At 69.3% G+C, this 112,259-nt stretch carries 107 protein-coding genes and 1 tRNA gene (1 of these 108 running past the window's edge); 47 read left to right on the forward strand and 61 right to left on the reverse strand.

Going from position 1 to position 112,259, the window contains the following annotated elements:
- From ASG40_RS19565 to ASG40_RS19590, 6 genes are all read left to right on the forward strand, one after another.
- Positions 1-931, forward strand: partial view of a glutathione S-transferase family protein gene (locus ASG40_RS19565; RefSeq protein WP_055889636.1) — the 3' portion only. It extends 47 nt beyond the left edge of the window; the window shows 931 of its 978 coding nt (coding positions 48-978); its start codon lies off the left edge, out of view; it ends in the stop codon at positions 929-931.
- A 61-nt stretch (positions 932-992) separates the two neighbouring features.
- Positions 993-1,475 (forward strand): hypothetical protein, encoded by a 483-nt coding sequence (locus ASG40_RS19570; RefSeq protein WP_055889637.1) that lies wholly within the window; start codon positions 993-995, stop codon positions 1,473-1,475.
- Positions 1,476-1,759: 284 nt separating this feature from the next.
- The gene (trxA, locus tag ASG40_RS19575; RefSeq protein WP_055889639.1) at positions 1,760-2,677 is read left to right on the forward strand and encodes a thioredoxin; all 918 of its coding nucleotides are present in this window, start codon (positions 1,760-1,762) and stop codon (positions 2,675-2,677) included.
- Between the two features lie 98 nt (positions 2,678-2,775).
- On the forward strand, positions 2,776-3,444 hold the full coding sequence (locus ASG40_RS19580; RefSeq protein ID WP_055889641.1) for an LON peptidase substrate-binding domain-containing protein: 669 nt from the start codon (positions 2,776-2,778) through the stop codon (positions 3,442-3,444).
- Between the two features lie 26 nt (positions 3,445-3,470).
- Positions 3,471-3,677, forward strand: coding sequence for a Trm112 family protein (locus ASG40_RS19585; protein ID WP_055889643.1), 207 nt, complete (start codon positions 3,471-3,473; stop codon positions 3,675-3,677).
- Positions 3,678-4,053: 376 nt separating this feature from the next.
- Positions 4,054-4,443 (forward strand): hypothetical protein, encoded by a 390-nt coding sequence (locus tag ASG40_RS19590; protein ID WP_055889647.1) that lies wholly within the window; start codon positions 4,054-4,056, stop codon positions 4,441-4,443.
- Positions 4,444-4,470: 27 nt separating this feature from the next.
- On the opposite strand, the gene ASG40_RS19595 is transcribed toward ASG40_RS19590, so the two are convergent.
- Together ASG40_RS19595 and ASG40_RS19600 are read right to left on the reverse strand one after the other, a co-directional pair.
- Positions 4,471-4,833 (reverse strand): STAS/SEC14 domain-containing protein, encoded by a 363-nt coding sequence (locus ASG40_RS19595; protein WP_055889651.1) that lies wholly within the window; start codon positions 4,831-4,833, stop codon positions 4,471-4,473.
- A gap of 60 nt (positions 4,834-4,893) precedes the next feature.
- Positions 4,894-7,245, reverse strand: coding sequence for a primosomal protein N' (locus ASG40_RS19600; RefSeq protein ID WP_274533843.1), 2,352 nt, complete (start codon positions 7,243-7,245; stop codon positions 4,894-4,896).
- Between ASG40_RS19600 and ASG40_RS19605 the strand changes: the two genes are divergently transcribed.
- The 5 genes from ASG40_RS19605 to ASG40_RS19625 all read left to right on the forward strand — a co-directional run bounded on the left by ASG40_RS19605 (position 7,196) and on the right by ASG40_RS19625 (position 12,027).
- Positions 7,196-7,912 carry an alpha/beta hydrolase gene (locus tag ASG40_RS19605; protein WP_055889656.1) on the forward strand — a complete coding sequence of 239 codons (717 nt, stop codon included), beginning with the start codon at positions 7,196-7,198 and terminating at the stop codon, positions 7,910-7,912. The two genes, ASG40_RS19600 and ASG40_RS19605, sit on opposite strands and share 50 nt — an antisense overlap.
- Positions 7,894-8,979 (forward strand): ABC transporter ATP-binding protein, encoded by a 1,086-nt coding sequence (locus tag ASG40_RS19610; RefSeq protein WP_244480662.1) that lies wholly within the window; start codon positions 7,894-7,896, stop codon positions 8,977-8,979. Before ASG40_RS19605 ends, ASG40_RS19610 begins: the two co-directional genes overlap by 19 nt.
- Positions 8,980-9,139: 160 nt before the next feature.
- A complete protein-coding gene (locus ASG40_RS19615) occupies positions 9,140-10,168 on the forward strand; it encodes an extracellular solute-binding protein (protein WP_055889658.1) in 1,029 nt (342 codons plus the stop codon).
- A 50-nt stretch (positions 10,169-10,218) separates the two neighbouring features.
- On the forward strand, positions 10,219-11,898 hold the full coding sequence (locus ASG40_RS19620; RefSeq protein WP_156387830.1) for an ABC transporter permease: 1,680 nt from the start codon (positions 10,219-10,221) through the stop codon (positions 11,896-11,898).
- 54 nt (positions 11,899-11,952) lie between these two features.
- Positions 11,953-12,027 (forward strand) — tRNA-Val (locus tag ASG40_RS19625).
- A 7-nt stretch (positions 12,028-12,034) separates the two neighbouring features.
- Here the strand turns inward: ASG40_RS19625 and gph are convergent.
- The gene (gph, locus tag ASG40_RS19630; protein ID WP_055889660.1) at positions 12,035-12,724 is read right to left on the reverse strand and encodes a phosphoglycolate phosphatase; all 690 of its coding nucleotides are present in this window, start codon (positions 12,722-12,724) and stop codon (positions 12,035-12,037) included.
- Between the two features lie 147 nt (positions 12,725-12,871).
- On the opposite strand from gph, the gene ASG40_RS19635 reads away from it, so the two are divergent.
- The 4 genes from ASG40_RS19635 to ASG40_RS19650 all read left to right on the forward strand — a co-directional run bounded on the left by ASG40_RS19635 (position 12,872) and on the right by ASG40_RS19650 (position 16,160).
- Entirely contained in the window at positions 12,872-13,387 is a 516-nt protein-coding gene (locus tag ASG40_RS19635; RefSeq protein WP_244472464.1) for a hypothetical protein, read from the forward strand.
- 137 nt (positions 13,388-13,524) lie between these two features.
- The gene (gene rpiA / locus ASG40_RS19640) at positions 13,525-14,235 is read left to right on the forward strand and encodes a ribose-5-phosphate isomerase RpiA (protein WP_055889662.1); all 711 of its coding nucleotides are present in this window, start codon (positions 13,525-13,527) and stop codon (positions 14,233-14,235) included.
- 73 nt (positions 14,236-14,308) lie between these two features.
- Positions 14,309-14,911 carry a DUF2059 domain-containing protein gene (locus ASG40_RS19645; protein ID WP_082524168.1) on the forward strand — a complete coding sequence of 201 codons (603 nt, stop codon included), beginning with the start codon at positions 14,309-14,311 and terminating at the stop codon, positions 14,909-14,911.
- A 4-nt stretch (positions 14,912-14,915) separates the two neighbouring features.
- A complete protein-coding gene (locus tag ASG40_RS19650) occupies positions 14,916-16,160 on the forward strand; it encodes an O-antigen ligase family protein (protein ID WP_055889670.1) in 1,245 nt (414 codons plus the stop codon).
- Here the strand turns inward: ASG40_RS19650 and ASG40_RS19655 are convergent.
- Both ASG40_RS19655 and ASG40_RS19660 read right to left on the reverse strand, forming a co-directional pair.
- Positions 16,109-17,482, reverse strand: coding sequence for a PleD family two-component system response regulator (locus ASG40_RS19655; protein ID WP_055889672.1), 1,374 nt, complete (start codon positions 17,480-17,482; stop codon positions 16,109-16,111). The two genes, ASG40_RS19650 and ASG40_RS19655, sit on opposite strands and share 52 nt — an antisense overlap.
- A gap of 118 nt (positions 17,483-17,600) precedes the next feature.
- Positions 17,601-17,981, reverse strand: coding sequence for a response regulator (locus ASG40_RS19660; RefSeq protein WP_055889675.1), 381 nt, complete (start codon positions 17,979-17,981; stop codon positions 17,601-17,603).
- A gap of 80 nt (positions 17,982-18,061) precedes the next feature.
- On the opposite strand from ASG40_RS19660, the gene ASG40_RS19665 reads away from it, so the two are divergent.
- Both ASG40_RS19665 and ASG40_RS19670 read left to right on the forward strand, forming a co-directional pair.
- Positions 18,062-18,361, forward strand: a complete 300-nt coding sequence (locus ASG40_RS19665) for a DUF3572 domain-containing protein (RefSeq protein ID WP_055889917.1) — start codon at positions 18,062-18,064, stop codon at positions 18,359-18,361.
- A gap of 40 nt (positions 18,362-18,401) precedes the next feature.
- On the forward strand, positions 18,402-19,697 hold the full coding sequence (locus ASG40_RS19670; RefSeq protein ID WP_055889920.1) for a DNA polymerase IV: 1,296 nt from the start codon (positions 18,402-18,404) through the stop codon (positions 19,695-19,697).
- 36 nt (positions 19,698-19,733) lie between these two features.
- Here ASG40_RS19670 and ASG40_RS19675 read toward each other — a convergent pair whose 3' ends face one another.
- Complete coding sequence (locus ASG40_RS19675) at positions 19,734-20,579, reverse strand: cell envelope integrity EipB family protein (RefSeq protein WP_055889678.1); 846 nt, start codon at positions 20,577-20,579, stop codon at positions 19,734-19,736.
- Positions 20,580-21,104: 525 nt separating this feature from the next.
- Here ASG40_RS19675 and ASG40_RS19680 point away from each other — a divergent pair.
- Positions 21,105-21,638, forward strand: a complete 534-nt coding sequence (locus ASG40_RS19680; protein ID WP_055889680.1) for a GcrA family cell cycle regulator — start codon at positions 21,105-21,107, stop codon at positions 21,636-21,638.
- A 70-nt stretch (positions 21,639-21,708) separates the two neighbouring features.
- Here the strand turns inward: ASG40_RS19680 and phoB are convergent, their stop codons facing one another.
- From phoB to pstS, 6 genes are all read right to left on the reverse strand, one after another.
- Positions 21,709-22,410: a phosphate regulon transcriptional regulator PhoB gene (gene phoB, locus ASG40_RS19685; RefSeq protein WP_055889682.1), complete on the reverse strand. Its 702-nt coding sequence runs from the start codon at positions 22,408-22,410 to the stop codon at positions 21,709-21,711.
- 32 nt (positions 22,411-22,442) lie between these two features.
- The gene (gene phoU / locus ASG40_RS19690; protein WP_055889685.1) at positions 22,443-23,162 is read right to left on the reverse strand and encodes a phosphate signaling complex protein PhoU; all 720 of its coding nucleotides are present in this window, start codon (positions 23,160-23,162) and stop codon (positions 22,443-22,445) included.
- A gap of 128 nt (positions 23,163-23,290) precedes the next feature.
- A complete protein-coding gene (gene pstB / locus ASG40_RS19695) occupies positions 23,291-24,109 on the reverse strand; it encodes a phosphate ABC transporter ATP-binding protein PstB (protein ID WP_055889688.1) in 819 nt (272 codons plus the stop codon).
- Positions 24,110-24,162: 53 nt separating this feature from the next.
- Positions 24,163-25,068 (reverse strand): phosphate ABC transporter permease PstA, encoded by a 906-nt coding sequence (gene pstA, locus ASG40_RS19700; protein WP_055889690.1) that lies wholly within the window; start codon positions 25,066-25,068, stop codon positions 24,163-24,165.
- A 19-nt stretch (positions 25,069-25,087) separates the two neighbouring features.
- The gene (gene pstC / locus ASG40_RS19705; protein ID WP_055889693.1) at positions 25,088-26,068 is read right to left on the reverse strand and encodes a phosphate ABC transporter permease subunit PstC; all 981 of its coding nucleotides are present in this window, start codon (positions 26,066-26,068) and stop codon (positions 25,088-25,090) included.
- 120 nt (positions 26,069-26,188) lie between these two features.
- On the reverse strand, positions 26,189-27,223 hold the full coding sequence (gene pstS, locus ASG40_RS19710) for a phosphate ABC transporter substrate-binding protein PstS (protein ID WP_055889695.1): 1,035 nt from the start codon (positions 27,221-27,223) through the stop codon (positions 26,189-26,191).
- Between the two features lie 347 nt (positions 27,224-27,570).
- Here pstS and ASG40_RS19715 point away from each other — a divergent pair, with 347 nt between their 5' ends.
- The gene (locus ASG40_RS19715; RefSeq protein WP_200944286.1) at positions 27,571-27,822 is read left to right on the forward strand and encodes a hypothetical protein; all 252 of its coding nucleotides are present in this window, start codon (positions 27,571-27,573) and stop codon (positions 27,820-27,822) included.
- A gap of 12 nt (positions 27,823-27,834) precedes the next feature.
- Here ASG40_RS19715 and ASG40_RS19720 read toward each other — a convergent pair whose 3' ends face one another.
- The 19 genes from ASG40_RS19720 to ASG40_RS19810 form a co-directional block, all read right to left on the reverse strand.
- The gene (locus ASG40_RS19720; RefSeq protein ID WP_055889698.1) at positions 27,835-28,056 is read right to left on the reverse strand and encodes a hypothetical protein; all 222 of its coding nucleotides are present in this window, start codon (positions 28,054-28,056) and stop codon (positions 27,835-27,837) included.
- A gap of 133 nt (positions 28,057-28,189) precedes the next feature.
- Positions 28,190-29,863, reverse strand: coding sequence for a DNA repair protein RecN (gene recN / locus ASG40_RS19725; protein ID WP_055889699.1), 1,674 nt, complete (start codon positions 29,861-29,863; stop codon positions 28,190-28,192).
- Between the two features lie 135 nt (positions 29,864-29,998).
- On the reverse strand, positions 29,999-30,877 hold the full coding sequence (locus tag ASG40_RS19730) for an outer membrane protein assembly factor BamD (protein ID WP_055889925.1): 879 nt from the start codon (positions 30,875-30,877) through the stop codon (positions 29,999-30,001).
- 217 nt (positions 30,878-31,094) lie between these two features.
- Positions 31,095-32,042 (reverse strand): UDP-3-O-acyl-N-acetylglucosamine deacetylase, encoded by a 948-nt coding sequence (lpxC, locus tag ASG40_RS19735; protein WP_055889702.1) that lies wholly within the window; start codon positions 32,040-32,042, stop codon positions 31,095-31,097.
- 314 nt (positions 32,043-32,356) lie between these two features.
- Positions 32,357-34,099 (reverse strand): cell division protein FtsZ, encoded by a 1,743-nt coding sequence (ftsZ, locus tag ASG40_RS19740; RefSeq protein WP_055889705.1) that lies wholly within the window; start codon positions 34,097-34,099, stop codon positions 32,357-32,359.
- 126 nt (positions 34,100-34,225) lie between these two features.
- Positions 34,226-35,548: a cell division protein FtsA gene (gene ftsA / locus ASG40_RS19745; protein ID WP_055889707.1), complete on the reverse strand. Its 1,323-nt coding sequence runs from the start codon at positions 35,546-35,548 to the stop codon at positions 34,226-34,228.
- A 64-nt stretch (positions 35,549-35,612) separates the two neighbouring features.
- The gene (locus ASG40_RS19750; RefSeq protein WP_055889710.1) at positions 35,613-36,581 is read right to left on the reverse strand and encodes a cell division protein FtsQ/DivIB; all 969 of its coding nucleotides are present in this window, start codon (positions 36,579-36,581) and stop codon (positions 35,613-35,615) included.
- Complete coding sequence (locus tag ASG40_RS19755; RefSeq protein WP_055889717.1) at positions 36,548-37,471, reverse strand: D-alanine--D-alanine ligase; 924 nt, start codon at positions 37,469-37,471, stop codon at positions 36,548-36,550. Before ASG40_RS19755 ends, ASG40_RS19750 begins: the two co-directional genes overlap by 34 nt.
- A gap of 37 nt (positions 37,472-37,508) precedes the next feature.
- Positions 37,509-37,883 (reverse strand): type II toxin-antitoxin system PemK/MazF family toxin, encoded by a 375-nt coding sequence (locus ASG40_RS19760; RefSeq protein ID WP_055889722.1) that lies wholly within the window; start codon positions 37,881-37,883, stop codon positions 37,509-37,511.
- Entirely contained in the window at positions 37,870-38,085 is a 216-nt protein-coding gene (locus ASG40_RS19765) for an AbrB/MazE/SpoVT family DNA-binding domain-containing protein (protein WP_244472465.1), read from the reverse strand. The genes ASG40_RS19760 and ASG40_RS19765 overlap by 14 nt, the downstream gene beginning before the upstream one ends.
- Positions 38,086-38,139: 54 nt before the next feature.
- Positions 38,140-39,072 carry a UDP-N-acetylmuramate dehydrogenase gene (gene murB, locus ASG40_RS19770; RefSeq protein WP_055889727.1) on the reverse strand — a complete coding sequence of 311 codons (933 nt, stop codon included), beginning with the start codon at positions 39,070-39,072 and terminating at the stop codon, positions 38,140-38,142.
- A complete protein-coding gene (locus tag ASG40_RS20900) occupies positions 39,069-39,650 on the reverse strand; it encodes an endonuclease domain-containing protein (RefSeq protein ID WP_338011792.1) in 582 nt (193 codons plus the stop codon). Before ASG40_RS20900 ends, murB begins: the two co-directional genes overlap by 4 nt.
- Positions 39,613-41,019: a UDP-N-acetylmuramate--L-alanine ligase gene (gene murC, locus ASG40_RS19780; protein ID WP_055889732.1), complete on the reverse strand. Its 1,407-nt coding sequence runs from the start codon at positions 41,017-41,019 to the stop codon at positions 39,613-39,615. The genes ASG40_RS20900 and murC overlap by 38 nt, the downstream gene beginning before the upstream one ends.
- A gap of 55 nt (positions 41,020-41,074) precedes the next feature.
- The gene (gene murG, locus ASG40_RS19785) at positions 41,075-42,181 is read right to left on the reverse strand and encodes an undecaprenyldiphospho-muramoylpentapeptide beta-N-acetylglucosaminyltransferase (RefSeq protein WP_055889736.1); all 1,107 of its coding nucleotides are present in this window, start codon (positions 42,179-42,181) and stop codon (positions 41,075-41,077) included.
- Positions 42,178-43,344: an FtsW/RodA/SpoVE family cell cycle protein gene (locus tag ASG40_RS19790; RefSeq protein ID WP_055889739.1), complete on the reverse strand. Its 1,167-nt coding sequence runs from the start codon at positions 43,342-43,344 to the stop codon at positions 42,178-42,180. Before ASG40_RS19790 ends, murG begins: the two co-directional genes overlap by 4 nt.
- Before the next feature lie 154 nt (positions 43,345-43,498).
- The gene (locus tag ASG40_RS19795; RefSeq protein WP_055889741.1) at positions 43,499-44,488 is read right to left on the reverse strand and encodes a CobW family GTP-binding protein; all 990 of its coding nucleotides are present in this window, start codon (positions 44,486-44,488) and stop codon (positions 43,499-43,501) included.
- Between the two features lie 122 nt (positions 44,489-44,610).
- On the reverse strand, positions 44,611-44,976 hold the full coding sequence (locus tag ASG40_RS19800) for a response regulator (protein ID WP_055889744.1): 366 nt from the start codon (positions 44,974-44,976) through the stop codon (positions 44,611-44,613).
- 153 nt (positions 44,977-45,129) lie between these two features.
- Complete coding sequence (gene hpt, locus ASG40_RS19805; RefSeq protein ID WP_055889928.1) at positions 45,130-45,702, reverse strand: hypoxanthine phosphoribosyltransferase; 573 nt, start codon at positions 45,700-45,702, stop codon at positions 45,130-45,132.
- A 13-nt stretch (positions 45,703-45,715) separates the two neighbouring features.
- Positions 45,716-46,555, reverse strand: a complete 840-nt coding sequence (locus ASG40_RS19810; RefSeq protein ID WP_055889747.1) for a zinc-ribbon domain-containing protein — start codon at positions 46,553-46,555, stop codon at positions 45,716-45,718.
- 181 nt (positions 46,556-46,736) lie between these two features.
- Here ASG40_RS19810 and ftsE point away from each other — a divergent pair, with 181 nt between their 5' ends.
- The 3 genes from ftsE (at position 46,737) to ASG40_RS19825 (ending at position 49,610) form a co-directional block, all read left to right on the forward strand.
- Complete coding sequence (ftsE, locus tag ASG40_RS19815; protein ID WP_082494679.1) at positions 46,737-47,438, forward strand: cell division ATP-binding protein FtsE; 702 nt, start codon at positions 46,737-46,739, stop codon at positions 47,436-47,438.
- Complete coding sequence (locus tag ASG40_RS19820) at positions 47,438-48,445, forward strand: cell division protein FtsX (protein WP_055889752.1); 1,008 nt, start codon at positions 47,438-47,440, stop codon at positions 48,443-48,445. Before ftsE ends, ASG40_RS19820 begins: the two co-directional genes overlap by 1 nt.
- Positions 48,446-48,821: 376 nt before the next feature.
- Positions 48,822-49,610 carry a YdcF family protein gene (locus ASG40_RS19825; RefSeq protein ID WP_082524171.1) on the forward strand — a complete coding sequence of 263 codons (789 nt, stop codon included), beginning with the start codon at positions 48,822-48,824 and terminating at the stop codon, positions 49,608-49,610.
- A 6-nt stretch (positions 49,611-49,616) separates the two neighbouring features.
- Here ASG40_RS19825 and ASG40_RS19830 read toward each other — a convergent pair whose 3' ends face one another.
- From ASG40_RS19830 to cyoA, 5 genes are read right to left on the reverse strand one after another with little or no spacing between them, the layout of a single operon-like run.
- Complete coding sequence (locus tag ASG40_RS19830; RefSeq protein ID WP_443136637.1) at positions 49,617-50,375, reverse strand: SURF1 family protein; 759 nt, start codon at positions 50,373-50,375, stop codon at positions 49,617-49,619.
- Positions 50,376-50,381: 6 nt separating this feature from the next.
- On the reverse strand, positions 50,382-50,798 hold the full coding sequence (cyoD, locus tag ASG40_RS19835) for a cytochrome o ubiquinol oxidase subunit IV (protein WP_055889755.1): 417 nt from the start codon (positions 50,796-50,798) through the stop codon (positions 50,382-50,384).
- Complete coding sequence (gene cyoC, locus ASG40_RS19840; RefSeq protein ID WP_055889936.1) at positions 50,795-51,427, reverse strand: cytochrome o ubiquinol oxidase subunit III; 633 nt, start codon at positions 51,425-51,427, stop codon at positions 50,795-50,797. Before cyoC ends, cyoD begins: the two co-directional genes overlap by 4 nt.
- A 5-nt stretch (positions 51,428-51,432) precedes the next feature.
- The gene (gene cyoB / locus ASG40_RS19845; protein WP_055889759.1) at positions 51,433-53,436 is read right to left on the reverse strand and encodes a cytochrome o ubiquinol oxidase subunit I; all 2,004 of its coding nucleotides are present in this window, start codon (positions 53,434-53,436) and stop codon (positions 51,433-51,435) included.
- A 36-nt stretch (positions 53,437-53,472) separates the two neighbouring features.
- The gene (gene cyoA, locus ASG40_RS19850; RefSeq protein WP_055889762.1) at positions 53,473-54,696 is read right to left on the reverse strand and encodes a ubiquinol oxidase subunit II; all 1,224 of its coding nucleotides are present in this window, start codon (positions 54,694-54,696) and stop codon (positions 53,473-53,475) included.
- Positions 54,697-55,004: 308 nt separating this feature from the next.
- On the opposite strand from cyoA, the gene ASG40_RS19855 reads away from it, so the two are divergent.
- The 5 genes from ASG40_RS19855 (at position 55,005) to ASG40_RS19875 (ending at position 60,309) form a co-directional block, all read left to right on the forward strand.
- Positions 55,005-56,342, forward strand: a complete 1,338-nt coding sequence (locus tag ASG40_RS19855; RefSeq protein ID WP_055889771.1) for an MFS transporter — start codon at positions 55,005-55,007, stop codon at positions 56,340-56,342.
- A gap of 569 nt (positions 56,343-56,911) precedes the next feature.
- Complete coding sequence (locus tag ASG40_RS19860; protein ID WP_055889774.1) at positions 56,912-58,033, forward strand: histidine kinase dimerization/phosphoacceptor domain -containing protein; 1,122 nt, start codon at positions 56,912-56,914, stop codon at positions 58,031-58,033.
- Positions 58,030-58,512, forward strand: coding sequence for a response regulator (locus tag ASG40_RS19865; RefSeq protein ID WP_055889776.1), 483 nt, complete (start codon positions 58,030-58,032; stop codon positions 58,510-58,512). The genes ASG40_RS19860 and ASG40_RS19865 overlap by 4 nt, the downstream gene beginning before the upstream one ends.
- A gap of 232 nt (positions 58,513-58,744) precedes the next feature.
- Positions 58,745-59,635: a L,D-transpeptidase gene (locus ASG40_RS19870; RefSeq protein ID WP_055889780.1), complete on the forward strand. Its 891-nt coding sequence runs from the start codon at positions 58,745-58,747 to the stop codon at positions 59,633-59,635.
- Positions 59,636-59,772: 137 nt separating this feature from the next.
- Positions 59,773-60,309: a Dps family protein gene (locus tag ASG40_RS19875; protein ID WP_055889940.1), complete on the forward strand. Its 537-nt coding sequence runs from the start codon at positions 59,773-59,775 to the stop codon at positions 60,307-60,309.
- Between the two features lie 99 nt (positions 60,310-60,408).
- On the opposite strand, the gene ASG40_RS19880 is transcribed toward ASG40_RS19875, so the two are convergent.
- The 4 genes from ASG40_RS19880 to ASG40_RS19895 all read right to left on the reverse strand — a co-directional run bounded on the left by ASG40_RS19880 (position 60,409) and on the right by ASG40_RS19895 (position 64,344).
- Positions 60,409-60,606, reverse strand: coding sequence for a hypothetical protein (locus ASG40_RS19880; protein ID WP_055889782.1), 198 nt, complete (start codon positions 60,604-60,606; stop codon positions 60,409-60,411).
- A gap of 182 nt (positions 60,607-60,788) precedes the next feature.
- Positions 60,789-61,160, reverse strand: a complete 372-nt coding sequence (locus tag ASG40_RS19885) for a DUF6481 family protein (protein ID WP_274533844.1) — start codon at positions 61,158-61,160, stop codon at positions 60,789-60,791.
- 113 nt (positions 61,161-61,273) lie between these two features.
- Positions 61,274-61,483 carry a cold-shock protein gene (locus tag ASG40_RS19890; protein ID WP_055889794.1) on the reverse strand — a complete coding sequence of 70 codons (210 nt, stop codon included), beginning with the start codon at positions 61,481-61,483 and terminating at the stop codon, positions 61,274-61,276.
- Positions 61,484-61,668: 185 nt separating this feature from the next.
- Positions 61,669-64,344, reverse strand: coding sequence for a bifunctional acetate--CoA ligase family protein/GNAT family N-acetyltransferase (locus ASG40_RS19895; RefSeq protein WP_055889797.1), 2,676 nt, complete (start codon positions 64,342-64,344; stop codon positions 61,669-61,671).
- A gap of 323 nt (positions 64,345-64,667) precedes the next feature.
- Between ASG40_RS19895 and ASG40_RS19900 the strand changes: the two genes are divergently transcribed.
- The 3 genes from ASG40_RS19900 to ASG40_RS19910 all read left to right on the forward strand — a co-directional run bounded on the left by ASG40_RS19900 (position 64,668) and on the right by ASG40_RS19910 (position 67,487).
- Positions 64,668-65,312: a class II aldolase/adducin family protein gene (locus ASG40_RS19900; protein WP_055889800.1), complete on the forward strand. Its 645-nt coding sequence runs from the start codon at positions 64,668-64,670 to the stop codon at positions 65,310-65,312.
- A gap of 544 nt (positions 65,313-65,856) precedes the next feature.
- Entirely contained in the window at positions 65,857-66,357 is a 501-nt protein-coding gene (locus ASG40_RS19905) for a MucR family transcriptional regulator (protein ID WP_055889802.1), read from the forward strand.
- A gap of 353 nt (positions 66,358-66,710) precedes the next feature.
- Positions 66,711-67,487, forward strand: coding sequence for a restriction endonuclease (locus tag ASG40_RS19910; RefSeq protein WP_055889805.1), 777 nt, complete (start codon positions 66,711-66,713; stop codon positions 67,485-67,487).
- Here ASG40_RS19910 and zwf read toward each other — a convergent pair whose 3' ends face one another.
- From zwf to ASG40_RS21820, 6 genes are all read right to left on the reverse strand, one after another.
- On the reverse strand, positions 67,488-68,984 hold the full coding sequence (gene zwf / locus ASG40_RS19915) for a glucose-6-phosphate dehydrogenase (RefSeq protein ID WP_055889943.1): 1,497 nt from the start codon (positions 68,982-68,984) through the stop codon (positions 67,488-67,490). It lies immediately after the preceding gene.
- A gap of 91 nt (positions 68,985-69,075) precedes the next feature.
- Positions 69,076-70,554 carry an efflux transporter outer membrane subunit gene (locus ASG40_RS19920; protein WP_055889808.1) on the reverse strand — a complete coding sequence of 493 codons (1,479 nt, stop codon included), beginning with the start codon at positions 70,552-70,554 and terminating at the stop codon, positions 69,076-69,078.
- A 182-nt stretch (positions 70,555-70,736) separates the two neighbouring features.
- Positions 70,737-74,060, reverse strand: coding sequence for an efflux RND transporter permease subunit (locus tag ASG40_RS19925; RefSeq protein ID WP_055889810.1), 3,324 nt, complete (start codon positions 74,058-74,060; stop codon positions 70,737-70,739).
- 85 nt (positions 74,061-74,145) lie between these two features.
- The gene (locus ASG40_RS19930) at positions 74,146-77,268 is read right to left on the reverse strand and encodes an MdtB/MuxB family multidrug efflux RND transporter permease subunit (RefSeq protein WP_055889813.1); all 3,123 of its coding nucleotides are present in this window, start codon (positions 77,266-77,268) and stop codon (positions 74,146-74,148) included.
- Positions 77,269-77,356: 88 nt separating this feature from the next.
- Positions 77,357-78,781 (reverse strand): MdtA/MuxA family multidrug efflux RND transporter periplasmic adaptor subunit, encoded by a 1,425-nt coding sequence (locus tag ASG40_RS19935; protein ID WP_055889816.1) that lies wholly within the window; start codon positions 78,779-78,781, stop codon positions 77,357-77,359.
- Positions 78,782-79,041: 260 nt separating this feature from the next.
- Positions 79,042-79,188, reverse strand: a complete 147-nt coding sequence (locus ASG40_RS21820) for a hypothetical protein (RefSeq protein ID WP_165700243.1) — start codon at positions 79,186-79,188, stop codon at positions 79,042-79,044.
- Positions 79,189-79,511: 323 nt separating this feature from the next.
- Between ASG40_RS21820 and ASG40_RS19940 the strand changes: the two genes are divergently transcribed.
- The gene (locus ASG40_RS19940) at positions 79,512-80,666 is read left to right on the forward strand and encodes an aminotransferase (RefSeq protein ID WP_055889820.1); all 1,155 of its coding nucleotides are present in this window, start codon (positions 79,512-79,514) and stop codon (positions 80,664-80,666) included.
- A 19-nt stretch (positions 80,667-80,685) separates the two neighbouring features.
- On the opposite strand, the gene ASG40_RS19945 is transcribed toward ASG40_RS19940, so the two are convergent.
- The 3 genes from ASG40_RS19945 to ASG40_RS19955 all read right to left on the reverse strand — a co-directional run bounded on the left by ASG40_RS19945 (position 80,686) and on the right by ASG40_RS19955 (position 83,509).
- Entirely contained in the window at positions 80,686-81,312 is a 627-nt protein-coding gene (locus ASG40_RS19945) for a hypothetical protein (RefSeq protein ID WP_244472466.1), read from the reverse strand.
- 120 nt (positions 81,313-81,432) lie between these two features.
- Positions 81,433-82,293 (reverse strand): universal stress protein, encoded by an 861-nt coding sequence (locus tag ASG40_RS19950; protein WP_055889824.1) that lies wholly within the window; start codon positions 82,291-82,293, stop codon positions 81,433-81,435.
- A gap of 127 nt (positions 82,294-82,420) precedes the next feature.
- Entirely contained in the window at positions 82,421-83,509 is a 1,089-nt protein-coding gene (locus tag ASG40_RS19955; RefSeq protein ID WP_244480664.1) for an acyltransferase family protein, read from the reverse strand.
- A gap of 191 nt (positions 83,510-83,700) precedes the next feature.
- Here ASG40_RS19955 and ASG40_RS19960 point away from each other — a divergent pair, with 191 nt between their 5' ends.
- The gene (locus ASG40_RS19960; RefSeq protein ID WP_055889949.1) at positions 83,701-84,408 is read left to right on the forward strand and encodes a DUF4142 domain-containing protein; all 708 of its coding nucleotides are present in this window, start codon (positions 83,701-83,703) and stop codon (positions 84,406-84,408) included.
- A gap of 86 nt (positions 84,409-84,494) precedes the next feature.
- On the opposite strand, the gene ASG40_RS19965 is transcribed toward ASG40_RS19960, so the two are convergent.
- The 3 genes from ASG40_RS19965 to ASG40_RS19975 all read right to left on the reverse strand — a co-directional run bounded on the left by ASG40_RS19965 (position 84,495) and on the right by ASG40_RS19975 (position 86,159).
- Positions 84,495-85,166 carry a carbonic anhydrase gene (locus tag ASG40_RS19965; protein ID WP_055889828.1) on the reverse strand — a complete coding sequence of 224 codons (672 nt, stop codon included), beginning with the start codon at positions 85,164-85,166 and terminating at the stop codon, positions 84,495-84,497.
- Positions 85,167-85,224: 58 nt separating this feature from the next.
- A complete protein-coding gene (locus ASG40_RS19970) occupies positions 85,225-85,734 on the reverse strand; it encodes an NUDIX hydrolase (RefSeq protein ID WP_055889829.1) in 510 nt (169 codons plus the stop codon).
- 77 nt (positions 85,735-85,811) lie between these two features.
- Positions 85,812-86,159, reverse strand: a complete 348-nt coding sequence (locus ASG40_RS19975; RefSeq protein ID WP_244480665.1) for a hypothetical protein — start codon at positions 86,157-86,159, stop codon at positions 85,812-85,814.
- Positions 86,160-86,385: 226 nt separating this feature from the next.
- Between ASG40_RS19975 and ASG40_RS19980 the strand changes: the two genes are divergently transcribed.
- Positions 86,386-87,060 (forward strand): transglutaminase-like cysteine peptidase, encoded by a 675-nt coding sequence (locus ASG40_RS19980; protein ID WP_055889832.1) that lies wholly within the window; start codon positions 86,386-86,388, stop codon positions 87,058-87,060.
- 187 nt (positions 87,061-87,247) lie between these two features.
- Positions 87,248-87,595, forward strand: a complete 348-nt coding sequence (locus ASG40_RS19985) for a hypothetical protein (protein WP_244480666.1) — start codon at positions 87,248-87,250, stop codon at positions 87,593-87,595.
- Positions 87,596-87,645: 50 nt separating this feature from the next.
- Here the strand turns inward: ASG40_RS19985 and ASG40_RS19990 are convergent, their stop codons facing one another.
- From ASG40_RS19990 to katG, 4 genes are all read right to left on the reverse strand, one after another.
- Positions 87,646-89,838 (reverse strand): putative bifunctional diguanylate cyclase/phosphodiesterase, encoded by a 2,193-nt coding sequence (locus ASG40_RS19990; protein WP_082524173.1) that lies wholly within the window; start codon positions 89,836-89,838, stop codon positions 87,646-87,648.
- Between the two features lie 150 nt (positions 89,839-89,988).
- Positions 89,989-91,134 carry an ABC transporter permease gene (locus tag ASG40_RS19995; RefSeq protein ID WP_055889961.1) on the reverse strand — a complete coding sequence of 382 codons (1,146 nt, stop codon included), beginning with the start codon at positions 91,132-91,134 and terminating at the stop codon, positions 89,989-89,991.
- 25 nt (positions 91,135-91,159) lie between these two features.
- On the reverse strand, positions 91,160-91,630 hold the full coding sequence (locus ASG40_RS20000; protein ID WP_055889835.1) for a DUF4112 domain-containing protein: 471 nt from the start codon (positions 91,628-91,630) through the stop codon (positions 91,160-91,162).
- A gap of 372 nt (positions 91,631-92,002) precedes the next feature.
- Positions 92,003-94,255 carry a catalase/peroxidase HPI gene (gene katG, locus ASG40_RS20005; RefSeq protein WP_156387840.1) on the reverse strand — a complete coding sequence of 751 codons (2,253 nt, stop codon included), beginning with the start codon at positions 94,253-94,255 and terminating at the stop codon, positions 92,003-92,005.
- Between the two features lie 339 nt (positions 94,256-94,594).
- Here katG and ASG40_RS20010 point away from each other — a divergent pair, with 339 nt between their 5' ends.
- The 7 genes from ASG40_RS20010 to ASG40_RS20040 all read left to right on the forward strand — a co-directional run bounded on the left by ASG40_RS20010 (position 94,595) and on the right by ASG40_RS20040 (position 103,120).
- Positions 94,595-95,569 (forward strand): LysR substrate-binding domain-containing protein, encoded by a 975-nt coding sequence (locus tag ASG40_RS20010; protein ID WP_055889839.1) that lies wholly within the window; start codon positions 94,595-94,597, stop codon positions 95,567-95,569.
- Positions 95,570-95,620: 51 nt separating this feature from the next.
- Positions 95,621-96,685, forward strand: a complete 1,065-nt coding sequence (locus ASG40_RS20015; protein WP_055889966.1) for an AbrB family transcriptional regulator — start codon at positions 95,621-95,623, stop codon at positions 96,683-96,685.
- A gap of 6 nt (positions 96,686-96,691) precedes the next feature.
- On the forward strand, positions 96,692-97,039 hold the full coding sequence (locus tag ASG40_RS20020) for a diacylglycerol kinase (protein ID WP_055889841.1): 348 nt from the start codon (positions 96,692-96,694) through the stop codon (positions 97,037-97,039).
- Between the two features lie 69 nt (positions 97,040-97,108).
- On the forward strand, positions 97,109-98,680 hold the full coding sequence (ilvA, locus tag ASG40_RS20025; protein ID WP_082524174.1) for a threonine ammonia-lyase, biosynthetic: 1,572 nt from the start codon (positions 97,109-97,111) through the stop codon (positions 98,678-98,680).
- Positions 98,681-98,892: 212 nt separating this feature from the next.
- The gene (locus ASG40_RS20030; RefSeq protein ID WP_055889847.1) at positions 98,893-101,043 is read left to right on the forward strand and encodes a methyl-accepting chemotaxis protein; all 2,151 of its coding nucleotides are present in this window, start codon (positions 98,893-98,895) and stop codon (positions 101,041-101,043) included.
- A gap of 92 nt (positions 101,044-101,135) precedes the next feature.
- Positions 101,136-102,029 carry a prolipoprotein diacylglyceryl transferase gene (gene lgt / locus ASG40_RS20035; RefSeq protein WP_055889849.1) on the forward strand — a complete coding sequence of 298 codons (894 nt, stop codon included), beginning with the start codon at positions 101,136-101,138 and terminating at the stop codon, positions 102,027-102,029.
- Entirely contained in the window at positions 102,026-103,120 is a 1,095-nt protein-coding gene (locus tag ASG40_RS20040; RefSeq protein ID WP_055889852.1) for a class I SAM-dependent methyltransferase, read from the forward strand. The genes lgt and ASG40_RS20040 overlap by 4 nt, the downstream gene beginning before the upstream one ends.
- Here the strand turns inward: ASG40_RS20040 and ASG40_RS20045 are convergent.
- Positions 103,111-103,851 (reverse strand): M48 family metallopeptidase, encoded by a 741-nt coding sequence (locus ASG40_RS20045; RefSeq protein ID WP_055889855.1) that lies wholly within the window; start codon positions 103,849-103,851, stop codon positions 103,111-103,113. The genes ASG40_RS20040 and ASG40_RS20045 overlap by 10 nt on opposite strands.
- A gap of 244 nt (positions 103,852-104,095) precedes the next feature.
- On the opposite strand from ASG40_RS20045, the gene ASG40_RS20050 reads away from it, so the two are divergent.
- The 6 genes from ASG40_RS20050 (at position 104,096) to purQ (ending at position 108,713) form a co-directional block, all read left to right on the forward strand.
- Complete coding sequence (locus ASG40_RS20050) at positions 104,096-105,496, forward strand: ActS/PrrB/RegB family redox-sensitive histidine kinase (protein WP_055889857.1); 1,401 nt, start codon at positions 104,096-104,098, stop codon at positions 105,494-105,496.
- A 37-nt stretch (positions 105,497-105,533) separates the two neighbouring features.
- Positions 105,534-106,130, forward strand: coding sequence for an ActR/PrrA/RegA family redox response regulator transcription factor (locus tag ASG40_RS20055; RefSeq protein WP_055889860.1), 597 nt, complete (start codon positions 105,534-105,536; stop codon positions 106,128-106,130).
- A gap of 113 nt (positions 106,131-106,243) precedes the next feature.
- Positions 106,244-106,477: a hypothetical protein gene (locus tag ASG40_RS20060; protein WP_055889862.1), complete on the forward strand. Its 234-nt coding sequence runs from the start codon at positions 106,244-106,246 to the stop codon at positions 106,475-106,477.
- A gap of 96 nt (positions 106,478-106,573) precedes the next feature.
- Positions 106,574-107,689: an ISAs1 family transposase gene (locus ASG40_RS20065; protein ID WP_055889864.1), complete on the forward strand. Its 1,116-nt coding sequence runs from the start codon at positions 106,574-106,576 to the stop codon at positions 107,687-107,689.
- Positions 107,690-107,793: 104 nt separating this feature from the next.
- Positions 107,794-108,033 carry a phosphoribosylformylglycinamidine synthase subunit PurS gene (gene purS, locus ASG40_RS20070; RefSeq protein WP_055889866.1) on the forward strand — a complete coding sequence of 80 codons (240 nt, stop codon included), beginning with the start codon at positions 107,794-107,796 and terminating at the stop codon, positions 108,031-108,033.
- Positions 108,033-108,713, forward strand: coding sequence for a phosphoribosylformylglycinamidine synthase subunit PurQ (purQ, locus tag ASG40_RS20075; protein ID WP_055889870.1), 681 nt, complete (start codon positions 108,033-108,035; stop codon positions 108,711-108,713). The genes purS and purQ overlap by 1 nt, the downstream gene beginning before the upstream one ends.
- A gap of 46 nt (positions 108,714-108,759) precedes the next feature.
- Here the strand turns inward: purQ and ettA are convergent, their stop codons facing one another.
- The 4 genes from ettA to ASG40_RS20095 form a co-directional block, all read right to left on the reverse strand.
- Entirely contained in the window at positions 108,760-110,412 is a 1,653-nt protein-coding gene (gene ettA / locus ASG40_RS20080; protein ID WP_055889873.1) for an energy-dependent translational throttle protein EttA, read from the reverse strand.
- A gap of 206 nt (positions 110,413-110,618) precedes the next feature.
- Entirely contained in the window at positions 110,619-110,897 is a 279-nt protein-coding gene (locus tag ASG40_RS20085; protein ID WP_055889876.1) for a hypothetical protein, read from the reverse strand.
- Between the two features lie 64 nt (positions 110,898-110,961).
- Positions 110,962-111,828 carry a DNA/RNA non-specific endonuclease gene (locus ASG40_RS20090; RefSeq protein WP_055889878.1) on the reverse strand — a complete coding sequence of 289 codons (867 nt, stop codon included), beginning with the start codon at positions 111,826-111,828 and terminating at the stop codon, positions 110,962-110,964.
- 32 nt (positions 111,829-111,860) lie between these two features.
- Positions 111,861-112,127, reverse strand: a complete 267-nt coding sequence (locus ASG40_RS20095) for a hypothetical protein (RefSeq protein WP_162243332.1) — start codon at positions 112,125-112,127, stop codon at positions 111,861-111,863.
- Positions 112,128-112,259 lie beyond the last annotated feature (132 nt).

Raw genomic sequence — 112,259 nt, forward strand, 5'->3', positions numbered from 1 at the left:
CGCCTCCACGGGCGGTCGCTTCAAGCGCACGGACGCCAAGTTCCGCAACTGGGTGACCGCCGACGGCTCGCCGGGACCCTCGGGCGAGGTCGGGTTTCCCGGCGAGCACGGGCGCTACCACCTCTACGTTTCCCTGGCTTGCCCCTGGGCGCATCGCACCCTGATCGTGCGGGCGCTGAAAGGCCTGGACGAGGCGATCTCGGTGTCGGTGGTCGATCCGCACATGGGCTCGGAGGGCTGGGTGTTCGGTACCTCGCCCGGCGCCACCCCCGACACGGTCAACGGTGCGAGCCGGCTCTACGAGGTCTACCTGAAGGCCGATCCGGCATTCACCGGGCGGGTGACCGTGCCGGTGTTGTGGGACAGGACCCGCGCCACCATCGTCTCGAACGAATCGGCCGAGATCGTCCGCATGCTCGATGCCGCATTCGATGCCGAGGGCCCGTCGCTGTACCCGGAGGCGCTGCGACCGGATATCGACGCGATCAACGCCCGCGTCTACGACGCGGTGAACAACGGGGTCTACAAGGCCGGTTTCGCGACGAAGCAGGACGCTTACGAAGAGGCCTTCGAAGCGCTGTTCTCCGAACTCGACGCCCTCGAGGCACGGCTCGACCGGGGGCGATACCTGTGCGGATCAGCCCTGACCGAGGCCGACGTCAGGCTGTTCACCACCCTGGTGCGGTTCGATGCCGTCTACGTCGGGCATTTCAAGTGCAACCGCCGGAGGATCGCCGATTACCCCAACCTTTCCAACTACCTGCGCGACCTCTACGCCCTGCCGGGTGTCGCCGAGACAGTGAACCTGACCCATATCAAGCGGCACTATTACGAAAGCCATCCGACCATCAACCCGACCGGAATCGTGCCGCTCGGTCCCGACCTCGGCCTCGACGCGCCCAACGACCGGGCATTGCGATTTCCGATTTGACGCGGGGGCAACCGTTCCTCCCACCCTCGACGAAACGTGGTTCGGCCATATCTCAACCCCCATGACGATACGCACAGCTCTCCTCGCCCTCGGCGCCGTTCTCGCGATGTCGGGCCACGTCCATGCGCAGGCCACCATCAAGCTCGACGGTCGCTGCGAGAGATTGGTCATCGCCGACAAGGATCTCAGCGAGTCCTGCCAGGACACGCTGACGAACGGGGTCGCGCGCAATCGGGCGAGCTTCGAGTTCACGACCAAGGACGGTCGCTCGCTGAGCTTCTCGGGCAACGGCGCTCAGCAGGAGCGCACCGAGGAGACAGATCCCCTGCAGCCGATCAACATGATCATCCCGGGCGAGAAGGGGACCGATGGGATCGTCCGCAATCCCACCGTGGCGGTCGGCGCCTGCAGCTTCAAGACGCCTGAGGCGGGCAAGACCGCCATCGTCTGCGAGGCCACGAGCGCGGCCGGACGGTTCGAGGGCACGTTCGTGACCGACGCCAAGGACGCGTCGAAGGACGCAGCAGCGCCGGCCAAGAATTAAGGCCCTAAGAACAAGAATTAAGGCCCTCAGAAGCGGCAAAGAACCGGGGTCGCGGACCGGCCGGTCCATCGGTGTTCCAGGCGTCCCGAGGGGCGGTGACCACTCGCTGCGTCTCCGAACGCCAGGAGTCGCAGCGAGCAAGCCGTGGGCCGCAGCCATTGCACCGGCCTGCGTCATGGTTGTAGGGCGCGCTCTGGTCACCGAGCCGCCAAGGCCCATCTATCCGTTGATCGGGTGTCCGCCGGTCGGTTCGGACGTCGACACGCGACGACTTCGAGGGTTCCATGCTTAACGACGCTATCGCGCCCGGCGCGCAACCGGCCGGCGCCACGGGCGCTCCGACCAAGGACGTCACCACCGCGAGCTTCCGCCAGGATGTCATCGCCGAGTCGATGAATCGACCGGTGCTGGTGGATTTCTGGGCGCCCTGGTGCGGTCCCTGCAAGCAGCTCGCGCCGGTGCTCGAGAAGGCCGTGGCGGCCGCCGGCGGCAAGGTCGCCCTGGTCAAGATGAACATCGACGAGCATCCCTCCGTGGCCGGACAGCTCGGGATCCAGTCGATCCCGGCCGTCATCGCCTTCCAGCGCGGCCAGCCGGTGGACGGCTTCATGGGAGCCGTGCCGGAAGCGCAGATCAAGACCTTCATCGAGACGCTGGTGGGCCCGGTTGGGCCGACCCCGGTCGAGGACGTCCTCGGCGAGGCGGCCTTTGCCTTGGAAGAGGGCGACGTCGCCGGTGCGTCCGAGCTCTACGCGGCGGTCCTGGCCGAGGAGCCCGAGAACATCGTCGCGCTCACGGGGCTCGCCAAGATCCAGCTCGATCTCGGTGAGCTCGACCAGGCGCGCGGCATCCTGGCGATGGTGCCCGAGGCCAAGGCGACCGATCCGGCGGTGGCGAGCCTGACCGCCGCCATCGCGCTCGCCGAACAGGCCGCCTCGCTCGGCGACCTGTCCGCCTTCCAGCGGCGGATCGACGCCGATCCCGCCGACCACCAGGCGCGGTTCGACCTCGCACTAGGGCTCAACGGCCTCAACAAGCGAGACGAGGCGGTCGACCACCTCATCGAGATCGTGCGTCGGGACGGAACCTGGAACGAGGGTGCGGCGCGCAAGCAGCTCCTCACGTTCTTCGAGGCCTGGGGCCTGATGGACAAGGCTTCGATCCGCGGGCGGCGGCGATTGTCGACACTGGTCTTTGCGTAATCGCGCCCATCTGATGGGTGGCGAGACGGTCTGCCGACGAAGGCCGAACCTGATGCCGGCGCCGTTCCCGTGACAGCACGGGTTCCCGAGGAGAAACGATGAGCACGCATTCGGTCTACAAGGGGCCGGACGATTGTCCGGGGGTCATCCCGGTGTTTCCGCTTCCCGGCGCGCTCCTGCTGCCGCGTGGGCAGGTGCCGCTCAACATCTTCGAGCCGCGCTACCTGGCCATGGTGGACGACGCCCTGCGCGGCGACCGCATCATCGGCATGATCCAGCCCGACGTCGACGCCGGCGCCTCGCCGATGACGCCGCGGCTGTACCGGGTCGGCTGCGCCGGGCGCATCACCCAGTTCGCCGAGACCGGCGATGGCCGCTACCTGATCTCGCTCACCGGCATCGCCCGGTTCCGCGTGGAGAGCGAGATGGCCACCACCTCGCGCTACCGGCGCTGCCAGGTGTCCTACACGGATTTCGCGAGCGACTTCGAGCCGCGGGCCGGAGAAGACGCGGTCGACCGCGAAGGCGTCCTCAAGGCGCTCAAGGACTTCGTCGAAAGCAACGACCTCAAGGTCGATTGGGCCGGCATCGATGAGGCGCCGAACGAGGCGCTGGTGAACGCCCTGTGCATGATGAGCCCGTTCGGGGCCCGCGAGAAGCAGGCGATGCTCGAAGCCCCCGATCTGAAATCGCGGGCCGAGGTCTTGATCGCGGTGACCGAGATGGAGTTGGTACGCGGCGCCGGGGCCGACTCGACCCTGCAGTGATCCCACGCGTTCAAAGGACTTCGCCGATGGCCACCGATCCGATCCCCGCGGTCGAAGCGACCCGTGTCGACCCCAAGCTGCTCGAACTCCTGGTCTGCCCGCTCACCAAGCAGTCCCTCGACTACGACGCCGATCGCCAGGAACTGATCAGCCGCTCGGCCAAGCTCGCCTATCCGATCCGCGACGGCATCCCGATCATGCTGCCCGAGGAAGCGCGGACGCTCATCGACTGACGGTCCAAGACGCCATGCAACCGAGGGACGACCGGGCGAAAAGATCCGGCCGGTCCCGGTCGAGATCGTCCGTTTCATCGTCTGGTGATGGGTCATCGCGAAATCCGCGGGTGGCAGCTCCCCCGTAGACGAACGTGCGTCGAAAACCAGCTCCGGCGTGACATCCCGTCCGCGAAGCTCAGCCATAGGCTAGTCCTGCACGATAGACCCAATCCGGCTGACCGATGGAGCCTCGGCATCGGGCGGTGTCATCATCCTGCCGTTTGTGCTATGATCATCTGATCAATCCCCACCGCGCGATCGTGAGATATCGCTCGAAACGCTGCCTCACGGCAGATCGTGCGCGGGATCTATTGGCCAACTGTCAAGGATGGATATGTCGAAGTTCTGTGCCGTCGTGATGATGAGTGCCGTCATGGCCGGGCCGAGCCTGGCCGCGCCGACCAAGACCGGGAGTCACTTCAACGGAACCTGGTCCGTCGAACTCGTGACCGAAAGCGGCCTGTGCGACAGCCGCGCCCGTTACGCCGTCTCGGTGAACGAGGGATCGGTGCGGCTCGTCTCCGCCTCCGACAAGGCGCGCCTGTCGGGCCGCGTCGACACCGACGGCACGGTCGGGCTCAGCGTTTCGAACGGGTCCGCGAGCGGTGCCGTCACCGGCCGCCTGCAGGCCCGCTCCGGCGGCGGCACCTGGAAGGTCTCCGCCCTGTGCTCGGGTCGCTGGACCGCCACGCGCAGCGATACGCGCACCGCCCAGGCCGAATGATCCGGCCCGGGGTCGAGGTCTCGGGGATCAGGTCGCGGTGGAGAGCCAGGTGCGGGCGTCCTCGAGCTGCGAGCGCTCGAACACCTTGATCTGGGCCGGCGACAGCCGTCCGGCGGTCTCGGCCATGATGCGCATCCACTGCGCGTCGGAGACGACCGCCACGTGGCTGACCCCCTTCAGGAGGGCGAGGCCGAAGCGGACGTCCTTGAAGAAGGCGGCCGGCTCCATGCCCTCGAATGCGCGGATGTCCTGCAACAGGCGCAGCTTCGTCCCGGACTCGAAATCGGCCTTCATGGCGGCGACGACGGCATCCATCTCGGCGTCGGTGATCTTGCCGTCCACGATGATCTCGGCGACGTTGGATTCCGGCTTCTTCTGATAGCTCAGCACGCTGGCGCACTCCCTTGCGTTCCGCCCGTCGCGCGCCGGATGGCGCTGGGGGACGCGTCCTTATAGGAAACTCTGCGGGTCGACGTCGACCGTGACCCGGACGTTGCCACGGGCCTTGGGCGCACGAGCGAGCCAGTCACGGAGATAGGTCTGCAGGTCGATGGCGCGGGCCGTCTTCACGAGCAGGCGGAACCGGTAGCGGCCGCGGATCAGCGCGAGGGGCGCTTCGGCCGGACCGAGGACCATCACGCCGGCGGGCGGCTCGGCGGCACGGGCGAGCGCCTGGCCGTGGGCCTCGGCCGCCTCCCGCTCGTTGGCCGAGACGACGAGGGCGGCGAGCCGCCCGAACGGCGGCAGGCCCGCCTCCTCGCGGGCGGCGATCTCCTCGGCGTAGAAGCGCTCGCCGTCGCCGGAGAGCAGGGCGGCGATCACGGGGTGCTCGGGCTGGAAGGTCTGGACCAGGGCTCGGCCCGGCCGCTCGCCACGCCCGGCCCGGCCCGTCACCTGCTGCAGGAGCTGGAAGGTGCGCTCGGCCGCCCGCGGATCGCCGGAGGTAAGGCCGATGTCGGCGTCGAGCACGCCCACCAGCGTCAGGTGCGGGAAGTTGTGGCCCTTGGCCACGAGCTGCGTGCCCACGACGATGTCGCAGCCGCCCTCCGCCACCGTCTGGAGTTCGGCCCGCAGGCGCTCGGCCCCGCCCGGGAAGTCGCTCGACAGCACGATGGTGCGCGCCTCCGGGAACAGCGCCGCCACCTCCTCGGCGATGCGCTCGACGCCCGGGCCACAGGGGGTGAGGTTGTCGAAGGTGCCGCAGGCGCTGCACGAGTCCGGCCGGCGCTCGGTGTAGCCGCATTGATGGCAGACGAGGGCCCGGCGGAAGCGGTGCTCCACCAGCCAGGTCGAGCATTGCCGGCACTGGTAGCGGTGGCCGCAGGCCCGGCACAGGGTCAGCGGCGCGTAGCCCCGGCGGTTGAGGAACAGCAGCGCCTGCTCGCCCGCCGTCACCGTCTCGCGCACCGCGCTCACCAGGGCCGGCGCCAGGAAGCTGCCGCGCTCGGGCTTGTCGAGGCGCATGTCGATGGCCGCGATCTGCGGCAGGCGCCGTCCGCCGAAGCGCTCCGGCAGCACGACGCGGCGGTAGCGCCCGCGCATCGCGTTGACCCGCGTCTCGATGGAGGGCGTGGCCGAGGCGAGGACCACGCCGCAATCCTCGAGCCGGCCCCGGACCACGGCCATGTCGCGGGCGTGGTAGTGGACGCCGTCCTCCTGCTTATAGGCGGTCTCGTGCTCCTCATCGACCACGATGAGGCCGAGTTCGGCGAAGGGCAAGAACAGCGCCGAGCGCGCCCCCACCACCACCGCGACCTCGCCGGCTGCCACCCCCGCGCGCAGGCGCTCGCGGCGCTTGCCGCCGATGCCGGAATGCCACGTCGCCGGGCGGACACCGAACCGCTCGGCGAAGCGGTCGAGGAACTGCGCCGTCAGCGCGATCTCCGGCAGCAGGATCAGGGCCTGGCGCCCGCGCCGCACGCAATCGGCGACGGCCTCGAAATAGACCTCCGTCTTGCCCGAGCCGGTGACGCCTTCGAGCAGCACCGTCGGCGGGGTCCCGTCGGCGGGATTCAGGAGCCCGATCAGATCCTCGGCGGCTTGCGCCTGGGCCTGCGACAGGGGCACCCGGGCATGGTCGGGATCGGGCGGCAGCGCCACCGGCTCTGGCGCCAGCGCCACCGCCTCCAGGGCACCGTCGTCAACGAGGCCGTCGACGACGCTAAGCGACACCTGCGCCTCCTTGGCCAGGGCCCCCTTGCCCCGCATGACGCCGTCGGCGGCGACCGCGAGAACCTTGGCGCGCGCGGTCGTGGGCCGGGACGGCGGCTTGCCGGTGGTGCGCACGCCGACGCGCACCGTCTCGGTACGGGCCGCCTCGTCGGGCAGCCGCAGGGCCATGGCCAGTGCCGAGCCCTTCGGCGCCAGGGTGTAGCGGGCGAGCCAGTCGACCAGTTCGCGCAAGGGGCCCGACAGCGCCGGCGCCTCGATCCGCCCCGTCACCGGCCGCAGATTCGAGCCGGCGCGGGTCTTGTCGACGGCCCAGACCACGCCCACGGTCTCGCGCGGCCCCAGCGGAATCTGCACCACGTCGCCGGGCGCCAGCGCCAGGCCCTCGGGGACGGCGTAGCTATAGGCGGTGTCCAGCGCCAGCGGGATCAGGATCTCGGCGACGCTGGGCATGGAGGCGGTTCTGGTGACATGCTGGGGATATAGGCGTGGTGAAGGCTGACTGCGACCGCCAACCCCAGCGCGATCATCGTGCCGAGGCGTCACGAACGGCGAGCGTCCGGCTCGCGGGACCGGGAGCCCGATGACGTCCAGAGACCCAGCGCGGGAAGGCGTGCTCCTCCTCCACGGCATCGCCCGCCGCGCCGCATCCCTCGCCGGGCTGGAGCGCGCCTTCCGCGCCGCGGGATACGCGACGCTCAACCTCGACTACCCGGCGCGCAAGGCGCCCCTCGAAGACCTCGTCGAGCGGATCGCACCGGAGGTGGCGGCCTTCGCCGGCTCGGTCGCCGCCCTGCACATGGCGACGCATTCCATGGGCGGCCTGCTCGCGCGCGCGCTCGTCACCCGGCACCGGCCGGCCAATCTCGGCCGGGTCGTCATGCTCGGTCCGCCCAACGGCGGCAGCGAGATCGCCGACCGGCTCTGGCGGCTCGCCCCCTACCGGCTGTTCTTCGGACCGGCCGGGGCGCAGCTGACGACGACGCCCGATGCGGCCCTGCGCGCATTGCTGGGGCGGGTCGAGTATCCCCTCGGAATCATCGCCGGGGACAGGAGTCTGTCGCCCCTCGAATCCTGGCTGATGCTGCCCGGACCCGACGACGGGCGGGTCACCGTGGCGCGCACGAAAGTCGCCGGAATGACCGACCACGTCACCCTCCACGCCACCCATAGCCTGATGATGAACAACGCGACGGTGGTCGCGCAGGCCTTGCATTTCGTCCGGGTAGGGCGTTTTGCGACACGGGCGGCGCATGGGCCGACGGGGAGTGGCCGGCGGTCATGGTCGAGGACGGGATGATCGCGGAGCGGACCGGGGCGGCGGCGCAGGTGCGGCTGCACCTCGACGCGGTCTGCCTCAGCTTCGGACGGACCCGCGTCCTCGACGCCGTCGACCTGACCGTGGAGGCCGGCGAGATCGTCGCGCTGCTCGGCGATTCCGGCTGCGGCAAGAGCACGCTCCTGCGCGTCGTCGCCGGGCTCGAACAGCCGGACTCCGGGACGGTCAGCCTCGACGGGGTGGTCGTGAACGGGCGCGGCGGCGTGCCCGCCGAGGGGCGCGGCGTCGGGCTGATGTTCCAGGACTACGCCCTGTTCCCGCATCTCACCGTGGCCGAGAACGTCCGCTTCGGGCTCCACCGGCGGCCGGCGGCGCAGGCGCAGGCGATCGCGCAGGCGCGCCTCGACCAGGTCGGCCTCGCCGCCCGGGCCGAGAGCTATCCCGGCACGCTGTCGGGCGGCGAGAGCCAGCGGGTGGCGCTCGCCCGCGCGCTGGCACCGGGCCCGCGCATCCTGCTCCTCGACGAGCCGTTCTCGAACCTCGACCGACGCACCCGCGACCACGTCCGGGCCGACACCCTCTCGGTGCTGCGGGCGAGCGGGACCACCACCCTGCTCGTCACCCACGATGCGGACGAGGCCCTGGCCTTGTGCGACCGGATCGCCCTGATGAGGGCCGGGCGGATCGTGCAGGTCGGGAGCGGCGAGGATCTCTACCGGCGACCGGCCACGCATTTCGCCGCACGCTTCTTCACCGACCTCGTCGAGATCGACGGCCGCTGCCGTGACGGCGTCGTCGAGACCCCGTTCGGCCCGGTGCCGGCACCTGGGTTCGCGGCGGGCGAGGCGGTCCTCGTGTGCCTCAGACCGGAGGCGATCCGGCTCGCCGCCGACGGAGGGGGCCTGCGGGCGACGGTCGTCGAGCGTCGGTTCCTGGGCAGCCGGGCCATCCTCGTCGCGATGGCGCAGGGCATGCCGGTGCCCGTCAGCCTCGCGGTGCCCCACGGCGACGCGACCGTGCCCGGCGACACGATCGGCCTTCGGGCGGACCTCGACGGCGGCTTTTTATTCCGCCGGGGAGAGGATTAAACCCGCAGGGATAGAATCTTGCGCCACCACAGACCGTATCTCTGCGTTGTCGTGTCGCGAACTCTACTTTTTAAGTGTTTTAAGTAAAAGAGATCGTGCTTGCGCTCCATCGCGCCCGATGCTTGTGAGCAGCCCTCGTCTTTTTACGAAGGCTCGCACGATGCTCGGTCGGTTCGTCTCTCCCCTCGTCGGTGTCCTGGTCGTCGGCGGCCTGTGGTCGGCGCCAGCGGCGCAAGCGGCCGAGGTCAACCTCTACACCACCCGCGAGCCGGGCCTCATCAAGCCCTTGATCGACGCCTACACCGCCAAGAGCGGCGTCACCGTCAACACCTCCTTCGTCGAGAAGGGGCTCGCCGAGCGTGTCGCCGCCGAGGGGGCGCGGGCCAAGGCCGACGTGCTGATGACCGTGGACGCCGGCAACCTGATCGAACTCGTGGACCGCGACCTCGCCCAGGCCATCCGCTCGCCGGTGCTCGAAGCGGCGATCCCGGCGCCCCTGCGCGACCCCGACGGGCGCTGGTTCGCCCTCTCGATGCGGGCGCGGGTCATCTACGCCGACAAGGCGCTGACCGACCTCACCGCGGTTCCCTACGAAGAGCTCGCCGACCCGAAGTGGAAGGGCAAGCTCTGCCTGCGCTCCGGGCAGCACCCCTACAACACCGCCCTGATCGCGCATTACCTCGTCAAGCACGGCTCCGAGAAGACGGAAGCCTGGCTGAAGGGCGTGAAGGCCAATCTCGCCCGCAAGCCGGCCGGCGGCGACCGCGACGTCGCCCGCGACATCCTGGCCGGCACCTGCTCCATCGGGCTCGGAAACTCCTACTACGTCGGCCTGATGCGGTCGGGCAAAGGCGGCCCCGAGCAGGAGACCTGGGGCTCGGCCATCAAGGTGGTGATGCCGACCTTCGCCGGCGGCGGCACCCACGTGAACGTATCGGGTGCGGTGGTGGCCAAGAACGCGCCCAACCGCGACGAGGCGGTCAAGCTCCTCGAGTTCCTGGTCTCGGACGAGGCCCAGGCGATCTACGCCAAGGGCAACTTCGAATATCCGGTCAAGGCCGGCGCTCCCATCGAGCCGCTGCTCACGGCACTGGGGCCGTTGACGATCGATAGCGTGTCGATCGCCGACATCGCCCGCAACCGCAAGGCGGCGAGCCTGCTGGTCGACAAGGTCGGGTTCGACAACTGACCGGGTCCGTGCTCACCGCGGCGGCACCGCACGGGTTGACGCCGCCTCCGGTGGCCGACCTCGCACGTCGGTCGCCGAGCCTGCCAGCCGGGCAGATCGGCTGGATCGTCGCGGCCCTGGCGCTGGCCGCGCTGGTGCTCAGCCCGATCGTCTCGCTGGGCGTCTCGGCGCTGGCCGGCACGGGCGAGCTCTGGCCGCATCTGGCCGCGCATGTCCTGCCCCAGGCCCTGCGCGACACTGGGCTGCTGCTGGCCGGCGTCGGCATCCTCGTCGTCGTCATCGGGGCGGGCAGCGCCTGGCTGGTCTCGGCCTACGCCTTTCCCGGCCGCCGCTGGCTGGAAGCCGGATTGCTGCTGCCGCTGGCGGTGCCGACCTACATCGTGGCCTTCGCCTACCTCGACCTGATGCACCCGATCGGACCGGTGCAATCGACCCTGCGGGCCGCCCTCGGCATCGCGCGGCCCGGCGACCTCGTGCTGCCGGACCTGCGCTCGATGCCCGGCTGCATCGTGCTCCTCGCCTTCGTCCTCTACCCCTACGTCTACCTGCCGACCCGGGCGCTGTTCCTGATGCAGGCCGGCGGCCTCGTGGAAGCGGCCCGCTCCCTCGGGCGGGCGCCGTCGGCCGTCTTCCTCACCGTAGCGCTGCCGCTGGCGCGGCCCGCCATCGCGGTGGGGGTGAGCCTCGCGCTGATGGAAGCGCTCAACGACGTCGGCGCGGCGGAATTCCTCGGCGTCCGCACCCTGACGGTCCAGGTCTACGCCACCTGGATCAACCGGTCCGACCTGCCGGGTGCGGCCCAGATCGCCCTCGTGATGCTCGCCCTCGTCCTCGCCCTGGTGGCGGCCGAGCGCTGGGCCCGGCGCGGCCGGGGCTACGCCGCCACGGCGCGCGCGCCCCGGTCCATGGTGCGGCAGGAGCTCACGGGCGCCCGCGCCGCCCTCGCCTTCGGCCTCGGGCTGTTGCCGGTCGCGATCGGCTTCCTGATCCCGGCGGCCTATCTCGCCGCCGGCGCGGTCTCGCGCATCACCAGGGTCGGCCTGCCGCCGACGCTGTCGACCGAAGTGGCCAACACCGTGCTCTATGCCGCCATCGCCACGGCGATCGCCACCGTGATCGGATTCCTGGTGGCGGCGGCCCCCCGCCTCGCCTCGCCGCGCATCGGCGGCGCCCTCATCCGCATCGCCAGCCTCGGTTACGCCCTGCCGGGCACGATGCTCGCCGTGGGATTGCTCACTCCCCTGGCGCTGATGGATGCCGGGCTCTCGCGCATCACCGAGGCGCTGTTCGGGGCGAGCCCCGCCCTGATCGGCCTCGGCACGGGCAGCGCCCTCGTCACCGCCTACCTGGTGCGCTTCCTCGGCGTCGGCATCGGCACCTGCGAGGCCGGTCTGGCGCGGGTGCCCGCCAGCATGCCCGATGCCGCGCGCATGCTCGGGCGTGGCCCGGCCGCGACGGTGCGGCAGGTGCAACTGCCCCTCGCCTGGCCGGCGCTGGTGAGCGGCGCGCTCCTCGTGTTCGTCGATTGCGTCAAGGAACTGCCGGCGACGCTGCTCCTGCGCCCGCTCAACGTCGAGACGCTGGCGACGCATCTCTACGGCGAAGCGGCACGGGGCACCTACGAGGACGGCACGGTGGCGGCCCTCCTCATCGTCCTCGTCGGGCTGGTGCCGGTGGCGGTGCTGCTGCGCCTCGACGGACGCGGACGCCGCGTTTCGGTCGATCCGTAGCGCGATCCGCCCTTGACGGGCCGGGTTTGCCCGCCCTAGAAGGCGCCACGGTCCGGGTGCGTAGCTCAGCGGGAGAGCATTCGCTTCACACGCGAAGGGTCACAGGTTCGATCCCTGTCGCGCCCACCATTTCCCCTCATGCCACCTCTTCGAGTGGGACGAGGGCCGTGACAGCCTCCACCAGATCGTCGAAGTGCGAGATCACCCGGTCGGCCCCGAGGGCATCGACCGGCGTATCGGTGTAGCCGAAGGTCACCCCCACCACCGGGATTCCGGCCGCCTTGGCCGCATCGATGTCGGCGCGGGAATCGCCCACCATCACCGCCCGTGCGGGATCGCCTCCGGCCCGGGCGACCGTGAGCGTGATGTGGCGCGGGTCGGGCTTGAAATAGGGGAAGGTCTCGCGGCCGCAGATGGTGGCGAAGCGATCGGCGACGCCGAGCAGCGTCAAGAGTTCGACCGCATGACGCTCGTACTTGTTGGTGCAGACCGCCAGGCGATAGCCCCGCGCCGCCAGGGCATCGAGCGCTTGCACCACGCCCGGGTAGAGATGCGACTCGACGCACAGGTTCCGGCCGTAATGCGCGATGAAATCGGCGAACAGGGCTTCCAGCCGCTCGGGCGTCAGGTCCCGGCCCGCGGCGGAGAAGCCGCGCTGGATCAGGGCCTTGGCCCCCGCCCCAATCATGTCGCGGGCCTCGTCGAGGGGAAGCTGGCCCAAGCCCTCGCGGGCGAGGATCGCGTTGAGAGTGCCCACGAGGTCGCCGGCGGTCTCGGCCAGGGTGCCGTCGAGGTCGAACACGGCGATGGGCGGCAAGCTCGTCATGGGGTCTCGCGCTGTCTGTGGAGGAAGCCCTTGGCTAGCGGGGGGGGCGACACCGATCAAGGCTCGCACCGGAGGGTCACGGTTGCGCCGCAAGGGGCCGCTAGCGCTCCTGCCGTTGCGCAAAGGGTCACTCGGGGCAAGGCGATGATGGACAGGGCGACGGAACGGGGCCGGCCTCGCGGTGACGGCGGCGCGGCGCGGCGCGGCAGCGGTCGCGGCCTCGCCTGGGGGGTCTGCGCCGTGCTCGCGGCCGGCCCGGCGCTCGCCGGCTCCTACGAGTTCGTGCCGGCCCCCCAGATCGACCTCAACCGCGTCTACCGGGTCGACCGGGTGACCGGCGAGGTCACCTCCTGCCAGTACGGCCTGCGCGAAGGCGCGGTCGGCAGCGTCGGCGTCACGGTCTGCTACGGCGCGGGCGAAGGCGCGAGCGCGCAGGTCGCCTCCGAGTACGGCCTCGTCGCCACCCGCCACAGCCGCGAGGCTGGCGTGTTCCGCGTCAACTACCGCACCGGCGAGATGAGCATCTGCTACGTCCAGACGCAGAAGGACGCGGTGGTCTGCACCGCCCAGGCCAATCCGCCGGCGGCCGACGAGGGACCCGCCGCGGGCGGCGCGAACCAACGCTCCGTCCCCAGCGTGACCCCGCCTCAGGGACGTCCCTAAAGCCGGCCGCGCAGGCCCGAGGCCGGGCTTGGGCGTTTGCCGGGTCCCGCAGCCATGCTAGGGCCAGCCGACCGTCACGACGAGCCGAGCCGAGCCATGCACGCTTCCTCCCTGCCCGTTGCCGCCGAGTCGGTGTCGTGAGCGGCCCGGACCTGCGCCGCGCTGCGGCCGAGCGGGCGCTCGTCCTCGTCGAGGACGGCATGCGCCTCGGGATCGGCACCGGCTCCACCGCCAACGTGTTCGTGGCCCTGCTGGGCGAGCGCGTCCGCGCCGGCTTCGACGTCATCGGGGTGCCAACCTCGGAAGCGACGCGGCATGCCTGCGAGGCCGCCGGCATCCGTCTGACGACCCTCGACGAGACGCCGGAGCTCGACCTGACCATCGACGGCACCGACGAGGTCGACGACACCCTGCGCCTGATCAAGGGCGGCGGCGGCGCCCTCCTGCGGGAGAAGATCGTCGCCCACGCCAGCCGGCGCATGGTGGTCATCGCCGATGCCGCCAAGCATGTGGCGACGCTGGGGGCGTTCCCGCTGCCGATCGAGGTCAATCCCTTCGGCCTCGGGGCGACCCGCGTGGCCGTCGCGGCGGCCATTGCGTGCAGCGGCTGCGCCGGGTCGCTCGAGATTCGCCGAACCCCGGACGGCGCGGCGCTCCTCACGGACGGCGGCCACCTCATCCTCGATGCGCACCTCGGTCGCATCCCCGACCCGGAGGCCCTCTGCGCGGCGCTCTGGGCGGTGCCCGGCGTCGTCGAGCACGGCCTGTTCCTCGGGCTCGCCGACGGCGCGATCCTGGCCCATGCCCGCGACGGGCGGGCCGAGATCACCTGTCTCGGCCGCGTCTGAGACGCGCCTGTCGTCGTCCGCTGCCATGTCGTTCGTCGTTCTCCCCATCGCAGCCCCATCCGGAGCGCCCGCCATGTCCTCCCGCATCTCCGTCCGCCTTCCGCTGGCGCTGGCCCTAATCCTGGCCGGAGCCCTCTCGGCACCGGCGCTGTCGCAGCAACCTCCGGCGCCGGCCAAACCGGCCGCCAAGCCCGCCGCCAAGCCTGCCGCGCCGACCCCGCCCGCGCCCTCGACCCCCGCCGCGCAGACCCCGGCGATCAACCCGAACCACCTCGCCCTGGCACGGGAGGTGATGCTGTCCTCCGGCATCGCCCGCTCGTTCGATTCGATCATCCCGGCCTTCGGCGAGCAGATTCGCCAGGGAGCCGTCACCCGGCCCGAGCTCGGCAAGGACCTCGACGAGGTTCTGGTCGGCCTCGCCCCCGAGATGGAGCTGCAGAAGCAGAGCATGATCGACACGGCCGCGCGCATCTACGCCCGCCGCCTGACCGAGGCCGAGCTCACCGAGATCGCGACGTTCTTCCGCTCGCCCGCCGGCAAGCGCTACGTGGAGACGCAGCCGCAGGTGCTCGACGAGATGGTGCAGGCGATGCAGACCTGGACCCAGGACGTTTCGGAATACGTCATGGTCCGGGTGAGGGCCGAGATGGCCAAGCGCGGCCACCAGCTCCAGTAGCGCCATGGCGCGGACCACCGGAGCGGTCGGGGCCCTTCACGGCCTCGGCGCGATCGTCCTCGCGGCGGTGCCGCTGGCGATGGTCCTGGCCAATCGGTCGAGCCCTGCCGTCGTCGGGCTCGCCGCCCTCCTGTTCCTCGCCGCCGGGCTGATCGAAGACCGGCGCGCCGTCGTCGCCGCGGTGGCATCGCCGCTGCGCTCGCCGCTCGGTCTCTGCGCCCTCGCCTTCCTGGCCTGGTGCGGCCTTTCGTTCGCCTGGAGCCCCTTCCCCGCCCTGTCGCTTCGCACCGCGAGCGAGTTCCTGCCGACGCTGCTGGCGGCCTACCTCGTGGCCCGCCTGGCGCCGGGGCGCCTGCCGGCCGGAACGGCGACCCTGGCCGCCGGGATGTTCGGCCTCGCCTGCCTCGTCGTCGTGGCCGATCTCGCCAGCGACCTCGCCCTGCGCAGGCTGCTCGGCGGGCGGATCGCCTATTTCGTCCACAACCGGCCGGCGATGACGATCCTGCTCGTCGGAATCACCCTGACGGGCCTCCTCCTGGCGCAGGGGCGGCGATGGTGGGCGCTGGCCGTGGTCGGGCTGGGGCTTACGGCCATCCTGCGCTCGGTGAGCGGCGCGGCCAGCCTCGGGCTCCTGGCGGGGCTCGCGATGCTGGCGGTGACGCGGCTGGCACCCGCGCGGGTCGCGCTCGGCCTCGCCGGGGCCGGCCTCTGCCTCGCCGTGGCGCTCGCACCGATCGAAGGGGAGATCCTCCACAGGCTGATGCCCGAGGCGGCCCACGACAGGCTCGTCCAGAGCAGTTCGCGCGCCCGCGTCGCCATCGCCCGCAGTTTCGGGGCGGCGGTGGCCGCCGACCCCTGGACGGGGGCGGGCTTCGGCACCTCCGCGCGCTTTGCCGACGTGCCGGCGGCGCAAGGCCTCGAGCCGGACCTGCGGGCGATGCTGGCGGTGGGCCATCCCCACAACAGCTTCCTGCAGGTCTGGGCCGAACTCGGGATCGTCGGTGCCGCGTTGGCGAGCGCCGTCCTCCTCCTGACCCTGCGAGGGATCGCGGGGCTGCCGCCTCCCGACATGGCGGTGGCCCTCACCCTCGTCGCGGCGGCCAGCGCCATCGCCTTCGTCGAGCACGGGGCGTGGCAGCCGTGGTGGACGGCCGGGCTCGGCGCGGCGGTCGTATGGCTGCGCGAGACCGGGACCGGTCAGGCCGCCTCGGCCTCGACGCGGTTGCGGCCGGAGTCCTTGGCCCGGTAGAGGGCGAGGTCGGCCCGCTTGAGCATGGCGGCGGCGGTGTCGTCCTCGCCCCGGCGGGCGGAGACGCCGATGGAGACCGTGACGGGCACCGTGCGGGTTCCCTTCTGGACGAGGAAGGGCGTGGCCTCGATCCGCTCGCGGATGCGCTCGGCGATGATGTGGGCGCCGGCGACGTCGGCGTCGGGCAGGATGATCACGATCTCCTCGCCGCCGTAGCGCGCCACGATGTCGATCCCGCGGGTATGGGTGCGGACGCGCTCGGCGAAGGCCCGCAGCACCTCGTCGCCGGCATCGTGACCGTAGGTGTCGTTGATGGTCTTGAAGCGGTCGATGTCGAGCAGCAGCGCCGAGACCGGCCGCTGGCGCAGCCGCGCCTCCTCGAACAGGCCGCCGAGGTGGCTGTCGAGGTAGCGCCGGTTGTGCAGGCCGGTGAGGCCGTCGGTGATGGCGAGCTCCATCGAGGCGTTGACCGCCCCGCGAAGCACCTCGGAGAACCGGCGGCGGCGGACCTGCGTGCGCACCCGCGCCACGAGTTCGTTTCGGTCGACGGGGCGCATCAGGTAGTCGTGGACGCCGAATTCGAGGCCGCGCACCACCCTGGCGCGGTCGTGCTCCTCGGCGATCATGATGACGGGCATGGTGCGGGTGCGGTCGAGGGAGCGCAATTGGCTGCACAGGCGCAGGCCGTCGAAGCCCGCGAGGTCGAGGCTGACCAGGGCGACCTCGAAGGCGCCCTCGGCGGCCAGCACCATGGCCCGGTGCGGATCGGGCTCGACGGTGACCGTGTGCTGCTGGGCCAGCGCCGCCGCCAGTCGCTCGGACGAGCGCGGGCGGTCGTCTACCAGGAGGATCTGGGCGTCCTGGCCCGTCTCGGCGGTGGCGAGCGCGATGGCGTCGCCCATGCCCATGGCGCGCGAGGCCAGGGCCCGGCTGCGCAATTCGTCGGTGACGGCCTTGAGACGCACCAGGCTGCGTACCCGGGTGAACAGCGCGGTGTCGTCGATGGGCTTGGTCAGGAAATCGTCGGCCCCGGCGTCGAGGCCGCGCAGGCGGTCAGAGGGCTGGTCGAGGGCGGTGACCATCACGATGGGCAGGTGTGCCGTCACCGGGTTGTTCTTGAGGTGCCGGCAGACCTCGAACCCGTCCATGCCCGGCATCATCACGTCGAGCAGGACGAGGTCGCACAAGCCCTTCTCGCAGATGGCGATGGCATCCGGCCCGTTCATGGCCGCGATGACGTCGAAATACTCCAACGCCAGCTTGGTCTCGAGCAACTTCACGTTGGGGAAGAGGTCGTCGACGATCAGGACCCGTGCGGACATCGTTCCTCATCGCTCCTTGTGGACCACGCGGCGGCCGGTGGGGGTACCCCTCGACGGCGCCGGCGCGATCGTCTTCAACGGGTGGGGCTCGGCGCCGCCCGTCCAGCCTTCGTCCCGTTCAGGCGGGTCGTTCGTCGCCAAGGTACAGGCGAACCGTTGAAAGAAACTTTGCGACCGAGATGGGCTTGGAGAGATAGGCCTCGCAACCGCCTTCACGAATGCGTTCTTCGTCGCCCTTCATGGCGAAGGCGGTGATGGCGATGACGGGGATGCCCTTGAGGTCGTCGTCTTCCTTGAGCCACTTCGTCACCTCGAGGCCGGAGACCTCGGGCAGCTGGATGTCCATGAGGATCAGGTCGGGGCGATGGGTGCGGGCGAGGTCGATCGCCTCGATGCCGTTGGCGGTCTTGAGGGTCGCGTAGCCATGGGCTTCCAACAGGTCGTTGAAGAGCTTCATGTTCAGTTCGTTGTCTTCGACGATGAGCACGGTTTTCTTCATGGCCTGTCATTCCCGGCTAGTCCGCGGCTCATTTTGAAGACGCCAGCCCCGTTTCAACCAGACTTAACCGGTACATGTTGATGAAACGCAAATCCGATCAAGGGCCTGATTCGGCCGAACGCCTCGCCCTGGCGGTCCTCGGCTGGATCGCCGGCGACGAAGACCGGCTTTTTCCCTTCCTGGCCCTCACCGGCATGACGCCGGACACCCTGCGCGCGAGTGCGGCCGAGCCGGGCTTTCTGGCCGGCGTCCTCGATTTCGTCATGGGCGACGAAGCGGTGCTGATGGCCTGCGCCGCCAGCCTAGAGGTACCGCCCGAACGCATCGCCGCGGCATGGCGGCGGTTGGGCCCGAGCGAGCCGGACGACGGGTTCGCGTGACGGGGGAGGCGCAGTGGCGGACGCGGCGACCGCCGCGGTGATGGCCCGCGATGCCGTCTGCCGCGATTGCAGCGCTCGCCAGGACGAAGGGTCCGTCCGCTGCCGGGCCTGCGGTTCGCCGCGCTTGCTCGCGCACCCCGAACGCGACATCCTCGCCATCGCGCATGTGGATTGCGACGCGTTCTACGCGGCGGTGGAGAAGCGCGACGATCCGGCGTTGCGCGACCGCCCGCTGATCATCGGCGGCGGCCGGCGCGGGGTGGTCGCCACCGCCTGCTACCTCGCCAGGGTCTCGGGCGTCCATTCGGCGATGCCGATGTTCGCCGCCCTGAAGGCGTGCCCCGATGCGGTGGTGCTGCGCCCGGACATGGCCAAATACGCCCGGGTCGGCCGCGAGGTTCGCCAGATGATGCGCGACCTCACCCCGATGGTGGAACCGCTCTCCATCGACGAGGCCTTCCTCGACCTCTCCGGCACCGAGCGCCTGCACGGGACGAGCCCGGCGCTCACCCTGGTCCGCTTCGCACGGCGCGTGGAGACCGAGATCGGCATCAGCGTCTCGGTGGGCCTCTCCGACACCAAGTTCCTGGCCAAGATCGCCTCAGACCTCGACAAGCCGCGTGGCTTCTCGATCCTCGGCCGCGGCGAAGCACAGGCTTTCCTGGCCGGGCGCCCCGTCTCGATCCTGCCGGGGATCGGCCCGGCCGGGCAGGCCCGTCTCTCCGGGCTCGGCATCCGCAAGATCGCCGACCTGACCCGCATCGATCCCGAACGCCTGCACGCGGCCCTGGGACGGGAGGCCGGCCGGCTGCGGGCATTGGCGCGGGGCGAGGACGATCGCCCGGTGCGGCCGTGGCGCGAGACCAAGAGCGTGTCGGCGGAGACCACCCTGGCCGACGACCTCGGCACCTTCGAGGCCCTGCGGCCGATCCTCTGGCGGCAATGCGAAAAGGTGTCCGAACGTCTCAAGCGCGCCGACCTCGCGGCGGCCACCGTCACCCTGAAGCTCAAGGATTCGGGATTTCGCCTTCGCACCCGCGCCCGCGGCCTGGCGCCGACGCAGCTCGCCGCCAGGCTCTACCCGGTGGCGGAAGCCCTCCTGCGCGAGGCCTGCGACGGCACGCCCTACCGGCTGATCGGCATCGGCGCCGGCGACCTCTCCGAGGGGACGACCGCCGACCGGGCCGATCTCCTCGACGGCGACCTCGGTCGCATCGCCAAACGCGAATCCGCCCTCGACAGCCTGCGGCTGCGGTTCGGCGAGGCCAGCATCCAGCGCGGGCTCGGCTTCAGCGGGACGGTACGCGACCCCAAGGCACCCCGCGGCGGCCGATAGGACCAGCGACGAGGGGCTCGCCCGGGGGAGCGTCGATCAGGGCGCGCACTCCTTCGCCGTCTCCGCCGCGCCGGCCTTTGTCGGCGGGGTGAGGTCGAGGCGGGTCAGATCGCCGAGGATGGCGAAGCTGCCGTAGTCGAGCTTCAAGGCGCCGCTGACGCCGTTGTCGTAGAGGTCGAAGGTGAGCACGTAGATCGGGGTGCGTTCGCCGTCGCCCTGCGTGTAGTAGCTCAAGGTGACAGGCCAGCGCGGCATCGTGGTCATCTCGCCCTCGCGCAGGGGCTTGTCGCGCTCGCCCTTGTCGCGCTCGCCCTTGGGCGCACCCTCGACCTTGCGTCCGATCACCGCCAGGGTGTCGTAGACCTTGCGGCCGTCGTCGGAGCCGTCGAACACCTTCACCGACAGGGTGCTCTCCCCCGCCCTCCCGGCCTCGATCAGCCGGCGCATGTGGATGCTCGGAAACAGCACCGGGCCGGTGGCCTGGAACTGGTCGCGCTTCGGCTCCTTGAGCTTGACCTTGATGGTCTCGGCCCCGCTCTCGGCGGTCCCATCCACCGCCTGGGACGGCGCCTCGTTGAGGAGGGTGGCGGTCTTGAAGCGGAAGTTGCGACCATCCCCGCTCTCGAACGTCGTGTTGCGCAGGTCGGACGTCCGGCTCCCGCTCTCCCCGCTCTGGAGCTGCGTCACCTGGCGGGTCTGCATCGTGTAGCCCTTGCAGGCGTCGCCGCCGAAATCGAGGACGATGCGACCGCGCGCACTCTCCACCGAACGGCTGGCGCTGCTCTCGGCCAGGGATAGTTCGTACACCGCGCGGTGCCCGGCGAGGCGGATCGGCTCCGCCGCCTGCGCAGCCCCCGCCGCCACGACGAGGCCCGCCGCCATTCCTCCCAACCGCCGTGACGACCGCATGGTGTCTCCCTGTTCGAACGCGAGCCGACCAAAACCCGTCCGGTCGCACCGCCCACACATAGTCACGCCGGCTTAGGCGACAATGCGGGCTCGGAGTGGTCGGACCGCGACGTGCCGTGGAGACCCCTCGGCGATGGTGAGGCGCCATCGGCAATGGCAGGGGCCCATCGGCAGTGGCGGGAACCCATTGGCAGTGGAAAGCCGCAGGGCGTGCATGGTCTCCCTTGCATACGGCTCGACGCCTCCTGTACGGTCGCGCTGATTGGCGATGCATCCGGCGCGACGGCCAATACACGACGGTTCGACGACGACCAGAGCGCGCGTCGTGATGGGTTTGCCGTCGGCGAAACCAGCGTTCCCGTGGAAGGCGTGCGGTTCTTTTCAATACACCGTGTCATGACGACATCGTGAAATGGCCTTTTCGACTGGGTCGTTACGAAGATGGCGGGTGCGGGTGTTGCGTCGTGACGGGGCGATGATCGAATGTCTGAGGGGGCGATGATGGACACAGTCCCGGGCTGGACGGATGAACGCGTCGCGCTGTTGCGCCGCCTCTGGGAAGAGGGTCTGAGCGCGAGCCAGATCGCGACGCAACTGACCGGCGTGACCCGCAACGCCGTGATCGGGAAGGTCCACCGCCTGGGGCTTTCGGGACGCGTGAAGAGCGCCGACACCGCGATCGCGGGGCGCAAGAAGGCGACCCGCGAGGCGGAGGTCGAGATCATCGTCGAGGAGGCGACGCTCCCGCCGCCGGTGGAACCGATCGTCGTCGAGGCGGTCGTCGCTGCCGCCACACTCGACGTCGCGCTGCCCGCCGATCCCGTCACCCTGGCGGTCTCGCGGCGGGTGACGATCATGGACCTGCGGGAAGCGATGTGCCGCTGGCCGATGGGGGACCCGACCTCGACGGACTTCTACTATTGCGGCGACCGGGCGATCACCGGCCTGCCCTATTGCACCCATCACGCCGAGATCGCCTATCAGCCGGCGACCGAGCGCAAACGCGACCGCCGGGCCGGCGGATTCCGCTGATCCCTCACGGCCGGCTCGCGGCCGGGCGGCGGATGTCGCGGTCGGGACGGCGATACCGCGCGTGGCGGCCTCACGCGTCGACGGCGAAGGTCTCGTCGAACGAATAGCCTGAGCCGCGAACGGTGCGGATGGGATCGGACTGGGTCGTGCGGTTGATGGCCTTGCGCAGGCGGCCGACGTGGACGTCGACGGTGCGCTCGTCGATGTAGACGTCGTGACCCCAGACGCCGTCCAGGAGCTGTTCGCGCGAGAACACCCGGCCGGGGCTCTGCATCAGGAATTCGAGCAGCTTGAACTCGGTGGGCCCGAGGTGGATCTCGCGGCCCTGACGGCGGATGCGGTGGCTGACCCGGTCGAGCTCGATGTCGCCGGCGATGAGCAGGCTCGCCACATGCGCCGGCTTGGCGCGCCGCAGCAGCGCCCGCACCCGCGCCAGCAGTTCGGGCACCGAGAACGGCTTGACAATATAATCGTCCGCCCCCGTGCCGAGACCGCGGATCCGGTCGCCCTCCTCGCCGCGGGCCGTGAGCATGATGACGGGCAGGGTCTCGCTCTCGCGGCGCGCACGGATGCGGCGGCAGAGCTCGATCCCCGACAGGCCGGGCAGCATCCAGTCGAGCAGCACCAGGTCGGGAAGCTGTTCCTGCAGGCGCAGGTCCGCCTCGTCGCCGCGGGCGGCCGCGTCGACGGTGAACCCCTCCGCCTCGAGGTTGTAGCGGAGGAGGAGGGTAAGGGCCTCCTCGTCCTCGACGATCAGGATACGCGTACTCATGGGCTTTGTCTGGGATGTCCCTGCCGGGGGCTTCAGGCGCCGGTCGGCGGCTCCACCATGGCGTAGTTCGACGCGTCGTTCTTCGGGCGATCGGTGGGAAGGTTCTCACCGGTGACGAGGTAATGGATCGTCTCGGCGATGTTGGTAGTGTGGTCGCCGATCCGCTCGATGTTCTTGGCGCAGAACAACAGGTGCGTGCAGAACGAGATGTTGCGCGGGTCTTCCATCATGTAGGTCAAGAGCTCGCGGAACAGCGAATTGTAGAGGGCGTCGATGGCGCCGTCCCGCTCCCAGACGTCGTGCGCCGCCTTGATGTCGCGGCTGGAATAGGCGTCCAGCACGTCCTTGAGCTGCTCTTGGACGAGGTCGCCCATGTGCTGCATGCCCACGACCACCTTCTGCGACTGGATCTCGCCGGCGATGGCGATGACGCGCTTGGCGACGTTCTTGGCCAGATCGCCGATCCGCTCGAGATCGCTCGACACGCGGATCGCCGAGATGGTTTCGCGCAGGTCGATGGCCATCGGCTGGCGCCGCGCAATGAGCAGGATCGCCCGCTCCTCGATCTCGCGCTGCAGTACGTCGAGGCGCTGGTCTGCCGCGATGACCGTCTGGGCCAGGGTGGCGTCGCGCCGCACGAGGGCGTGGCCCGCCTCGTTCATCATCTTCTCGGCGATGCCGCCCATCTCGGAGATCGCGCGGCGCAGGTCCTCGAGGTCGGTGTCGTAGGAACTGACGATATGGTCGGGCATGATCGCACTCCTCGGGTCGGCGCCCCGGCGGGGAACGGCGAACGGGATCGGTCGGGAGGGTATTTCGCAGCGGACGAGGTCGGGCCCGATGCGATGTCTGAAGGGGACCGTCCGCCAGTCGAACGGCCTCAGCCGAAGCGGCCGGTGATGTAGTCCTGGGTCTGGCGTTTCTCGGGGTTCATGAAGATCCGGGTGGTGGGCCCGAATTCCACGAGTTCGCCGAGGTACATGAACGCCGTGAACTGCGAGATGCGGGCGGCCTGCTGCATGTTGTGCGTCACGATGACGATCGTGAACTCGGAGCGCAGCTGCTCGATCAGCTCCTCGATGCGTCCCGTCGAGATCGGGTCCAGCGCCGAGGTCGGCTCGTCGAACAGGATCACCTCCGGGCGCTGGGCGACGGTGCGGGCGATGCACAGGCGCTGCTGCTGGCCGCCGGAGAGGCCCATGCCGGACTGCTTGAGCTTGTCCTTGGCCTCGTCCCACAGGGCCGCCTTGCGCAGGGATTCCTCGACGCGGATGTCGAGATCGGCCTTGGACAAGCGCTCGTACAGGCGAAGGCCGAAGGCGACGTTGTCGTAGATCGACATCGGGAACGGCGTCGGTTTCTGGAACACCATGCCGATCTTCGAGCGCAGCTCGTTGAGGTCGATCTTCGGGTCGAGGATGTTGCGACCGTCGAGCATGATCTCGCCCTCGGCCCGCTGCTCGGGATAGAGGCTGTAGATCCGGTTGAAGGTGCGCAGCAACGTCGACTTGCCGCAGCCCGACGGGCCGATCAGCGCCGTCACCTGCCGGTCGTGGAAGTTGAGGTTGACCGACTTCAGGCCGTGGAAGTTGCCGTAATAGAAGTTGAGATCCTTCACGGCGATGCGGATCGGGGCGTTCTCGTCCGCCTTGTGGCGCCCGGTCAGTTGGGCGGCTTGGATCGCGGGCTCGGCGCTCATCGTGGGTTCGTCCTTGTCGAGACGGAAGAGGAAGGGACCGGATCGGCGCGCTGTCAGCGCGCGCGATCGCTCTTGATGACGAAGCGGGCCACGATCGACAGGGCGAGGATCGTGACGGTGATGAGGAGCGCCCCGGCCCAGGCCAGCTGCTGCCAGTTCGGATAGGGAGACAGCGCGAACTGGTAGATCATCACCGGAAGGTTGGGGATGCCGCCCATCAGGTTGGCCGAAAACCAGCTGTTGTTGTTCAGCGCCGTGAACAGCAGCGGTGCCGTCTCGCCCGCGATCCGGGCCAGGGCCAGGATGATGCCGGTGACGATGCCCGCGCTCGCCGCGCGCCAGGTGATCGCCTTGATCACGATGGAGGGCGGAGCGCCCAGCGCCGCGCCCGCCTCGCGCAGGGTGGAGGGGACGAGGCGCAGCATGTCCTCGGTGGTGCGCACGATGACCGGGGTGGCGATGATGGCGAGTGCCACGCCGCCGGCCCAGCCCGAGTAGCTGCCCATCGGCTTGACCATCAGCGTGTAGACGAAGAGGCCGATCAGGATCGAGGGCGCCGAGAGCAGGATGTCGTTCAGGAAGCGGATGATGTCCGCGAGCTTCGAGTTGCGGCCGTACTCCGCCAGGTAGGTTCCCGCGAGCACGCCAATCGGCGTGGCGATGACGATGCCGATCAGGGTCAGCACGAGGCTGCCGAGGATGGCGTTGGCGATGCCGCCGCCCTCGGAGCCCGGTCCGGGGGTCGGCTCGGTGAACAGCAGCGGGGAGAAGCCCTTCACCCCCTCGACGATGAGCATGAGCAGGATCGAGCCGAGCACGACGATCCCGATCCCCGTGGCGATGGTGCTCGCCACGATGAGGACCTTGTCGGCGATCCGCCGGCCGGACCGGACACGGCTGCCGGTGGTCGGTGCGGCCGCCCGTTGCGGGGGCACGGTGGGGTGAGTGGCAGAGGCCATGGGTGCGGTTTCCCTGCTCTCAGGCGACCTTCACGCGCCTGACGAGCAGGCGGGCGATGATCAGGACGATGAAGGTGACGACGAAGAGGATGCAGCCCAGCGCCATCAGCGCGTTCAGCTGCATGCCGTCGGCCTCGTTGAACTCGTTGGCGATGCGCGAGGCGATGGTCGAGCCCGGATCGAAGATCGAGGCCGACAGCCGGTTGGCGTTGCCGATGACGAAGGTCACCGCCATGGTCTCGCCGAGCGCGCGGCCGAGGCCGAGCATGATCGCGCCGATGATCGAGACCGAGGCCTGCGGCACCAGCACGTGCCGGACCACCTCCCAGGTGGTGCAGCCGATGCCGTAGGCGCTCTCGCGCAGGACCGTGGGGATCTGGTCGAGCATGTCGCGGGTGATCGAGGCCACGAACGGCACGATCATGATGGCCAGGATGATGCCCGCGGTGAGGATGCCGACGCCGGAGGGGACGCGGGCGTAGAACAGGGTGCCGACGATCGGCATGCCCTCGACCACGTTCGACACGGGAATCTGCACGAACTGCGCGAACAGCGGAGCGAAGATGAAGAGCCCCCACATGCCGTAGATGATGCTCGGCACCGAGGCCAGGAGCTCGATGGTCATCGAGACGGGCTTGCGCGCCCAGCCGGGGCAGAGCTGGGTGAGGTAGATCGCGATCCCCAGCGAGAGCGGCACGCCGATGATCAGGGCGAGAAAGGCCGATGCGACCGTGCCGATGATGGCGACGAAGGCGCCGTACTGCTCCTGGCCGATGTTCCAGGCGCTCGACGTGATGAAGCCGGGGCCGAACTCGCGGAAGGCCGGCCAGCCGCCGTAGGCGATCGAGGCCAGGATGCCGGCGAGGAAGAGGAGCACGAGCAGGGCGGAGGCGTAGGACGCGACCCGGAAGATCGTGTCGCCGAGGCCACCGGGCGTCTTACGGGCCGGGGCATCCCCGCTGCTGCGGGCCATGGCGATCTGTTCAGTCAAGGCGGCCATCCGAGTGTCTTCTCTTCAACGCGGTCTCGTACCGTGCGGCAGGGTGCGAGGCGAGGGGCGGCTCGTCTTGCGGATGAGAATGGGGCCGCCGCGGCGGCGGCCCCTGGGTCGGCGGCAGCCTTAGAAGACCGGCTTGCCGTCCTTGCCCTTGATCTCCTTCCACTCGGTCTTGACGAGGGAGACCACGTTGTCGGGCAGCGGGACGTAGTCGAGGTCGGCGGCGAGCTTGTCGCCGTTCTTGTAGGCCCAGTCGAAGAACTTGAGCACTTCGGCGGTCTTGGCCGGGTCGACCGGGTCCTTGTAGACGAGGACGAAGGTCGCCGCGGTGATCGGCCAGGAATCGTCGCCGCCCTGGTTTGTCAGCGCGATGCCGAAGCCGGGCGCCGACTTCCAGTCGGCGCTGGCGGCGGCCGCCTGGAACGACTTGTCGTCCGGCACGGGGAACTTGCCGGCCTTATTCTGGATCAGCGCGTAGCTGAGCTTGTTCTGCTTGGCGTAGGCCGATTCAACGTAGCCGATCGAGTTGGCGACCTGCTTGACGGTGGCGGTGACGCCTTCGTTGCCCTTGCCGCCCTGTCCGGCCGGCCAGGAGATGGTCGTGGCCGTACCGAACTCCTTCTTCCAGGTCTCGGATGCGGAGGAGAGGTAGGTCGTGAAGATGTTGGTCGTGCCCGAGGCGTCCGAGCGGTAGACGGGGGTGATCGGCGAGTCGGGGAGCTTCAGGCCCTCGTTGATCTTGGCGATCTTGGCGTCGCTCCACTTGGTGATCTTGTTGGCGTAGATGTCGGCGATGAGCTCGCCGGTCAGCTTGAGCTTGCCCGGCTCGACGCCGGCGATGTTCACGACGGTGACGACGCCGCCCATCACGGTGGGGAACTGCACGAGGCCGTCCTTGGCCAGGACTTCACCCTTCAAGGGCGCATCGGTGGCGCCGAAATCGACGGTCTTGGCCTGGATCTGCTTGATGCCGCCGCCCGAGCCGATCGACTGGTAGTTCAGGCCCGTGCCGGTGTCCTTACGGTAGGCTTCCGCCCACTTGGAATAGACCGGGAAAGGGAAGGTGGCGCCGGCACCGGTGATGTCGGCGGCCAGGGCAGGGGTCGCGAGCTGCGCGGCGGTGAGCCCGAGGGCGAGCGCATAGGTAACGGGTTTCATGGATCTCTCCGTCTTCGTTCGGCGGCCGATGCCGGATGCGGCACGATCCCCGAACCGTGCGGCGGCGCCCGAAGCGGGGCGCAGCGCGGTTCGGCGGCGTAGGGCCAGGACCGAGGCCGCTCTCCATCGCGGCTGGCGGACCGGTACCGCCTCGACAATGCCGGCCCTATGACGTTCCCATGACGGTGGGATGACAAGGGTGGGCAATCGGCTCCGACCAGGGCCGCCATCGGTGGACGGCGGCGTGCGATGGCACGGTTGGCGGGCTTCGTGCGTTGGTCGTCGGGTCGGTGCGTCGCGCGGCCGCGGACCGGCGTGCCGGTCCGACAGGGAGGGAGAAGGCCGTGGTGGACCGATCGAATGGGGTACCCGCGGACGGCTCACCGGAGGACGCGGCGTTCCTGGCCCTTCATGCGGAGCGCGAGAGGGTCGAACGCGATCTCGTCCTGGCGCAGCAGCGCCAGCGCTACGGCAGCGACACGGCGGACGTGGTGCAGGCCGGAGACGACGAGAAGAGCCTCCTGGCGCGGCTCGACCAGGTGCTCACGCAGCTGCGGGCCGCGGAGTACCGGCGACAGCCCGGCGCAAGGCGCTGGTAGGGAAGAAAACGATCAGGCAGCGCGGCGGCGGTCGCGCTCTTTATGGCGCAGCCGCAGAAGGAGGTCGACCTGCGTGTCGGTGATCGGCTGGGCCTCGCACAGATCCGCGTAGATCGTACGCAGCGCGACGCCGAGGTGGGCGCGGGTATGACCGGTCATGGTGGGCGGCGATTCGACCTGCACCGTGAGCTCGGGCTGGTTCGTGTCGTGTCCCTGGGTTGTCGTGCTGGCCATATCTTTCGATCCACCCCGCCGTTCCGAACGAATCGCTCGAACGGTCTGGGAGACCTAGCCTATGCGCGAACATAGTTAACGAAACGTTAATTTTTCGACGCGCGGGCGAAGGACTATTCAAGGGGTGCGGGCGTCAGGCGTCGGCCGCCTCGATCAGGCTGGCGGCGGCGGCGCGGGCCTCGTCGGTGACGGTGGCGCCCGCCAGCATCCGGGCGATCTCCTCGCGCCGCGCCGGTGCGGCCAGGGAGGCGACGCGGGTGGCGACCCGGTCGCTCCCCTTCACCGCATCCTTGGCGATGAGGAAATGGGTGCCCGCCCGCGCCGCCACCTGCGGCGCATGGGTGACCGCCACGACCTGGACGCGGGCCGCCAGACGCGACAGCCGCCCGCCGATGGCATCGGCCACGGCGCCGCCGACGCCGGTGTCGATCTCGTCGAAGATCAGGGTCGGGGCCGAGCCTTTGTCGGCGAGCACAACCTTGAGCGCGAGCATGAAGCGCGAAAGTTCGCCGCCCGAGGCCACCTTCATCATCGGCCCGGGCCGCGTCCCCGGGTTTGTCTGGGCCCAGAACTCGACCCGGTCGAACCCGCCGGCGTCGCGCGATTCGGGATCGGTCGCGATCTCGGTGATGAAGCGGGCCCGCTCCAGCTTGAGCGGCGGCAGTTCGGTCTTCACCGCCGCGTCGAGCTGCTTGGCCGCCCGCCGCCGCCCCTCGCTCAAGGCCGTGGCCGCCTTCACGTAATCCGCCTCGGCCTTGGCCAGGGTCGATTCGAGGCCGCCCAGCGCCTCTTCGCCGGCATCGATGGCGGCCACGTCCGCCTCGTAGCGGTCGCGCAGGGCGGCGAGGTCGTCGGCGGGGACGTCGTATTTGCGCGAGGCCGCGCGCAGGGCGAACAGGCGCTCCTCCACCCGTTCGAGTTCGCGCGGATCGAACTCGGCTTCGCGCACCGCCGCGTCGAGGACGTTGCGGGCCTCGTCGAGGGCGACGAGGGCTGCATCGAGGGCGGCGATGCAGGGATCGACCAGGGCGGGCAGCTGCGAGGCGCGCCGTTCGAGCTTGCGCAGGGCCGAGGACAGGTGGGGCACGCCGGAATGGGGGCCGCCGGCCGCATCCAGGGCCTCGTTGAGGTCGCGCGCCACCTTCTCGCTCTGCTGCATCGTGGTGCGGCGCTCGGCGAGCTGCGCCTCCTCGCCTGCTTGCGGATCGAGCTCGGCCAGTTCCCCCACGGCGTGGCGAAGGAAATCCGCCTCCTTGCGGGCGGCATCGATCCGGGCGCGGTGTTCGGTGAGGGCGGTCCTGGCCACCCGGACGGCCTTGGCCCTGTCGGCGACCCGGCCGACCTGGGGGGTGAGGCCGCCGAAGGCATCGAGGATGGTGCGGTGGGTGGATGGGTCGGCCAGCGCGCGGTCGTCGTGCTGCCCGTGGATCTCCACGAGGGACGCCCCCACCGCCCGCAGCACCTGGACGCCGACGGGCTGGTCGTTGACGAAGGCGCGGGTCCGGCCGTCGGCCATCTGCACGCGACGCAGGATGAGATCGCCCTCGGTATCGAGGTCGGCCTCGGCAGCGATGCGCCGGGCGGGGTGGTCGAGGCCGACGTCGAACACGGCGGTGACGCCGCCTTGGCCCTCGCCGTGGCGCACGAGGCGGCCGTCGCCGCGCCCGCCCAGCGCCAGGGCGAAGGCATCGAGCAGGATCGACTTGCCCGCGCCGGTTTCGCCGGTCAGGACCGACAGGCCCTCGCGAAAGCTCAGCTCGAGCCGGTCGATCAGGACGATGTCGCGGATCGCAAGCTGGATCAGCATGCCGCGTGTCGGGCCTTGGCTTGAGGGCGTCTGGCCTGGTCTCCAAGCCCCATTCCGCGACGTGTCACACGGGTTCTCGCGGCGCCGACGAACGGGCGACGCCGCCCGCAGGACTGCGCCCTCGCTCCCGGGACGCTACTGCGCCTCGGCGGTCCGGCCGATCACGGAACGGTAGACCTTGCTCAGCCAGGACGACTTCTCCTCGCGGGGCTCGAGGCCACCGCTCTGGAGGAGGGCGAAGGCGTCCTTGTACCAGGGGCTGTCAGGGAAGTTGTGGCCGAGCACGGCGGCCGCGGTCTGGGCCTCGGCGGTGATGCCGAGCGCCATGTAGGCCTCCACGAGACGCTCGAGGGCCTCTTCCGCGTGGCGGGTCGTCTGGTACTTGCTGACGACGTCGCGGAACCGGTTGATGGCCGCGGGGAAGTTGCGGCGCTCCAGGTAGAAGCGACCGACTTCCATCTCCTTGCCGGCGAGCTGGTCGCGGGTGATCTGGATCTTGGCCTTGGCGTCGGCCGCGTATTCGGAGGTCGGATACTTCTGGACGAGTTCCTGCAGGCCGTTGAGCGCTTTCTCGGCGCGCTCCTGGTCACGTGAGACGTCGGGGATCTGCTTGTAGTGCGACATCGCCATCAGGTACTGGGCGTAGGCCGCGTCCTTGCTGGCCGGATGACGCTTGATGTAGCGCTGCGAGGCGATGATCGCGTCCTCGTACTTCTGGCCCTCGTAATTGGCGTAGGCCGTCATCAGGAGCGCTTTGCGCGACCACTCCGAGTACGAATACTGCTTGTCGAGATCGCCGAACTTCTTGGCGGCCGCCTCGAAGTCGCGGTCCTCCATCTTCGCCAGGCCTTCGCTGTAGAGCGTGTTGGCGGGAACATCCGGGATCACTTCCGGCTTGTACTTCTCGGCGAAGGGATTGATCGAATCGAGGGCGTCGCAGCCACCGAGGCCGAGGCCGCAGACGGCCAACAGGACGGCCGCCAGCTTCGAGCGGTTGAGATCAGCCAAGGCCATTCCGGTCATCCCCCAACCGACCCCGCCGTATTCGGCGCGCGTCGTCAGCCATGTCACGAGTCGTTTCGAGCGGAGCGGGCATGTTGCCCGGATCGTGGTGCGAGTCACCGGCGATCGCGGAACCGTTCACAGACGATGAACGTCTGACGGCAGAATTGGGCGCGAAAGCGGCAGCGGTACGACGCCTGCGATCGCAGCGCCCGGCGTGTCCGGAATGCTACAGGTCGCCGGCGAAGGCGGCGAGGCCGAGGCCGGTGCCGAATTCGGCGATGGCGGCTTCACGGCGGCTGCCGGCCGCTTCGAGGATCGCGTAGTTGGCGCGGTCGGAGAACAGCGCGTCGAGGATGGCGACGTTCATGCGATGCCCGCCGCAATAGGAGCGGTATCCGCCCTGGAGGGGCAGCCCGGCCAGGGCGAGGTCGCCGACGGCATCGAGGAACTTGTGGCGGACGAACTCGTCGGCGAACCGCAGTCCCTCGGGATTGACGACCGTGGTCTCGCCGACGGCCACGGTGTTCTCCAGCGATGCACCGAGGGCGAACCCGGCCTTCCAGTAACGCTCGACGTCGCGCATCATGCCGAAGGTGCGGGCCGGCGCGATCTCGCGGCGGTAGGAGGCGGGGGTCAGGTCCATGGCCTTGCGGCTGCGGCCGATCACCGGGCTCTCGAAATCGATCTCGACGTCGAGGCGGAAGCCCCGGTCGATGGGGCGCAGCTCGGCGAAGGCGCGGTCGACCTGGACGCGAACGGTGCGCAGTACCTTGATCCAGCGCCGCTTGGCGCCGCAGGAGACGAGGCCGACGGCGTCGATCGCCTTGACGAAAGGCGCCGCGCTCCCGTCGAGAATCGGCATCTCGGGCCCGTCGATCTCGACGAGGGCATTGTCGACGCCCACACCGTAGAGGGCGGACATCAGGTGCTCGATGGTGGCAACCGCCCCGCTCTCGACGTCGCCGATCACGGTGCAGAGTTCGGTGGCGGAGACGCAGGCGTGATGCGCCTGGATCAACCGGTCGTTACCGGTCTCGACGCCCGTCCGCAGGAAGGCGATCCCGTGGTTGGCCGGGGCGGGCCTGAGGGTGATCTCGACCGGTTTCCCGGAATGGACGCCGATCCCGCTGAGGGATGCCGGTGCCTTCAATGTCGTCTGTTGGTTCGATCGCATTCCATAGCCCTCGGCCGTGACCGGCTACCGCAGCGCCACATAAATGGCGCCGGCGAAGCCCTTCGATCCGTCCGCTGCTTGAAGCCCCTGCGAGCGCTGACGGCGAAACCGCCGCGCCCTCGTCATTCCAAATTTTCTATAGCCGGGGCACCGAAGGCGTCCAAATCACGGTTTCTTACGCTCTGTTACAGACACGCTTTTGCGACGTGATCCTGATCCTGTTTCTTTATCAACGCCTTAACACATGGGCAGACCCGGGATCCTGAGATCCCGGGTCTGTTGCAGAAAAGTCTCAAGGCAGACGGGTCTGACCGTCAGTTGGCCTGGCGCCGGAGGAAGGCGGGGATCTCGAGCTGGTCGTCGTCCATCATCCGGCCTTGCGGCAGTGCACGCCCCTGCGGGTCGAGCTGGCCCTGGGGAGCCCGATACTGGGGCACCTGGGCGGCGGCCAGACGCCTGGCGTGCTCCGCCTGGGCCGCCACGTGGGCGGCGGTCTGCGAGGGTGCGGCCGGCGCACGGACCGGGGCGGGCGGTGCCGCCTCGGTCTCCTCGCGGCGACCGCCGAAGCCGACGGTGGCGAGGCGGCGCAGGAGCGTCATGCGCTTGTTGTCGGCGGGCTGCTCGTGAGCGTCCTCGCCCTGCTTGGCGCGGATCTGGGCCTGGGCCGGCATCGGCAGGTCCTGGATCTGCGGCATGCGCGGGGCGCGGGCGACCGGCACCGCCGGGCGCGGCGGCATGTAGGGGCCGGCGGCCGGCATCGGAGCCGGCTCGGGGGCCGGGGCCGGGGCCGGCTCGTAGGCCACCGCGGCCCGTGGCTGGGTCTGGGTCAGCACCACCTCGTCGCGCACGGCCAGGGCAGCCGGCGCCTCGAAGCGGATGGGCTCGGGCTTGGGGGCCACGGGCTGCTCGACGGGCGCCGGCGCGACGGCGACCGGCGCTACGGGGAGGTCTTGTCCGGCGGGGCGAAAGGTCGGCGCGGGCTGGCTGGCCCGCGCCCTCGCTTCCGCCCGCAGACGCTCGGCCACCTCGGCGATGCGCTGCTCGGTCTGCAGGATCTCGGTGCTGCTCTGGCCGCCGTTGGCGGTGATCAGGGCTGGCTCGATACCCGTGGCCACCACCGACACGCGGATGATGCCGTCGAGGCTCTCGTCGAAGGTGGCGCCGAGGATGATGTTGGCGTCCGAATCCACCTCTTCGCGGATGCGGGTGGCGGCCTCGTCGAGCTCGTACAGGGTGAGGTCGTTGCCGCCGGTGATGGAGATGAGCAGGCCGCGCGCACCCTTCATCGACACGTCGTCGAGGAGCGGGTTGGCGATGGCCGCTTCGGCCGCGCGGTTGGCGCGGTTCTCGCCCGACGCTTCGCCGGTGCCCATCATCGCCTTGCCCATGCCGCGCATGATGGCGCGCACGTCGGCGAAGTCGAGGTTGATCAGGCCTTCCTTGACCATCAGGTCGGTGATGCAGGCGACGCCCGAGTAGAGCACCTGGTCGGCCATGGCGAAGGCGTCGGCGAAGGTGGTCTTCTCGTTGGCGACCCGGAACAGGTTCTGGTTCGGGATCACGATCAGGGTGTCGACGGCGGCCTGGAGCTCCTGGATTCCGGCCTCGGCCGTGCGCATCCGGCGCACGCCCTCGAACTGGAACGGCTTGGTGACGACGCCGACGGTGAGGATGCCCATGTCGCGCGCCGCCCGGGCGATGACGGGGGCGGCTCCGGTGCCGGTGCCGCCGCCCATGCCGGCGGTGATGAAGCACATGTGGGCGCCCGAGAGCTGGTCGCGGATCTCGTCGATGACCTCGTCGGCGGCGGCCGAGCCGACCTCCGGGTGCGAGCCGGCACCGAGGCCCTGCGTGACGTTGAGGCCCATCTGGATGACGCGCTCGGCCTTGGACGAGGTCAACGCCTGGGCGTCGGTGTTGGCCACGACGAACTCGCAGCCGAGCAGGCCCGATTCGATCATGTTGTTGACGGCGTTGCCGCCGGCTCCGCCGACACCGAAGACGGTGATGCGGGGCTTCAGTTCCCGGATGTCCGGCGCCTGCAGACTGATGGCCATGGTGATGAGCCTCTCGTGCCTTTCACGTTTCGGTTGACGCCCGGCCACGAAGACCAGCGCCGATTTGCTTGTGCCGGGCTTGCGGCGGCCCCTCGCGGGAGGGCACCGGCCGCCGGCCCGTCGTTCCTAGAAGCTCTCGCGGAGCCAGCGTCCGACGCGCGAGAGGTAGCCATCCGTTCCCGTCGCCGCGAAGGCACCCTGCCCGCGCGGCTCGAAATGCTCCGCATGCGCCACCTGCGGGTAGACCAGCAGGCCGACGGCGGCGGAAAAGGCCGGTCCCTTGGCCGCTTCCGGCAGGCCGCGGATCCCGAGGGGGCGGCCGATCCGGACCTGTCCCTGCATGATCCGGCGGGTCAGCTCGGGGAGGCCGACGAGCTGGCTGGCGCCGCCCGTCAGCACCACGCGGCGGCCGGCCTGGCTGGCGAAACCCGCGGCGCGGAGCCGGTCGCGCACGAGCTCGATCACTTCCTCGACGCGGGGACGGATGATCCGTACGAGTTGCGAGCGCGGCACGTGGGTGGGGGCGTCGCCCTCGTCCTCGCCGACCCCGTGGACCGCGATCATGTCGCGGTCGTCCGAGGCCGTGGAGATGCACGAGCCGTAGAGCGTCTTGAGGCGCTCGGCCGCCGCCACCCGAGTCGAGAGGCCGCGGGCGATGTCCATGGTGACGTGGTGACCGCCCACCGCGAGGGCGTCGACATGGACGAGGTGGCCGCCCGAGAAGACGCCGACGGTGGTGGTGCCGCCGCCCATGTCGACGACGCAGACCCCCATCTCGGCCTCGTCGTCGACGAGCGCCGAGAGGCCGGCGGCGTAGGGTGTCGCGATCACCGCCTCGACGCCGAGGTGGCAGTGTTCCACCGCCAGCATGAGGTTGCGGGCCGCGGCGGCCTCGCTGGTGACGACGTGCAGGTCGACCCCGAGCGCGTCGCCGATCATGCCCGAGGGGTCGATCACCGCGCCCTGCCCGTCGAGGGAATAGCCGGTGGGCAGGGCGTGGAGCACGGCCCGGCCGGGGCTGACGCCGTGGGCGCTGGCCGTCTCCAGGGCGCGCTCGACGTCCGCCGCGGTGACGGAGCCGGTCCGGACCGGCACATGCGCATCGAAATGCTGGGAGCCGATGCGGCCGCCCGAGATGTTGACGATGACCGATTGCACCTCGACCTTGGCCATCCGCTCGGCGGCGTGGACCGCTTGGGCGATGGCTCCCTCGGCGGCCTCCAGGTCGACGATCGCGCCGCCCTTGAGGCCGTGCGAGCGCTGGTGGCCGATGCCGATGATGCGGGCGAGATGGGTGCGCCCGCGCAGGGTCGAGAGCGCCTCGGCCGGCTGGAGCTCGGCGATGAGGCACACGACCTTGCTCGTGCCGATGTCGAGGACCGACAGGGTGGCGCTGCGCCGCGCCGAGAGCGGTTTGAGGCGGGGCGTGAGTCCGTGATGCGCGTGCATGAGGCTTACCGGACCAGACTGACGGGGCGGGTGGGCGCGAGGCGCGCGGGGCGAATCGTGCGGCTCATGTGTCGGTGCCCTTGCCCTTGGGCTTCTTCTTCTGGGATTCGAGGCGGGTGGCGGCGGCTTCCTCGGTGAGGCGGACCACGACGCGGTCGGGCATGCGCAGGTCGATGGCGATGATGTCCTTCTCCAGCAGGCGGTTGGTGCGTTCGAGGCGGACCAGGCGGGACAGCGCCTCCCTGGCGCCGGTCTCGGGCAGGCGGATGTCGATGCCGTCGAGCTTGAGCGTCCAGCGCCGGCCCGAGACGTAGGTGCCGGCCTTGACGCGCTCGGCGAGGGGGCCGGCCGCCTCGATCAGGTCGAGGTAGTCCTTGAGGCGCAGGTTGGCGTCCTCGCCGACCACCAGGGGCAGGGTCGCGTAGCGGTCGTCCCGCATCTCGTCGATGACGGTGCCGTCGGCGGCGATGACCGAGAGCTCGCCGTTGCGCTGCCACAGGGCGGCGGGTTCGCGCTCGACCTGGGTGATGAGGATCTCGTTGGGATAGATCTTGCGCACGGAGACGCTGGCGATGAGCGGCACCTGCATCAGGCGCTCGCGCGCCTCCCTGACGTCGAGGAAGACCACCGACGAGCGCGCGTCGATGCCCGCCGCCTCCAGCACTTCGCTCTCGTAGAGCCGCGAGATGCCCGCAATGGTGACGCGCTCGACGCCGAAGCCGGCGATGCGGGCCAGGATGTCGAGGGGCCGGCCGTTCTCGGTGACGAAGGTGTCGTAGCGGCCGCTCGCGATGAAACCGGCGACGGCGAGGGTGCCGAAGGTGCAGGAGAGGGCGAGGGAACCGACGAGGCGCGGAAACCGCCGCCCGATCGGCGCGCCGATCCGCGGGCGCCGGGACGACGACGGCCGGGCCACGCCCGGCAGTGCCGCCGCGAGGCGCCCGCCCACCCCGGAGAGGCGCGCGAGGACCCCGCCGTCGCCGGCCGGGCCGGCGCCGCTCAGCGGCCCAAGGTTGCGTCCTCCACCATCCATCGGACGAGCTCACCGAATGTTAGGCCCGCATGGGCCGCGATCTCGGGCACAAGGCTCGTCTGGGTCATGCCGGGTTGCGTGTTGACCTCCAGCACGACGAGGGCACCGGTTCCACCCGGTGTGTCGTCGTAGCGAAGATCGGCACGGCTGACGCCCCGACAGCCCAGTGCTTGATGCGCCGTTAACGACAACTCTTGGACACGCTGGTAAACATTTGGTTTAAGTTCGGCCGGCAGGACGTGGATCGACCCCCCCGCGGCGTACTTGGCATCGTAGTCGTACCACTCGCCCGAGGCGGGCTTGATCTCGATGACTCCGAGCGCCCGGTCGCCCATCACGGCACAGGTGAGCTCGCGGCCCGCAACGTAAGTCTCCGCAAGGACTTGGTCGCCATAGACCCACTCGTCCGACGCCAGGATCTGGGGCGGATGCGAGCGCCCGTCGCGCACGATGATGACGCCCATCGAGGAGCCTTCGGCGATCGGTTTGAGGACGTAGGGCGGCGGCAGCACGTGTGACTTTGCGGCATCATGGCGATCGACGACGCAACCGTCCGGCACGCTGACCCCGGCCGCCTTCATGATCGTTTTGGCACGTTCCTTATGCATGGCGAGCGCCGAGGCGAGGACGCCCGAGTGCGTGTAGGGAATCTTCAAGATCTCCAGGAGCCCCTGGATCGTGCCGTCCTCGCCGGCCGGGCCGTGCAGGGCATTGAAGGCGACGTCGGGCTTCAAGTCGGTCAGCACGGTGGCGATGTCCGGCCCGACATCGACCTGGGTCACGGTGAACCCCTCCCCTTCGAGCGCCCGGGCGCAGGCGGTGCCGGAATTGAGCGAGACCTCGCGCTCGGAGGACCACCCGCCCATGAGGACGGCGACGTGCTTGGACATGGGGACTCCTGAAACTTTCGCGAAATGGGTTTCGTCGTCACGCGGGCCTTGGTGGTCCGATCCTGTCGCGGATCGCGTCGAACACCGCTTCGGCCACCACCGGGGACAATGTGCCGATCCGTTTGAGGATGCGGAGCGGTTCGATGCAGGCCAGCTTGACGGGCCTGACGACCGAAGGGGCCGAGAGACCGGCGGCGGCGAGATCGTCGATCGCCTGATCGCCCCCCATCGCCGGGTTGTTCGCACTGGTGATCATGGCGATCCAGACGAACCCCGCCTCTGCGACGGCCTGGCCCGAGACGACGACGGCCGGGCGGCGCTTTTCGGCGAGGCGGTCGGAGCAGGGAAACGGTACGACCACCACGGTCCCCGCCGAAAACGGGACTTCGCTCGGATCCTCAGAGATTGCCATAGGCGTCTTCGTCGGCGGCCCCCGCCCATTCCGTGAAGGTCACGAAAGGATCTTCACCCTCGGGCCGGGCCTTTTCGATACGAATGCCGTCCGGCGTGATCACGTAACGGAGGCGGTCGCCGGGGCCGATGCCGAGGCGTTCGCGCACTTCGGCCGGCAGCACGGTCTGACTCTTCACGGAGACCTTCGAATAGATCGTCAAGACGTCCTGTCCCGCCATCGGCCCCTCGCGTCGGATGACTTACGTCTTACCGGCTTACGCCCCCGACGTCGACACGCCAATGCGCTTGATCTCCCAGTGGAGCTCGACGCCCGAGGTCTCGCGCACGCGCCGGCGCACCTCTTCGCCGAGAGCCTCGATGTCGGCCGCGGTGGCGCCGTCGGTGTTGATGAGGAAGTTGCAGTGCATCGGCGACACCTGGGCGCCGCCGACACGCAGGCCGCGGCAGCCGGCTGCGTCGACGAGTTGCCAGGCCTTGCCGCCGTCGGGATTCTTGAAGGTCGAGCCGCCGGTGCGCTCGCGGATCGGCTGGGCCGCCTCGCGGGCCGCGGTGACGCGGTCCATCTCCGATTCGATCGCCGCGCGCTCGCCCGGCCGCCCGCGGAACAGGGCGCTCGTGAAGATCACGTCCTCGGGGGCGGAGGAATGGCGGTAGGCAAAGCCCATCTCGCCGTGGCCGAACGTCCGCCGTTCGCCGCGCCTGTCGATGCCGCGGGCCTCGACCAGGACGTCGGTGGTCTCGCCGCCATGGGCGCCGGCGTTCATGCGCAGCGCACCGCCGATCGAACCGGGGATGCCGCGGAAGAAGGCGAGCCCGTCGAGGGAGGCCTCCGCCGCCGCCTTGGCCAGGCGCATGTCGGGGACGGCGGTGCCGGCCCGCAGAGTGTCGCCGTCGATCTCCACCGAGCCGAAGGCCTTGCCACCGAGCCGGACCGTCACCCCCGGTATGCCACCGTCCCGCACGATCAGGTTCGAGCCGAGGCCGATCACCGTCACGGGCATCGCCGGATCGAGGGCGGCCAGCAGCAGCGCCAGATCCTCCTCGTCGGCCGGGCTGAACAGCACCTGCGCCGGTCCGCCGACCCGAAACCAGGTGAGGTCGGCCAGCGACTGGTTCGCGACGAGGCGTCCGCGCAGGGCGGGCGCACGCGATCGGATGTCGGGGGTGATGTCGGGGAAGGCGGTCATGAGGGTTCTCCTCCTCTCCCCGCTCGCGGGGAGAGGGCTTGGCCGACCTCGTCGTCGGCCAAGCGAGGCGGCAGCCGAGGGTGAGGGGACGCTGTCGGATGAGGCTTCTCTGGGATCGCCCCGTCACCTTCGCCCTTCGGGCTCACGCCGGCCCCGACAAGGGGCCCGACGTCCTCTCCGCGCGAGCGGGGAGAGGGGGGAAGCGGCGCAGCGATGGTGTCGAGAACACCAGCGATATCGTCCTTGGTCCCGGCGTTCCGGAAACGAAGGACGCGATAGCCGAGCCGGGCGAGATGGGTATCTCTGCTCGTATCACGAGACCTGTCGGCATGCCGACTTCCGTCGAGCTCGACGACCACCTCGACCTCACGACGACAAAAGCCGGCACCGTAGGGGCCAATTCCTTCGCGACGGACGGACTTGAACCCACCGAACTGGCGATTGCGCAGACGCCGCCATGATCTCGTCTCGACGTCGGTGTGATCGTGGCGAAGCCGGCGCCGACATTCGGTCCGCTCTTCGTCCGCCGAGCGCATCGCCTCAGGCCTGCAACGACGCCAGTTCCGCCGGAAGCGCATAGGCCCACTGCGTGATGTTGCCGGCCCCCAGGCACACGACGTAGTCGCCCGCCTTGGCGCGGCTCGCCACCAGGCCGGCGAGATCCTCGGTGCGGTCGAGGGCCAGCGCGTCGCGGTGGCCACGGGACTTGAGGCCCGAGACGAGGCCGTCGCGGTCCATGCCCTCGATCGGCGCCTCGCCCGCGGCGTAGACCGGGGCGACGATGACCGTGTCGGCGTCGTTGAAGCAGGTGCAGAAATCGTCGAACAGGGAGGCCAGCCGGGTGTAGCGGTGGGGCTGCACAATGGCGATGACGTTGGACTCCGTCGAGGCGCGGGCGGCCTTGAGCACCGCTTTGATCTCCACCGGGTGGTGCCCGTAGTCGTCGAAGATCAGGGCGCCGTTCCATTCGCCGGTCTTGGTGAAGCGGCGCTTGACGCCGCCGAAGCCTGCCAGCGCCTTGCGGATCGCCTGCGGCTCGACGCCGAGTTCGTGGGCCACGGCCAGCGCCGCGGTGGCGTTGAGGGCGTTGTGCTTGCCCGGCATCGGCAGGACGAGGTTCTCCATCTCGAGGCGAAAGCCGGGACGACGGTCGCGGATCATCACGCGGAACCGGCTCTGGCCGCCGCGCAGGTCCACGTCGATCAGGCGCACGTCGGCCTGCGGGTTCTCGCCGTAAGTGATGATGCGGCGGTCCTCGATGTGGCCGACGAGGTCCTGCACCACCGGGTGGTCGATGCACATCACGGCGAAACCGTAGAAGGGGATGTTGTCGATGAAGCGCCGGAAGGCGTCTTTCACCGCCTCGAACGAGCCGAAATGGTCGAGGTGCTCGGGGTCGATGTTGGTCACGATGGCGACATCGGCCGGCAGCTTCAGGAAGGTGCCGTCGGATTCGTCGGCCTCCACCACCATCCACTCGCCCTCGCCCATGCGGGCGTTGGTGCCGTAGGCGTTGATGATGCCGCCGTTGATGACGGTGGGGTCGAGGTTGCCCGCATCGAGGAGGGCGGCCACCAGCGAGGTGGTGGTGGTCTTGCCGTGGGTGCCGGCGATGGCGACGCAGGACTTGAAGCGCATCAGCTCGGCCAGCATCTCGGCTCGCCGCACCACCGGCAGGCGGCGCTCGCGGGCGGCGACGAGCTCGGGGTTGTCGCGCCGGATCGCGGTGGAGACCACCACGAGGGCCGCCTCCTCGACGTTGCCGGCCGCATGGCCGACGAAGGTCCTGATGCCCTTTTCGGCGAGCCGGCGGACGTTGGCGTTGTCGTTGGCGTCCGACCCCTGCACCGTGTAGCCGAGGTTCATCATCACCTCGGCGATGCCGGACATGCCGATGCCGCCGATGCCGATGAAATGGATGGGGCCGAGCTTGTCGGGCAGCTTCATGATGTGAGCCAGTCTCGTCGGTTCGAGCGGGTGCGCCGCGGCGCCGACCCCGCGATCAGGTGAGCGCCGCCGTCGCGATCACGACATCGGCGAGCCGTTCGGCGGCGTCGTGGATGCCGGCACTTTTGGCCGCTGCCGCCGCCGCGGTCAATTTTGCCGGCGTTCCGAACAGATCGACCAGTTCCGCGGTGAGGCGGTCGGGGGTGAAGCTGCCCTGCGGAATCGTCAGCGCCGCGCCGATGGCGCTCAGCGTCGCGGCATTGGCGGCCTGGTCCTGATCAAGGGCGCCCGGCAGCGGCACCAGGATCGCGGGCCGGCCGATGGCGGCCAGTTCCGAGACCGTGGAGGCGCCCGAGCGACCGATGACGAGGTGGCTCTGGGCCATGCGCGTGGGCAGGTCCTTGAAGAACGGCGCCGTCTCGAGCCCGGCCAGACCGAGGCCGAGGTAGAGGTTCTGCACCTGCGTCAGGTCCTCGGCGCGGACCTGCTGCACGAGGTGGAGGCGGGCGCGCAGGTCGGCGGGGAGCTGCGCGATGGCCGCGGGCACGATTTGGCCCATCACGGCCGCGCCCTGGCTGCCGCCGAAGACGAGGAGGTGGAGGCCGTCGCTGTCGCCGAGCGGCGGATAGGTCGCCGCCGCCGCCAGCACCGCCGGGCGCAGGGGGTTGCCGGTGTGGGTGCGCGGTGCGGTGGCCTTCTCCGGGATGCCGCGAACCTCGGCGAAGCCCGTGGCGATGGCACGCGCGCCGCGCGCCAGGAAGGCGTTGGCCCGGCCCATCACCGCGTTCTGCTCGTGCAGGATGGTGGGCCGCCGCAGGATCTGTCCCGCGAGCATCGGCGGCACCGTCGGATAGCCGCCGAACCCGACGATGGCGGCCGGGTCGATCCGCTTGATCTCACGGGCGGCGGCGCCGAACCCGCGGCCCAGCGTCAGGAGCGCGCTCGCCCGCCGGACGAGCGAGCGGCCCGAAGGTGTCGCCGAGGCGATGGTGACGATCTCGGAGGCCGGAAAGCCCGTGGCGATGGAATCCACCCGCGCGTCGGTGGCGAGCACCACCCGCACGCCGCGGGCGCGCAACGCGATGGCCAGGCTCTCGGCCGGGAACAGGTGCCCGCCGGTGCCGCCGGCACAGAGGAGGACGGTGGCCTGCGCCACGGTCATCGCATCACCCCGGCCACCGTCGCCGGCGCGGTGCCGGGCGGCTTCTGGCTCAGCATCACCGTGCGCGGCCGCTTGCGGGTCAGGGCCACGAGGAAGCCCATGCCGAGCGCCAGCGAGATCAGGGACGAACCGCCGTAGGAGACGAACGGCAGGGTCATGCCCTTGGCCGGCATCAATCGTACGTTCACCGCCATGTTGATGCAGGCCTGCAATCCGAACAGCGTCGTCAATCCCGTGATGGCCAGGCGCGAAAAGGTGTCGTCGGTGCGGCGCGCCAGCTTGAGGCCGCGCATCACGATATAGGCGAACAGGCAGACGAGGCCGAGGCAGACGAGCGCACCGAACTCCTCCCCGGTGACGGAGAAGATGAAGTCGGTGTGCGCGTCGGGCAGGTGGCGCTTGGCGACGCCCTCACCGGGGCCGGTGCCGAGCCAGCCGCCGGAGTTGAACGATTCGCGCGCCCAGAACTCCTGGAAGCTGTCGCCGGAATCCTTGTCCATGAAGCGGGTGATGCGCTCGCGGACGTGATGCAGGAAACGATAGGCCACCGCGACCCCGAGGAGGCCGCTGACGCCCAGGCCCGCGACCCAGAACCAGTGCAGGCCCGCCACGAAGAACAGCGAGCACCAGACGATGGTGATCAGCATGGTCTGGCCGAAATCCGGCTGCAGGATCAGCGGCACGATCGTGATGGGCAGGAGCAGGATGGCGAGAAGGCCGCCGGGCATGTCGCGCCGTTGCGCGCCCTCCGAGAACGCCCAGGCCGCCACCACCACGAAGGCGGGCTTCACGAACTCGGACGGCTGCAGGCCGAAGGCGCCGAACTGGATCCAGCGGTGGGCGCCCTTGATCTCGGGCCCGAACTTGCCGGCCAGGATACACAGGGCCACGCCGACGATCCACGTGGCGAGCGCCACACGCCGGATGTGGCGTAGGGACAGGAACGAGACCGCCACGATGATCAGCAGCGTCGGCGCCAGATAGAGCGCCTGCCGGTTGAGGAAGTAGAAGGTCGGCAGGCCGATCTTTTCGGCCACCGGCGGGCCGCCGCCCATGAGGAAGACGAGGCCCGCCACCATCAGCGCGGCAAGGCCGGCCAGGAGGCCTTTGTCGACCGTCCACCACCAATCGGTGAGGGGCGTGCGTTCCGCGCGGGACATCATGGATGGCGCTCTCTCGCGCGCCGGCGGATGGCGGCGCGGCGCGATCCTGGGACGGAATGGTAAACCAATCCTTGCGGACACCCGTCTCCCGTCCCACCGGAGACGATGGCTCGCCAAGTCCCTTCCCCCCGCGCGGGGGGAAGGAACGCTGCGCCTATGCCTTGCAGTCGAAGAAGCCGGCCCGGATCGTCTCCGGGTCGAGGTTGCGCCCGATGAACACCACCCGCGAGACCCGGGCCTCGTCGTCCTTCCACGGGCCCTGGAGGTCGCCGTCGAGGATCATGTGGACGCCCTGGAAGACGAAGCGCTGCGGCTCGTTCGGGAAGGCGACGATGCCCTTGCAGCGCAGGATGTCCGGCCCCTGCACCTGGGTCAGGTTCGAGATCCACGGCATGAATTTCTCCGGGTCCACCGGGCCGTCGATCCTGGCCGAGACCGACTGCATCTCGTCGTCGTGGTGATGGTGGTGGCCCTCCTCCAGGAACGCCGGCTCGATGTCGAGGATGCGGCCGAGGTCGAAGGCGTTGCGGTCGAGCACCGCATCGAGGGGCACGTCGCAGCGGCTGGTGCGGTGGATCGTGGCGTAGGGATTGATCGCGCGGATCTGGCCTTCGACCCGGTCGAGGTCGCCCGGCTCCACGAGATCGGCCTTGTTGAGGAGGATGACGTCGGCGAAGGCGATCTGGTTCTTGGCCTCGGGGGCGTCCTTCAGGCGGTCGGACAGCCACTTGGCGTCGGCCACCGTGACCACGGCGTCGAGGCGGGCGGCATCGCCCACGTCCTGGTCGACGAAGAAGGTCTGGGCGACGGGGGCGGGGTCGGCCAGCCCCGTGGTTTCGACGATGATCGCGTCGAACTTGCCGCGCCGCTTCACGAGGCCGTCCATGATGCGGATGAGGTCGCCGCGCACGGTGCAGCAGACGCAGCCGTTGTTCATCTCGAACACCTCCTCGTCGGCGCCGACCACGAGGTCGTTGTCGATGCCGATCTCGCCGAACTCGTTGACGATCACGGCGTAGCGCTTGCCGTGGTTCTCGGTGAGGATGCGGTTGAGGAGGGTCGTCTTGCCAGCACCGAGATAGCCGGTGAGCACGGTGACGGGAATCTTGCCAGGGTCGGAGATATTGCCGGAGGTGTCGGACATGGGAACGGTCTCATGGGGGCGCGCGGCGCGGGAGGGCCCGCGCTGGTCTTCGTCCGATGATATAGTGTGTCACCCGCGTGCGATGGAAGGCACGCCGGGAACCGGAGCCAGCGTCGGTCCGCTCAGGCCGCCAGAGCGCGGTTCACGGTCGAGCGCAGGTCGGCCAGGGAGAAGGGCTTGGTCAGGACGTCGGTCACGATGGCGTCGAGGCCGCGCGCGCGCTCGCGCTGATCGGCAAAGCCGGTCATCAGCAGGATGGTCAGGTCGGGGAAGTCGCGCTTGGCCGCGAGCGCCAGGGCGATGCCGTCCATCAACGGCATGCGGATGTCGGTGAGCAGCAGGTCGAAATCGCCGGCCGCCTCGATCAGCCGGTCCAGCCCGTCGCTGCCATCGCTGGCGGTGACCACGGCATGCCCGTCGATCTCGAGGCCGCGCTTCAGGAAGCCGCGGATCGTCTCTTCGTCATCCACTAGCAGGATGCGAGCCATAAACACCGTTTCGTATGTGATCGCGGGCGTGTCGCCGCCGGTGCCAGAGACGCAAGCGCCAAGATCGCATGTCAAGCGAAAATGGCAGAGCCGCCGGACGAATTTGTCATCTCTGCGCGCAAATGCCACCGGTGGCCAAGCGAATGAAGCCGGTCAGGTGCCGCCGAAGAGGTCGGGCTCGCTGCTCTCGAAGTCGACCAGGCCGACGAAGGGCAACTGGCGGTAGGCGTGGGCGGCATCCATGCCGTAACCGACCACGAAGGCATCGGGACAGGGGAAGCCGACGAAATCCGCGTCGATGGTCACGGCGCGCTTGCCGGGCTTCTCGAGCAGCACCGCCGTCATCACGCGCTTGGCGCCGCGCGCCATCAGCAGATCCTTGGCGAAGACCAGGGTCCGGCCCGATTCGAGGATGTCGTCGACGAGGAGCACGTCGCGGCCCCGCACCTCGCTCTGGACGTCGCGCAGGATCTCGACCTGACCGGTGGAGACGGTGCCGGTGCGGTAGCTCGACAGGTGGACGAACTCGACCTGCGGCGCGAGGCCGGACCGGTGCAGCGCGCGCAACAGGTCGGCGGCGAACATGAAGCTGCCCTTGAGCACCGCGACCACGAGAAGGTCTTCGAGCTTGGCCGCCGCGATCTCGCCGGCCAGTTCCTCGTTGCGCCGGGCGATGGCGGATTCGTCGAACAGGACGCGGACGCGTCGGGAAGGCGTGGTGTTCATCACGCAGTCCATATCATGGGTTCCGCCGGCTGGCATCGGCCTTGGGCTCGCTCGCGGCGGCATCGGCACGCATCTGCCCGGTGCCCGCGAAGCGCACCTGCACCGACCGCCCCTGGGCCGGCGGCGCCGACAGGCTGGCCCGGAAGCGGGCGGTCTCGCGATCCTCCAGGGACGGGCGCGGGGAGGGAACGGTCCAGCGGTAGAGCGGCTGGTCCCGCTCGTCGCGCACCTCGATCTCGATGGCCGGCACGGCGACGGCCTCCCGCGAGACGCCGACGAGATCGCCCTCCACCACGAGCTGCGTCAGGCCCCCCTCGCCAGCGGCCTGGAAGGCGGCCACGTCGCGCAGCTCGATGCCGCGCAGGTTCACGGGCAGGCCGATGGCGGCATAGAGCCCGGCACTCTGGGGCATCGCCCGTACGACCGTGGTGCGGGCGACGAGGGCGCCACCCCCCACCGCGACGATCGCCAGCCACAGGCCCGCCGCGGTGGCGAAGGCGGACCACGACCGGCCCGGCTTTACCGGTCGCAAGGGCCGTTTGGCCGCCTTCCTCGGCGGGGGGTCGACGGACGGGGGCTCTGCAGGGGAGGACGAGGCTGCGGCGTCGGGGGCGATGCCCTCCTCCGCCAGGGCCGCTTCCCAGGCGTCGAGGGCGGCTTGGTCCTCGGAGCGGTTGCGGGTGCCGTCGTCCATCGCCGCCATGGCTTCGGCGATCTGCGCGGTGGCGACGTCGTCGGGCCCGATGAACCAGGTCTCGCGGCAGGCGGCGCAGCGCACCGAGCGGCCTTCCGCTCCGACCCGATCGGTGGGAATCTCGTATTCGCTGGCGCAGGCGGGGCAGACGATCTGCATGGCGAATCGGCGCTTCCGGGTCGGTCGGCGGTTGCCGCGTCGTGCAAAAAGACAGACATGGTTGTCGCGGAACGCGGTTAACCGCGTGTGAAGGTGGGGCGGGAGGAACGGACGCCTTGAGGCATCGCAGACCAGGCCGGCCCATGGGCGCCGACGGAACGGGTGAACCGTGGCGGACCGCGTGAGGGGGGAGAGCCTGCTCGCGGGGGCCGAGGGACCCGTGGTCCAGTTCGAGAACGTCGGGATGCGCTACGGCCTCGGACCGGAGGTCCTGAGCGACGTGAGCTTCGAGATCGCACCCCATTCCTTCCAGTTCCTCACCGGTCCCTCGGGGGCGGGGAAGACCACCCTCTTGCGTCTCATCCTCTTGTCGGTGCGGCCGACGCGCGGGCTGGTCTCGGTGTTCGGCGAGGAGGTCAGCGGCATCGCCAGCGACACCCTCACCTCCCTGCGCCGGCGCATGGGCGTCGTGTTCCAGGATTTCCGGCTGCTCGACCACCTCACCACCTACGAGAACGTCGCCCTGCCCCTGCGCGTCCAGGGCCGGGCGGAGTCGAGCTACCGGGCCGAGGTGGTCGAACTGCTGCGCTGGGTCGGCCTCGGCGAGCGCATGCACGTGCTCCCTCCCCTGCTGTCGGGTGGCGAGAAGCAGCGCGCGGCCATCGCACGGGCGCTGATCGCGCGGCCCGAACTGCTCCTGGCCGACGAACCCACCGGCAACGTCGATCCCGGCCTCGGGCGGCGCCTGCTGCGCCTGTTCATCGAACTCAACCGGCTCGGCACCTCGGTGCTGATCGCCACCCACGATTTCGCGTTGATGGACCTCGTCGACGCCCGCCGGCTCGTATTGGGCGAGGGCCGGCTGCGCGTGGAGACGCCGTGATGGGCGACACCGCTCCCCTCTCCCGCAAGACGGCCAGGACGGACGCGACCCGGTCCGGGGCGCGGCCAGGTGCGGGCGACGCCGCCGCGGTAGAGCCGCCGCTGCCGCCGACCCTGCGGCGCAACGCGCCCCTGGTCCCGACCGATTCGGCCGCCAGCCGCTCGCTGGCGGCGGTGATCGCCATCCTTACATTCCTCGCCGCGCTGTGCGCGGGGGCCGCCGAGATGGTGGCCTCCAGCGCCGACCAGTGGCAGGGCGCGGTGGCGCAGGAGGTGACGATCCAGGTGAGGCCGAGCCCCGGCCGCGCCATCGACGCGGACGTCGCCCGGGCCGAGGCCCTGGCCAAGGCGACGCCGGGGATCGCCACCACCCGCGTCTTCTCGAAGGCGGAGGCCGAGCGCCTGCTCGAACCCTGGCTCGGCAGCGGCCTCGACCTGTCGGACCTGCCGGTGCCCCGCCTCGTCACCCTCACCCTGGCGCCGGGACCGAGCCCCGACCTCAAGCCGCTCCGGGCCTCCCTGGCCGAGGCGCTGCCGGGTGTCGCCAGCCTCGACGACCATGCCCTGTGGCTGCGCCGGCTCTCGACCATGGCCAACACCTTCGTCGGGGTCGGGGTCGGCATCGTCGCCCTGGTGCTCATCGCCACCGGGCTCGCGGTGGCCTTCGCGACCCGGGGCGCCATGGCGGGCAACCGCGAGGTGGTGGAGGTGCTGCACTTCGTGGGCGCCGACGACGACTTCATCGCCCGTGCCTTTCAGCGCCGCTTCTTCGGGCTGGGCCTGCGCGGCGGCATCGTCGGATCGGTCGCCGCCCTCGCGGCCTTCGCGGCCGCCGGCGTCGTCGCCCGCGCCTGGCGCACCGGACCGGCGGGCGAGGAACTCGACGCCCTCTTCGGTGCGTTCCACGTCGGCTGGCGCGGCTATGCCAGCGTGCTCCTGGTCGGGGTCATCGCCTCGGTGGTCACCGGGCTGGTCTCGCGCCTGACCGTGCGTCGCTTCCTGGCCTGAGCCCGGTTTTGGCATGAGCCCGGTTTTGGCATGAGCCGGGTTTTGGCTTGAAGCACCCGTCCGCGAGCCCCAGTTCTCGCCAGGGGCCGATCGTCGGCCCGGCGGCGGGGTCTCATCCCATTTCCTGTTGATCACTTCGTGATGTGGACATGGGCTTCGCTCAGGAGCCGCGCGGGCTCGGTGATACGGTTCCCGCTTGATCCAGGCGGAAACCGTATCATCCCGCATCCGGTGCAGGAGCGCCCGCTCGCGCCGACGCCTTGACCCACACCCTTCCTTCGGGTGAGCGTTAACGAGGCGTGAAGCTTTTGCGGCAGAGAGTGGCGCCTCTGCAACGCCGCAATCGCGGCTATCCTCCGGGAGAATGACCACTCGGATGTCTGGCGACACCACCATCAGCCCGCGCGGCGCCTTCGGTTGGGCCTGGGACGAGGCGCCTCCGCGCGGCCCGGCCCTGTCAGCGCCGCCCGTGCGCAGCCGGCCGCCGTCGGTCCAGGGGCGCGCCCTGAGGGGGGCGGCGGTCGTGGGCGGCATCGGCGTCGCGGCGCTGCTGGGTGGTTTTCTGAGCTTCGTCGCCTGCATCGACCGCGACGAGCGCGCGCTCTCCGAGCGGCCCGACGCCATCGTCGCCCTCACCGGCGGCGCCCAACGCATCGGCGACGCCATCGATCTCCTGGCCAGCGGCTATGGCCGGCGCCTGCTCATCACCGGGGTCAACGAACGCACCAGCCGCGACGAGATCACCCGCCTGAACCCGAGCCAGCGCCACTGGATCGAGTGCTGCGTCGACCTCGACTACCGGGCCCGCAACACCATCGGCAACGCCATCGAGACCCGGCGCTGGATGCGGCTGCACCGCTTCAACACCGTGGCGGTGGTCACCTCGAACTATCACATGCCCCGCACGCTGATCGAACTCGACCATGCTCTGGCCGGCCGCGACCGGGTGGTGCCCCATCCCGTCGTCGCCGAGGGCGTCGGCCCGCATTGGTGGCAGAGCCCGGCCTCGACCCGGCTGCTCGCCTCTGAATACGTGAAGTTCCTGGTGGCCTGGGTCCGCACCCGTTTCGAACACGACCCGGAAACCTCGCGCGCTGCGGTCCTGATCGGCCGGCGCAAGCCCGTGCGGGTCGTGTCCGAGACGCTGATGCGCGAGAACGACTGACGTCCTTCAGTCGGACGACGGCTCCGATCGGTCGTGCCTGCGCCGCGCCTCGCGCAGGACGATCCACCCTCCCCCCGCCGCCATCAGTGCCAGCACGTACCAGGTGACGGCATAGACGAGGTGGTCGTTGCGGAAGGCGACCACCGTCAGCCCTCCCACCGGCAGTCCACCGGGATTGGGCGTCGCATCGGCATCGACGAAATAGGGCGCGACGCGTGTGAGCACGCGGGCGGCGGCGATGGACGCCACGTCGCGGGAATACCAGCGCTCGCCCGCCGGATCGTTCGACCGCAGGAAGGCACCGCCCGGTTCGCTCAGGCGCAGGAGACCGGTCACCTGGGCCTCGTCCGGTCCCGGCTCCCGGCTCGCCGGCGCGCGCCGGTCCGGAGGCACGAAGCCCCGGTTGATCAGGATGGTCGTCCCGTCGGCTCGGCGCAGCGGCGTCACAACCCAGAAGCCGGGGCCGCGGTCCGTCACCGCCTGGACCAGCGTCTCGCGAGCGTGGAGGAACACACCCTCGGCGCGAACGCGGCGGTACTCGTCGCTCGCCCGAGTCGGCGCGGGCAGGTCGTCGGGCGTGGGCGCCGTCGCCGGCGCGGCCCGGATGCGGGTCTCCACGCGGGCGATCAGGTCAAGTTTCCAGACCCGGCGCTGGAGTTGCCAGGTTCCCAGCGCGACGCAGACCCCGCACACCGTCGCCGCCAGCAGTCCGAGGGTCGCCAGGGTTCGCAGCGAACCGCGGCGACGGTGGGGGATGCCCGCCACGGCCGGTCAGGGCATGTGCTGCTTCATATCCTCGGCCGACATCGGCATCATGTTGGCGTTGAGGTGGTGCATCACCCACAGCGACCCGACCAGGGTGATCACCACGAGGGTCGCGGTGAAGATCAACGCCAGCACCGTCCAGCCACCCTCCGAGCGGGTGTCCATGTGCAGGAAGTAGATCATGTGGACCACGACCTGGACCATGGCGAAGGCCATGACCACGAAGCCGGTGATGCGCGCGTTACCGATGACGTCGCCCATCACCAGCCAGAACGGGATCGCCGTCAGGATCGCCGACAGCACGAAGCCGGTGACGTAGCCCCGGACCGAGCCGTGGGGTTCGCCCTCGACGCTGTCGTGGCCGTGGCCGTCCTTGGTCTGCGCGGCATCCGCCGCCGAATTCGCGCGCGTCGCCGAGCTCATTTCAGGGTCCCCATCAGGTAGACGAAGGTGAAGACGCCGATCCAGATCACGTCGAGGAAGTGCCAGAACATCGACAGGCACATCAGCCGGCGCTTGTTGTCGACCTCGAGCCCGCGCACCCCGACCTGGATCATGAGGACGGCGAGCCAGACGATGCCGAGGGAGACATGCAGCCCGTGCGTCCCGACCAGCACGAAGAAGGAGGACAGGAAGGCGCTGCGCTGGGGCGTCGCCCCCTCGTGGATCAGGTGGGCGAACTCGTAGATCTCGAGACAGACGAAGACGATGCCGAACAGGCCGGTGAGGCCGAGCCACAGGAGCGTCGCGGCCCGCCGGTCCTTCTGCATCTCCAGCATCGCAAAGCCGTAGGTGATGGAGGAGAACAGCAGCATGGCGGTGTTGAGCGCCACGAGCTTGAGGTCGAACAGGTCCGCCGGCGACGGGCCGGCGGCGTAGTTGCGCCCCACCACCGCATGCGTCGCGAACAGGACCGCGAAGATGAGGCAGTCGCTCATCAGGTAGAGCCAGAACCCGATCAGGGTCGCGGGCGCATGGGGATGGTCCTCGGTCTCGTAGAACCGGAGGGCTTCCTCCTCGCCGGAGGTCGCGGTGTCGGCCTGGGTCGCCATGTCCATCAGGCCTGTCTTGCCATCAGCCGCGTCCGCTCGCCCTCGGCCCGCACGACGGCGTCGGCGGGGATGTCGAAGTCGCGGTCATAGTTGAAGGTGTGGGCGATGGAGACCACGAGGATCGCGACGAAGCTGACCGCCGCCAGCGGCCACATGTACCAGATCATCGCGAACGAGAAGACGGTGCTGAGGCCGCCGAGGATCACGCCGGTCGCGGTGTTGCGCGGCATGTGGATCGCCTTGAATCCGGTAAGCGGACGGCTGTAGCCGCGCCGCTTCATGTCCGACCACGCATCGTGGTCGTGGATGACCGGCGTGAAGGCGAAGTTGTAGTCGGGCGGCGGCGAGGCCGTCGACCATTCGAGCGTGCGGCCGCCCCACGGATCGCCGGTGAGGTCGCGCAGTTCGTCGCGCCGGCGGTAGCTGACGACGAGCTGGACGATGAACGAGAGGATGCCGAGCAGGATCAGCACCGAGCCGATCGCCGCGACCACGAACCAGATCTGGAGCGAGGGGTCCTCGATCCGGTTGAGGCGGCGCGTCACGCCCATCAGGCCCAGGAGGTAGAGCGGCATGAAGGCAACGTAGAAGCCGGTCAGCCAGAACCAGAACGACATCTTCCCCCAGAACGGATCGAGCTTGTACCCGAATGCCTTGGGGAACCAGTAGGTGATACCGGCGAACATGCCGAACACGACGCCGCCGATGATGACGTTGTGGAAGTGCGCCACCAGGAACAGGCTGTTGTGGAGCACGAAGTCGGCCGGGGGCACCGCCAGCAGCACGCCGGTCATGCCGCCGATGACGAAGGTCACCATGAACCCGAGCGTCCACAGCATCGGCACCTCGAACCGGATGCGGCCGCGGTACATCGTGAACAGCCAGTTGAAGATCTTGGCCCCCGTCGGGATCGAGATGATCATCGTCGTGATGCCGAAGAACGAATTCACTGACGCGCCCGAGCCCATCGTGAAGAAGTGGTGCAACCAAACAAGGTAGGCGAGGATGGTGATGACCACCAGCGCGTAGACCATCGAGGCGTAGCCGAACAGGCGCTTGGACGAATATGTCGAAACGATCTCGGAGAACACGCCGAAGGCCGGCAGGATCAGGATGTAGACTTCCGGGTGACCCCAGATCCAGATCAGGTTCACGTACATCATCGGGTTGCCGCCGAGATCGTTCGTGAAGAAGTGCGTGCCGACGTAGCGGTCGAGGGAGAGCAGCGCCAGGACGGCGGTGAGGATCGGGAAGGCGGCCACGATCAGCACGTTGGTGCAGAGCGAGGACCACACGAAGATCGGCAGCTTCATCATGGTCATGCCGGGCGCGCGCATCTTCACGATGGTGGCGATCAGGTTGATGCCCGACAGGAGCGTCCCGACGCCGGCGATCTGCAGCGCCCAGATGTAGTAGTCGACCCCGACGCCGGGACTGGAATCGGCCCCCGACAGCGGCGGCATGGCGAGCCAGCCGGTGCGGGCGAATTCACCCACGAACAGCGAGGCCATCACGGTGGCCGCCCCGCTCGCCGTCATCCAGAAGCTGAGGTTGTTGAGGAAGGGGAAGGCGACGTCGCGCGCGCCGATCTGGAGCGGGATGACGTAGTTCATCAGGCCCGTGACCAGCGGCATCGCCACGAAGAAGATCATGATCACGCCATGGGCCGTGAAGATCTGGTCGTAGTGGTGCGGCGGCAGGTAGCCCTCGCCGCCACCGGAGGCCAGCGCCTGCTGGCTGCGCATCAGGAGCGCGTCGGAGAATCCGCGCAGCAACATCACGAGCGCCATCACGATGTACATGATGCCGATCTTCTTGTGGTCGACGGATGTCAGCCAGTCGCGCCACAGCGGCCCCCACCAGCGGAAGTAGGTCATGATGCCCAGAAGCGCCGCGCCGCCGAGCGCGACCATGGCGAAGGTCACGATCAGGATCGGGTCGTGGAGCGGAATGGCGTCCCAGGTCAGTCGCCCGAAGACGAGCGTCTGAAGGTCCGGATTGGAGAACATGCGATCGTCTCGCTCGCTGGTGTCCGCGACGTGTGGTCAGTTGTTCAACTGGGCGGGGGCGGAGCCGCCGTGGTTGTGGCCGCCATGGTTCATGCCAGGTGAGTGACCCTGATGCGGATTGGTCTTTTCCAACTTGTCCTGGCCGGGCTCGTCCTTGCCTGAGCCGTCGCGCGAGCCGCCCGAGGTCACGCCCTGGGGCTTGTGACCGTCGCGCGATTCGCGCCCAGAGGCGGGGAAGGTGGCGCCCACGGCCTCGTCGCCCTGCTCGGCGTGGCGGTTGTCGTAGCGCAGGCGGTCGCGGTTGGCCTGGCTGTCCTTGCCGGCGCCGCCCATGGCGTCGATGTGCATCATCTCGTGCATGCACATCTTACCGGGCAGCACGCACATGTTGAGCGCAGCCTTGTAGAGCCCCTCCTCGACGGACGCGAAATAGCGGACCGGCTCGGCCTCCGTCGGCTTTTCGAGGGCGATGTAGGCGTCGCGGCTCAGGGGCTTGCCCTCGCCCTTCACCTTGGCGACCCATTCGTCGAACGCCTCGCGCTTGAGGCCGTGGAACTTGAAGTTCATCCGCGAGAAGCCGGAGCCGCTGTAGTTGGCGGAGAAGCCGTCGAAGATCCCGGCCTTGTTGATCACGGCGTGGAGCTTCGTCTCCATGCCGGGCATGGCGTAGATCTGGCCCGCGAGCGCGGGAATGAAGAACGAGTTCATCACGCTGGCCGAGGTGATCTTGAAGGTGATCGGCACGTCGACGGGAGCGGCCAGCTCGTTGACAGTGGCGATTCCCTGATCGGGATAGAAGAACAGCCATTTCCAATCGAGGGCGACGACCTCCACCGTGATCGGCTTAACATCGGCCGGCAGCGGGCGCTTGGCGTCGAGCCTGTCCAGGGGCCGGTAGGGATCGAGGGTGTGGGTGCTGATCCAGGTCAGCGCGCCGAGGGCGATGACGATGGCCAAAGGCGCCGCCCAGATCACCACTTCGAGCTGGGTCGAATGGTGCCAATCGGGATCGTAGGTCGCTTCCGTGTTCGATGCGCGGTAGCGCCAGGCGACGAGCGCGGTCAGCGCGATCACCGGCACGATGATCAGGAGCATCAGGCCGGTGGAGGCGAGGATCAGGTCGCGCTGGCGCATGGCGATGTCGCCGGACGGCTGCATCAGCACGACGTTGCAGCCCGACAGCACGACGGCGAGGGCCGCGAGCGCGAGGCATCGCAAGGGGCCGCGCCTTGACAGGTCGCGCTTGGATCTGGGGAACATCCGATCTCTGGTCATCGAGCGTGAACGGCAACCTTGGCGCCGAGGGCACCGGGCGAGGGGTTTCCTGCGCTGCAACACGTCATTCCGCAAGTCCCGGTGCGCAAGCCCCGAGCCCGCGGCGCGACGGCGCATGACCGGCATGGCGGAGACGCGACTCGCGGCGGAGCACCCGGGGCCGAGCACATGACACCGCTTCACCCCGACGCATCTTGCTGCGCTTTGACGCACGATCAGGCTGCCGCATAAGCGTTCCGAAACGGGGCCGCCACGGCGGGCCGCCGAATCAGTCACGCGAGCGATGGCGTCCCATGAGCGCAGACCGAGCCCTGCCCACCTCCACGCCCCTCGAGCGCGACGTGCGGCAGACTACCAACGACGATCACAAGGTGGCACCGGGCGAGATCGCCATCGGCGTCGTGATCGGGCGCATGTCGGAGTACTTCGACTTCTTCGTCTACGGCATCGGCTCGGTGCTGGTGTTCCCCAAGGTGTTCTTTCCGTTCCTGGAGCCGCTGCAGGGCACGCTGGCCGCCTTCGCGATCTTCGCGCTGGCCTTCGTCGCGCGGCCCTTCGGCACTTTCCTGTTCATGGAGATCGGCCGCCGGCACGGTCGCGGCGTCAAGCTGACGACGGCCCTGTTCCTTTTGGGCGGATCGACGGCGGCGATCAGCTTCCTGCCGCGCTACGACCAGATCGGGGTCACCGCCATCCTGCTGCTGGCCGCCTTCCGGATCGGCCAGGGACTGGCGCTGGGCGGCGCCTGGGACGGCCTCGCCTCGCTCCTGGCGCTCAACGCCCCCAAGGAGCGGCGCGGCTGGTACGCGATGATCCCGCAGCTCGGGGCACCGCTGGGCTTCATGCTGGCGAGCCTGCTGTTCGCGTTCTTCCTCATGAACATCTCCACCGACGACTTCGTCGACTGGGGCTGGCGCTACCCGTTCTACGTGGCCTTCGCGGTCAACGTGGTCGCCCTGTTCGCGCGCCTGCGCCTCATCGCGACCGAGGAGTTCACGATGCTCCTCGACCAGAGCGAACTGCTGCCGACGCCGGTGGCGGAGGTCGTGCGGGTCAACGGCCGCGTCATCCTCATCGGCGCCTTCGTGCCGCTGGCGAGCTTCGCGCTGTTCCACCTCGTGACCGTGTTCCCGATCAGCTGGATCGTGCTCTACACCCAGCGCTCGGCCGGCGAGTTCCTGATGGTGCAGTTCGTGGGCGCCATGGTCTGCGCCGGGGCGGTCGTCGCTTCCGGGATCATCGCCGACCAGATCGGCCGCCGGCGGCTGCTGGAATTCGCCGCCGGCCTCGTCGGCCTGTTCGCGCTCGCCAGCATCGTGGCGCCGCTCCTGTTCGAGGAGAGCGCCATCGGCCAGACGATCTACGTGATCGTCGGCTTTGCCCTGCTCGGCCTCTCCTACGGGCAGAGCACCGGTGCGGCGACCTCGAACTTTCCGGCCCGCTACCGCTACACCGGCGCGGCCCTCACATCGGACCTCGCCTGGCTCGTCGGCGCCGGATTCGCACCCCTGGTGGCACTGAGCCTGTCGAGCAGGTTCGGCCTCGCCTGCATCGGCCTCTACCTGCTCTCGGGCGCGATCTGCACCTTGGCGGCGGTCCGCTTCAACACGCCGGAGATGCGTGCGCGCTGACGGCGGATTGCCTGATGCCGTGCTGAGCGTCACCCCTTTCGAGTCGTGGTGCTCACGTCTGAAGACTCTGGGACACGAACGACGCTATTGCATCATCTTTCCGCAATCGTTCGTTCGCGGTCTTCGGCGTTGGCCTGCGGATGGTTTCGCTACGCGGGTCTTGCATCGACCCTCCGCAGACCTCGCCCCATGGTCGAGGCCATCCCGTCTCGGGGGTCGACGCGGCGCCTCGTCCAATAGCCTTCCGCATTCGACGAACATCGCCTTCGTAGCGACGGTGGCGATCTCCGCTTTCCCTTCTCGCGATGAATGGCCGGTCGCTTCCAGATCATCCGCGCATGCGGACCGAATTCATCGCTCGTCAGTCGGCAAACGGCCGGACGACAGGGGTTGCAGTTACGCAAATCGACCATACCTGTCGGCCGTAATCCTTGGCCTGAATCACGGTCCCGTTGCGCAAAGGCTCACGAAAACGACGTTGAACCTTTCTCAGGATTGCCAGTTAAGCTCGGCATTATCCCCGTGCGTCTTGGAGGTTTCCACAGCGGGACGGAGAAAGGATCGATCACATGGAATCCGCAGAGGCTTGGCACCTGACTGATCGGCTCGCGACCGAGCACGGCAAAGCAGATCCCTTTGCGGCGGCAGTCCGGGCCACCCGGATGGCGATGATCATCACCGACCCGCGCCAGGACGACAATCCCATCGTCTTCGTCAACGACGCGTTCCTGAACCTGACAGGCTATGCGCGGGACGAGGTCATGGGCCGTAACTGTCGCTTCCTCCAGGGAGAGGATACGGACATGGGCGCCGTCGCCCTCGTCCGTGACGCGGTGCAGGACAACCGCGATATCGCCATCGACCTCCTGAACTACCGCAAGGACGGCACCCCGTTCTGGAATGCGCTCTATCTGAGCCCCGTCGTCACCGAGGCCGGCGACCTGCATTATTTCTTCGCCTCACAGCTCGACGTGACGGACCGGGTCGAAGCGCAGGCCCGGATCCAGGCCGAGAAAGAGCGCTTCGAGCGCGAGGTCGCCCGGAGGACCGCCGACCTCACGGAGGCTCTCGCCGCCAAGACGATGCTGGTCCACGAGGTCGATCACAGGGTCAAGAACAACCTCCAGATGGTCGCTTCGCTTCTCACCATGCAGACCCGCACCATCACCGATCCGACGGCGCGGGCGGCCATGGAGCAGATGCTCAGCCGCGTCGAAGCCCTCGGCACCGTCCATAAGCGCTTGTACCAGTCGCACAATGTCGAGCGTTTCGACGTGGCGGAATTCGCCCGCGAGCTGGTGACCGACCTCATCAACGGGTCCGGACGCCCGGACCTGTCGCTCCATCTCGACCTGGAACCGGTGGAAGTGCCGGTGGAGAAGGCGCCGCCGGTGGCCCTGATGATGAACGAACTCATCACCAACGCCCTCAAGCATGCCTTCCCGGAACAGCGCCCCGGCCGGCTGTCGGTGGCCGTGAGACCGGACGGAAACTATTTCGGGATTACCATCATTGACGACGGTGTCGGCATGTCGACGCAGGCGCCCGTTCGCAGGACCTTCGGCAAGCGGCTGATCGAGACCCTGGCCCGTCAACTGAACGCCAGTATTGCCTGGCAGCCCGCGGATCCCGGGACCCGGATCAACATCCGCCTGCCGCGTGAGGCGGCGGACAGCAGGAACACCGCGTGAGCACTCCCCTGCGCGTCATGATCGTCGAGGACGAGGCCGTCATCCAGATGCAGCTCGAGATGTTGCTGGAAGATGCCGGGCATATCGTGGTGGCGACCGCCTTCTCCGCCGAGGAGGCCATCGCCGACGCCCACAGGACACGTCCGGACGTCGTGTTCGTCGACATGCGGTTGCGGGGGCGCTCGTCGGGGCTCGACGTGGTGGACGCGATCAGAGCGATCGAAGGGACGATCATCGTGTTCGTCACCGCCAACGCCGCCGATCTCGACGAGGAGTGCGACGGGGCGGCCGCCGTCATCGCGAAGCCCTTTTCCGTCGGCGTGATCGAGGAGAGCCTGCGCTATATCGAGGAATGCGTGCATCGCCCGCCGCCCGAAGCGAAACGGCCCCTCGGACTTCGGGTCGCGCCCTCGTACGACGCCCACCTCGAGTCGTTCCGGCGACCGCAATCTGGAAGCGACCGCGGCGCACAGTTCTGAAGCCGTTGCGGCCTGTCGTTCCGAGATACCGTTCGCACATCGGACATCGCGAACGTCGATGCGTTGCCCTTTCGGTCACGGTGTTCTTCGAAAAGCGCCGGCGGATACCGAGGAGCCCGGCTTTTGGTCCGTTCCGGCGTGACGAGGTCGCTTCGCCTTGCTACGCCCCGCAGGAGCATGTGTTCGCCGAGCGGCGCTCGCGGACCACCCCTTGACCGATGACGAATTTCCGATGACCGATCCCAGTCGCCGTGCACTCCTTTCCGGTGCCGCCACCAGCCTCCTGACCATGGCGGCCCTCCCCGCCTTCGGGCAGGGCGGTCCGGTCGGCCCCGATGGCATCGACGGCTACCCGCCATTCGACGACGACCGCCTCTACCGCGACGAAGCCGGACGGCTGTATCGCCGCCGCGGCGGCACCTACGTTCCCTACGGCGAGCGCACCGCCGCGCCGGCTCCCTCGGCGCGGGAGTTCGAGCCCGAGGCAGCCCCCCGGCGGCGGGTCGCCGAGCCGAGGCCGGCGGACAAGATCGCGGCGGCACGGCCCCTCGACAACGGGCCGATCGACTATGCCCGCGCCTATGCCGCGATCCCGGACGAGCCGTTCCCGGTCCTGGCCTTCAACTACAAGCGCATGAACCCGGCCTTCCTGCGCCAGGACATCGCCTACACCGGCCGCGAACCGGCGGGCACCATCCTGGTCGATCCGCGCGCGCATCATCTCACCCTCGTCCAGGGCAATGGTCGCGCCCGCCGCTACGGCGTCGGCGTGGGCAAGCAGGGCTTTTCCTGGTCGGGCATTTCGACGGTCAATTCCAAGCAGGCCTGGCCGGATTGGTATCCGCCCAAGGAGATGATCGCCCGCACCCCGAAACTGGCGCGCCAGGTCTCGCAGCTGCAGAGCGGGCTCGGCGTGCCGGGCGGCTCGCGCAATCCGCTGGGTGCGCGAGCCCATTACCTCTGGCAGGACAACAAGGATACGCTCTACCGCATCCATGGGACGCTGGAGCCGGAATCGATCGGCCGTAGCGTCTCGTCCGGATGTATCCGCATGATCAACCAGGACGTCATCGATCTCTACGGCCGGGTCGAGATCGGGACTCGTGTGGTGGTCTTGGGCTGACGGCCGGCGGGTCGGAGCTGGGCCGGGCCCTGAGGCGTACTGTCCGGAAGCGGAACCTAGGACCGGCCGACCGGATTTCCCCTGACACGAAGGGGCGTCGCCGGATGGCGCTCGCCCGTCACGGAGATCCAGGCATCATGGCAAAGAGCAATCCTGCGCGGTCGCGCGTCGAATCCGATCGCCTCAACACTCCCACCGACCTGTCGCCAGAGGCGACGAAGGTGATTTCCGAAGGGCTGACGGTTCTGCTGTCGGACCTCTTCGCCCTCTATCTGAAGACCAAGAATTTTCACTGGCACATGAGCGGGCCGCATTTCCGCGACTACCATCTGCTCCTCGACGAACAGTCGGACGAGATCTTCGCGATCACCGACGATGTCGCCGAGCGTGCCCGCAAGATCGGCGGCACCACCCTGCGCTCGCTCGGCGAGGCCAAGGCGAAGTCGCGCTTGGCCGACAACGATGCGGAGTACGTCTCGCCGATCGACATGCTGGCGGAACTGCGCGACGACAACAAGACGCTCGCCGCCAACATGCGGGAGTTTCACGAGGTCACGGACGAGCACAAGGACGTGTCGACCACCAGCCTCCTCGAGGAATGGATTGACCAGGCCGAGCGTCGCACTTGGTTCCTCTACGAGATCACCCGCACGGCGACGCAGTCGGGCCACTGATCGGACGCGAGCGACCGATCGCCTTCGACACGAAAAAGGCCCCGCGTCCGGATGGGACGCGGGGCCTTTTTCACGGGACACGGTGAGTGCCCCGGCCGCTCACGCGGCGGGGGTGATCTCGCCTTCGCGTACCGCCCGCTCGCCGGTGCCGGACTTGATCCGATAGAACGGCTCGCCGGTCTGGTCTTCCGGCACGAGCCGGACGATCTCGAACACGTCCCCCGTGTCTGTCTTGGCGTCGGCATAGCCGATCCGCGAACGGCGGACACGCTGGCCGAGCTTGAATTTATGGGACATGTCGATCTCTTCCTTATCGTGAGGATACGGCTTTGGCCGATCCCTTGGGCGGGACAGCCAGCGCCGCCCTGATTCGGCAGAGGTCGCGCCATCCCCTGCCCTCGGACCACCGGGACGCGGGTCCCGCCCTTCGAGGCCGACGCGCCACGCAAACGGCGGGTCGACCCTCCAGGGAGTTGGTCCTACTTGCGGGTCTTGCCGGCCTTGGCCTTCCGGGCAGCGTAGCGCGCGTCGCGTTGGGCCTTCTGCTCGAGACGGGCGGCATTGGCGCGCTCGATCTTGTCGGCGGCTTCCTGCACAGCGGCGGCGGCAAGACGCTCGCGCTCTGCATCGGCCTCGGCCACACGCTGGGCTTCCATCTCGAGGCGGGCAGCCTCGCGGGCGGCGACGCGGATCTCGCGCTCACGGACCACAGCGGCGCGCTCGGCCTTTCGGGCCACGACCTCGGGATCGTCCGCCGGCGGGCGGGCACGAAAGCGCGCAAGCGCAGCCTCGCGGGCCTCGGCCTGAGCCTTGAGGCGATCGGTCATCGAGTTTTCGTTGAATTGGCTCACACAGGGTCCTGGTTTGGAGAGCCGGCACATGGCCTGCCCTGGAAAACGAAGGAGGCCGCTCTCCCGTGGGGGAGAGCGGCCTTCGAGACGTCAGGCCCGGAGGCCCGATGGGCTCACGCGGACTGGAGGTTTCCGGCGGACTGCTTTCCGCTGCGCTTGTCGGTCTCCATCTCGTAGGAAACCTTCTGGCCCTCAGCGAGGCCACGCATGCCGGCGCGCTCGACAGCCGAGATGTGCACGAAAACATCGTTTCCGCCGCCATCCGGCTGGATGAACCCGAAACCCTTTTGCTCGTTGAACCACTTAACAGTACCGACAGCCATAATCATCCTTCGCCCTTGCGGGCATAGTTCTCGGACAACCCGCGCGGGATCTGCGCAGGCTTCGTCCGCTTTACCGATGTTGAGAGAGAGAGACGGACAACCGGCCTTTTGGGGCCGCACAACCGAAAACCTGGCGCAAATCAGTCTGACAGACATAGCCTCTCGGGATCGATTTTGCAAACCTTTTACGGCCGAGGATCGGAGACGGCGGATTTATTGACGAATGCCTTAAGAACAAGCTCGACTTTCATCACCCCGGCATCGTCGGGGTCGGCCTTGGTCGTGAACCCGAGGCGGCGGCAGACCGCCAGCATCGGGCGGTTCTCGCGCAGCACCGACCCTTCGATCCGCTCGAGCCCCTCGGTCCTGGCCCAGTCGATCATCATCCTCATGAGGGCATGGCCGAGGCCGAGCCCCTTCGTGTCGCTGCGCACGAGGATCGCGTACTCGCCCGCGACATGGTTGGCGTCGGCGTGGAGCCGCACGGCACCCAGCATCGTCCCGGTCTGCGCTTCCTGCGCCACGAAGGCGATGGCACGGGCGTAATCGAGCTGGGTCAGGCGGGCCAGGAAGGCGTGGTTGAAGTCGCGCACCGGCGCGAAGAAGCGCAGCCGCAGATCCTCGGCGCTGACCTGCGCGAAGAAGTCGTGGAACAGCGCCTCGTCCTCCGGCCGCACCGGGCGCACCCGGATCGCGCGGCCCTTCAGGGCGATCGATCGCTCCCACTCCACCGGATAGGGGCGGATGGCGAAACGCGGATGATGGGCCCCGCGCGGGCGCTCTCCGGCCCGGACGACCTGCGGCGCGATCATGACCCGGCCGTCGAGGGCGACGACCCCATCGGCATCCGACAGCAACGGGTTGATGTCGAGTTCGCGCACCTCCGGCAGGTCGGCGGCGAGCTGGGCGAGCTTCACGAGGACGAGGGCCAGCGCATGGCGGTCGACCGCCGGCACGTCGCGGTATGCGGCCAGGCGCCGGGCGACACGGGTGCGGTCGATGAGATCCTGCGCCAGACGCAGATCGAGGGGCGGCAGGCCGAGCGCCCTGTCGTCGATGACCTCCACAGCGGTGCCGCCGCGGCCGAACACGACGACCGGGCCGAACACGGGGTCTTCGGCGAGGCCCGCGATCAACTCGCGCTGCTTGCCCGCCCTCACCATCGGCTGGACGGCGAAGCCGGTGATCCGCGCGTCGGGGCGCGAGCGTCTGACGCCGGCCACGATGGCGGCGGCGGCCTCGCGGATGTCGGCCTCGCTGGTCAGGTCGAGGCGCACGCCGCCGACGTCGGACTTGTGGACGATATCGGGCGAGACGAGCTTCAGGGCGACGGTGCCGCCGGCTGCGATGATCGCCCAGCCGGCGGCGGCGGCGGCCTCCGCGTCCGGCGCCAGCGTCACGGGCAGGCTTGGGATGCCGTAGGCGGCAAGGAGACCCGCCACCGAGACGGGATCGAGCCAGGTGCAGCCCTCCGTCAGAGCCGCTTCCACCAGGGTGCGAGCCCGCGCCCTGTCGGGCAGGAAGTCCCGCGGCAGCGAGTCGGGCGTGCGCATGAGGTCGTCCTGCGCCTCCCGGTAGCGGACGAGATGCAGGAAACCCTGCACCGCATCCGAATCGGTGGAGAAGCGGGGGATGCCCGCCTTGGCGAAGGCCGCCAGCGCCGCCTCGTCTTCGCCGAGGGAGACTGCGAACACCGGCTTCCTGCGGCCCTCGCGGCTTCGCGCCGTCGTCACCGTCGCCGCGATGGCCTCGGCCACGGCTGCGCTGTCGGAACGGGCCGTGGGGACATGGATCGCGAGGATCGCGTCGACGGCCGGGTCGGCCAGCAGAGGCGACAGGGCGGTCTCGTAGTGGGGCGCGTTCGCCCCGATCCCGAGATCGACCGGATTGGCCTCCAGCGGCGCCAAGGTGCCACCACCATCGGCGAGCTGATCGGCGGCGAGCGCCCCGATGCCGTAGCCGTTGGCGAGGATGGCCAGGCGCCGTCCCGGAAACGGGCGTTGCCGGCCCAACGTCTCCACAGCCGAGAACATCGCATCGAGATTGCCGACGCTGAGCAGGCCGGCCCGGCGAAAGGCCGCCTCGTAGACCGCGTCCGGCCGCGCGAGGGCACCGGTGTGGGTGAGGCTCGCGGCGGCGGTGATCGCGGCGGGATGCCGGCCGGTGCGCAGGACCACCACGGGCTTGGCCCGCGCCGCGGCGCGGGCCGCCGACATGAACTTACCCGCGTCCCGCACCACGTCGATGGACAGCAGGATCGCGCGGGTGTGAATGTCGCCGGCGAAATAATCGAGGCAATCGGCGACGTCGATATCGCAGGCTTGGCCCAGAGTGATCGCCGCCGAGAAACCCACCGCACGCTTGGCGGCCCAAGCCACGATGCCGGCCGCGACCGTTCCCGATTGCGATATCAGGGCCAGGTCGCCCGCGGAGGGCGCTCTCGAGAACAGGCTGGCATCGAGGCAGGCCGCCGGCGAGGACAAGCCGATGCTGCCAGGGCCGACGATCCGCAGCCCGTAGGGTTTGGCCGCAGCCCAGACGTCCCGGCACAAGACGTCGTCGCGGTCTGCGGTCAGCACCACCGCGACCCTGGCGCCGCACGCTCCGGCCTCCGCGACCAGACGAGGCACGGCCGTTGGCGGAGCGGCAATCAGGACGAGATCGGGAGGTTCGAGCTCGGCGAAGGACGCGACGCTCTGCGCGTCGCCGACGATTCCCCCCACCATCGAGATCGTGCCGCGAAACTGGCTCGCCCGTAGATTGGCGACCATGCCCCGGCCGAGCGCGGCCGATGTCTCATCGGCGACCGCCACGACCACGGATCGCGGCGCGAGCAGGGCGTCGAACCTGGATGTACTCATCGATTCGTCAGCCCGTGCCCGGGCCGGACCCTCGCCCGCCTGCACCGGGCAGGCAAGGGCTCCGGGGAGTCGGGTCGGTCAGGACGCCGAGAGACCGGGCAGAACGAGCGTCTCGTGAAGGCGGAAGATGCAGGGCCACCTCATCCGGATCGCGAGATCCTGCGCCTCTTCCATGCTGATCGCGCGTTGGCGCGCAACTTCATCGAGACTGATCCATCCGGCTGCCATCGCAGACCCTCCCCTTCGTGCGTTCGGTGCGTTAAGGCGCGGCTGCGCGTCGGGTTCCGGGTGGATCGTCAGCCCGGGCCCGCGCCGGAGCAGCCATGGTCGAGGTCCGGGAATCCATCGTCTGCGCGATGCGCGAGATGATCGCGTGCGGCCTCAGCCAAGGCACCGCCGGCAACATCAGCGTGCGGCACGGCGACGGCTTCCTGGTGACACCCTCCGGCATCGCCGCGGATGCCCTGCGGCCGGAGGATATCGTGCCGATGACGATGGCGGGCACCCACGACCATGCCCTGGCGCCGTCTTCGGAATGGCGGTTCCATCGCGACATCCTGGCGGCACGCCCGGAATTCGAAGCGATCGTCCACGCCCACCCGACCTATTGCACCGCCTTCGCCATCTGCGGTCGGTCGATCCCGGCCGTGCACTACATGATTGCCGCGGCCGGCGGCCCGACGATCCGCTGCGCGCCCTATGCGCCCTACGGCACCCAGGCGCTGTCCGACCACGCCGTGGCGGCGATGGAGGCGCGCAACGGCTGCCTCCTGGCCAACCACGGCATGATCGCGGCCGGCCCGACGCTGGCCAAGGCGCTCTGGCTCGCCGTCGAGATGGAGGCCCTGTGCCGCCAGTATGCGGTGGCCCTGCAGGTCGGGGCTCCGGTCGTTCTCCCCGACGAAGAGATCGCCCGCACGGTCGACCGCTTCAGGTCCTACGGACCGCGTCACCGCGACCCGGCATAGGCGGGCGCCACAGGCCCGGTCGCGTCGACGGCCATCAGGACCGACCGCACCGGGACACGGCTCCCCGGACGCCAGAGTTGCGGTCCTCGACCTTGCATGCACCGGGCGATCCCCGGCCTCGCCCCGAGGCTTGCGATGCCGGGACGTTCCGGCACGTCGCGCCGACCCGACATCTGGGGGCGGGTAAATTCTACCTCAAGTTGTCAAACAACGACCATGGATAGCCGGCGCTCCACCTTTGAAAATCAGGCAGTGCCCAGGTGGGGATATGGCTACACGGTGATCGGCACCGAGGGTTGTTCACGTCGATGCAGCAAATCGACACAGACCGCATGGTGTGGCGATGACGATGCCTCACGACAGGATCCGCCCTCCATTTACAAAGAGAATACAGTCGCAATTCCTCATATTACGCCTCTTGCGCTCTGAATTGGAACATCTTAGGAGCATCGAACAGACGCTGTCGCTAGGCTTGCCATCGCATCGTATTTCGATGCCGTATACAGGCCAAAGATTGTATACAAAATACTATCGGGAGTTGAGAATGAAGGCCGAGATCGATACGGGAGCGGATTACATCGAGCTTGCAGCCGGCGTCGTCTCGGCCTTCGTCAGCAACAATTCGGTTCCGATCGTCGAGCTGCCCGCCCTGATCGCGCTGGTCCACGGGACGCTCGCACGCCTGGCGGGCGACATCGTCGAGGAGAAGCCCGAGCCGCTCACCCCCGCGGTGTCGGTCAAGCGCTCGGTGACGGCGGATCACATCGTGTGCCTGGAGGACGGGAAGAAGTTCAAATCCCTCAAGCGGCATCTGCGGACACGCTACGGAATGACCCCGGACGAGTATCGCGCGAAGTGGAACCTCGCGAGCGACTATCCGATGGTGGCTCCGAACTACGCCGCGGCTCGGTCGGAGCTCGCCAAGAACATGGGGCTCGGCCAGCAGCGCCGGAAATCCCGCGCCCCCGTCGCCACGGAAGGTACACCGGCGGCACCCGATGCGCCGGTGCGTGCGCGACGCGCGAAGCCAACGGCCTCGGCCTGACCATCCACGCACCTCGGCTCGGCGGCTGCAGACACCTCCCCAAGGGGGTGAGCGGGGCCGGTCCAGAGCATCGCCACAGAAGCGGCTCCAGACGATGTCCACAGGAAAGGCGCCCCTTGCCGAGCGGTCGTCCGCGCTCGGCGGCGCCGGCATATCCCCTTTGAACGAATTGGCGTTTTCACGATCCCGCCGCGATGACGGGCTTCCCGGCGCGCCGATCGTCGGCCCGTTGTCCCCAGACGCGGTCGTCTTGCATTAGCGCCGATGCAACGCTGCGCATGAGATCCCCTTCGACAGGTACGCGTCGTCGGGCAACCCGCGGGGGAAGCCGACAGGCTTGCTGCGGGAGTGTCATGTCAGGCGGATCGTCCCTCGTCACCCGTCTGTTCTGGACCACCGTCATCGGAGGCGCCGCCGCGTTCGTCTGGGGAATGCCGGCCGTCGCCGCGACCGGAGTGGGCCTCGCGCTGGTCCTGCTGCGCCATCTCGACCGGCCGCGACGCCTGCGCCGCCTCGTCCGGCGGATCGCCTCGCCCCATGCCCGCACCCTGGCCCTTCGCCGACGGCAAGAGTGCTTCGTCGACGCCTACGGCAACACGATCCGCGACGGCTGGCAGCGTGAGCGCGCGTATTTCGCCGAGCGCACGATCCTGCCGCGCCTGGAGGCGCGCGGGCTCGGCGAGGAGGGCGAGGCGCGCTGGGCCGAGATCCTCGAGGTCGTCGAGGCGGTGGCCGAACGGGTCGACCTGCCCGACGAGACCGACGTCCCCGAGGAGGGAATCGCCTACGAGCGCCACTGCGCGGGGCGCCTGCGCGCGGCGGGCTGGCAGGCGCGCACGACCCCGGCCAGCGGCGACCAGGGCGCCGATATCGTGGCGGAAAGGGACGGGCTTCGCCTCGTGGTGCAATGCAAGCGCCATGGCCGGCCCATCGGCAACGCGGCGGTGCAGGAGGCGGCTTGCGCGGCGCGGTACTGGTCGGGCGACCTCGCGGCGGTCGTCACGAACGCGGGCTTCACGCCCGCGGCGCGCAAGCTCGCCGCGGCCACCGACGTGCTCCTCCTGCACCACGACGACCTGACCGACCTCGACCTGTCGGCGATCCGCCGCGCGGTGGCGCAGGATCGTTGATCACTCCGCCGGCAAGGGTGTCCAGGCGTGGCCCCGACGGTTCAGAAGCGTATCCGCAGCGACGGGTCCGTCGCTGCCGGCGGGATAATCCGCCACCGGAGCGTCCTTCCATGCGGCGATGAGCGAATCGACCACCGCCCAGGCGCCCTCGATCATGTCGGCTCGCTGGAACAGGCTGCCGTCCCCTTTCATGGCATCGAACAGCAACGATTCGTAGCCGACCCCCGGCACGGCGTCGGCCGATCCGTTCAGGGTGGCGACGGCCGGCTCGAGGGCCGTCGCGGGTCCCGGGCGCTTCACGTTGAGGGATCCGGCAAGCCCCGATCCCGGGTCGACGAAGAGCCGCAGGACGTTGGGTGCCGCTCCCGTCCCGAACAGTTCCGCATGGGGCCGCTTGAAGTGGATCGCGATCTCGGTCCGGCGCCGGGCGAGCCGCTTGCCGGTGCGAAGGTAGAACGGGACGCTCTGCCAGCGCGGGGTATCGATGGCGAGCGAAAGGGCGACGTAGGTTTCGGTGAGCGAGCCGGCCGCGACATCGGCCTCGTCGCGATAGCCCGGCACCGGTCGGCCGTCCTCGCGGCCGACACCGTATTGTCCGCGGACCGCGTCGCCGACCGGCACCGGCCGGATCGCGGCGATCAGCGCGGCCTTGGCGTCCCGCACCGCCTCGGCATCGAGGGAGGCGGGCGCCTCCATGGCGATCATGCAGAGCAGCTGGAACAGGTGGTTGGGCACCATGTCGCGCAGGGCCCCGGTGGTCTCGTAGAAGCGGGCGCGTCCCTCGACGCCGATGGTCTCGGCGGCCGTGATCTCGATGAAATCGATGTGCTCGCCGGTCCAGGCCGGCTCGATCAGCCGATTGGCGAAACGAAGGGCGAGGATGCCCTGCACGGTCTCCTTGCCGAGGAAATGATCGATGCGAAAGATCTGCTCCTCGCGCGCGCTTTTCAGGATGCGGGCGTTGAGGGCCCGTGCCGAGGCGAGGTCGCTGCCGAAGGGCTTCTCCACCACTACGCGGCGAAAGCGGCCATCCGTTTCGTCGAGGAGACCGGCCGCCCCGAGATGGTCGATCACCGGGCCGAAGAAGCGGGCCGAGACGGCGAGATAGAAGATCGCGCTGCCGTCGAGGATCCCGTCCAACGCCCGGTAGGTCTCGGGCGCATCGAAGTCGCCGGTGAGATACCGCAGTCTCTCGCACACGAAGCGCCAAGTGGCCTCGTCGATGCGGTCGGGATGGAATTCCGCCGTGTCGTCCCGGGTGAACTCCTGCATCGTCTCGGTCAGGGCCTCGCGCCAGCCGGCGTCGGTGTTCTCGTTGTGATCGACGCCGACCACCCGGAAGCCGGCGGGCAGGTGACCGGCACCGGCGAGGTTGTAGAGGGCCGGCATCAGCAAGCGCTGCGTCAGGTCGCCCTTGGCTCCGAAGACGACGAGGGTGCAGGCCGGGGCCACGCTCGGCCCCGTGCCTGGGGTGGCTGGGGTTTCGCTGTCCTGCATGGAGACGATCATCCGCTGAATGCCGCGACGGGCACCGTCGCCGGTCAAACGGTTGCGGCCCGGCCCCGTTCCCGAAGGCGCGGACCGGTGCCTATTCGTCGGTCCGCACCGCCGAACCGCCGTCGATCGGCAGTTGGACGAGGGTCAGCGCATCCTGCGTCGGCAGGCTGCGCACATCCCAGCCGCCACCGAGGGCGCGGATCAGCGACACCGCCGTGGTGAACCGGTTCAGCCGTACCTGGAGCGCGGAGACCTCGTTGTTGAGGGCGATGGCCTGGGCGGTGACGACGGTGGTGAAGTTCTGGGTGCCGGCGCGGTATTCGTTCAGGGTGATCTCCACCGCCCGGCGAGCCAGTACCACCGCCTGGTCCTGCGCCGCCTGCTGGCGCGCGAGGATGCGCACGCCGGCAAGCCCGTTCTCGACCTCTCCGAAGGCGGTCAGGACGGTCTGTCGGTAGGTGGCGACGCTGGCCTCGTAGGCGGCGCGGGCGACCTGGACGACGGCCGACCGCGCGCCGCCGTCGAAGAAGGCCTGGCTTCCGTTGGCGGCGATGGACCAGACCTGGTTCACGGCCGAGAACACGCCATTGCTGGTGACCCCGGAGAACCCGCCCGACGCCGACAGGGTCACGGTGGGATAGAAGGCCGCCACCGCGACGCCGATCTGCTCGCTCTGGGCCTGAACGTTCCGCTCGGCCTGGGCGATGTCGGGGCGCCGCTCCAGAAGGTCGGACGGAATGCCGACCGGAACCGCCGGCGGCCTCGTCGGCAGCGATCCGACCGGCAACGACAACTCCGAGGGCGGGCGGCCGACCAGGGTGGCGATGGCGTGCTCGAAGATGGCGCGCTGAAGCCCCACCGCGATCGCCTGGGCCTGGGTGGTCTGGAGCTGGGTCTGGGCCGTGATCACGTCCGAACGGGCCGCTACGCCGACGTTGTACTGGTTCTCCGCGATGGCGAGGCTCTTGCGGTAGGCCTCCACCGTCTCGTTCAACAGGCGCTGCAGCGAATCCTGATACCGCAACGTCAGGTAGTTCGTGGCGATCTCCGACTGGATCGCCAGGCGCACGGCGGCGAGATCGGCGGCGGTGGCCTGAGCGGTGGCGACCTCGCTGGCGATGGTGCGGCGGATGCGGCCGAACAGGTCGAGCTCCCAAGAAGCCTGGCCCTGGAGCGATACGGAGGTGCGCTCGGAGCCCAAAGATCGGGACCGGGCGATGCTCGGCGCGCCGATCACCGTCGGGAACAGGGCGGCGCGGGCCTGGGCGACGAAGCCGCGGGCCTGATCGTAGGTCGCCACCGAGACGCGCAGGTTCTGGTTGTCCACGTCCACGAGGCGGATCAGCCGGTCGAGGGCGGGATCGCGAAACACCCGCCACCAATCGCCGCGCTCGGCCCCGTCGTTCGGGCGCGCGGCGCGCCAGCCCTTGCGGCCCGCGACATGGGCAACGCTATCCTCGCGGGCCCCACCCTGCTTGAACGCCAGCGGCGTCTCCACGGAGGGACGGGAATAATCGGGGCCGACGAGGCAGCCGGAGGTCGCGAGGGCCAGCGCGAGGACGGCGGCCATCCGCACCAGCCGGGCGCGCCGACCTGTCCCCCCTGCCGGGGAGGATGGGCCGTGACACGGATCGGGAGCGCGCGAAACCGCCCTCTTGGGATCGATCACCGCCCCTCCTCCCGCCCGGCATGCGCCGGGGCTCCTGCCCCGCAGCAGGGGGAGGGTCGCGAACCGGGCCATCGACCGAACCGTCATTCCGCCGGTACCGCCTGGACGCCGCCCGCAGCCTTCGGGCGCCGGCGCAACCGGTCGAGATAGAGGTAGACGACGGGCGTGGTGTAGAGGGTCAGGATCTGGCTCACGATCAATCCGCCGACGATGGCGATCCCCAGCGGGCGACGCAGTTCCGAGCCCTCGCCGCCGGCGACGATCAGCGGCAACGCGCCGAGGAGAGCGGCCAGCGTTGTCATCATGATCGGGCGGAAGCGCAAGAGGCAGGCCTCGACGATCGCGTCGCGGGGCGGGACCGCCCGCGTCCGCTCCGCATCGAGGGCGACGTCGATCATCATGATGGCGTTCTTCTTGACGATGCCGATCAGCAGGAACACCGCGATGAGCGCGATCACCGTGAACTCGGTGCCCGAGACGAGGAGCGCCAGCAGGGCGCCGATCCCGGCCGAGGGCAGCGTCGAGAGGATCGTGATCGGGTGGATGTAGCTTTCGTAGAGGATGCCCAGGATCGCGTAGACCGCCAGGATCGCGGCCAGGATGAGGAGCGGCTGGCGCGAGGAGGAGGCCTGGAAGGTCTTGGCGGTGCCGGCGAATTCCCCGTGGATCGTGGCCGGGGCCCTGATTTCCGCCATCGCCCGATCGATGCCGACCGTGGCGTCCGAGAGGCTCTTGCCGGCCGCCAGGTTGAACGAGATGGTGGTGGCCACGAACAGGCCCTGGTGGCTGACCTGGACCGGCGCATTGCCGGTCTCGAGCCGGGCGAAGGCCGAGAGCGGGATCATGGTCTCGCGGGCACTCGACACCGGTGCGCTCGACGAAGCGCCGCTGCGGCCACCGGCGATGGCGTTGGAGGCGGCGTTCCTGGCCGGATCGGCCGCGATCGCGGCCGCGTCGGTTCCGGCCGACCCGGTGGCACTGGTCCCGGCGGCGGCCGCCGCCGGCCCGGCCGTGTCGCCGGCCACCGTACCGGCCACCGCATTGGTGCGGGCCGAACCGCGCGCGTTGCCGCCCGAGGTCGAGACGTAGATCGTCTTGAGGGTCTCGGGCGACTGCAGGTAGCGCGAGGCGATCTCCATCACGACGCGGTACTGGTTGAGCGGGTTGTAGATCGTGGAGACGGCGCGCTGGCCGAAGGCGTCGTAGAGCGTGTTGTCGATCTTGTCGGGGGTCAGGCCGTAGCGGAACGCCGTCGCGCGATCGATCACGAGGCGGCTCTCGAGGCCGCCCTCCTGCTGGTCGGAGGTCACGTCGGCGAAGGTCGGGTCACGCTGAAGCGCCTGGACCAGCTTGGGCGCCACCGCATAGAGCTCGTCGGGGGTGTCGCCCTGGAGCGTGTACTGGTAGGTGGCGAAGCTCTGGCGCCCGCCCATCCGCAGGTCCTGCCGGGGGGTGAGATAGAGGCGCGCGCCGGGCACGCGGGCAAGCTTGGGCCGCAGTCGATTGATGACCTCGCCGATCGGCGCACGCTGTCCGAGGGGCTTGAGGCCGACGAAGACGTTAGCCGAATTGGTGCCGCGCCCGCCCGTGAACCCGACCACGCTGTCCACGGCCGGATCGGCCTGGACGATGGCGCTGGCCTGTTCGAGCTTCTGCTTCATCGCCTGGAACGAGATGCGCTGGTCGGCCTGGATGCCGCCCATCATCTGGCCGGTGTCCTGCTCGGGAAAGAACCCCTTGGGCACGATGATGTAGAGGTAGACGTTGAGCCCGACGGTCGCGAGTAGCACGAGCAGCACGAGGCGCGGATGGCGCAGGGCGATCCGCAGGGTGCGCCCATAGCCGCGCAGCATGGCCTCGAACCCGCCCTCGAGGATGCGCAGGAGCAGGGTGGGGCGCTTGAGTGGCGTCCCGTCGGCGCGGTGGCCTTCGGGCTTGAGGAAGACGGCGCACATCATCGGCGTCGTCGTGAGCGACAGCACCAGCGAGATCAGGATCGCGAGCGACAGCGTCACCGCGAACTCCTCGAACAATCGCCCGACGATACCGCCCATGAGCAGGATCGGCAGGAACACCGCCACCAGCGACAGGCTCATGGAAATGACGGTGAAGCCGACCTCGCGCGAGCCGAGCAGCGCCGCCTCGACCCGCGGCTTGCCCTCCTCGATATGGCGCTGGATGTTCTCCAGCACCACGATGGCGTCGTCGACGACGAAGCCGGTGGCGATGATCAGCGCCATCAGGGATAGGATATCGAGGCTGTAGTTTAGCAGGTACATCGCCGAGAAGGTGCCGATGATCGAGATCGGCACGGCGACGGCGGGGATCAGCGTCGCCCGCCCCGAGCGCAGGAAGACGAACACCACGCCGATGACGAGGACGACGGCGATGATCAGCGTGTGCTCGGTCTCGGCCAGCGAGGCCCGGATCGTGGCGCTGCGGTCGCCGGTGATGGTGAGGTCGATGTCGCCCGGCAGGGCCGCCCGGACCTGCGGCAGCGCCGCCTTCAACCCGTCGATAGTCTCGACGACGTTCGAGCCCGGCTGCTTGTAGATGAACAGGATGACGCCCGGCTTGCCGTTGATCAGGCCGAGATTGCGCTTGTCCTCCACCGAATCGAGCACCTGCCCGACGTCCGAGAGGCGCACCCCGGCGCCGTTGCGGTAGGCCACGACGATGTCGCGGTAGTCCGCCGCCACCCGGCCCTGGTCGTTGGCATAGAGCTGGTAGTGGCGGCTCTCGGTCTCGATCGCCCCCTTGGGCGAGTTGGCGTTGGCGGAGGCGAGCGCGGCACGGATACCCTCGAGGCCGATCCCGTAGTTGAACAGCGCGGTGGGATCGAGTTCCACCCGCACCGCCGGCAGCGACGAGCCGCCGATGTCGACGTTCCCGACACCGGGGAGCTGGGACATCTTCTGCTGCACGATGGTGGCAGCCGAATCGTAGAGCTGGCCCGGCGAGAGCGTGTCCGAGGTGAGCCCCAGGATGAGGATCGGGGAATCGGCCGGGTTGAACTTGCGATAGGTCGGGTTCTGCCGCAGCGCCGTCGGCAGGTCCGCGCGCGCCGCGTTGATCGCCGCCTGGACGTCGCGGGCGGCCCCGTCGATATCGCGGTCGAGGCCGAACATCAGGACGATCCGCACCGAGCCGGTGGAACTCGTCGAGGTCATCTCGGTGACGTCGGCGATGATGCCCAGCCGCCGCTCGAGGGGCGAGGCCACGGTGGTCGCCATGGTCTCCGGCGAGGCGCCCGACATCGTCGCCTGGACCAGGATGACGGGGAAATCCACCTGCGGCAGCGGCGCCACCGGCAGTTTCGTGAACGCGAAGATGCCCGCCAGCAGCACCCCGAGGGTGAGCAGCGTGGTCGCGATGGGACGGCGGATGAAGGGCGCGGAGATGTTCACGGACGAACACCCGCCAGGTCCCCCTCCCCCGCGGAGGGGGAAGGGATCCGCGTCGCGTGACAGCGCGAACTCGTGCGATCGTCCCTCACGTCGAGGCCCCGGCGGTCTTGGCCCCGCCCTCGCGCCGACCGGTGATGCGTCGTTCGAGCCGGTCGAAGGCGAGGTAGATCACCGGCGTCGTGAACAGCGTCAGCACCTGGCTGACGATGAGGCCGCCGGCGATGACGATGCCGAGCGGCTGGCGCAGCTCGGAGCCGACGCCGGTGCCGACGATCATCGGCACCGCCGCGAACAGGGCGGCCAGCGTCGTCATGAGGATCGGGCGGAAGCGCAGGAGGCAGGCCTCGTAGATCGCGTCACGCGGGCTCCTGCCCTCCTCGCGCTCGGCCTGGAGCGCGAAGTCGATCATCATGATCGCGTTCTTCTTCACGATGCCGATGAGGAGCACGATGCCGATGATGGCGATGACGTCGAGCGACAGGCCGAACAGCATCAGGCCGATCAGGGCGCCGATGCCCGCCGAGGGCAGCGTCGAGAGGATCGTGATCGGGTGGATGAAGCTCTCGTAGAGGACGCCCAGCACGATGTAGACCGTCACGATCGCGGCCAGCACCAGGAAGAGCTGGTTGGAGAGCGCCGATTCGAAGGCCAGGACGGAGCCCTGCGGCACGATGCGGAAGCTCGGCGGCAGGTCGATCTCCTTGCGGACCCGCTCGAACTCGCCCACCGCGTCGCCCAGCGCCGCCCCGGGGGCGAGGTTGAACGAGACGGTGCTGGCGGGAAACTGGCCGAGATGGCTGATCAGGAGCGGCGCGCGGCGCTCGTCGACACGGGCGATCGCCGAGAGCGGCACCTGGCCGGAGGCGACCGTGGAGGACGGCAGGTAGATGGTGTTTAGGCTCTCCAGCGTCTTGTGCTGCTCCGGATCGGCCTCGAGAATCACCCTGTACTGGTTCGACTGGGTGAAGATCGTCGAGACGATGCGCTGCCCGAAGGCGTCGTAGAGCGCATTGTCGACGGTGGCCGGCGTGATGCCGTAGCGGCCGGCCGTGGAGCGGTCGATGGTGATGTAGGCGGCCAGCCCCGCGTTCTGGAGGTCGCTCGCCACGTCCGCCAGCAGGGGCGAGCGTTGCAGCGCCTGGATGAAGCGCGGCACCCAGACGGTGAAGGCGTCGAGGTTCGGGTTCTCGAGGATCACCTGGTACTGCGTCGGGCTGACCGCCGTATCGATGGTGAGGTCCTGGATCGGCTGCATGTACAGGCGGATGCCCGGCACGCTGGCCGTGGCCTCGCGAATGCGCCGGATGATCGCCGAAGCCGCGTCCTTGCGCTCGGCGTGCGGCTTCAGGTTGATGAGGAAACGCCCGGAATTGAGCGTCACGTTCTGGCCGTCGACGCCGATGAAGGACGACAGGCTGACCACGTCGGGATCCTTGAGCACGATGGCCGCGAGCTGCTGCTGGCGCTCGGCCATGGCGGCGTAGGACACGGTCTGGTCGGCCTGGGTGATGCCCTGGATCACGCCCGTGTCCTGCACGGGGAAGAACCCCTTGGGGATCACCACGAACAGGTAGCCGGTGAGGATCACCGTGCCCACCGTCACGATCAGCGTGAGGCCCTGGTGGGCCAGGACCACGCGCAGGGCGCGGCCATAGGCGGCGATGGTGCCTTCGCTGAGCCGGCGTCCGAGCCGGGACAGGAACCCTTCGCGCCGCGCCACCCGCTCCGGCACGTGCTTGAGGAGGCGGGCGCACAGCATCGGCACGAGGGTCAGCGAGACCACGCCCGAGATGACGATGGTCGCCGCCAGCGTGATCGCGAATTCGTGGAACAACCGGCCGATCACGTCGCCCATGAACAGGAGCGGGATCAGCACCGCGAGCAGCGACACGGTGAGCGAGATGATGGTGAAGCCGATCTCGCGGCTGCCCTTGAGCGCCGCCTCGAACGGCGGATCGCCCTCCTCCACGTGCCGGGAGATGTTCTCGATCACCACGATGGCGTCGTCGACCACGAAACCCGTGGCGATGGTGAGCGCCATCAGGGAGAGGTTGTCGAGGGAGAACCCGTAGAGGTCCATGATCGAGAGGGCGCCGATCAGCGACAGGGGCACCGACAGGCTCGGGATCAGGGTGGCGGCGACGCTGCGCAGGAACAGGAAGATCACCAGGACGACGAGGCCGATGGCCAGCGCCAGTTCGACCTGCACGTCGTGGACGGAAGCGCGGATGGTGACGGTGCGGTCGGTGAGCAGCGTCACCGTGATGGCGCCCGGCAGCGTCGCCTGCAGCTGCGGCAGCAGCGCCTTGATCTTGTCGACGGTGCTGATGACGTTGGCGCCGGGCTGGCGCTGGATATTGAGGATGACGGCCGGCGTCTCGTCCATCCAGGCGCCGAGCTTGGTGTTCTCCGCGCCGTCGACGACGTCGGCCACGTCCGACATCCGCACCGGCGAGCCGGCCTTGTAGGCGATGATCGCATCCTTGTAGGCGGCCGGGTCGCGGATCTGGTCGTTGGCGTTGATGGCGTAGGACTGCGTCGGCCCGTCGATGGTCCCCTTGGGCGTGTTGACGTTGAGGTTGGCGATCGTGGTGCGCAGGTCGTCGATGTTGAGCCCGTAGGCGGCCAGGGCCCGTGCGTTGAACTGCACCCGCACCGCCGGGCGCTGGCCGCCGCCGACGCTGACGAGGCCGACGCCGGGGACCTGCGAGATCTTCTGCGCCAGGCGCGTCTCGGCGAGATCGCGCACCTGCGTGAGCGGCAGCGTCGCCGAGGTCAGGGCCAGGGTCAGCACCGGCGCATCCGCCGGGTTGACCTTGGCGTAGATCGGCGGCGCCGGCAGGTCGCTGGGCAGCAGGTTGCCGGCGGCGTTGATGGCCGCCTGGACCTGCTGTTCGGCAATGTCGAGGGGCAGGTCGAGGTTAAACTGCAGGGTGACGACGGACGCGCCCGCCGAGCTCTGCGAGGACATCTGGTTGAGGTTGGCGAGCTGGCCGAACTGGCGTTCCAGCGGCGCGGTCACCGCCGAGGTCATCACCTCCGGGCTGGCGCCCGGATAGAAGGTCTGAACCTGGATGGTCGGGTAGTCGACGGCGGGAAGGGCCGAGACCGGCAGGTTCACGTAGGACACCATGCCGACGATGAGGATCGCCAGCATCAGGAGCGTCGTCGCGACGGGTCGCAGGATGAAGAGGCGCGACGGGTTCATCGGGTGCGCGCCGCGGCCGGCGCGCGGTGACGCCCCTCCCCCCGGACCGGGCCCGGACCGCGGCCGAACATCGAAACGCGGTGCGCCATCACGGCGCCTGCTCGCGGCGGCGGCGCTCGCGCTTGGGCGCTTCCGCGCCGGGCTGGCCTTGAGCGGCCGGCATCGACGCGCCGGTGGCGGCCGCCGCCCCTTCGGCAGTGGGCGTACCGGGCTGAGCGTCGGCGGGCTTGCCGTCCGATATCTTGCCGTCAGCCGTCTTGCCGTCAGCCGCCTTGTCCTCGATGACCCGCACCGGCGCGCCGTCGCGAAGCCGGTCGGTCCCGTCGACCACGACCCGGTCGCCGACCTGCAGCCCGGAGATCACGGCGGTGCGCGGCCCGTCGCTCTCGCCGAGCTTGATCGGACGCACCACCACCTTGCTGTCTCCGTCGAGGAGATAGACGTAGGTGCCGGGCGTGCCGCGCAGGATCGCGGCGGTGGGCACGATGGGGACGTCGGCCAGCGTATCCACGGTGAGCTTGGCGTTGACGAACTGGTTGGGGAACAACGCGTCGTCCTTGTTGTCGAAGATAGCGCGCAGCTTGACCGTGCCGGTGCTCGTGTCGATCTGGTTGTCGACCGTGTCCAGCGACCCGCTGGCGACCTCGACGGTGTCGCCGCGGTCGTAGGCTTTCACCGTGAGCTTGGCTCCGGCGCGGATTCGCTTCATCACGCGCGCGACATCGTCCTCGGGCAGCGTGAACAAGACCGAGATCGGATGCAGCTGCGTCACCACCACGAGGGCGGTGGAGGCGGCGGTGACGTAGTTGCCCTGATCGACCTGACGCAGGCCGACCCGGCCCTCAACCGGCGATGTGATCCGGCAGTAGGCGATGTTGAGCTTCTGCTGATCGACGAGAGCCTGGTCGGCGGCCACCGTGCCCTCGTTCTGCTTGACGAGGGCCGCCTGCGTGTCGACGTTCTGCTTCGAAATCGAATCCTGCTGCGACAGTCGCTGGAAGCGGGCGAGGTCGAGCTTGGAGTTCTGCAGGAGCGCCTGGTCGCGCTGCAGCTGCCCCTCGAACTGGGCGAGCTGGGCCTCGTAGATGCGCGGGTCGATCTGCGCGAGGAAGTCGCCGCGCTTCACCATCTGGCCCTCGCGATAGCCGATCTGGGTGAGGTAGCCGCTGATCTGCGAGCGCACGGTGACGGTGGCCAGCGGTGTCACGGTCCCGAGTCCCGACAGCACCACGGGAATGTCGCCGGCTGTGATCCGGGCGACGCCCACCGCCTGGGCCGGGTCGCCGGTCCGGCCGCCGCGCCCCCTGCCGCGGCCCGGCTCGGCCGCGGCCTCCGTCTTGGCCTGCTCGCCCTTGGGGATAGAGTAGGTCCGGTAGGCGTAGTAGCCGCCGCCCGCCGCCGCGAGGAGGAGCAGGAACCAGATCCAGCCGCTCCTGGAGCGACGCGTCACGGTGGGGTTGGGCTCGGAATAGTCGCGCGCCGTCTCGGTGCGGATAGGGGTGCTGTCGTTCATCGATACAAGCCCGATCGCCCGGCGCGGAGCACCATGCGAAGCGAATGGTCGGCAGCCGATCCGGCGCCCGACGTCGACCCCGACCTGGTGCTCGCCCAAGATGGGGCCGGCCACGCGGTTTGACATCCCGGCCGGGCGGAACAGCCGCGCCGGGGGAAACCGGCATCGTGAAGCAGCGACACGTCGAGCATGGCATACCAACTGGGCCGCCAATGCGTCGCCAGTGCGGCGTCAGTGTTTCCGGGTATTGCCGTCCGCCGTCACCGGGGCCTGTCCTCGAGGGTCCGGTAGAGCCTCAGCATCTCCCGGAACGCGTCGTCGGCGGGGGTCACCGGAACGGCGAGGCGCAGCCCCGCGCCGGTGACGGCGACGAGGCAGGCGAGAATGATGCAGGTCCGGCTAGACATCGCGTTCGCAGGGCTGGTTCGGGATACCGCCCGGTATCACTTCATCGAACGTTTGCCTGCCCCGTGAGGGGGCGTTCGCGGCGAGAAACGACCGGAGCGGCACATCGGCCCCGACGAAACGAGGGGGCGGAGTTCCACCGAAGCGAGCGCCGCTCCAGCCGTGAGCGAAACCTAAATCACGGCTGATGAATGTCAACAATCGTCAGAGATCGACCGTTGTCGAGGGTGCGCCTGCGCACGCGACGTCGGGATATGTACCGCTCTTCCACCATGCTAGGCGCGGTGAAGCCGGCGCCCTCGTCTTCTTTCCGCGGTTTCGTCTCATGAACCCCGTCTTCGCTGATCTTCCGACCACCATCTTCGAAGTGATGTCGGGCCTGGCCCGCCATCACGGCGCGATCAACCTCGGCCAGGGCTTTCCCGACGATCCCGGCCCGGCGGACATCCGCGAGACGGCGGCCCGCGCGCTGCTGGAAGGCTACAATCAGTACCCGCCGATGATGGGCCTGCCGATCCTGCGCGAGGCCATCGCCGCCCATTACGGCCGGCACCAGGGGCTGACGCTCGACCCGGAGACGGAGGTGATGGTGACCTCGGGGGCGACGGAGGCCCTGGCCGCCTCGCTTCTGGCCCTGATCGAGCCGGGCGACGAGGTCGTGCTGTTCGAACCCGCCTACGACGCCTACCGGCCGTTGGTCCTGAGGGCGGGCGGCATCCCGCGGGTCGTGACGCTGCGGCCCCCGCACTTCGGCCTCGACGAGGCGGCCCTCGCCGCTGCGTTCAGCGAGAGGACGAGGGTCGTCGTCCTCAACGATCCGCTCAATCCGAGCGCGACGGTCCTGGCCGAGGACGATCTCACCATGCTGGCGGGGTTCTGCGAGCGTTTCGACGTCGTCGCGGTCTGCGACGAGGTCTGGGAGCACCTCGTCTTCGACGGGCGCCGACACCTCCCGCTCATGGCCGTCCCCGGCATGCGCGAGCGGACGGTGAAGATCGGCTCGGCCGGAAAGATCTTCAGCCTCACCGGCTGGAAGGTCGGCTTCGTCATGGCGGCACCGACCCTCATGAAGGGCCTGTCGAAGGCCCATCAGTTCTTGACCTTCACGACGCCGCCCAACCTCCAGGAAGCCGTCGCCTACGGGCTGGCCAAGGACAGGGCTTATTTCGAGGAGATGCGCGCCGGGTTCGCGCGATCGCGCGACCGGCTGGCGCGCGGTTTGGCGGAGCGGGGGTTCACGGTTCTTCCGGCGCAGGCGACGTGGTTCCTCAACATCGACATCGCGGACTTGGGCATCGCCGACGACGTCGCCTTCTGCCGGACGCTCGTGTCGGACTACGGGGTCGCCGCGATCCCGGTCAGCGCCTTCTACACCGCGGACCCGGTGCGCCACATCGTGCGGTTCTGCTTCGCCAAGGCGGATCACACCCTCGATGCGGCCCTCGACCGCATCGGCGACTTCGGCCGGACGCTGGCCTGAGAGCGACCGCGTATACGCCTCACATGGCCGGAACGGTGCCGTTACGGCCGACGACCACGATGACAGCCCGGATCTTGCCGCCTGGTGCGGGCTGGGTGAAGGCGACGATCGGCGCACCGGAGATCAGAAGGCTCTTGTCGCCGGGATCGACGAGGTTCACCGGCGTACCGTCGTCGGCGACGATGGTCTTCTCGCCGTCGCGGTAGCGGACGGTGATGACGCGACCCTTCGTCCCCTCGAGGGTCTGGACCGCGCCGTTCGTGGTGGCGGCGCCGTCCACGAGATCGGAGGGCGCATGTCCGTCCGACGTTCCCCTGAGGCTGGAGGAAAAGACCGTCAGCTGCAGCGCCTTCTGCGTGCCGTCGGGCTGCGGCATCGCGGTCGCGCCGATGTAGCTCTCCGGCTTCACGTCCGAGAGACGCCCCGTCAGCGCCGAGAAGATCTTCGGCCGCTCGGGAAAGGTCAGGACGACGCTCTGGCCGGATCGGGTCCTGATCGTCGCCTTCTCGCTGTCGGCGTCCTCGATCGTCCCGCGGTACACCTTCAAGGTCTCGGCCCGGAGCGCCGAAGCGCCGGCGGTGAGAGCGCCCATGAGGGCGGCGATCGCGACGCCCGTCCTGGCGAACGTGAGAGTGGCAGACGTCATGACCGGGTCTCGATCCTTCGGGGGCTGCAGGCCGTCGCCCAACGGTGCGAGGGCCGGCACCGGAAAACCCGCCATTCGGCGGATGGTGCCCTCGGCGCCGGTCGATTTCGTGCGCTGCGCTCAGTGGGCCAGCAGCATCGGGATCTCGGCATGCGCGAGCAGATGGCTGGTGGGGCCGCCGAAGATCATCTGGCGCAGGCGGCTCTGGGTATAGGCGCCCTTGATCAGGAGATCGCAGCCATAGGCCTGCGCCTCGGTGAGAAAGACCTCGCCGGGGGTGCGCCGCCCGGCCGGAAGGGCGCTGTGGTCGGCCTCGATCCCCTCACAGGCCAGCGCCCGCGCCAGGTCTTCCGCACTCGGACCCGGGACCGTCCCGCCCTCGACGCTGATGACCCGGATGCGGGCGGCCTTGCGCAGGAACGGCATCGCGAAGGCCACCGCCCGCGCGGTCTCGGTCGAGCCGTTCCAGGCGATCATGACGGCGGTGCCCAGGCTCGCGGGGGGCTTGGGCGGCGCCAGCAGGATCGGGCGCCCTCCTTCGAACAGGGCCGTCTCGAAAGTGGTCATGCGCGGACTGCCGTCGTCCGCGCCGGGCCGGCCGACCACGGTGGCGGTGAACAGCCGCGCGTAATGGCCGAGGAAGGCGTCGCCGGCCGGGACGTCGGGACGCCAGCGGTAGCGGGGTCCTGCCTTGGCGACGGCCTCCGGGGTGCAGGGTCCCTCCTGCGCCAGCGGCAGGCCGGCGTTGGACATGAAGTCGACGAACCGGCGGCCTGCGGCTTCGGCCTCCGCCTTGTCGGCCTCCTCGTCGCGCAGCCACGTCATGCCGCCCACCATGTCGACGGGGACGTATTCCGCCAGGGCCGGCCGGAGGGAGACCCCCTCCACCAGGCTACCGAACAGGGTCGCCACGATGCGCGTGGTCTCGAACACCGAGTCGAGGGAATCGTGAAGGGCCACGGGGACGAGAAGCGTCTTCATGGATGCGGCACCTCGGCCTGTCGGATCGCGACGATGGCGGAGGCTAGCGCATCGGCTCGAAAAGGGGAGCCCGGTATTCGGAACGGGTCGAGGGAAAACGCCCCCGCCGGTCGCTCGATGGGCCTCTTCAGGGTCCGTCGACCGGCTTCGGCCGGGTTCCGGTGCCGGCCGGATCGAGCCAGCGGCGGGCGCGGGCGACCATCGGGCGCTCGACGTAGCGGTGGACCGCGAGGGCGATCGCCGCCGCCATCATGATCATCGCGCCCATGGACGCCGAGGGCGAGATCGGCAGGGCGAGACCGGTGATCGCGCCGCGCAGGCCGCGCAGCACGAAGGGATGAACGAGGTAGAGGGCGTAGGAGGCGTCCCCCAGGTGGATGCCGAACCGCCACGGCAGGGACGACGACGTCGCCCGCCCGGCGGACGCACCGAGCCCGGCGGCCGCCACCAGCAGCATCGCCGGCAGGCCGTAGGCGAGCGGCCGCGCCACGGCATCGGGCTCGGGCGCGACCGACAGCAGCGCGAGGCCGACGAGCGCCAAGGCGAGCCGAGACGCCAGCGACAGCCGCAGGCCCTCCGCCCGTGCCAGGCCGACCGCGGCGCCGAGGGCGAATTCGAGGCCGATCGGAGCGCTCCAGAACGCCAGGGGCATCGCCAGGTCCGGCACCAGCACGTGCAATCCGGCCAGAAGGCCGAGGACGCCGGCGACCCAGGCGACGGCGGCACGGCGCCCCCAGCCCAGAGCGACCGCGAACAGCAGGTAGAACGCCATCTCGCACTGGAGCGTCCAGCCCAGGGAATAGAGCGGCTGGGCCCGGCCGTCGGGGTCGAGCACCGGCCAGAACAGCAGCGATGCGATCACGAAGCCGGGCTCGGCGAGCCCGCGCCCGCCGTTGGAGAGCAGCCCCGGCAGGGCCAGCACGACGGCGAGGTACAGGCCGCTCGCCAGCCAGTAGAGGGGAACCAGACGGGCAACGCGGTGGGCGAGGAAGCGCCGCCAACCACCCCTCACCCCGTACAGCGGGGCGGCGGCATGAACGATGATGAAGCCCGAGATGACGAAGAACACGTCGACCCCGGCGGCCCACGGGAGCACTCCGATCGCAGCGAACGCCACGCCGCCCCGGTCGGCCAGGATGACCGCTTCCACCGTGGCGTGGTGCATGACGACCATCAGGGCCGCCATCGCCCGCAAGACCTGGATCGCCCGCAGCATCAGCGTCGACGATCCGTATCCGACCGATCAAGCGTGGCTATAGTATTCTCGGGCGACGCAGCAATAGCCTGACCCATCGGGCAGGAACCAATAGAAGCAGGCCCCGTTGACGGGTCGCACCGACGATTGCGATGCGGCCGACCGACGACGGTCGCATCCATCGTTCGTCGAAACCATATTCGAGGATGACCATGAACAAGACTTACGCAGCGTTCACCGCCGCCGTCGCCGTGATCTCGGCCCCCGCTGCCGCGCAGACCATGCAGGGCGATTTCCGTATGGCGGCGATGCAGGCGAACGCCTTCGAGATCCAGTCGAGCCAGATCGCCCTCGACAAGAGCCGCAACCCGGCCGTCCTGCGCTTCGCCCGCGATGCCGTGCGCGACCACCGCGCCGCCAACGTCGCTCTCGCGGGCGGCGAGCGTAACGTGATGGCCTCCAACGGCGGTCCCATCGGCGGTCTGATCGAGGCCCCGTTGGCTGTGGCCGGTGGCGCGGTCGGTGCCGCGACCGGTGCAGCGGCGGGCGTCGTCGGCGGTACGCTCAGCGGTGGTCCGGTCGGGGCTGTCGAGGGTCTCGGTAGCGGAGCGGCGCGCGGCGCCTCCACCGGCAGCCGGATGATGACCCGTGACGTCGACACCACCGCCGGCACCACCATGGTTCCCCTGAACCCGCAGCAGCAGCAGATGCTGGCCGAACTCGCCGCCGCCCCCTCGGGCCAGCGTTTCGACCGCCTCTACGGGAGCATGCAGGTCCAGTCGCACGAGATGACGATCGGGATGTACCGGTCCTATGCCGCCACCGGCACCAACCCCGCGCTTCGCGCCCACGCCGAGCAGGCTCTGCCGGTGCTCGAGGGGCATTACCGGATGGCCCAGGCTCTTCCCGGCGCTCGCTGAATGGTGCGTCGCGACGCCCGACAGCGACCATATGGAATGGCGGGCCGATGGCCCGCCATTTTCGTTTGCGCGGTCGGCAGCTGGGCTCAAGGCTCCACGCAGTTGATCAGCGAGGTCGGCGACACCTTCTGCCCATTCTGGTCGATCGCCGGAGCGAAATCGCCCGTGGTCGGATCGCGGACCAGGAGTTCACCCTTGGCGATGCCGAAGTGAGCGCCGTGCAGCTGCAGTCGGCCATCCTCGACCCGCTCGCGCACGAAGGCGAAGGTCATCAGGTTCTCGAGGCTCTGGGCGACCATCGCGTACTCGAGGCGGGTCATGTAGTCGGGCCCGCTCTGGGTCTCCGCCTTCTCGGCGGCCGGACCGACGAGGGAGACCCACTTGCCGATGAAGTTGCCCTCCGACAGGGGCTTCGGCTGCGTCGCATAGGCCTTGATGCCGCCGCAGGTGGCATGCCCGAGCACGACGATATGCTTGACCTCCAGCGCCTGCACCGCGAACTCGATGGCCGCCGACGTTCCGTGATACTGGCCCCCGGCCTCGAACGGCGGCACGATGTTGGCGACGTTGCGCACGATGAAGAGTTCGCCCGGCCCCGTGTCGAAGATCACCTCGGGCGAGACGCGGCTGTCGCAACAGCCGATGAGCAGCACCTCGGGACTCTGGCCCTCGGCCACGGTGGCGTAACGGCTGACCTCCTTGGGCAGGCGATCGTCGAGAAAATGGCGGTAGCCGGAGGTCAGGGCTTCGGGAAACATACGGACATCTCCAAGGTGTGGACGGGCGGGGATAAACGTGGGACGGGTAGGGCGACCGTCAAGAGTCGTGCCACGACAGGGTGACGGGGGAGCCCGGCACATCGCCGTCGAGGATACGCCGCGCGAGCGCGGCCAGGCCACGAGGTTCGATCCGTTCCGAGGTGGCGTCGAGGTCGCTCAAGCTCCACCAGCGCACGCCGCGGACGGGATTGTCCTCGGTCTCGGCGAGTCGTGCCGTGTCGATCCGATCGTCGGGCAGGCGCACGACGAAATAGCGTTCGTGCGCGATTCGCGAGGTCCGGAAGAGATGGAACGGTCCGTCGCAGGTCGCCACGCACGGACCGAGATCGACATCGGGCCGCCCGATTTCCTCTGCGAGTTCGCGGCGACAGGCCTGTTCGTGCGTCTCGCCAAGCTCGATCCCACCGCCGGGCATGAACCAGAACCCGCGACGCTCCGGGTCCACCGGATCGAACGGCCGGACCGCCTCGTACTCGATGAGCAGAAGGCGCTCGCGGGGATCGAAGACCAGGGCACGGGCGATCTGGCGATGCGGAGGCTCGGTCATGCCCACGCTTTAGCAAGGGCCTCCGCTTTGGCAAGCGCGGGTGCTCGACCCGGTTGCCGTCCCCGAGCGGGCACCGGTCAGCGGCAGGGGAGCGCCAGCGCCGTCGCGGCGACCAGCTCGGCGGTGTCGCGCACCTTGTCCGGCTCGGACGGATCGTCGGCGACCGCGGCCGCCTCGCGGTTGAGCTGATCGTTGCAGGCGCAGGTGGCGATCTGCCCGCGGGGCGGCGAGCAGGCGTCGTGGTGCATGCAGGCCGTATCGAGGGCGTCGACCGGCGGACGCGGCGCCCTGTTGCCGGGACCGCAGTAGTTGCCGTGGATGAGCACGGCCTTGCGGGAGGAATCGATCACGAGCCCGTCCTGCGCTCCGGCGGATAGGCACGAGAGCAGCAGGGCGAACGGTACGAAGGCGGTAGAGCGTATCACGGTCGATCCTCGTCGATCGGCGTCCCCTTACGCCACAACATGGCGAACGGCGTCCGATCGGCAAGAGGCGGGCCCGCCGGGGGGACCCGGCGGAGGATCGGTCGCCGGCAAAGGAGCTGCGCGCAATGCGACCGGTCGTGTTAACCTTTTATTAACTCGCCGATTGCCGAGGAACCGCCGCCATGAGACCGTTCGTTAACGGCAGATTAACGAGACGGGCAGGGTCATGCGGGTCGCGAGCTCCACTCTTCAGAACACCCCGTCGCGCTTCGTCAAGGCTGCCCGTGCCCTGTGCGGCATCGGCCTGCCGATCCTCGCCGGCCTGATCGCCGGCTCGGCTGCGGAGGCCCAGACGTTCGCGTCGCTGCCGGCCGCACCCAGCGCCATCGTCGCCGGAGCCGACGCCCGCCCCATCGCGGCCTGGACCGAGTTCTGCCAGAGCTATGCCGCCGAATGCGCGGTTTCGCCCGCCGAGGCGGCCGTCATCACCCTCAGCCCCGCCGTCTGGAACACCATCGTCTCCGTCAACCGCAAGGTGAACAAGTCCCTGCGGGCGATCACCGACCTCGACCATTGGGGCTCGGCCGACCGCTGGGACCTCGCCGAGGACGGCGCCGGCGACTGCGAGGACTTCCAGCTCGTCAAGCGTCGGATGCTGGCCGAGGCCGGCCTTTCGCGCCGCGCGATGCGGATGACGGTCGTGATCGACGAGAAGGGCGAGGGCCACGCCGTCCTGACCCTGATCACCGACCGGGGCGACATCATCCTCGACAACAAGACCAGCAGCGTCCTGCCCTGGCGCCAGACCGGCTACACCTTCATCAAGCGCGAGAGCCAGGCCGGCATCGGCTGGGTTTCCCTCGGCCGCGCAGCCTCGCCGGTGACCACGGCCAACCGCTGAGGCAGAGCGGTCGTCGTCCCACGACTACGCGACAGAGGCTCCCGACGTTCCGCGGGCGGAGCGTGGACCGGGAGGACGCCGAACCTTCGGGGAGCGTCCCACATCGGGACGAAGACACGTCCTTAACGGTAAGGAAATATTAGGCGTCGCAAGGGCATCGTCGGCCTGTGACGGAGGGCTCGAGCCCATGACGGACCGGACCTGGACGATGCGAAACGCGACCCTGCGCGGCATGATCCTGGCGGTCGGTCTGGCGGGATCGGCGATCCCCGCGAGCGCCGGCGACGTGGCGACCCTCCATGCCACATGGCGCGGCTGCCTCGAGCGCAGCTTTAGCCTGCAGGCCGTTCTGACCAGCCGGACGCTGGCGGCCGACACCGCCGTGCGGACCTGCCGCGAGAGCGAGACCGCCTACCTGGCGGCCCTGTCGACATCCCCCCTCGTGGACGACGACGACGTGGCGCGGGTTCGGCCCGCCCTCCTCCAGCGCGCCCGTGGCTGGCTTCTCGGCGTGCAGACCACGCAGCCGCTCTGATCCCGGCCGGCCGGCGGGACCACCACACGGGGCGGGCCCGCATCGGGACTTCAGGCGGCGCTGGCGACGGTCCGCCAAGGGGGCTTGCGTTCGAGCAGAGCCGCGATGGCACCCGGCGCCATCGCCTTGCCGTAGAGATAGCCCTGGCCCTCGCGGCAGCCCATACGGCGCAGGATCTCCTGCTGCTCGAAAGTCTCGATGCCTTCGGCGATGACGTCGAGGCCGAAACTGTGGGCCATGCCGAGGATCGCGCGCACGATCTCGGCGTCGTGCACGTCGGTGAGGATGTCGCGCACGAAGCTGCGGTCGATCTTGAGGCGGTTCAGAGGAAACCGCTTGAGGGAGCTGAGCGAGGCGTAGCCGGTGCCGAAATCGTCGAAGGCGATGGCGACGCCCAGGCGATGCAACTCCCGGATGGGATCGAGGACGGTGCTGTCGGCCTGGAGGGCAATGCGCTCGGTCACCTCGATCTCGAGGGCGTCGGCCGGCAGGCCGTGCTGGGCGAGCCCGCTCATCACCTCGCGGGCGAGCGAGCCCTCCTGAAGGTGCGATCCGAACAGGTTCACCGCCACACGGATCGGCGGCAGGCCGGCGGCGCGCCAGGCCGCCGACTGGCGGCACGCCTCCGCGACGATCCAGCGGCCGAGGGTGGCGGCCAGGGGATGGGCTTCCAGAGTCTCAATGAAGGCGCCGGGCAGCAGCAGGCCCCGCTGGGGATGCTGCCAGCGCAGCAGCGCCTCGACGCCGATCATGCGTCCGTTCACCAGGCAGACCTGTGGCTGGTAATGCAGGACGAATTCCGACGCTTCGAGGCCGCGCGTGACCTCGTCGTGCAGGGCGCGCCGGGCGACGATGGCGCTGCGCAGGGTGGGATCGAACAGGCGCATGCAGTGCCGGCCGTCGCGCTTGGCCCGGTAGAGGGCGAGGTCCGCATCTGCCACCAGCTCGTCGCCGGTGATCTCCGGGCCGGTGCCGATCGCCACGCCGATGCTGATGCTCACATGGAAGGTGTGGCCGCTGATCTCGAACGGTGCCTGGAAGGTATCGAGAATCGTGGCGGCGCAGGTTCCGGCCGCCAGCGGATCGCCGGACCCGGAAAACAGGAGGGCGAAGGTATCGCCCGCGAACCGGGCCACCGTCACCGTTCCGCCGACGCAGGTCGGCAGCCGGATCGCCACCGCCTGGAGCAAAGCGTCGCCGATGGCATGGCCGAGGCTGTCGTTCACCTCCTTGAAGCCGTCGAGGTCGAGCAGCATGACCGTGGCGTGGCGCCCCCCCGCCAGAACGGTCTGAAGGTCCTCGTCGAACGAGGCCCGGTTGATGAGGCCGGTGAGCTTGTCGTGGTGGGCCATCTGGACGAGCTTGGCGTCCCGCGCCCGCCATTCGCTGATGTCGCGCATGATCGCGCCGATGCCGATGCCGACCCGGTCCTCCCAGATCGACATCGAGAATTCCATCGGGAAGACGCTGCCGTCGCGGCGCTGGCCGGGGAGCTCGATGGTGCGGCCGGCGAGCTTGGTGGGACAGCCCGAGGCGATGCGGGCGAGGCCGACCTTGTGCGCCTTCCGGAACGGCTCGGGGATGATGATCTCGATGTCCTGCCCGATCATCTCGCCGGGCTCGTAGCCGAACAGCGCCTCGCCGGCCGGGTTGACGAAGGTGATCGTGCCGCTCTCGTCGATGGCGATGAACGAGTATTCGGACGCCTTGGCGAACCCGGCCGAGGCGGCGTTGAGGACGTCGGACCGGCGCAGGTCGAGGTGCGCCATCGCCAGGGCCGCGAAACTCGCCAGCATCTGCCGGGCTTCGACCGAGAAGGTGGCGTTGGCCTCGGTATCCCCGATGCACAGCGCCCCCAGCCGATCGCCGGCTGCGGTGACGAGGGCGGCACCGGCGAAGAACCGTAGGTTCTCCGGCCAATCGGCCGACGATCCTGCGGACAGACGCGGATCGCAGGTGACGTCGGGAACGACGAAGACCTCGTCGGCGGCCATCGCTGCGGCGCACGGCGCGCCGTGGCGTGGAACCTGGGTCGTCGTGGTTCCGACACAGGCATGCCTGCGGCAGGTATCGTGGTCCAGCAGCGCGACCCATGCCATCGGAACCCCGAGGCTCGCGGCGGCGAGGGCGGTCAGGCGGCCCAACTCGGGCGTCGCCACGGTGTCGATGACGCGGTAGGAGCGCAGTGCGGTAAGGCGACGGGCCTCGATGGCCGCGGCCGATCCTGATAACGAGGGAGTCATTTGATGGGCACCGTCAGGACGCGGTAAGCCAGCAAATGATAGCCCAAAAAGCTAACATCCTCTAAGCGTGATCGGACAACGTAGCCGTTTTCGTCCGATCGGGTTGACAATCGTTTCTGTGTTCGCTCCGGCAGCGGCGCCCCGATAAGCTCACGCGAACGTCTTGCGCGGATCGAAAGCGTCGCGCACCGCCTCACCGGCGAAGATGAGCAGACTCAGCATCACCGCGACGACGATGAAACCGGTAAGCCCGAGCCACGGCGCCTGGATGTTGTCCTTGCCCTGCGCCAGCAGCTCTCCGAGCGAGGCCGAGCCGGGGGGCAGGCCGAAGCCGAGGAAGTCGAGGGAGGTCAGCGTCGAGATCGATCCGTTGAGGATGAACGGCAGGAAGGTCAGCGTCGCCACCATGGCGTTGGGCAGGAGGTGGCGGCTCATGATGCGGACGTTCGACAGGCCGAGGGCACGGGCGGCGCGGACGTACTCGAAGTTGCGCGCGCGCAGGAACTCGGCCCGCACGACGCCCACCAGCGCGACCCAGGAGAACAGGAGCAGGATGCCGAGGAGGACGAAGAAGCCCGGCGCGATGAAGGCCGAGATGATAATGATGAGATAGAGCGTCGGGATCGCGCTCCAGACCTCGATGAACCGCTGCAGCGCGAGGTCGACCCACCCCCCGAAGTAGCCCTGCACCGCCCCGGCGATCACGCCGATCACCGAGGAGATCGCGGCCAGGATGAGCCCGAACAGAACCGAGATGCGAAAGCCGTAGATGATCCGCGCGAGGACATCGCGGGCGGTGTTGTCGGTGCCGAGCCAATTCCACTCGATGTCGCGGCAACCGGTACCGCCGGTCCGCTCCGCCACCGGCCGGCACTGGTCCTCGGTGAGCATCCAGGTCGGGGGCGACGGCGAGGGGGTGGGCAGGCCGTTGATGATGGTGTCGTAGGAATAGGGGATGGGCGGCCACATCGCCCAGCCGTTGTCGGCGATCTCCTTGCGGGTCTCGGCCGAGCGATAGTCGGGCCGGGCATAGAAGCCGCCGAACTTCTCGTCGGGATAGTCGACGAGAACCGGGAACAGGATCTCGCCCTTGTAGGACACGACGATCGGCTTGTCGTTGGCGATGAACTCGGCGAACAGGCTGAGACCGAACAGGACGAGGAAGACCACGAACGACCAGAACCCGAGTCGGTTGCCGCGAAAATTCGCGAGCCGGCGGCGATTCAAGGGCGAGAGGCCACCCTTCACCGGCGGAGCGACGGGCAGGGTGGCGGGCGGGTGGGCGATCTCGTTCACGACCACCGCCCTACCAGCGTCGGGCTCAGCCGTCGATGCGGTATGCCGTGCCCTCGATCACGCTGGGCCGGATCTTGCCGCTGCGCTCGAGGTGGCGGCGCAGGAGGCGAACGTTGCGCAGGTTCGCCTTGAAGGCGGCGTCGAAGATGTCGCCAGCCAACGGAACGATGCCCACGGCGCCGTCGAAGGCGACGTTCATCGCCATGCGGGCCAGAAGCCAGCGCGGCGCGCCGAGCCGCCGGGCCTCGTAGACGACATAGGACGACAGGCACACGCCGGCGAGATCGCCCAGGCCGGGCACCAAGCCGAGCACCGCGTCGACGCCGACCCGTCGGTTGATGCCGGGGATGACGAACGCCGCGTCCATGACGTGGGCGAACTGCTCCAAGCGCAGCATCGCCGCTTCCGCGGCCGCGCGCCGGTCGGCCTCCCCGGTGCGTGCGGCACCGGCGAAGCGATCCGCGGCAGTCGGATCGAGGGTCTCGATGATCGCCATGGCTGGACTCCGGACGTGACGATCGCGCTGAGCGCGTACCCGGCAGATGTGGCCCACGCCCCAAGGCTCCGCAAGGGATCTCGGCAAGGGATCGCGACGCGACGAGGCGTCCGGCCGATCCGATGGCCGTATCGGCAAGCCCGCGCGGCGCCCGAGAGCAGCCCGTTTCCGCATCACGCAGCGGTCGACCGGAACTGGCATGATCGGGCGCGCGATGGTCGGGACCGCGGACGGGCGGCATCGTCGGCGCAGGATCGACGGCGGTCGCAACACAAAAGGGCCGCCTCCCGCGATCCGAGAGAGACGGCCCTGGCTTCACCGGGGTGAGAGGGTGCCGGGCGGTTCCGTCGCCGCCCGGCGTCCCGCTCGCCTTTAGTGGGTTTTGACGTCGTAGCGGTCGAGCATCATCACCTTGTTCCACACCTTCACGAAGTCCTTGGCGAAGCGCGCCTCGCCACCCTTGCTGGCATAGACTTCGGCGACGGAGCGGAGCTGAGAGTTCGACCCGAACACCAGGTCGCAACGGGTCGCGGTGAACCTGGCCTCGCCGCTGGCGCGATCGGCCAGGGTGAAGGTCATGCCGGTCTCGTCGTCCTTACGCCAGTCGAGGTCGACGCTCGTAAGGTTGACGAAGAAGTCGTTCGACAGCACGCCGACCCGATCCGTGAACTGGCCGTGCTTCGACCCGTCGTGATTGGCACCCAACGCACGCAGGCCGCCGACCAGTGCGACCCATTCGGGGGCCGTGAGCGTGAGCAGGTAGGCCTTATCGAGGAAGAGCTCCTCGGGCGAGACCCGCCCTGCCGTGATCGCCGCGAAGTCGTCGGCCACGAAGTTGCGGAAGCCGTCGACCACGGGCTTCAGCCACTCGAACATCTCGATGTCGGTCCGATCCTGGGTCGTGTCGACCCGGCCGGGCGTGAACGGCACGGTCGCCGCATGGCCGCCGTCGGCCAGCGCCTTTTCCACCGCCGCGCATCCGCCGAGAACGATGAGGTCGGCCAGCGACACCCGCTTGCCGGCCGACTTCCCGTTGAACGCCTCGGCGACCTGCCTGAGTGCGGCCACCACCGGTACCGTCCGCTGGTTGATCGCCCAGTCCTTCTGCGGAGCCAGGGCGAGCCGGCCGCCGTTGGCGCCACCGCGCTTGTCGCTGTCGCGGTAGGTCGCGGCCGCGGAGAAGGCCGTGAACGAGAGGTCCGACACCGACAGGCCGGTGGCCAGGATGTCCCGCTTGAGGGCGGCGATATCGGCCTCGTCGATGAGCGCGAAGTCACGCGGCGGGATCGGATCCTGCCACAGCAGGTCGTCCTCGATCTTCACCTCCGGACCGAGGTAGCGCTCCTTGGGTCCCATGTCGCGATGGGTCAGCTTGTACCATGCCTTCGAGAAGGCGAGCGTGAACGCGTCGAAATCGTTCAGGAACTTCTCGCAGATCTTGCGGTACTCGGGGTCGACCTTCAACGCGATGTCGGTGGTCATCATCATCAGGCCGTGCATCTGGCCCGGGATGTGAGCGTCGGGGGTCTTAGGCGCGTCCGGATCGGCCGGCGTCCACTGCGACGCGCCGGCCGGGCTCTTGGTCTGCACCCATTCGAACTTGAAGAGGTTCTCGAGGTAGGCGTTGTCCCACTTCGTCGGGTCGGGCGTCCAGCTGCCTTCGATGCCGTTGGTCATCGTGTTCGGCCCGGCGCCGGTGCCCTTCGGGTTGTGCCAGCCGAGCCCCATCGCCTCGATCGGCGCGATCTCGGGCGGCGGCCCGATCTGATCGGCCGGAACCATCCCGTGGCTCTTGCCGAAGGCGTGGCCGCCGGCGATCAGGGCCACGGTCTCCTCGTCGTTCATCGCCATGCGGGTGAAGGTGGTGCGGATGTCGCGCGCCGCACCCATCGGGTCGCCGTTGGAGTACGGGCCTTCCGGGTTCACGTAGATGAGCGCCTGGTGCGAGGCGGCCAGCGGGTTCTCGAGATCGTAGTCGGCGTCGCCGTTTTGGCCGCGCCAGCGCTTGTCGCGGGTCACCATGCTGTCGAACGAGGTGACGTTCGACGGGTCCCAGACCTCGGGACCCCAGTAGGTCGCGTTGTCGGCCTCCCACGCGTCCTGACGTCCGCCGGCGAAACCGTAGGTCGGGAAGCCCATGATCTCCAGGGCGCAGTTGCCGGTCAGAATCATCAGGTCGCCCCACGACAGGGCGTCGCCGTACTTCTGCTTGATCGGCCAGATCAGGCGACGGGACTTGTCGATGTTGCCGTTGTCCCACCAGCTGTTGATCGGCGCGAAGCGCTGGAGCGCCTCTCCGGCACCGCCGCGACCGTCGGAGATCCGGTAGCTGCCGGCCGAATGCCAGGCCATGCGGATCATCTGAGGGCCGTAGTTGCCGTAGTCGGACGGCCACCACGCCACCGACGTCGTGAGGAAGGACTTGATGTCCTGTTTCACCGCGTCGAGGTCCAGGGTCTCGAACGCCGCCTTGTAGTCGAAGTCCTCGCCCAGCGGATTGGCCTGCGGACCGTTCTGGTGGAGAAGCTCGACCTTCAGGCGATTGGGGTACCAGTCCGACAGCGACGGCGTGGTGCCGACCGCGCCGCCGATCCGGTCACCGCCGAACGGGCACTTGCCCTCCATGACGAACGTACTGGTATCGAGTGCGATATTCTTGATCTCGTTCACGTAAAATCCCTTTTATAGCGCGATGTCGTCCCGATGCTCGGCTCGTGTCGCACCTCGGCGAGCCGACGATACTTGTCTCCGACCCGTTCTGTTGCCCGCCCTGCAGGCGGATGGATGCCGGTCGGATGGAACGGCGACATGCCGTGCGCACGCGTCGCCGTCCTTTCAAGCAGGGGTCCGTCGCGAAAGGTGCGTTCCTCGGGACCCAGACCTGGAATCGTTCCGAGGGGCTTATGCTCGCTCTGGTGTCGTTTGGCCAATGCATCGTTACGAAATGTGTGATAGGCGCTGTCTATGAACATCTCGGGCCTGTCCCTGCGTGACCTCGAATACGTGGTGGCCCTGGCAGAGGAGCATCACTTCGGCCGGGCCGCGGAGCGCTGCAACGTTAGCCAGCCGACCCTGAGCGTGCAGGTGCGCAAGCTCGAGGAGGGCCTGGGCCTCACCCTGTTCGAGCGCGGCAACCGCCGGGTGATGACGACGCTGGCCGGCCAGGGCATCGTGCGCCAAGCGCGCACCGTGCTGGCCGAGGCGCAGCGCCTGCTCGTCCTGGCGAGCGAGGGGCGCGGCGCCCCCCTCGTCGGCCGCCTCGTGCTGGCGGCGATCCAGACGCTGGGGCCCTACCTCTTTCCCCTGGTCCTGCGCAGCCTCCGGCAGGATTTCCCGCTGCTGTCGCTGGCCCTCAGCGAGGCGCGCACCGCCGAGATCCTGGAGGGACTGCGTGACGGCCGGATCGACGCGGCGCTGGTCTCGCTGCCGCTGCCGACGTCGGGACTCACGGTCTCGCCGCTGTTCATCGAGCCGTTCCTGCTCGCCTGCCCGGCCGACCACCCGCTGGCCCGCGGCGGCGCCCTGCGCGCCATCGATGTCGCCGGCCCCGACCTCCTGCTCCTCGACGAGGGCAATTGCCTGCGGGACCAGGCCGTGGCCGCCTGCGGCGCCGGCAATGCCGCCGGGCGCCATGCCACCAGCCTCGAGACCCTGCGCTCGATGGTGGCGGCCGGGGCCGGCTACACCCTGCTGCCGGCCCTGGCGGCCCCGTCCGGTCCCGACCCGAGCGGGCTCACGGTGACGCGGGGGTTCGACGTCGACGGCCCTGGGCGCACCATCGCCCTGGCCTGGCGGTCGAGCGACCCGCGCGCGGCCGGCCTGTCGCACCTGGCGGCGTTCTTCCGGGCGCATGCGCCCGCGGGCACCACCGCCTGCCGCGACGACGCGGTGCCGCGGACGAAGCCGGCGCGCCGTGACAGCGTGGCCGATCCGGTGTAGCGCCGCGCCGACCGGGGCGAGCCGCCCTCGTCCCTCGTGATCGGCGCGCCGGTGCCCCAGGCCACATCTCCCCTCACCGCGGCCTCACTCTGGGCCGGCCTCCTCGTCGTGTCGGGGACGTTGGCCTACGGCCTGACCCTCGCGCATTTTCCGGCGGCCCTGCTGCTCGGGCCGATGCTGGCGGCGATCGCCTTCGGGGTCTCGGGCGCGTCCATCCGCATGCCTAAGCCCGGCTTCCTGACGGCCCAGGCCCTCGTCGGCTGCCTCGTGGCGAAATCGGTGACGGCAGATATCGTCGGCACCATCCTCGGGGACGGAGTGCTGATCCTCGCCGTCGTCCTGGTGACGGTAGTGGCCGGCGCCATCGTCGGGGTGGTGCTGACTCGTCTGAAGGTCCTGCCGGGCGCGACCGCGGCCTGGGGCTCGTCGCCGGGCGGAGCCGCGGCCATGGTGGCGATGTCGGAGGACTACGGGTCCGATCCGCGCCTCGTCGCCTTCATGCAATACGTGCGCGTCGCCCTCGTGGTGGTCTCGGCCTCGGTGGTGGCGCGGCTGCTGACGGACGTCGCCGCGCCCGGTGGCGCGGGGGAGGTCATGCCCGAGGATCCCCGCCTTCTCGCGGTGCTCGCGACCCTGGCCGTCGCCGCGACGGGGGCGGGGCTCGCCCTCGCGCTGGGGCTCCCCGGCGGGGCGCTGATCGGCCCGATGATCCTCGGGGCCGTCCTGCACGCCACGGGCGTGGCCAGCATGTCCCTGCCGGCCACGCTCCTCGACGCCGCCTATGCCACGATCGGCTGGTACGTGGGCCTGCGCTTCACGCGCGAGACGGTGCGCGAGTCGCTGTCGGCCCTGCCCGGCATCCTCGTGGCGACGACCGGGCTGATCCTGCTGTGCGGCGGCTGGGCCTACGGGATCACCTTCCTCCTGCCGATCGATTTCCTCACCGCCTACCTCGCCACCTCCCCGGGCGGGCTCGACTCCGTGGCCATCATCGCGGTGGGTTCGAAGGTGGACGTCTCCTTCGTCCTGGCCGTCCAGACCCTGCGGCTGTTCGTGGTGCTGATCACCGGGCCGATCCTCGCCCGTTGGATTGGCGGCAACGCCGCGGAGACCTGAGCGGCGATGCCGGCGCTGTGGCTCGCCTTCCTCAATTCCTGGCGCGGCCTGCGTCACGGTGCCCGCACCGAACGGGCGATCCGCCTCGAACTGGCGCTGCTCGCCGCCGGGCTGCCCCTGGCCTGCCTCGTCGGCGAGACCTGGTGGACCCGGCTCGCCCTGGTGGCGAGCCTGCTCCTCATGCTGGCGGCGGAATTCCTCAACACGGCCGTCGAGAAGCTGTGCGACCACCTGCATCCGTCCCACCATCCGGCGATCGGGACGGTCAAGGATCTGGCCTCCGCCGGCGCCTTCCTCGCGCAGATCGTCGTCGCCCTGGTCTGGCTCGCAGGCGTGGCGACGCGGATCGGCTGAGCAGCGCGACCTCACGGCCGTCTCGCTTCTCGCCGTCCCGGCGCCTATGTCGGTGGGCGCGGCGACCACATCGGCCTCCGCACGTCCCGGAATACCAGAGCCTTGACCGACTACATCCGCAAGATCCTCACCGCCCGCGTCTACGACGTGGCGATCGAGAGCCCCCTCGACCCGATGCCGCGCATGTCCAAGCGTCTCGGCCGGCCGGTGCTCCTCAAGCGCGAGGACCTGCAGCCGGTGTTCTCGTTCAAGCTGCGCGGCGCCTACAACAAGATGTCGGGGCTCGATCCCGCCGTGCTGGCGCGCGGCGTCATCTGCGCCTCGGCCGGCAACCATGCCCAGGGGGTGGCGCTGGCGGCGCAGAAACTCGGCGTGCGCGCGGTGATCGTGATGCCGCGCACCACCCCGGCGATCAAGGTCGATGCCTGCCGTGCGCGAGGCGCCGAGGTCGTGCTGCACGGCGACGCCTTCGACGAGGCCCTGGGCCACGCCCGCGAGCGCGAGGCGGCCGAGGGCCTGACCTTCCTGCACCCCTTCGACGATCCCGACGTGATCGCCGGCCAGGGCACCATCGGCATGGAGATCCTGACCCAGCACTCCGGGCCGATCGAGGCGATCTTCGTTCCCGTCGGCGGCGGCGGTCTCGCCGCCGGGGTCGCGACCTTCGTGAAGTACCTGCGTCCGCAGACCAAGGTGATCGGCGTCGAACCCGACGACGCCGCCTGCATGAAGGCCGCCCTCGACGCCGGCGACCTCGTGATGCTGCCCACCGTCGGCCTCTTCGCCGACGGCGTCGCCGTGCGCCAGGCCGGAGCGGAGACCTTCCGCCTCTGTCGCGACAACCTCGACGGGGTCATCACGGTGGACACCGACGCCATGTGTGCGGCGGTCAAGGACGTGTTCGACGACACCCGGGCCGTCTCCGAGCCCTCCGGCGCCCTGGCCCTGGCGGGGGCCAAGCGCTACGCGCAGCAGCACCCGGAGGGGACCGGGACGCTGGTCGCGATCTCGAGCGGCGCCAACCTCAACTTCGACCGGCTGCGCCACATCGCCGAGCGCGCCGAGATCGGCGAGCAGCGCGAGGTGCTGCTCGGCGTCACGATCCCCGAGCGCCCCGGCGCCTACCGAGCCTTCATCCACAGCCTGGGCCCGCGCGCCATCACCGAGTTCAACTACCGCAACGCCGGCACCCCGGAAGCGCGGATCTTCGTCGGCATCAACCTCGCCGGCGGGGTGGCGGAGAAACACGCCCTCGTGGCCTCCCTCGGCGAGGCCGGATATCCCGTCGTCGACATGAGCGACAACGAGATGGCCAAGGTCCATATCCGCTACATGGTCGGCGGCCGCGCCACCGGGCTCGCCGACGAGCGCATCTACCGCTTCCAGTTCCCCGAGCGGCCGGGCGCCCTGATGAAGTTCCTCGACCGTCTCGGCGAGGGGTTCGACATCACCCTGTTCCACTATCGCAACCACGGCGCCGACTACGGCCGGGTCCTGGCGGGCATCGCGGTGCCGGAAGCCGAGCGCGGCCGCTTCGACGCGGCGATCACCGACCTCGGCTATCCCTGCACCGACGAGACCGACAACCCCGCCTACCGCATGTTCCTGGACTCCGCCGCCTCGACCCCGGCGCACGCATAGTCCTCGGTTCCGGGGCTCAAGATTCTCGCCTCCGACCTTGAGTCCGCCGGGCGTCATCGCCGCCGCCCGGCGTCGAACCGTCGCTCGAACGATTTGCCCGCCGCAGGGCGATACTGGCCACGATCGGGGATCGGCACCTGAGACCTGTCCCTGACCAAACCTTAACCCTTGGCGGCGTATCACGACTGGCTTCAGACCTGTGCGACGAGCCGATGCCGATGTTCTCCAGCCTCAACGCCCGCCTTCCCGCCATCACCGTCGGCCTGGCGCTCCTCAGCGCGGCCACCATGGGCACGGTGAGCTGGTATTCGGCCAAGGCCGGTCTCGTAGCGGCCGCCAACGACCGGCTGGAGTTCGCGGCCACGACGAAGAAGACGAGCCTGGAACTCATCGGCAACCGCGCGGTCGGCGACCTCGCCACGGTGGCCGCGAACCCGCAGGTGTCGGGCAACGTCCAGGACCTCGTCGAGGCCCTCGATCCCGGCAAGCCCGGCTATGCCGAACTGGTCAAGGCCTTCACCGGCCCTGCCACGGCCGGCGAGCGCATGGCCGTGGAGGGCGCCGGCACGATGTATGGCCGGCGCCACGCCAAGGTGCAGGAGGCCGGGCGGCGCCTGCTCGAACGGCCGGGCTACGCCGATCTTCTCTTCGTCGATGAGGCCGGGCGCATCGTCTACACCACGACGAAGGGCGCCGACTTCTCCCGCTCGCTCGCCGAACCCGAGATGACGGGAACGGGCCTTTCCAAGCTGATCGAGCGCCTCAGGACGGCCGATCCGGAGGCGACCCTGTTCCAGGACTTCGCACCCTACCCGGTCGACAAGGGCCCTTCCGCCTTCCTCGGCCGCTCCGTGCAGCGCCGGGCCAATGTCGCCATGGGAACCGGCCAGGAGGCCACGCGCATCGGCTACCTTGTCCTGCGCCTCGACCCCACCCTGTTCAAGGACGCCCTGTCCGACCGGACCGGGCTCGGCAGGACGGGCCAGATCATGGCCGTCGGCGAGGACGGCCTCCTGCGCAGCGACCCGCCGCTGGCCTCCTCCAGGCTGGCCGGTTCGCCCGTCGCCACCCTCGGCTTGCCGACCGCGGCCCTGGCGAGCCCGGTGCCGTTCTCCTACGGGACCGGGGCCGAGACCCGCATGGCCGCCTCCTCCAGGCTGTCGCTCCTCGGCGCACCCTGGACGCTGGTCGCCGAGCAGTCCGAGGACGAGGCGCTCCACGCGGTCGCGAACCTGACGCAGACCCTCGCGATGTCGGCCCTGCCCGTCCTCCTCCTCACGGCGCTGGCGGGCCTGTTCTTCGCCCGGACCATCGTGCGGCCGCTCGGCGCGCTCAACGACGCCCTCAAGGCGCTGGCCCGGCGCGAGCCCCTGTCCGATGTCGCCGGGAGCCGCCGGGCCGACGAGATCGGCGACATCGCCCGCTCCGTCGTCATCATCCGCGACATCTCCCTGGAGGATGCCGCCCTGCAGCTCCAGACGACCGAGGCCTCGCGGATGCGGCAGGAGAGCGAGCGCCGCGCCATGCTGGCCGACCTCGCCGACCGCTTCGAGCATTCGGTGGGCTCCATCGTGACCAGCGTCTCGCAGGCGGCCGGCGGCCTCCAGGCCGCCTCGGGCACGATGAACGCCGCCGTCGAGGATACCGCCCGCCGCTCGAACTCCGTGGCGGTCACGGCCCACGAGACCGCGGGCAACGTCAACGCGGTCGCGGCCGCCGCCGAGGAGCTCGGCGCCACGGTCCAGGAGATCGGCCGTCAGGTCGAGCAGGCCGCGGAGATGTCGCGCACCAGCGTCGGGCAGGCGAACCAGACCGCCCAGACCATGCGCGACCTCTCGGCCGCGGCGACCCGGATCGGCGACGTCGTCGGCATGGTTTCCCAGATCGCCTCGCAGACCAACCTGCTCGCCCTCAACGCCACCATCGAGGCGGCCCGCGCCGGCGAGGCGGGGCGCGGCTTCGCGGTGGTGGCCGCCGAGGTCAAGAATCTCGCCGAGCAGACCACCCGTGCCACCGCCGAGATCGGCCAGCAGGTCGATGCGATCCAGGCCGCGACCGGCGGGGCGGCGGGCGCCATCCAGGGTATCGTCGCCCGGATCGAGAGCATGAGCGCGGTCACCACCAGCATCGCCGCCGCGGTGGAGGAGCAGGGCCTGACCACGCGGGAGATCGTGCGCAACATGGGCCAGGCCTCCTCCGGCACCGCCGGGATGAGCGCAGACATCGAGGAGGTGGCGCGCGCCGCCGCCGATGCCGGCGCCTCAACGGCCCAGGTGATGCAGGCCTCCGACGACCTCTCACGCCAGTCCGACCGGCTCCGCGCCGAGGTCGGGCAGTTCCTGTCGACGGTCCGCGCCGCCTGAGCACCGCAACAGGCACGACGGGGAGGACGCCTCAGGGTTGACGCGGGGCGCCCGCCACGTCCAATGCGCCCTCCCCCGGGGAGCCCCGCGTGATGCCGCCGTTGCTAGCCATGCCGTTCCCGGCCATCGACCCCGTGGCGGTGGCGATCGGGCCGATCACCATCAAGTGGTACGCCCTCGCCTACATCGTCGGCCTCCTGGGCGGCTGGTTCTATGCCCGTCGCCTCGTTGCCAGGACGAGCCTCTGGGGCGGCCTCAGCCGCCCGAGCCTGACCGACATCGACGACCTGATCGTGTGGGTGGCACTGGGCGTCGTTCTCGGCGGACGCCTCGGCTACGTGCTGTTCTACAATCTGCCCCTCTACCTCGACGATCCGATGGAGATCTTCGCCATCCGCAACGGCGGCATGTCGTTCCACGGGGGCTTCGCCGGAGCGGTGCTGGCGATGCTTCTCTTCGCCAGACGCCGCGGCATTCGCGCCTTCGCCCTGTTCGACCTGGCCGCGGTGGTCGTGCCGATCGGCCTGTTCTTCGGGCGGATCGCCAACTTCGTGAACGGGGAGCTGTGGGGGCGGATCGCGCCGGATTTCGCCTATGCCGTCGTGTTTCCCTCCGGTGGCCCCCTGCCGCGACACCCGAGCCAGCTCTACGAGGCCGCCACCGAGGGCGCCCTGCTGTTCCTCGTGATGGCGTTTTGCGCCTATCGCTTCGGGTTCCGGCGGCCCGGTCTCCAGAGCGGGATCTTCGTCCTGGGCTACGCCGTGGCGCGCACCCTGTGCGAGTTCTTCCGCGAGCCGGACCGCCAGCTCGGCTATCTGTTCGGATCGCAGGTCTCGTTCCTCGGCGGCGGCATCACCATGGGCATGGTGCTGTGCATCCCGATGGCGCTCGTCGGCATCGTCGCCATCATCATGGCCCTGCGCGGCGTCACCCGCCCGCGCGAGACCGGCGAGGGGTCGATGCGGCCTGACGGCGTGGCGAGGTGACGACGCCGCTCCTGGCCGAGCTGCGCGACGAGATCGCCGCCGCCGGGCCGATCGGGCTCGACCGCTACATGGCGCTCTGCCTGTCCCACCCCGTCCACGGCTACTACCGCACCCGCGACCCCCTCGGGGCGCGGGGCGATTTCGTCACCGCGCCCGAGATCAGCCAGATGTTCGGCGAGCTCATCGGGCTGTGGATCGCGTCCGTCGGCGCGATGATGGCGGCCACCGCCCCCCTCGCGATCGTCGAACTCGGGCCCGGCCGCGGGACCCTGATGGCCGATGCGCTGCGCGCGTTGCGCCGGGTCGCCCCCGACGCGGCGGTCGACCTTCACCTCGTCGAGACCAGCCCGACCCTGAGGGCGATCCAGGCGACATGCCTCCATGCCCATGCACCGACCTGGCACGAGAGCGTCGAGACCCTGCCCGAGGGCCCGGCCATCGTCGTCGCCAACGAGTTCTTCGATGCCCTGCCGGTGCGCCAGTTCCAACGGACCGAGCGCGGCTGGTGCGAGCGGCTCGTGGGTCTCGATGCGGCCGGTACCGGGCTCGCCTTCGGGCTCGCCGCCGAGCCAGACCCTCGCTTGACCGCGGCCGCGCCCGTCGGTGTCGTCCTTACCCTGCCCGGCGCCGCCCTCGACGTCGTCCGGCACCTGTCCGCCGCGCGGGTGCGGGGCGGCGGCGCGGTGCTCGTGATCGACTACGGCCATGCCCGCCCCAGCTTCGGCGACTCGTTCCAGGCGGTCTCCGGGCACCGCTTCGTCGATCCGCTTCGAGATCCGGGAGAGGCCGACCTGACGACCCACGTCGATTTCGCCGCCCTGGCGGCCGCGGCCGCCGGCGAGGGGGCCGCCGTCCATGCGGCGATCGACCAGCGCGACTTCCTCTTCGCCCTCGGGCTCCGCGCGAGGGCCGACCGCCTCAAGCTCCGGGCGACCCCGGCGCAGGCCGAGGCGATCGAGGCGGCCGTCATGCGCCTCACCGAGGCCGGCCGCACCGGCATGGGGCGCCTGTTCAAGGCCATGGCGTTCGGACATCCGGCCCTCGGGCCCCTGCCTGGCTTTCCCTCTCCGCCGGATTCCGCTCAGCCGTAGCGGTGCAGCGCCGTGCCGTGGCGCTTGAGCCAGGCCTCGGCCTCCTCGACGTGAGGGCAGAGGTCGTTCAGCAGCGCCCAGAACCGGGACGAGTGGTTCATCTCGCGCAGGTGCGCCATCTCGTGGGCTACGAGGTAATCGAGCACCACGGGCGGCGCGAGGATCAGCCGCCAGGAAAAGTTGAGATCGCCCGCCGCCGTGCAGGACCCCCAGCGGCTGCGGGTGTCGCGCACGGTGAGCCGGCGCGGCGCCTGGCCGAGGGCGGCCGCATAGGCCGCGACCGCCACGTTCAGGTCCTTGCGGACCTCGCGGTCGAGGAAGTCGCGGACCCGCCGACCCACATGCGGCGCCTCGCACGAGACGGCGATGGCCGGCTCGTCCTCGATCAGGACGGCCGCGGTGGCGGCACTGCGGGTGCCGCGATGCACGATCCGGTGCGGGACGCCGCGCAGGGGCAGCATGGCACCGGCCTCCAGGGCGACGCGTTCGGGAACCTTGGCGAGCCGAAGCGCGATCCAGTCGCGGTGGCTGGCGGCGAACTTCTGCGCCGTAGCGATGGCGGTCCTGGCCGGCAGCGTCATCACCACCTCGCCGGTGGCGTGGCTGACGCGCAGGGTCAACCGGCGAGCGGAGGCGCGCCGGCGCAGGGCGATGCGCAGGGCCGCATCCTCGTGCTGGATCTCGATGTGGTCCGGGTCGGGAGCCGGCGGGCGTCGGAACGGGAGTCGCATGGGGCCGGCTTGGAGTCCCTCACAGATCTCCCGATCGCCGGGAGGTTCCTCCCCGTGCACGACGGTGCGACGGGAGTCTCGTGAGAGACTCTTAACCGTCCGGAAAGGCCGCTTCCATCGCGCCGGCGACAGGGAAGCCTCATTCTCCCGCCTCGCCGGGGCGCATGCGGCGCGGCCCTGCTTCACCGAAACACCGACCGCGAGGCTTTACGGAACACCGGCCGGCGCTATCGTCTTCTTCGACATGACGGACATGAGTTCCAGCGGTTTTTCCCGCAACGCGCGCCACCTGCGGCTCGACACCTTCGTGCGCCTGCGGTGGCTGGCGATCACCGGGCAGAGCGCCGCCGTCGTCGGGGCCCAATTCGGGCTGGGCCTTCCGCTGCCGTTCGGGTGGTGCTTCCTCGTCATCGCGGCCTCGTCGTGGCTCAACCTCGCCCTGCGCATCCGCTTTCCGGCGAGCTACCGCCTCAGCGACGATTCGGCGGCGCTTCTGCTCGCCTTCGACATCATCCAGCTCGCGGCCCTCCTGTTCCTGACGGGCGGCCTGCAGAACCCGTTCTCCCTGCTGTTCCTCGCGCCGGTGCTCATCTCGGCCACCGCCCTGCCGCCCGAGCGCACTTTGGCCCTCGGACTGCTGGCGGTGGGCCTGGCGACCCTGCTCGCCCTGGTCCACCGTCCCCTGCCCTGGTTCAGCGACGGCCGCCTCGAACTGCCGTTCCTCTACGTCTCGGGGGTTTGGACCGCGATCCTGCTCGGCACGGCGTTCACCGGGGTCTACGCCTGGAAGGTCTCCGAGGAGACGCGCCAGCTCGCCCAGGCGCTGGCCGCTACCGAACTCGTCCTCGCCCGCGAGCAGCACCTCTCGCAGCTCGACGGACTGGCGGCGGCGGCGGCCCACGAACTCGGCACGCCGCTGGGGACCATCATGGTCGTCACCCGCGAACTGACCCGTCAGCTCGGCGCCTCCGCCTCGCCATCGGTGCAGGAGGATTTGGCGCTCCTGCGCGATCAGGTCGATCGCTGCCGTGGCATCCTGTCGAAGCTCACGTCTCTCGACGGCGACGAGGGCGGCTTCCTCCAGACCGTGAGCCTGCGCCACCTCGTCGAAGAGCTGGTGGCACCGCAGCGCGCGATGGGCATCGCCCTCGACGTGACCACCGAAGGCGAGGGGCCGGAACCGGTCTGCCGCCGCAACCCTGGCATCATGTTCGGGCTCGCCAACATCGTCGACAACGCCATCGACTTTGCGCAGACACGGGTCGCGATCGAGGCCCGCTGGACCTACGACAAGGTCTCCCTCGAGATCCGCGACGACGGACCCGGCTTCTCGAGCGAAGTCCTGCTCCGGGCGGGCGAACCCTACGTGACCACCCGCAGCCGCGACAAATCGCGCGAGGGCAGCGAGGCCGGTGCCGGGCTCGGCCTCGGGCTGTTCATCGCCAAGACGCTGATCGAGCGATCCGGCGCCCAGCTTCTCCTGTCGAACCTGTCGAGCCACGATGCGGCCGGCCAACCGAGGACGGGGGCGATGGTGCGGATTTCCTGGGCGCGCCATATCTTCGAGCGCGATACGGTTGCGCACAATGAATTTGGCGCGGTTCAGCATTCACCCCTGATCGAACGCGGAGCGGCGCCTATATAAAGGTCTCGTGACCAGTTGGAATGTGGAGGAGCGTCAGATGCTGACGCAAGGTGGAATGCCGAGCGCCGATCCGGTGACATTGGCCGAGAACGATCCTTTGGCTGCTTTTTCCGATCGCAGCCTGCTCATCGTAGACGACGACAAGCCTTTCTCGACCCGGCTCGCTCGGGCGATGGAGTTGCGCGGTTACCATGTTCAGGTCGCCGAAAGCGTGGCCGAGGGCGTCGCCGCCGTCGACGCGCGGGCGCCGGCCTTTGCCGTGATCGACATGCGCCTCGGCGACGGTAACGGCTTGGACGTGATCGCGCGGCTGAAGGACCTGCGGCCCGACGCCCGCGGCGTGATCCTGACCGGCTATGGCAACATCGCCACCGCCGTGACCGCCGTGAAACTCGGTGCGTTCGATTATCTCGCCAAACCGGCCGATGCGGACGAGATCCATGGGACGCTCATGGCGCAGCCCGGCGAGCGGGCCGACCCTCCGGAGAACCCGATGTCGGCCGACCGGGTGCGCTGGGAACACATCCAGCGCGTCTACGAATTGTGTGGCCGCAACGTGTCGGAAACAGCGCGGCGTCTCAACATGCACCGGCGTACGCTCCAGCGCATCCTGGCCAAGCGCGCGCCGCGATGACCCAAGGGCGACCGGGTCCGGCGTTGCGCCGGGCCCGCGCCGTGCGATAAGCCGACCCGGAGCGAAGAATCCTTCGGGAGGCTTCGTCAGTGTCTGCCGAGGAACCTTGAGCCGTGAACACGCGCAATCTGATCACGATCGTCAGCATGATGGTGCTGGTCGGAACCGAAGTCTTCGCCGTGGCGATCGCGTCCGGCTGGGCGCTGGCGGGCCTCCTCGATCTCGGTGACCGCGTCGGGCATGTGTTGATGGTGCTGTTCAGCCTGGTGGCCGTTTGGATCATGGTCCAGTTGTGGCGCCGCGCCACCTCGATCGAGCCGATCCGGACAGCCCGCCCGTCCCACTGACGCTGCCGCCCCGGTGCGCAGGGGAATCGCATTTGAGGATTTGATGTAGCGCCGGTTTGGGAATTGGGCTTCTGCGAGGCTTTTGGAGCGGATCGCATGCGGAGCCTGATCACGATCCTCGGGACGATCCCCGATCCCCGCACCGGCAACGCACAACGTCACGAGCTTCTGGATGTTCTGACGATTGCGCTGGTGGCGTCGATCTGCGGCTGCCAGACCTGCGTGGACATGGCCGACTTTGCCGAGGACCGCGAAGCGTTGTTCCGGGAGTTCCTGCGCCTGGAGCACGGACTGCCGAGCCACGACACCTTCTCGCGCCTGTTCCGTCTTCTCGATCCGCACGCCCTGTGCTCGGCGTTCGGCCACTTCCTGGACGTGTTGGGGTCGGAAGGGAGCGGTGGTGTCGCCATCGACGGCAAGACCCTGCGCCGCTCCTTCGACCGGGCCGTGGGCACCAGCGCCCTTCACGTGGTCACCGCGTTTGCGGCAGATGCCAAGCTGGTGATCGGCCAGAAGGCGGTCGCCGCCGGCAGCAACGAGATCGTCGCCGGCCGGGCGCTTCTCGAACTGCTCAGCCTGAACGGCGCGCTCGTCACGGCGGACGCAATCCATTGCCAGAGCGAGACCGCCCGGACCGTGCTGGCGCGGGGTGGCGACTACCTGTTCGCGCTCAAGGGCAATCGCCCGGCCCTGCACGCGGACGTGAAGGCGTTCTTTGCCGATCCGCCCGCCGACAGCCTGGCCTGGCACGAGACCAGCGATGCCGATCACGGTCGGATCGAGATCCGCCGCCACGCCGTCACCCACAGCGTCGACTGGCTCTTCTCCGACCGCCGCTACGCCGGGGAGCCCGCCATGCCGGGACTGGCCAGCCTCGCCATGGTCACAAACACGGTCGAGCGCGACGGACAGACCACCACGGCGACCCGCTATTATCTGTCCTCGGCTAGCCTCACCCCCGAACGCTTCGCCAGCGCCGTGCGAGCGCATTGGCACATCGAGAACAGCCTTCATTGGGTCCTCGATACCGCCTTCGACGAGGATCGCGCCCGCACGCGCAAGGATCACGGCCCGGAAAACCTCGCCATCCTCCGAAAGCTCGCCCTCAACGTCCTCAAACAGGCCCGCCCCGGCCTGTCCATTCGGCGCAAAAGAAACAGGGCCGGATGGTCCGACGCCTTCGCCAGGACCATCATCGCTCAAATGCGATAGCCCTGCCCCGGTGCGGCACTCGCGTTGCCAGGCGCAGGGTTCTTGACTATCGGCAGGGCAGCTTCCCTCACGGGGCTCGACCCCCTGCCCATGAAAGCCCGCCCATGAAAGCCCGCATCGTCGTCACCCTGAAGACCGGCGTCCTCGATCCGCAGGGCAAGGCGATCGAGGCGGCCCTGTCGTCGTTCGGACTCGAAGGCATCGGCGGGGTACGCCAGGGCAAGGTCTTCGATATCGAGCTCGCGGGGACGGATCGCGCCGCCGCCGAGGCGACCCTGCGGCAGGCGTGCGAGAAGCTTTTGGCCAACACCGTGGTCGAAGACTACGCGATCGAGATCGTTTGATGCGCGCCGCGATCGTCGTCTTTCCCGGCTCCAATCGCGAGGCGGACGTGGCGCGGGCCCTGCGCCTCGCCGGAGCCGATGTCGTCACCGTCTGGCACACCGAGACGACGCTTCCGCCAGGAACCGACCTCGCCGTGCTCCCGGGCGGGTTCTCCTATGGAGACTACCTGCGTTGCGGCGCCATCGCCGGCCGCGCGGCGGCGATGGACGCGGTGCGCGACCATGCGGCACGCGGCGGCCTCGTCCTCGGCATCTGCAACGGCTTCCAGATCCTGTGCGAATCCGGCCTGCTGCCGGGCGTGCTGATGCGCAACGTCGACCGGCGCTTCATCTGCCATCGCCAGCTGCTGCGCGTCGAGCGGGCCGATACCCGCTTCACCTCGGCCTATGCCAAGGATCAGGTGATCGACGTCTGCGTCGCGCACGGCGAAGGCAACTACTTCGCCGACCCCGAGACGATCGCGCGGGTGGAGGGCGAGGGGCGGGTTGCGTTCCGCTATTGCGACGCCACGGGCGCGCTCAGCGTCGATGCCAACCGCAACGGCTCGCTCAACTCCATCGCCGGCATCTACTCGGAGAATTTCAACGTGCTCGGGCTGATGCCGCACCCGGAGAACTTCGTCGAGGATCTCGTCGGCGGCACCGACGGGCGCGGCCTGTTCGCGAGCCTCGCCGCCTGACCGGCGACCGCGAGGCCCGGGTCGAGCCCAGGCCTCGCGACTGTCCCTAACGCGAGAACTTCTTGTACTTCAGCTTCTTCGGCATGATCGAATCGAGCCCGAGGCGGCGCTTCTTGTCCTCCTCGTAATCCGAGAAGTTACCCTCGAACCACTCGACGTGGCTGTCGCCCTCGAAGGCGAGGATGTGGGTCGCGATGCGGTTCAGGAACCAGCGATCGTGGCTGATGATGACGGCGCAGCCCGCGTAATCCTCCAGCGCCTCTTCGAGCGCCCGAAGGGTCTCCATGTCGAGGTCGTTGGTGGGCTCGTCCAGCAGCAGCACGTTGGCGCCACCCTTGAGGGTGCGGGCGAGGTGCACCCGGTTGCGCTCGCCGCCCGAGAGCGTGCCGACCTTCTTCTGCTGATCGCCGCCCTTGAAGGCGAAGGCCGCGCAATACGCGCGGGAATTGATCTCGCGCTTATTGAAATAAATGATGTCGTTGCCGCCCGAGACCTCCTGCCAGACGGTGGCATTGGGATCGAGGGCATCGCGCGATTGGTCGACGTAGCCGAGGTGGACCGTCTCACCCACCGAGATCGTGCCGCCGTCGGGCTTCTCCTGGCCGGTGATCATCTTGAACAGGGTCGTCTTGCCGGCGCCGTTGGGGCCGATCACCCCGACGATGCCGCCGGGCGGCAGCTTGAACGACAGGTCCTCGATCAGCAGCCGGTCGCCGAACGCCTTGTTGAGGTTGGTGAACTCGATGACGTTGTTGCCCAACCGCTCGTCGATCGGGATCACGATCTGGGCCGAGGCGTCGATCTTGTCGTTCTGCTTGGCCACCAGCTCGTCGTAGCGGGTGATACGGGCCTTGGACTTCGACTGGCGGGCCTTCGGCGAGGCCGAGATCCACTCCTGCTCGCGGTTGATCGCGCGCTGGCGGGCCATGTCCTCGCGGCCCTCCTGGGCGAGGCGCTTCTGCTTCTGCACCAGCCAGGCCGAGTAGTTGCCCTCGTAGGGATAGCCGCGGGCCCGGTCGAGCTCGAGGATCCAGCCGGTGACGTTGTCGAGGAAGTAGCGATCGTGGGTCACGATCAGGATCGCGCCGGGATACTGCTTGAGGTGGCCTTCCAGCCAGTTCACCGTCTCGGCGTCGAGGTGGTTGGTGGGCTCGTCCAGCAGCAGCAGTTCGGGCTCCCACAGCAGGAGCTTGCACAGGGCGACGCGGCGGCGCTCGCCACCCGAGAGCGTGGCCACGGGCTGCTCGTCGCCGGGACAGCCCAGCGCCTCCATGGCCTGATCGACCTTGGAGTCGAGCTCCCACAGGTTGGCCGCCTCGATCTTGTCCTGGAGGGCGGTCATCTCGTCCGCCGTCTCCTCGGAGTAGTTCATCGCGAGATCGTTGTAGCGGTCGAGCAGCGCCTGCTTCTCGGCGACGCCCTCCATCACGTTCTCGCGCACGCTCTTGTTGGGGTCGAGGTGGGGCTCCTGCGGCAGGTAGCCGACGCGCGCGCCCTGCGCGACGAAGCCCTCGCCGGTCCAGTCCTTGTCGAGGCCGGCCATGATCTTGAGCAGCGTCGACTTGCCCGATCCGTTGATCCCGAGCACGCCGATCTTGGCATCCGGGTAGAAGGACAGGTTGACGTTGTCGAGGACCTTCTTGCCACCAAGGTAGGACTTGGTCAGGCCCTTCATGTGGTAGATGAATTCGCGGGCCATGAGGCTGTCCTTGTCGGTTGCTCGCCGTCGGTCGCAGGCTTATGCGACATCCGGCGATGCGCGGCGCGATCGGCGGTCCGCAAAACCGGTGCCCACCGTGCCCGCACCGCTCGCGCTGATGATATGGGTCCAGCGAGTATCAGGGCGCCCCGCCCGCGGCAAGGCGGGCCTACGGCACAGGGGCGAGGGCATGGGTGCGCGCCCGGTCAGGTCCCCGCGAAGGGGTTCGGAACCGTCCGGCTCGCCGGGCGCTCCTCGACGACGGCCTCGGGGAGATCCTGCTCGGACAGATGCGCCACGATCGCGTCGAGGATCGCCTTCAGCTCCCTGGCCCGGGCGAGACCGTGGCGGTCCCGGGTGATGTCGAGCCCACCGTGAAGGGCGATCGCCGTCGTGCCGTTCTCGATGGAGAACGCCGCGATCTGGCGGACCGTCGCATCGTCGGCGAAGGGAACGAAGGCGTCGTGTCCATCGGGTTCCTGCATCGGGGCTGTCCTGTCTCGAGCAAAACCGGCTTCCATCTCGACGGCCGCGACCAGGCCGTCGAAGTCAAAAGATCGCCCGCATCAACTCCCGCCACAGGGACCTGAGCAGGCGTTCGATCTGCCGCTCCAACCAGGCGGTGAGCGGATCCTCGCCGCGACGCTCGCGCGACCGGTCGTAGGTCCGGGGCTCGGGCAAGGTCATGACCTGCGCCTTGGCCGTGGGCGACAGGCTCGGGAACGGATCGACACCGGTCAGGGCGGCGAGCTCGACGAGCGGGACCTGGCGCCATTCGCCGTCGGCGCGATTGGGAACGAGATAGGCCGCCCCCTCCCGGCGCCGGGGATCGTAGACCGCCTTGAACAGGTCGGTCGGAACCAGCACCCTGCCGTTGATGCTCGTCACCGTGGCGCCCGAGAACACCGGGCCGGTGACGACGAAGAGGGTGCCGCGCTCGGTGGCCAGGCGCCGCACGGCTTCCTCGATGCCCGCCCACAGGTTGCGGTTCACGCTGCGGTCCTGGGGCACGATATTGGCGAGGCTGAAGGATTCGGCCTGTGCCGCCCCGGTCGGCATGTCGCCGGCCGGCGCCAGGTGACCGCGGTCGAAGCCGCTGCGGACGTAGTCGTCGAGGCGCGCCCGCATCGTCGCGGGAAGGCGGTCCTCGTCGCGGAAGGCATCGACCCGGTCGATCGTGCGGGCCGCGGCTACGCTCGCGCGGGTGAGGCTCTGGGCGGCGTAGAGCGGCGTCCGCGCGATGCCGGAATGCAGGACGGCAAAAGCCGAGAAGCACAAAGGGACCGTCTCGCCGCGCAGTTTCGGGTTAGAGAGGACGGGCTGCGTTCCGTCGAGGAAGAAGGCCGGGCAGGTCTCGGCCGCCGTGGCGGGCAGACAGCAGGCGAGCAGCGCCGCCGCCACGCCGGCCCTGAGCATCGTGGCCCATCCGCTCGGGAAGGACGGGGGCGTCAGAAGCAGACCCGGACCTTGCGCGTGCCCGACGGCGTGGCGCGCCAGCGATAGCCGCAGGGCCGCCCGAGCGATCCCTCGAACGGGGCGACCTGCCGATCGACGGGCGGGGGCGGCGTCAGGCGGATGGCCGGAATGACGATGTCAGAAGCGGCGCGGCCGGGCGAAGGGACGAGCCAGGCGCCGGCGAGGAGGACCAAGGCGGGCGTGCGGATCATGGCCTGCCCCGTCGCGGTGCGGAAAGCACAGGTTGCGGAAAAGTGCATGTCGACGTTGATCGGCGCGTCACACATCCTTAACTGCCGCCTCGACGTGCGATCGGGTAGAGTGGCCACGTCGGTCGCGTTTCGTCGCCGGATGCATGGGTTACGGCAGATGCATGGGGTACGGCGGGAGCC

The sequence above is a fragment of the Methylobacterium sp. Leaf399 genome (assembly GCF_001424525.1).
GTDB lineage: Bacteria > Pseudomonadota > Alphaproteobacteria > Rhizobiales > Beijerinckiaceae > Methylobacterium.

Bases quoted from the DNA above. Each gene is read 5' to 3' on its own strand.
- recN (WP_055889699.1), bottom strand. From the start codon at position 29,863: ATGCTGATCCAGCTTGCGATCCGCGACATCGTCCTGATCGACCGGCTC.
- ASG40_RS19820 (WP_055889752.1), top strand. From the start codon at position 47,438: ATGGGCGACACCGCTCCCCTCTCCCGCAAGACGGCCAGGACGGACGCG.
- ftsZ (WP_055889705.1), bottom strand. From the start codon at position 34,099: ATGGCCATCAGTCTGCAGGCGCCGGACATCCGGGAACTGAAGCCCCGC.
- cyoB (WP_055889759.1), bottom strand. From the start codon at position 53,436: ATGTTCTCCAATCCGGACCTTCAGACGCTCGTCTTCGGGCGACTGACC.
- ASG40_RS19760 (WP_055889722.1), bottom strand. From the start codon at position 37,883: ATGGCAATCTCTGAGGATCCGAGCGAAGTCCCGTTTTCGGCGGGGACC.
- murC (WP_055889732.1), bottom strand. From the start codon at position 41,019: ATGAAGCTGCCCGACAAGCTCGGCCCCATCCATTTCATCGGCATCGGC.
- ASG40_RS19890 (WP_055889794.1), bottom strand. From the start codon at position 61,483: ATGGCTGTCGGTACTGTTAAGTGGTTCAACGAGCAAAAGGGTTTCGGG.
- ASG40_RS19665 (WP_055889917.1), top strand. From the start codon at position 18,062: ATGAAACGCAAATCCGATCAAGGGCCTGATTCGGCCGAACGCCTCGCC.
- ASG40_RS19920 (WP_055889808.1), bottom strand. From the start codon at position 70,554: ATGGCCGCCGTCCTCGCGCTGGCCCTCGCGACCTCCGGCTGCCTCGTC.
- ASG40_RS19610 (WP_244480662.1), top strand. From the start codon at position 7,894: ATGGTCGAGGACGGGATGATCGCGGAGCGGACCGGGGCGGCGGCGCAG.
- ASG40_RS19930 (WP_055889813.1), bottom strand. From the start codon at position 77,268: ATGAACCCGTCGCGCCTCTTCATCCTGCGACCCGTCGCGACGACGCTC.
- ASG40_RS20050 (WP_055889857.1), top strand. From the start codon at position 104,096: ATGACGGACATGAGTTCCAGCGGTTTTTCCCGCAACGCGCGCCACCTG.
- ASG40_RS19965 (WP_055889828.1), bottom strand. From the start codon at position 85,166: ATGTTTCCCGAAGCCCTGACCTCCGGCTACCGCCATTTTCTCGACGAT.
- ASG40_RS19580 (WP_055889641.1), top strand. From the start codon at position 2,776: ATGAGCACGCATTCGGTCTACAAGGGGCCGGACGATTGTCCGGGGGTC.
- ASG40_RS19870 (WP_055889780.1), top strand. From the start codon at position 58,745: ATGACCGATCCCAGTCGCCGTGCACTCCTTTCCGGTGCCGCCACCAGC.
- zwf (WP_055889943.1), bottom strand. From the start codon at position 68,984: ATGCAGGACAGCGAAACCCCAGCCACCCCAGGCACGGGGCCGAGCGTG.
- ASG40_RS19895 (WP_055889797.1), bottom strand. From the start codon at position 64,344: ATGAGTACATCCAGGTTCGACGCCCTGCTCGCGCCGCGATCCGTGGTC.
- ASG40_RS19670 (WP_055889920.1), top strand. From the start codon at position 18,402: ATGGCCCGCGATGCCGTCTGCCGCGATTGCAGCGCTCGCCAGGACGAA.
- ASG40_RS20900 (WP_338011792.1), bottom strand. From the start codon at position 39,650: ATGCGCTTCCGGCGGAACTGGCGTCGTTGCAGGCCTGAGGCGATGCGC.
- ASG40_RS20095 (WP_162243332.1), bottom strand. From the start codon at position 112,127: ATGCACTTTTCCGCAACCTGTGCTTTCCGCACCGCGACGGGGCAGGCC.
- ftsA (WP_055889707.1), bottom strand. From the start codon at position 35,548: ATGCACGCGCATCACGGACTCACGCCCCGCCTCAAACCGCTCTCGGCG.
- ASG40_RS20085 (WP_055889876.1), bottom strand. From the start codon at position 110,897: ATGCAGGAACCCGATGGACACGACGCCTTCGTTCCCTTCGCCGACGAT.
- ASG40_RS19985 (WP_244480666.1), top strand. From the start codon at position 87,248: ATGACGGACCGGACCTGGACGATGCGAAACGCGACCCTGCGCGGCATG.
- ASG40_RS19600 (WP_274533843.1), bottom strand. From the start codon at position 7,245: ATGCCGTGGAGGAGGAGCACGCCTTCCCGCGCTGGGTCTCTGGACGTC.
- ASG40_RS20010 (WP_055889839.1), top strand. From the start codon at position 94,595: ATGAACATCTCGGGCCTGTCCCTGCGTGACCTCGAATACGTGGTGGCC.
- ASG40_RS19635 (WP_244472464.1), top strand. From the start codon at position 12,872: ATGGACAGGGCGACGGAACGGGGCCGGCCTCGCGGTGACGGCGGCGCG.
- ASG40_RS19940 (WP_055889820.1), top strand. From the start codon at position 79,512: ATGAACCCCGTCTTCGCTGATCTTCCGACCACCATCTTCGAAGTGATG.
- pstC (WP_055889693.1), bottom strand. From the start codon at position 26,068: ATGGCCGCCTTGACTGAACAGATCGCCATGGCCCGCAGCAGCGGGGAT.
- ASG40_RS19905 (WP_055889802.1), top strand. From the start codon at position 65,857: ATGAAGGCCGAGATCGATACGGGAGCGGATTACATCGAGCTTGCAGCC.
- ASG40_RS19650 (WP_055889670.1), top strand. From the start codon at position 14,916: ATGGCGCGGACCACCGGAGCGGTCGGGGCCCTTCACGGCCTCGGCGCG.
- ASG40_RS19980 (WP_055889832.1), top strand. From the start codon at position 86,386: ATGCGGGTCGCGAGCTCCACTCTTCAGAACACCCCGTCGCGCTTCGTC.
- ASG40_RS20055 (WP_055889860.1), top strand. From the start codon at position 105,534: ATGCTGACGCAAGGTGGAATGCCGAGCGCCGATCCGGTGACATTGGCC.
- ASG40_RS19755 (WP_055889717.1), bottom strand. From the start codon at position 37,471: ATGTCCAAGCACGTCGCCGTCCTCATGGGCGGGTGGTCCTCCGAGCGC.
- phoU (WP_055889685.1), bottom strand. From the start codon at position 23,162: ATGCCCGACCATATCGTCAGTTCCTACGACACCGACCTCGAGGACCTG.
- ASG40_RS19570 (WP_055889637.1), top strand. From the start codon at position 993: ATGACGATACGCACAGCTCTCCTCGCCCTCGGCGCCGTTCTCGCGATG.
- ASG40_RS19730 (WP_055889925.1), bottom strand. From the start codon at position 30,877: ATGGCCTTGGCTGATCTCAACCGCTCGAAGCTGGCGGCCGTCCTGTTG.
- cyoC (WP_055889936.1), bottom strand. From the start codon at position 51,427: ATGGCGACCCAGGCCGACACCGCGACCTCCGGCGAGGAGGAAGCCCTC.
- trxA (WP_055889639.1), top strand. From the start codon at position 1,760: ATGCTTAACGACGCTATCGCGCCCGGCGCGCAACCGGCCGGCGCCACG.
- ASG40_RS19960 (WP_055889949.1), top strand. From the start codon at position 83,701: ATGAACAAGACTTACGCAGCGTTCACCGCCGCCGTCGCCGTGATCTCG.
- ASG40_RS19615 (WP_055889658.1), top strand. From the start codon at position 9,140: ATGCTCGGTCGGTTCGTCTCTCCCCTCGTCGGTGTCCTGGTCGTCGGC.
- ASG40_RS19875 (WP_055889940.1), top strand. From the start codon at position 59,773: ATGGCAAAGAGCAATCCTGCGCGGTCGCGCGTCGAATCCGATCGCCTC.
- ASG40_RS19900 (WP_055889800.1), top strand. From the start codon at position 64,668: ATGGTCGAGGTCCGGGAATCCATCGTCTGCGCGATGCGCGAGATGATC.
- ASG40_RS19860 (WP_055889774.1), top strand. From the start codon at position 56,912: ATGGAATCCGCAGAGGCTTGGCACCTGACTGATCGGCTCGCGACCGAG.
- lgt (WP_055889849.1), top strand. From the start codon at position 101,136: ATGCCGCCGTTGCTAGCCATGCCGTTCCCGGCCATCGACCCCGTGGCG.
- ASG40_RS19855 (WP_055889771.1), top strand. From the start codon at position 55,005: ATGAGCGCAGACCGAGCCCTGCCCACCTCCACGCCCCTCGAGCGCGAC.
- murG (WP_055889736.1), bottom strand. From the start codon at position 42,181: ATGACCGTGGCGCAGGCCACCGTCCTCCTCTGTGCCGGCGGCACCGGC.
- ettA (WP_055889873.1), bottom strand. From the start codon at position 110,412: ATGGCCCGCGAATTCATCTACCACATGAAGGGCCTGACCAAGTCCTAC.
- ASG40_RS19605 (WP_055889656.1), top strand. From the start codon at position 7,196: ATGACGTCCAGAGACCCAGCGCGGGAAGGCGTGCTCCTCCTCCACGGC.
- gph (WP_055889660.1), bottom strand. From the start codon at position 12,724: ATGACGAGCTTGCCGCCCATCGCCGTGTTCGACCTCGACGGCACCCTG.
- ASG40_RS19910 (WP_055889805.1), top strand. From the start codon at position 66,711: ATGTCAGGCGGATCGTCCCTCGTCACCCGTCTGTTCTGGACCACCGTC.
- ASG40_RS19955 (WP_244480664.1), bottom strand. From the start codon at position 83,509: ATGCTGCGGGCGATCCAGGTCTTGCGGGCGATGGCGGCCCTGATGGTC.
- cyoA (WP_055889762.1), bottom strand. From the start codon at position 54,696: ATGTTCCCCAGATCCAAGCGCGACCTGTCAAGGCGCGGCCCCTTGCGA.
- ASG40_RS19800 (WP_055889744.1), bottom strand. From the start codon at position 44,976: ATGGCTCGCATCCTGCTAGTGGATGACGAAGAGACGATCCGCGGCTTC.
- ASG40_RS19945 (WP_244472466.1), bottom strand. From the start codon at position 81,312: ATGACGTCTGCCACTCTCACGTTCGCCAGGACGGGCGTCGCGATCGCC.
- ASG40_RS19655 (WP_055889672.1), bottom strand. From the start codon at position 17,482: ATGTCCGCACGGGTCCTGATCGTCGACGACCTCTTCCCCAACGTGAAG.
- pstB (WP_055889688.1), bottom strand. From the start codon at position 24,109: ATGAGCGCCGAGCCCGCGATCCAAGCCGCCCAACTGACCGGGCGCCAC.
- ASG40_RS21820 (WP_165700243.1), bottom strand. From the start codon at position 79,188: ATGTCTAGCCGGACCTGCATCATTCTCGCCTGCCTCGTCGCCGTCACC.
- ASG40_RS19750 (WP_055889710.1), bottom strand. From the start codon at position 36,581: ATGGATGGTGGAGGACGCAACCTTGGGCCGCTGAGCGGCGCCGGCCCG.
- ASG40_RS19585 (WP_055889643.1), top strand. From the start codon at position 3,471: ATGGCCACCGATCCGATCCCCGCGGTCGAAGCGACCCGTGTCGACCCC.
- murB (WP_055889727.1), bottom strand. From the start codon at position 39,072: ATGACCGCCTTCCCCGACATCACCCCCGACATCCGATCGCGTGCGCCC.
- ASG40_RS20090 (WP_055889878.1), bottom strand. From the start codon at position 111,828: ATGCTCAGGGCCGGCGTGGCGGCGGCGCTGCTCGCCTGCTGTCTGCCC.
- purQ (WP_055889870.1), top strand. From the start codon at position 108,033: ATGCGCGCCGCGATCGTCGTCTTTCCCGGCTCCAATCGCGAGGCGGAC.
- ASG40_RS19825 (WP_082524171.1), top strand. From the start codon at position 48,822: ATGTCTGGCGACACCACCATCAGCCCGCGCGGCGCCTTCGGTTGGGCC.
- pstA (WP_055889690.1), bottom strand. From the start codon at position 25,068: ATGGCCTCTGCCACTCACCCCACCGTGCCCCCGCAACGGGCGGCCGCA.
- ASG40_RS19720 (WP_055889698.1), bottom strand. From the start codon at position 28,056: ATGGCCAGCACGACAACCCAGGGACACGACACGAACCAGCCCGAGCTC.
- ASG40_RS19645 (WP_082524168.1), top strand. From the start codon at position 14,309: ATGTCCTCCCGCATCTCCGTCCGCCTTCCGCTGGCGCTGGCCCTAATC.
- purS (WP_055889866.1), top strand. From the start codon at position 107,794: ATGAAAGCCCGCATCGTCGTCACCCTGAAGACCGGCGTCCTCGATCCG.
- pstS (WP_055889695.1), bottom strand. From the start codon at position 27,223: ATGAAACCCGTTACCTATGCGCTCGCCCTCGGGCTCACCGCCGCGCAG.
- phoB (WP_055889682.1), bottom strand. From the start codon at position 22,410: ATGAGTACGCGTATCCTGATCGTCGAGGACGAGGAGGCCCTTACCCTC.
- ASG40_RS19660 (WP_055889675.1), bottom strand. From the start codon at position 17,981: ATGAAGAAAACCGTGCTCATCGTCGAAGACAACGAACTGAACATGAAG.
- ASG40_RS20000 (WP_055889835.1), bottom strand. From the start codon at position 91,630: ATGGCGATCATCGAGACCCTCGATCCGACTGCCGCGGATCGCTTCGCC.
- lpxC (WP_055889702.1), bottom strand. From the start codon at position 32,042: ATGCGATCGAACCAACAGACGACATTGAAGGCACCGGCATCCCTCAGC.
- cyoD (WP_055889755.1), bottom strand. From the start codon at position 50,798: ATGAGCTCGGCGACGCGCGCGAATTCGGCGGCGGATGCCGCGCAGACC.
- katG (WP_156387840.1), bottom strand. From the start codon at position 94,255: ATGGAGGGCAAGTGCCCGTTCGGCGGTGACCGGATCGGCGGCGCGGTC.
- ASG40_RS19935 (WP_055889816.1), bottom strand. From the start codon at position 78,781: ATGAACGACAGCACCCCTATCCGCACCGAGACGGCGCGCGACTATTCC.
- ASG40_RS19880 (WP_055889782.1), bottom strand. From the start codon at position 60,606: ATGTCCCATAAATTCAAGCTCGGCCAGCGTGTCCGCCGTTCGCGGATC.
- ASG40_RS19790 (WP_055889739.1), bottom strand. From the start codon at position 43,344: ATGATGTCCCGCGCGGAACGCACGCCCCTCACCGATTGGTGGTGGACG.
- ASG40_RS19675 (WP_055889678.1), bottom strand. From the start codon at position 20,579: ATGGCGGCGGGCCTCGTCGTGGCGGCGGGGGCTGCGCAGGCGGCGGAG.
- ASG40_RS19590 (WP_055889647.1), top strand. From the start codon at position 4,054: ATGTCGAAGTTCTGTGCCGTCGTGATGATGAGTGCCGTCATGGCCGGG.
- ASG40_RS19810 (WP_055889747.1), bottom strand. From the start codon at position 46,555: ATGCAGATCGTCTGCCCCGCCTGCGCCAGCGAATACGAGATTCCCACC.
- ASG40_RS20020 (WP_055889841.1), top strand. From the start codon at position 96,692: ATGCCGGCGCTGTGGCTCGCCTTCCTCAATTCCTGGCGCGGCCTGCGT.
- ASG40_RS19970 (WP_055889829.1), bottom strand. From the start codon at position 85,734: ATGACCGAGCCTCCGCATCGCCAGATCGCCCGTGCCCTGGTCTTCGAT.
- ASG40_RS19680 (WP_055889680.1), top strand. From the start codon at position 21,105: ATGATGGACACAGTCCCGGGCTGGACGGATGAACGCGTCGCGCTGTTG.
- ASG40_RS19990 (WP_082524173.1), bottom strand. From the start codon at position 89,838: ATGACTCCCTCGTTATCAGGATCGGCCGCGGCCATCGAGGCCCGTCGC.
- hpt (WP_055889928.1), bottom strand. From the start codon at position 45,702: ATGAACACCACGCCTTCCCGACGCGTCCGCGTCCTGTTCGACGAATCC.
- ASG40_RS20045 (WP_055889855.1), bottom strand. From the start codon at position 103,851: ATGCGACTCCCGTTCCGACGCCCGCCGGCTCCCGACCCGGACCACATC.
- ASG40_RS20065 (WP_055889864.1), top strand. From the start codon at position 106,574: ATGCGGAGCCTGATCACGATCCTCGGGACGATCCCCGATCCCCGCACC.
- ASG40_RS19950 (WP_055889824.1), bottom strand. From the start codon at position 82,293: ATGAAGACGCTTCTCGTCCCCGTGGCCCTTCACGATTCCCTCGACTCG.
- ASG40_RS20030 (WP_055889847.1), top strand. From the start codon at position 98,893: ATGCCGATGTTCTCCAGCCTCAACGCCCGCCTTCCCGCCATCACCGTC.
- ASG40_RS19795 (WP_055889741.1), bottom strand. From the start codon at position 44,488: ATGTCCGACACCTCCGGCAATATCTCCGACCCTGGCAAGATTCCCGTC.